General features: G+C 69.1%; 107 protein-coding genes, 3 tRNA genes, 1 other RNA gene and 3 pseudogenes (1 of these 114 cut by a window edge). 65 read left to right on the top strand and 49 right to left on the bottom strand.

The window, feature by feature from the left end; translation table 11 throughout:
* Positions 1-89: 89 nt before the first annotated feature.
* The gene (locus tag ACJ9NR_RS19490) at positions 90-878 is read right to left on the bottom strand and encodes a GntR family transcriptional regulator (protein ID WP_412493847.1); all 789 of its coding nucleotides are present in this window, start codon (positions 876-878) and stop codon (positions 90-92) included.
* A 109-nt stretch (positions 879-987) separates the two neighbouring features.
* On the opposite strand from ACJ9NR_RS19490, the gene ACJ9NR_RS19485 reads away from it, so the two are divergent.
* From ACJ9NR_RS19485 to ACJ9NR_RS19475, 3 genes are read left to right on the top strand one after another with little or no spacing between them, the layout of a single operon-like run.
* The gene (locus ACJ9NR_RS19485) at positions 988-1395 is read left to right on the top strand and encodes an NUDIX hydrolase (protein WP_242710167.1); all 408 of its coding nucleotides are present in this window, start codon (positions 988-990) and stop codon (positions 1393-1395) included.
* A gap of 46 nt (positions 1396-1441) precedes the next feature.
* Positions 1442-1882, top strand: a complete 441-nt coding sequence (locus ACJ9NR_RS19480; RefSeq protein WP_412493846.1) for an ATP-binding protein — start codon at positions 1442-1444, stop codon at positions 1880-1882.
* A complete protein-coding gene (locus tag ACJ9NR_RS19475; RefSeq protein WP_412493845.1) occupies positions 1876-2274 on the top strand; it encodes a hypothetical protein in 399 nt (132 codons plus the stop codon). Before ACJ9NR_RS19480 ends, ACJ9NR_RS19475 begins: the two co-directional genes overlap by 7 nt.
* Positions 2275-2314: 40 nt before the next feature.
* Here the strand turns inward: ACJ9NR_RS19475 and ACJ9NR_RS19470 are convergent, their stop codons facing one another.
* The gene (locus tag ACJ9NR_RS19470) at positions 2315-4156 is read right to left on the bottom strand and encodes an IS481 family transposase (RefSeq protein WP_412494098.1); all 1842 of its coding nucleotides are present in this window, start codon (positions 4154-4156) and stop codon (positions 2315-2317) included.
* A gap of 509 nt (positions 4157-4665) precedes the next feature.
* A complete protein-coding gene (locus ACJ9NR_RS19465; RefSeq protein ID WP_412493844.1) occupies positions 4666-6420 on the bottom strand; it encodes a GmrSD restriction endonuclease domain-containing protein in 1755 nt (584 codons plus the stop codon).
* 561 nt (positions 6421-6981) lie between these two features.
* Between ACJ9NR_RS19465 and ACJ9NR_RS19460 the strand changes: the two genes are divergently transcribed.
* Positions 6982-7302: a hypothetical protein gene (locus tag ACJ9NR_RS19460; RefSeq protein WP_412493843.1), complete on the top strand. Its 321-nt coding sequence runs from the start codon at positions 6982-6984 to the stop codon at positions 7300-7302.
* A 446-nt stretch (positions 7303-7748) separates the two neighbouring features.
* The gene (locus ACJ9NR_RS19455) at positions 7749-9968 is read left to right on the top strand and encodes a tetratricopeptide repeat protein (RefSeq protein WP_491074823.1); all 2220 of its coding nucleotides are present in this window, start codon (positions 7749-7751) and stop codon (positions 9966-9968) included.
* A 154-nt stretch (positions 9969-10122) separates the two neighbouring features.
* On the opposite strand, the gene ACJ9NR_RS19450 is transcribed toward ACJ9NR_RS19455, so the two are convergent.
* The 4 genes from ACJ9NR_RS19450 to ACJ9NR_RS19435 all read right to left on the bottom strand — a co-directional run bounded on the left by ACJ9NR_RS19450 (position 10123) and on the right by ACJ9NR_RS19435 (position 11898).
* The gene (locus ACJ9NR_RS19450) at positions 10123-10344 is read right to left on the bottom strand and encodes a hypothetical protein (RefSeq protein ID WP_412493841.1); all 222 of its coding nucleotides are present in this window, start codon (positions 10342-10344) and stop codon (positions 10123-10125) included.
* A gap of 327 nt (positions 10345-10671) precedes the next feature.
* Positions 10672-10914 (bottom strand): hypothetical protein, encoded by a 243-nt coding sequence (locus ACJ9NR_RS19445; protein WP_412493840.1) that lies wholly within the window; start codon positions 10912-10914, stop codon positions 10672-10674.
* 200 nt (positions 10915-11114) lie between these two features.
* The gene (locus ACJ9NR_RS19440) at positions 11115-11555 is read right to left on the bottom strand and encodes a hypothetical protein (protein WP_412493839.1); all 441 of its coding nucleotides are present in this window, start codon (positions 11553-11555) and stop codon (positions 11115-11117) included.
* A gap of 139 nt (positions 11556-11694) precedes the next feature.
* Entirely contained in the window at positions 11695-11898 is a 204-nt protein-coding gene (locus tag ACJ9NR_RS19435; protein WP_412512731.1) for a hypothetical protein, read from the bottom strand.
* A gap of 305 nt (positions 11899-12203) precedes the next feature.
* Here ACJ9NR_RS19435 and ACJ9NR_RS19430 point away from each other — a divergent pair, with 305 nt between their 5' ends.
* From ACJ9NR_RS19430 to ACJ9NR_RS19400, 7 genes are all read left to right on the top strand, one after another.
* Positions 12204-13079, top strand: coding sequence for a DUF2797 domain-containing protein (locus ACJ9NR_RS19430; protein WP_412493837.1), 876 nt, complete (start codon positions 12204-12206; stop codon positions 13077-13079).
* A 25-nt stretch (positions 13080-13104) separates the two neighbouring features.
* Complete coding sequence (locus ACJ9NR_RS19425) at positions 13105-13989, top strand: amidohydrolase family protein (protein ID WP_412493836.1); 885 nt, start codon at positions 13105-13107, stop codon at positions 13987-13989.
* A gap of 454 nt (positions 13990-14443) precedes the next feature.
* On the top strand, positions 14444-15184 hold the full coding sequence (locus ACJ9NR_RS19420) for a response regulator transcription factor (protein ID WP_412493835.1): 741 nt from the start codon (positions 14444-14446) through the stop codon (positions 15182-15184).
* Positions 15181-16851, top strand: coding sequence for a sensor histidine kinase (locus ACJ9NR_RS19415; RefSeq protein ID WP_412493834.1), 1671 nt, complete (start codon positions 15181-15183; stop codon positions 16849-16851). Before ACJ9NR_RS19420 ends, ACJ9NR_RS19415 begins: the two co-directional genes overlap by 4 nt.
* 14 nt (positions 16852-16865) lie before the next feature.
* Positions 16866-18395 (top strand): bifunctional glycosyltransferase family 2/GtrA family protein, encoded by a 1530-nt coding sequence (locus ACJ9NR_RS19410; protein ID WP_412493833.1) that lies wholly within the window; start codon positions 16866-16868, stop codon positions 18393-18395.
* Positions 18392-20839 carry an ArnT family glycosyltransferase gene (locus tag ACJ9NR_RS19405; RefSeq protein ID WP_412493832.1) on the top strand — a complete coding sequence of 816 codons (2448 nt, stop codon included), beginning with the start codon at positions 18392-18394 and terminating at the stop codon, positions 20837-20839. The genes ACJ9NR_RS19410 and ACJ9NR_RS19405 overlap by 4 nt, the downstream gene beginning before the upstream one ends.
* A 314-nt stretch (positions 20840-21153) precedes the next feature.
* Entirely contained in the window at positions 21154-21909 is a 756-nt protein-coding gene (locus tag ACJ9NR_RS19400) for a TetR/AcrR family transcriptional regulator (protein ID WP_412493831.1), read from the top strand.
* On the opposite strand, the gene ACJ9NR_RS19395 is transcribed toward ACJ9NR_RS19400, so the two are convergent.
* The 4 genes from ACJ9NR_RS19395 to ACJ9NR_RS19380 form a co-directional block, all read right to left on the bottom strand.
* Positions 21910-22380, bottom strand: a complete 471-nt coding sequence (locus ACJ9NR_RS19395) for a PPOX class F420-dependent oxidoreductase (protein ID WP_412493830.1) — start codon at positions 22378-22380, stop codon at positions 21910-21912.
* Positions 22381-22428: 48 nt separating this feature from the next.
* Positions 22429-23250: a YceI family protein gene (locus tag ACJ9NR_RS19390; protein WP_412493829.1), complete on the bottom strand. Its 822-nt coding sequence runs from the start codon at positions 23248-23250 to the stop codon at positions 22429-22431.
* Positions 23251-23348: 98 nt separating this feature from the next.
* Positions 23349-25799, bottom strand: coding sequence for an MFS transporter (locus ACJ9NR_RS19385; RefSeq protein WP_491074830.1), 2451 nt, complete (start codon positions 25797-25799; stop codon positions 23349-23351).
* A gap of 85 nt (positions 25800-25884) precedes the next feature.
* Positions 25885-26385 carry a MarR family winged helix-turn-helix transcriptional regulator gene (locus tag ACJ9NR_RS19380; RefSeq protein ID WP_412493827.1) on the bottom strand — a complete coding sequence of 167 codons (501 nt, stop codon included), beginning with the start codon at positions 26383-26385 and terminating at the stop codon, positions 25885-25887.
* Between the two features lie 204 nt (positions 26386-26589).
* Between ACJ9NR_RS19380 and ACJ9NR_RS19375 the strand changes: the two genes are divergently transcribed.
* Positions 26590-26793, top strand: coding sequence for a hypothetical protein (locus tag ACJ9NR_RS19375; protein ID WP_412493826.1), 204 nt, complete (start codon positions 26590-26592; stop codon positions 26791-26793).
* 92 nt (positions 26794-26885) lie between these two features.
* Here the strand turns inward: ACJ9NR_RS19375 and ACJ9NR_RS19370 are convergent, their stop codons facing one another.
* From ACJ9NR_RS19370 to ACJ9NR_RS19330, 9 genes are all read right to left on the bottom strand, one after another.
* Positions 26886-27593 carry a hypothetical protein gene (locus tag ACJ9NR_RS19370; RefSeq protein ID WP_412512730.1) on the bottom strand — a complete coding sequence of 236 codons (708 nt, stop codon included), beginning with the start codon at positions 27591-27593 and terminating at the stop codon, positions 26886-26888.
* A gap of 167 nt (positions 27594-27760) precedes the next feature.
* On the bottom strand, positions 27761-28651 hold the full coding sequence (locus ACJ9NR_RS19365) for an RNA polymerase sigma factor SigF (protein WP_412512729.1): 891 nt from the start codon (positions 28649-28651) through the stop codon (positions 27761-27763).
* Positions 28652-28970: 319 nt separating this feature from the next.
* Positions 28971-29810, bottom strand: a complete 840-nt coding sequence (locus ACJ9NR_RS19360; RefSeq protein WP_412512728.1) for an RNA polymerase sigma factor SigF — start codon at positions 29808-29810, stop codon at positions 28971-28973.
* A 171-nt stretch (positions 29811-29981) separates the two neighbouring features.
* Complete coding sequence (locus tag ACJ9NR_RS19355; RefSeq protein WP_412512727.1) at positions 29982-30275, bottom strand: Dabb family protein; 294 nt, start codon at positions 30273-30275, stop codon at positions 29982-29984.
* Between the two features lie 12 nt (positions 30276-30287).
* A complete protein-coding gene (locus ACJ9NR_RS19350; RefSeq protein ID WP_412512726.1) occupies positions 30288-30464 on the bottom strand; it encodes a hypothetical protein in 177 nt (58 codons plus the stop codon).
* 84 nt (positions 30465-30548) lie between these two features.
* A tRNA-Ser gene (locus tag ACJ9NR_RS19345) sits at positions 30549-30633 on the bottom strand.
* 89 nt (positions 30634-30722) lie between these two features.
* Positions 30723-31148: a tRNA adenosine(34) deaminase TadA gene (gene tadA, locus ACJ9NR_RS19340; protein WP_412512769.1), complete on the bottom strand. Its 426-nt coding sequence runs from the start codon at positions 31146-31148 to the stop codon at positions 30723-30725.
* A 59-nt stretch (positions 31149-31207) separates the two neighbouring features.
* Positions 31208-31735 carry a tRNA adenosine deaminase-associated protein gene (locus ACJ9NR_RS19335; RefSeq protein WP_412512725.1) on the bottom strand — a complete coding sequence of 176 codons (528 nt, stop codon included), beginning with the start codon at positions 31733-31735 and terminating at the stop codon, positions 31208-31210.
* 240 nt (positions 31736-31975) lie between these two features.
* Positions 31976-32170 carry a hypothetical protein gene (locus tag ACJ9NR_RS19330; protein ID WP_412512768.1) on the bottom strand — a complete coding sequence of 65 codons (195 nt, stop codon included), beginning with the start codon at positions 32168-32170 and terminating at the stop codon, positions 31976-31978.
* A gap of 114 nt (positions 32171-32284) precedes the next feature.
* On the opposite strand from ACJ9NR_RS19330, the gene upp reads away from it, so the two are divergent.
* Complete coding sequence (upp, locus tag ACJ9NR_RS19325) at positions 32285-32920, top strand: uracil phosphoribosyltransferase (RefSeq protein WP_412512724.1); 636 nt, start codon at positions 32285-32287, stop codon at positions 32918-32920.
* A 541-nt stretch (positions 32921-33461) separates the two neighbouring features.
* Here the strand turns inward: upp and ACJ9NR_RS19320 are convergent.
* From ACJ9NR_RS19320 to ACJ9NR_RS19310, 3 genes are all read right to left on the bottom strand, one after another.
* Entirely contained in the window at positions 33462-34115 is a 654-nt protein-coding gene (locus ACJ9NR_RS19320) for a LytR C-terminal domain-containing protein (protein WP_412512723.1), read from the bottom strand.
* Positions 34116-34227: 112 nt separating this feature from the next.
* On the bottom strand, positions 34228-34524 hold the full coding sequence (locus ACJ9NR_RS19315) for a type II toxin-antitoxin system VapB family antitoxin (RefSeq protein ID WP_003999914.1): 297 nt from the start codon (positions 34522-34524) through the stop codon (positions 34228-34230).
* Between the two features lie 348 nt (positions 34525-34872).
* Entirely contained in the window at positions 34873-35466 is a 594-nt protein-coding gene (locus ACJ9NR_RS19310; protein ID WP_412512722.1) for an HhH-GPD-type base excision DNA repair protein, read from the bottom strand.
* A 323-nt stretch (positions 35467-35789) separates the two neighbouring features.
* Here ACJ9NR_RS19310 and ACJ9NR_RS19305 point away from each other — a divergent pair, with 323 nt between their 5' ends.
* From ACJ9NR_RS19305 to ACJ9NR_RS19295, 3 genes are read left to right on the top strand one after another with little or no spacing between them, the layout of a single operon-like run.
* The gene (locus ACJ9NR_RS19305; RefSeq protein WP_412512721.1) at positions 35790-37121 is read left to right on the top strand and encodes an ABC transporter substrate-binding protein; all 1332 of its coding nucleotides are present in this window, start codon (positions 35790-35792) and stop codon (positions 37119-37121) included.
* Positions 37122-37129: 8 nt separating this feature from the next.
* The gene (locus ACJ9NR_RS19300; RefSeq protein ID WP_412512720.1) at positions 37130-38107 is read left to right on the top strand and encodes a carbohydrate ABC transporter permease; all 978 of its coding nucleotides are present in this window, start codon (positions 37130-37132) and stop codon (positions 38105-38107) included.
* A complete protein-coding gene (locus ACJ9NR_RS19295) occupies positions 38104-38994 on the top strand; it encodes a carbohydrate ABC transporter permease (protein ID WP_412512719.1) in 891 nt (296 codons plus the stop codon). Before ACJ9NR_RS19300 ends, ACJ9NR_RS19295 begins: the two co-directional genes overlap by 4 nt.
* Before the next feature lie 100 nt (positions 38995-39094).
* Here the strand turns inward: ACJ9NR_RS19295 and ACJ9NR_RS19290 are convergent, their stop codons facing one another.
* Positions 39095-39988, bottom strand: coding sequence for a phosphorothioated DNA-binding restriction endonuclease (locus ACJ9NR_RS19290; RefSeq protein WP_412512718.1), 894 nt, complete (start codon positions 39986-39988; stop codon positions 39095-39097).
* A 191-nt stretch (positions 39989-40179) separates the two neighbouring features.
* Here ACJ9NR_RS19290 and ACJ9NR_RS19285 point away from each other — a divergent pair, with 191 nt between their 5' ends.
* On the top strand, positions 40180-40719 hold the full coding sequence (locus ACJ9NR_RS19285) for a hypothetical protein (RefSeq protein ID WP_412512717.1): 540 nt from the start codon (positions 40180-40182) through the stop codon (positions 40717-40719).
* Between the two features lie 408 nt (positions 40720-41127).
* Here the strand turns inward: ACJ9NR_RS19285 and ACJ9NR_RS19280 are convergent, their stop codons facing one another.
* Together ACJ9NR_RS19280 and ACJ9NR_RS19275 are read right to left on the bottom strand one after the other, a co-directional pair.
* Positions 41128-41913, bottom strand: coding sequence for a hypothetical protein (locus tag ACJ9NR_RS19280; RefSeq protein ID WP_412512716.1), 786 nt, complete (start codon positions 41911-41913; stop codon positions 41128-41130).
* Between the two features lie 164 nt (positions 41914-42077).
* On the bottom strand, positions 42078-43196 hold the full coding sequence (locus tag ACJ9NR_RS19275) for a DUF4062 domain-containing protein (protein ID WP_412512715.1): 1119 nt from the start codon (positions 43194-43196) through the stop codon (positions 42078-42080).
* A gap of 79 nt (positions 43197-43275) precedes the next feature.
* Between ACJ9NR_RS19275 and ACJ9NR_RS19270 the strand changes: the two genes are divergently transcribed.
* The 3 genes from ACJ9NR_RS19270 to ACJ9NR_RS19260 all read left to right on the top strand — a co-directional run bounded on the left by ACJ9NR_RS19270 (position 43276) and on the right by ACJ9NR_RS19260 (position 48667).
* Entirely contained in the window at positions 43276-43728 is a 453-nt protein-coding gene (locus ACJ9NR_RS19270; RefSeq protein ID WP_412512714.1) for a hypothetical protein, read from the top strand.
* A gap of 263 nt (positions 43729-43991) precedes the next feature.
* Positions 43992-46097 carry a site-specific DNA-methyltransferase gene (locus ACJ9NR_RS19265; protein WP_412512713.1) on the top strand — a complete coding sequence of 702 codons (2106 nt, stop codon included), beginning with the start codon at positions 43992-43994 and terminating at the stop codon, positions 46095-46097.
* Positions 46097-48667 (top strand): DEAD/DEAH box helicase family protein, encoded by a 2571-nt coding sequence (locus ACJ9NR_RS19260; protein WP_412512712.1) that lies wholly within the window; start codon positions 46097-46099, stop codon positions 48665-48667. The genes ACJ9NR_RS19265 and ACJ9NR_RS19260 overlap by 1 nt, the downstream gene beginning before the upstream one ends.
* Positions 48668-49284: 617 nt before the next feature.
* Here the strand turns inward: ACJ9NR_RS19260 and ACJ9NR_RS19255 are convergent.
* From ACJ9NR_RS19255 to ACJ9NR_RS19240, 4 genes and pseudogenes are all read right to left on the bottom strand, one after another.
* Positions 49285-50511: pseudogene (locus tag ACJ9NR_RS19255) on the bottom strand (tyrosine-type recombinase/integrase); the annotation flags it as partial.
* An 11-nt stretch (positions 50512-50522) separates the two neighbouring features.
* Entirely contained in the window at positions 50523-50822 is a 300-nt protein-coding gene (locus tag ACJ9NR_RS19250; RefSeq protein ID WP_412512710.1) for a helix-turn-helix domain-containing protein, read from the bottom strand.
* Between the two features lie 258 nt (positions 50823-51080).
* Positions 51081-51314, bottom strand: a pseudogene (locus ACJ9NR_RS19245) (helix-turn-helix domain-containing protein); the annotation flags it as partial.
* A gap of 126 nt (positions 51315-51440) precedes the next feature.
* Entirely contained in the window at positions 51441-51956 is a 516-nt protein-coding gene (locus ACJ9NR_RS19240) for a helix-turn-helix domain-containing protein (protein ID WP_412512709.1), read from the bottom strand.
* Between the two features lie 293 nt (positions 51957-52249).
* Here ACJ9NR_RS19240 and ACJ9NR_RS19235 point away from each other — a divergent pair, with 293 nt between their 5' ends.
* The 6 genes from ACJ9NR_RS19235 to ACJ9NR_RS19210 all read left to right on the top strand — a co-directional run bounded on the left by ACJ9NR_RS19235 (position 52250) and on the right by ACJ9NR_RS19210 (position 57971).
* Positions 52250-53773, top strand: coding sequence for a DnaB-like helicase N-terminal domain-containing protein (locus ACJ9NR_RS19235; RefSeq protein ID WP_412512708.1), 1524 nt, complete (start codon positions 52250-52252; stop codon positions 53771-53773).
* Positions 53774-54031: 258 nt separating this feature from the next.
* Positions 54032-54157: a hypothetical protein gene (locus tag ACJ9NR_RS19230; RefSeq protein WP_412512707.1), complete on the top strand. Its 126-nt coding sequence runs from the start codon at positions 54032-54034 to the stop codon at positions 54155-54157.
* Positions 54154-55110 carry a DUF2637 domain-containing protein gene (locus ACJ9NR_RS19225; RefSeq protein ID WP_412512706.1) on the top strand — a complete coding sequence of 319 codons (957 nt, stop codon included), beginning with the start codon at positions 54154-54156 and terminating at the stop codon, positions 55108-55110. Before ACJ9NR_RS19230 ends, ACJ9NR_RS19225 begins: the two co-directional genes overlap by 4 nt.
* A 322-nt stretch (positions 55111-55432) precedes the next feature.
* A complete protein-coding gene (locus ACJ9NR_RS19220) occupies positions 55433-55834 on the top strand; it encodes a plasmid mobilization protein (protein WP_412512705.1) in 402 nt (133 codons plus the stop codon).
* Positions 55835-55838: 4 nt separating this feature from the next.
* Complete coding sequence (locus ACJ9NR_RS19215; protein ID WP_412512704.1) at positions 55839-57515, top strand: mobilization protein; 1677 nt, start codon at positions 55839-55841, stop codon at positions 57513-57515.
* A gap of 66 nt (positions 57516-57581) precedes the next feature.
* Positions 57582-57971 (top strand): hypothetical protein, encoded by a 390-nt coding sequence (locus ACJ9NR_RS19210; RefSeq protein WP_412512703.1) that lies wholly within the window; start codon positions 57582-57584, stop codon positions 57969-57971.
* Positions 57972-58039: 68 nt separating this feature from the next.
* Here ACJ9NR_RS19210 and ACJ9NR_RS19205 read toward each other — a convergent pair whose 3' ends face one another.
* Entirely contained in the window at positions 58040-58324 is a 285-nt protein-coding gene (locus ACJ9NR_RS19205) for a hypothetical protein (protein WP_412512702.1), read from the bottom strand.
* A gap of 154 nt (positions 58325-58478) precedes the next feature.
* Between ACJ9NR_RS19205 and ACJ9NR_RS19200 the strand changes: the two genes are divergently transcribed.
* The gene (locus ACJ9NR_RS19200; RefSeq protein WP_412512701.1) at positions 58479-58760 is read left to right on the top strand and encodes a hypothetical protein; all 282 of its coding nucleotides are present in this window, start codon (positions 58479-58481) and stop codon (positions 58758-58760) included.
* A gap of 145 nt (positions 58761-58905) precedes the next feature.
* On the opposite strand, the gene ACJ9NR_RS19195 is transcribed toward ACJ9NR_RS19200, so the two are convergent.
* Positions 58906-60282 carry an IS1380 family transposase gene (locus tag ACJ9NR_RS19195; protein WP_412487485.1) on the bottom strand — a complete coding sequence of 459 codons (1377 nt, stop codon included), beginning with the start codon at positions 60280-60282 and terminating at the stop codon, positions 58906-58908.
* 181 nt (positions 60283-60463) lie between these two features.
* Here ACJ9NR_RS19195 and ACJ9NR_RS19190 point away from each other — a divergent pair.
* A protein-coding gene (locus tag ACJ9NR_RS19190; RefSeq protein ID WP_412488790.1) for an IS5 family transposase occupies positions 60464-61395 on the top strand; the annotation gives its coding sequence in 2 pieces (ribosomal slippage) (positions 60464-60899 and positions 60899-61395; 933 coding nt in all).
* Between the two features lie 403 nt (positions 61396-61798).
* Here ACJ9NR_RS19190 and ACJ9NR_RS19185 read toward each other — a convergent pair.
* Entirely contained in the window at positions 61799-61921 is a 123-nt protein-coding gene (locus tag ACJ9NR_RS19185) for a hypothetical protein (protein WP_261679182.1), read from the bottom strand.
* 255 nt (positions 61922-62176) lie between these two features.
* Between ACJ9NR_RS19185 and ACJ9NR_RS19180 the strand changes: the two genes are divergently transcribed.
* The 6 genes from ACJ9NR_RS19180 to haaN all read left to right on the top strand — a co-directional run bounded on the left by ACJ9NR_RS19180 (position 62177) and on the right by haaN (position 68984).
* The gene (locus ACJ9NR_RS19180; protein ID WP_412488789.1) at positions 62177-63073 is read left to right on the top strand and encodes a hypothetical protein; all 897 of its coding nucleotides are present in this window, start codon (positions 62177-62179) and stop codon (positions 63071-63073) included.
* Between the two features lie 274 nt (positions 63074-63347).
* On the top strand, positions 63348-63698 hold the full coding sequence (locus ACJ9NR_RS19175; protein ID WP_412488788.1) for a hypothetical protein: 351 nt from the start codon (positions 63348-63350) through the stop codon (positions 63696-63698).
* Between the two features lie 441 nt (positions 63699-64139).
* Positions 64140-66896, top strand: a complete 2757-nt coding sequence (haaT, locus tag ACJ9NR_RS19170) for a cyclophane-containing RiPP biosynthesis TPR protein HaaT (protein WP_412488787.1) — start codon at positions 64140-64142, stop codon at positions 66894-66896.
* Positions 66897-67035: 139 nt separating this feature from the next.
* Positions 67036-67239 (top strand): HaaA family cyclophane-containing RiPP peptide, encoded by a 204-nt coding sequence (haaA, locus tag ACJ9NR_RS19165; RefSeq protein ID WP_412488786.1) that lies wholly within the window; start codon positions 67036-67038, stop codon positions 67237-67239.
* 13 nt (positions 67240-67252) lie between these two features.
* Positions 67253-68413 carry an FxsB family cyclophane-forming radical SAM/SPASM peptide maturase gene (locus ACJ9NR_RS19160; protein ID WP_412488785.1) on the top strand — a complete coding sequence of 387 codons (1161 nt, stop codon included), beginning with the start codon at positions 67253-67255 and terminating at the stop codon, positions 68411-68413.
* Between the two features lie 91 nt (positions 68414-68504).
* On the top strand, positions 68505-68984 hold the full coding sequence (gene haaN / locus ACJ9NR_RS19155) for a cyclophane-containing RiPP N-acetyltransferase HaaN (protein ID WP_412488784.1): 480 nt from the start codon (positions 68505-68507) through the stop codon (positions 68982-68984).
* A gap of 131 nt (positions 68985-69115) precedes the next feature.
* Here the strand turns inward: haaN and ACJ9NR_RS19150 are convergent, their stop codons facing one another.
* The 8 genes and pseudogenes from ACJ9NR_RS19150 to ACJ9NR_RS19115 form a co-directional block, all read right to left on the bottom strand.
* A complete protein-coding gene (locus ACJ9NR_RS19150) occupies positions 69116-70036 on the bottom strand; it encodes a DUF4238 domain-containing protein (protein ID WP_289938041.1) in 921 nt (306 codons plus the stop codon).
* Positions 70037-70113: 77 nt separating this feature from the next.
* Positions 70114-70330: pseudogene (locus ACJ9NR_RS19145) on the bottom strand (transposase family protein); the annotation flags it as partial.
* A gap of 320 nt (positions 70331-70650) precedes the next feature.
* Positions 70651-71874, bottom strand: coding sequence for a methyltransferase, FxLD system (gene fxlM / locus ACJ9NR_RS19140; RefSeq protein WP_412488783.1), 1224 nt, complete (start codon positions 71872-71874; stop codon positions 70651-70653).
* Positions 71875-71961: 87 nt separating this feature from the next.
* Positions 71962-73137: a lanthionine synthetase C family protein gene (locus ACJ9NR_RS19135; RefSeq protein WP_412488782.1), complete on the bottom strand. Its 1176-nt coding sequence runs from the start codon at positions 73135-73137 to the stop codon at positions 71962-71964.
* On the bottom strand, positions 73137-76190 hold the full coding sequence (locus tag ACJ9NR_RS19130) for a lantibiotic dehydratase (RefSeq protein WP_412488781.1): 3054 nt from the start codon (positions 76188-76190) through the stop codon (positions 73137-73139). Before ACJ9NR_RS19130 ends, ACJ9NR_RS19135 begins: the two co-directional genes overlap by 1 nt.
* A gap of 78 nt (positions 76191-76268) precedes the next feature.
* On the bottom strand, positions 76269-76472 hold the full coding sequence (gene fxlA, locus ACJ9NR_RS19125; protein ID WP_412488780.1) for an FxLD family lanthipeptide: 204 nt from the start codon (positions 76470-76472) through the stop codon (positions 76269-76271).
* Between the two features lie 183 nt (positions 76473-76655).
* Positions 76656-76823: a hypothetical protein gene (locus tag ACJ9NR_RS19120; protein WP_358598333.1), complete on the bottom strand. Its 168-nt coding sequence runs from the start codon at positions 76821-76823 to the stop codon at positions 76656-76658.
* A gap of 8 nt (positions 76824-76831) precedes the next feature.
* On the bottom strand, positions 76832-77239 hold the full coding sequence (locus tag ACJ9NR_RS19115; protein ID WP_412488779.1) for a hypothetical protein: 408 nt from the start codon (positions 77237-77239) through the stop codon (positions 76832-76834).
* Positions 77240-77450: 211 nt separating this feature from the next.
* Between ACJ9NR_RS19115 and ACJ9NR_RS19110 the strand changes: the two genes are divergently transcribed.
* Entirely contained in the window at positions 77451-77996 is a 546-nt protein-coding gene (locus tag ACJ9NR_RS19110; RefSeq protein ID WP_412488778.1) for an ATP-binding protein, read from the top strand.
* Here ACJ9NR_RS19110 and ACJ9NR_RS19105 read toward each other — a convergent pair.
* Together ACJ9NR_RS19105 and ACJ9NR_RS19100 are read right to left on the bottom strand one after the other, a co-directional pair.
* The gene (locus ACJ9NR_RS19105) at positions 77892-78596 is read right to left on the bottom strand and encodes a 2'-5' RNA ligase family protein (protein WP_412488777.1); all 705 of its coding nucleotides are present in this window, start codon (positions 78594-78596) and stop codon (positions 77892-77894) included. The genes ACJ9NR_RS19110 and ACJ9NR_RS19105 overlap by 105 nt on opposite strands.
* A 55-nt stretch (positions 78597-78651) precedes the next feature.
* Positions 78652-79992, bottom strand: a complete 1341-nt coding sequence (locus tag ACJ9NR_RS19100) for an NsdA family TPR-like regulatory protein (protein WP_412488776.1) — start codon at positions 79990-79992, stop codon at positions 78652-78654.
* A gap of 221 nt (positions 79993-80213) precedes the next feature.
* Between ACJ9NR_RS19100 and ACJ9NR_RS19095 the strand changes: the two genes are divergently transcribed.
* Complete coding sequence (locus tag ACJ9NR_RS19095) at positions 80214-81095, top strand: helix-turn-helix domain-containing protein (RefSeq protein WP_412488775.1); 882 nt, start codon at positions 80214-80216, stop codon at positions 81093-81095.
* Entirely contained in the window at positions 81092-81328 is a 237-nt protein-coding gene (locus tag ACJ9NR_RS19090; protein WP_412488774.1) for a DUF397 domain-containing protein, read from the top strand. The genes ACJ9NR_RS19095 and ACJ9NR_RS19090 overlap by 4 nt, the downstream gene beginning before the upstream one ends.
* A 40-nt stretch (positions 81329-81368) precedes the next feature.
* Here the strand turns inward: ACJ9NR_RS19090 and ACJ9NR_RS19085 are convergent, their stop codons facing one another.
* Positions 81369-82526: a hypothetical protein gene (locus tag ACJ9NR_RS19085; RefSeq protein WP_412488773.1), complete on the bottom strand. Its 1158-nt coding sequence runs from the start codon at positions 82524-82526 to the stop codon at positions 81369-81371.
* A gap of 167 nt (positions 82527-82693) precedes the next feature.
* On the opposite strand from ACJ9NR_RS19085, the gene ACJ9NR_RS19080 reads away from it, so the two are divergent.
* Positions 82694-83953 (top strand): competence protein CoiA family protein, encoded by a 1260-nt coding sequence (locus tag ACJ9NR_RS19080; RefSeq protein WP_412512700.1) that lies wholly within the window; start codon positions 82694-82696, stop codon positions 83951-83953.
* A gap of 67 nt (positions 83954-84020) precedes the next feature.
* Here the strand turns inward: ACJ9NR_RS19080 and ACJ9NR_RS19075 are convergent, their stop codons facing one another.
* Positions 84021-85511, bottom strand: a complete 1491-nt coding sequence (locus ACJ9NR_RS19075; RefSeq protein WP_412488771.1) for an HNH endonuclease — start codon at positions 85509-85511, stop codon at positions 84021-84023.
* A gap of 451 nt (positions 85512-85962) precedes the next feature.
* Here ACJ9NR_RS19075 and ACJ9NR_RS19070 point away from each other — a divergent pair, with 451 nt between their 5' ends.
* The 5 genes from ACJ9NR_RS19070 to ACJ9NR_RS19050 all read left to right on the top strand — a co-directional run bounded on the left by ACJ9NR_RS19070 (position 85963) and on the right by ACJ9NR_RS19050 (position 89706).
* A complete protein-coding gene (locus ACJ9NR_RS19070) occupies positions 85963-86961 on the top strand; it encodes a DUF4365 domain-containing protein (protein ID WP_412488770.1) in 999 nt (332 codons plus the stop codon).
* 113 nt (positions 86962-87074) lie between these two features.
* Complete coding sequence (locus ACJ9NR_RS19065; protein ID WP_412488769.1) at positions 87075-87731, top strand: S1 family peptidase; 657 nt, start codon at positions 87075-87077, stop codon at positions 87729-87731.
* On the top strand, positions 87728-88249 hold the full coding sequence (locus ACJ9NR_RS19060) for a hypothetical protein (protein ID WP_412488768.1): 522 nt from the start codon (positions 87728-87730) through the stop codon (positions 88247-88249). Before ACJ9NR_RS19065 ends, ACJ9NR_RS19060 begins: the two co-directional genes overlap by 4 nt.
* 105 nt (positions 88250-88354) lie before the next feature.
* A complete protein-coding gene (locus tag ACJ9NR_RS19055; protein ID WP_412488767.1) occupies positions 88355-88807 on the top strand; it encodes a GntR family transcriptional regulator in 453 nt (150 codons plus the stop codon).
* Entirely contained in the window at positions 88804-89706 is a 903-nt protein-coding gene (locus ACJ9NR_RS19050) for a phosphotransferase enzyme family protein (RefSeq protein ID WP_412488766.1), read from the top strand. Before ACJ9NR_RS19055 ends, ACJ9NR_RS19050 begins: the two co-directional genes overlap by 4 nt.
* Here the strand turns inward: ACJ9NR_RS19050 and ACJ9NR_RS19045 are convergent.
* On the bottom strand, positions 89703-91085 hold the full coding sequence (locus tag ACJ9NR_RS19045) for an NsdA family TPR-like regulatory protein (RefSeq protein WP_412488765.1): 1383 nt from the start codon (positions 91083-91085) through the stop codon (positions 89703-89705). The two genes, ACJ9NR_RS19050 and ACJ9NR_RS19045, sit on opposite strands and share 4 nt — an antisense overlap.
* A gap of 692 nt (positions 91086-91777) precedes the next feature.
* Here ACJ9NR_RS19045 and ACJ9NR_RS19040 point away from each other — a divergent pair.
* The 15 genes from ACJ9NR_RS19040 (at position 91778) to ACJ9NR_RS18970 (ending at position 103190) form a co-directional block, all read left to right on the top strand.
* On the top strand, positions 91778-92068 hold the full coding sequence (locus ACJ9NR_RS19040; protein ID WP_412488872.1) for a hypothetical protein: 291 nt from the start codon (positions 91778-91780) through the stop codon (positions 92066-92068).
* Entirely contained in the window at positions 92065-92712 is a 648-nt protein-coding gene (locus tag ACJ9NR_RS19035; protein ID WP_412488764.1) for a GGDEF domain-containing protein, read from the top strand. The genes ACJ9NR_RS19040 and ACJ9NR_RS19035 overlap by 4 nt, the downstream gene beginning before the upstream one ends.
* Positions 92712-93833, top strand: coding sequence for a conjugal transfer protein (locus ACJ9NR_RS19030; RefSeq protein WP_412488763.1), 1122 nt, complete (start codon positions 92712-92714; stop codon positions 93831-93833). Before ACJ9NR_RS19035 ends, ACJ9NR_RS19030 begins: the two co-directional genes overlap by 1 nt.
* Positions 93830-94210 carry an RRQRL motif-containing zinc-binding protein gene (locus ACJ9NR_RS19025; protein ID WP_412488762.1) on the top strand — a complete coding sequence of 127 codons (381 nt, stop codon included), beginning with the start codon at positions 93830-93832 and terminating at the stop codon, positions 94208-94210. The genes ACJ9NR_RS19030 and ACJ9NR_RS19025 overlap by 4 nt, the downstream gene beginning before the upstream one ends.
* Positions 94211-94320: 110 nt before the next feature.
* Entirely contained in the window at positions 94321-96495 is a 2175-nt protein-coding gene (locus tag ACJ9NR_RS19020) for a cell division protein FtsK (RefSeq protein WP_412488761.1), read from the top strand.
* A gap of 141 nt (positions 96496-96636) precedes the next feature.
* The gene (locus ACJ9NR_RS19015; protein WP_412488760.1) at positions 96637-96891 is read left to right on the top strand and encodes a hypothetical protein; all 255 of its coding nucleotides are present in this window, start codon (positions 96637-96639) and stop codon (positions 96889-96891) included.
* A gap of 18 nt (positions 96892-96909) precedes the next feature.
* Positions 96910-97104: a hypothetical protein gene (locus tag ACJ9NR_RS19010; protein ID WP_412488759.1), complete on the top strand. Its 195-nt coding sequence runs from the start codon at positions 96910-96912 to the stop codon at positions 97102-97104.
* Positions 97105-97116: 12 nt separating this feature from the next.
* Positions 97117-97374: a hypothetical protein gene (locus ACJ9NR_RS19005; protein WP_412488758.1), complete on the top strand. Its 258-nt coding sequence runs from the start codon at positions 97117-97119 to the stop codon at positions 97372-97374.
* A 47-nt stretch (positions 97375-97421) separates the two neighbouring features.
* On the top strand, positions 97422-97838 hold the full coding sequence (locus tag ACJ9NR_RS19000; RefSeq protein ID WP_412488871.1) for a hypothetical protein: 417 nt from the start codon (positions 97422-97424) through the stop codon (positions 97836-97838).
* 19 nt (positions 97839-97857) lie between these two features.
* Positions 97858-98370, top strand: coding sequence for a hypothetical protein (locus ACJ9NR_RS18995; protein ID WP_412488757.1), 513 nt, complete (start codon positions 97858-97860; stop codon positions 98368-98370).
* A 91-nt stretch (positions 98371-98461) separates the two neighbouring features.
* Complete coding sequence (locus ACJ9NR_RS18990) at positions 98462-99379, top strand: bifunctional DNA primase/polymerase (protein WP_412488756.1); 918 nt, start codon at positions 98462-98464, stop codon at positions 99377-99379.
* Positions 99376-99699, top strand: coding sequence for a hypothetical protein (locus ACJ9NR_RS18985; RefSeq protein ID WP_412488755.1), 324 nt, complete (start codon positions 99376-99378; stop codon positions 99697-99699). The genes ACJ9NR_RS18990 and ACJ9NR_RS18985 overlap by 4 nt, the downstream gene beginning before the upstream one ends.
* Before the next feature lie 11 nt (positions 99700-99710).
* A complete protein-coding gene (locus tag ACJ9NR_RS18980) occupies positions 99711-101258 on the top strand; it encodes a YfjI family protein (RefSeq protein ID WP_412488870.1) in 1548 nt (515 codons plus the stop codon).
* 336 nt (positions 101259-101594) lie between these two features.
* Positions 101595-101822, top strand: coding sequence for an excisionase family DNA-binding protein (locus ACJ9NR_RS18975; RefSeq protein WP_365739016.1), 228 nt, complete (start codon positions 101595-101597; stop codon positions 101820-101822).
* An 84-nt stretch (positions 101823-101906) separates the two neighbouring features.
* A complete protein-coding gene (locus tag ACJ9NR_RS18970) occupies positions 101907-103190 on the top strand; it encodes a tyrosine-type recombinase/integrase (protein ID WP_412488754.1) in 1284 nt (427 codons plus the stop codon).
* Between the two features lie 66 nt (positions 103191-103256).
* Here the strand turns inward: ACJ9NR_RS18970 and ACJ9NR_RS18965 are convergent.
* Positions 103257-103341: transfer RNA gene (locus ACJ9NR_RS18965), tRNA-Ser, on the bottom strand.
* A 73-nt stretch (positions 103342-103414) separates the two neighbouring features.
* On the opposite strand from ACJ9NR_RS18965, the gene ffs reads away from it, so the two are divergent.
* The 6 genes from ffs to ACJ9NR_RS18935 all read left to right on the top strand — a co-directional run bounded on the left by ffs (position 103415) and on the right by ACJ9NR_RS18935 (position 112704).
* Positions 103415-103509, top strand: an RNA gene (ffs, locus tag ACJ9NR_RS18960) — signal recognition particle sRNA small type.
* Positions 103510-103594: 85 nt separating this feature from the next.
* Positions 103595-106129: a DNA polymerase III subunit gamma and tau gene (locus tag ACJ9NR_RS18955; protein ID WP_412488753.1), complete on the top strand. Its 2535-nt coding sequence runs from the start codon at positions 103595-103597 to the stop codon at positions 106127-106129.
* Between the two features lie 162 nt (positions 106130-106291).
* Positions 106292-107545 (top strand): phosphoribosylamine--glycine ligase, encoded by a 1254-nt coding sequence (gene purD, locus ACJ9NR_RS18950; protein WP_412488752.1) that lies wholly within the window; start codon positions 106292-106294, stop codon positions 107543-107545.
* Between the two features lie 337 nt (positions 107546-107882).
* Positions 107883-109856 carry an ICP22 family protein gene (locus tag ACJ9NR_RS18945; RefSeq protein ID WP_412488751.1) on the top strand — a complete coding sequence of 658 codons (1974 nt, stop codon included), beginning with the start codon at positions 107883-107885 and terminating at the stop codon, positions 109854-109856.
* Positions 109857-110102: 246 nt separating this feature from the next.
* Positions 110103-111602 (top strand): N,N-dimethylformamidase beta subunit family domain-containing protein, encoded by a 1500-nt coding sequence (locus tag ACJ9NR_RS18940; protein WP_412488750.1) that lies wholly within the window; start codon positions 110103-110105, stop codon positions 111600-111602.
* Positions 111603-111804: 202 nt separating this feature from the next.
* On the top strand, positions 111805-112704 hold the full coding sequence (locus ACJ9NR_RS18935; RefSeq protein WP_412488749.1) for a phosphoribosylaminoimidazolesuccinocarboxamide synthase: 900 nt from the start codon (positions 111805-111807) through the stop codon (positions 112702-112704).
* Positions 112705-112895: 191 nt separating this feature from the next.
* On the opposite strand, the gene ACJ9NR_RS18930 is transcribed toward ACJ9NR_RS18935, so the two are convergent.
* Together ACJ9NR_RS18930 and ACJ9NR_RS18925 are read right to left on the bottom strand one after the other, a co-directional pair.
* Positions 112896-112968: transfer RNA gene (locus ACJ9NR_RS18930), tRNA-Gly, on the bottom strand.
* Positions 112969-112991: 23 nt separating this feature from the next.
* Positions 112992-113012, bottom strand: partial view of a response regulator gene (locus tag ACJ9NR_RS18925; protein WP_412488748.1) — the final stretch only. 594 nt of this gene lie beyond the right edge of the window; the window shows 21 of its 615 coding nt (coding positions 595-615); its start codon lies beyond the right edge, outside the window; its stop codon occupies positions 112992-112994.

Raw genomic sequence — 113012 nt, 5'->3', positions numbered from 1 at the left:
CACAACTTGCCCACTCGTCTATACGAGTAAGCGTGTTGGGGTGTACGAGTCCGGGAATCGCCCCCGCGCACCACCGCAAACCATGACGATCAGGTCGCCGGAAGCTGGTACGACAGCACGTATGCGTCAGCCGCCATCACCGTGTCGCAGACTTCAACGGCCCGACCCTCACCGTCGAAGGCGGTCCGGACGAGGTGGATGACCGGCACACCGGAGGCCAGCCGGAGGGTCTTCACCTCGGCGGGCGAGGGCATCCGGGCGCGGATCTCCTCCTCAAAGTGGTCGAGACGGTGGCCCAGTTCTTCGAGGCGGGCGTAGATACCGCCAGGCCCGGGGTTGGGCTCGGCGATCTGCGTGCCGCGCGCGATGTCGAGAGGCAGGAAGGAGGTGGCGAACTCGACCGGCCGCCCATCCAGCAGATACCGCCGCCGCCGGGCCAGCACCCGCCGCACGGACCCGAGCCGGGCGGAGACGTCGGGACTGGCCTTCTCCTCCTTGACCTCAAGCGAGTCGACCTGCGGGTGACTGCCGGCGGCGTCGGCCTCCACGATGAAGGCGGACTTGCCCTGCTCCCGGTGCCGCCTGGCGAACCGGTCGGAGGCAAGGCGCCGCACGGGCGGCCGGGGCCGGACGAAGACACCCTTGCCGTGCTCGGCGTGCACGAGCCCTTCCCCCTGAAGGATGGAGAAGGAGTTGCGAACCGTCATACGGGATACCCCGTAGTGATCGACAAGGTCGGCTTCCGAGGGCAGCTTGTCGCCCTCACGGAATCGCCCACGGTCGATGGCCTCGCGCAGCTGGTCGGCGATCTGCCGGAAGACCGCACGATCGCTCGTGGGGTCCAGGTCGCCGAGGAGGCCGGAAGGAAGAGGGCTCACGCGCATACTCCTTTAGGTATCTAGACGTGTGGGCGAGTCTTGTTGCTACGGTGGAGAGCCTAGCCAGCCGAGAGGGCCGAGGAACGTGAGCACCGACCGTCCGCACTCCGTGAGCGTTGCCGGAGTGATCGTCGACGCCCAGAACCGGGCCCTCCTGATCCAGCGCCGCGACAACGGCAAGTGGGAGCCACCGGGCGGCGTCCTCGAACCCGAGGAGACCATCCCCGAGGCCCTTCAGCGCGAAGTCCTCGAAGAGACCGGCATCAAGATCGCACTTCCTGCGACCCTGACCGGCGTCTACAAGAACATGACGGGCCTGATCGTCTCGCTCGTCTTCCGCTGCGAGGCCGCCGACGGCGTGCCCACGACCGGCGACGAGACCCGCGCCCTGCGCTGGGCCACCCGTGAAGAAGTCTCCGACCTTGCCGACGAGGCATACGCGATCCGCGTCCTGGACGCACTCGACGCGGCGTCCCCGCCGGCCATTCGCGCCCACGACGGCGTGAAACTCGTCTAGCCCGAACCCGCTGCACATGGCGGCCTACCAGCATGAAGGAACTTGTATGCACGAGTATACGAGTACAGCCCGGGTCTGGGGCCTCTCTTGCCCAGGATTTCCGGAAGAGGTCAGCCGAGCCCGCCGCTGGACCCGCGACATCCTGCGCGGCTCGCCCTTAGCGGAGGACGCCGAACTGATCGTGAGCGAACTGAGCGCGAACGCGATCCTGCACACGGCCAGCGGACGGGAACGCGGCAGCTTCTACCTAGCCGTGGCGGTATCGCCACAGGTGATCGCCCTGTCGGTCACAGACGAGGGAGGTACGGGCACAGCCCCGAAGGCCGAGCACCAGGACCAGGACCAGGAGGCGGAGGCGGAGAACGGCCGGGGTCTGGGCATGGTCAGCGTCATCGCACACCGGGTCGTGGTCTACGACGGCGACAACGGCCACACGGTCACCGCGGAGCTCTTCGCGGGCCAGCGCCGGGGAGGCCACCCATGCTGATGGACAAGCCACGGCGGGGCTACTGGTGCGAGTGCTGGACCGAAGACCTCGCCGCCGACGAGACGCGGCCGGCACTTCGAGCCTCCTTCGACGCCTACAGTGCTGCCCAGGCAGACCGATGGATCGCGGTAGCACTCCGCACCCTGTCACCGGCACTCGATGCTGATGCCTCCCAGGAGGCATGGGCGTGGTTGTACGACGGCCGCGTAGCAACGAGGACAGCACTCATGCGCGCGGAGCCGTGCGAGGTCTCAGTCACCCAGGCCAGCACTCGCATCGCCTGGACGATCCGCCCCGTGCTCTTCCTTCCGCTCGCACACCGTCAAGGGGGCGAACTTCCAGCCTGCGCATACGACTTCAAGCCCCACGCGACCGTGTCTAGTCCCAGGTGATGTTTGACGTTCTGGTCCCAGCTGTTGCTTGACGGTGGGCCTAGACAACATCGGAAACCTTGTGGGGCTTGTTCGCCTTCACGTGGCGGACGGGTATGTCGGTGGTGCGTTGGATGACGCGGACCTGGCCGTCCAGCTCGACTGTGAGGGTCGATTCCGCCACGTGCACGGTGATGGTCCGGCCTGCGTAGGGGCGGCCGAGGGAGACGACCTGGCGGCAGACCATGACCGTGCCGACCGCGCTGACCCGCCGCTGGACCCGCACGGGCTCGACGCCCGGACGCGGCGGCGGTCCGGCCGGACGCAGGCCCCGCAGCCTGCGGACTTCCTCGCTGGTCAGCGGGTTGGGCCGCACCCGCAGCAGCTCCCGTGAGGTGAGGTCGAAGAACGACAGCGTCTCGCCGTCGATGCGGATGCCGACCTGGCGGCCGCCCAGGATCTCCGCCGCCAGCACCTGGCGCCCGCCCAGACCGACCAGGCCACTGTTGTTCACCACCCGGTCCACCTCGAACGCCGCCCCGTCACCGCCCGGAAGCGGGGCCGGCCCCGCCGGACGTCCGCCCCGGGCCGCCAGCCGGCCCAGATCCGCCACCGACAGGTGCGACCGCACGGTCTTGATCCGCGCCCCCGCGATCAGCAGATGGATCACCTGCGTGTCGGCCCAGAACGTCACCGTCAGCCCCGAGCGGGCCGGACCCAGCCAGAACTGCTTGCCCGCGACCTGCAGATTCCCACTCGCAGGCACCACCCGCTCGAGCTCCACCGGCCCACCGGACTCCACCGGCACCGCTGCCGGGACCACCTCAGGCAGGACGGCCAGAGCCTCGCAGGCTTCAGCCCGAGCCGGCCCCGGCACCGGGGCCGGGTCCGGGTCCGGGTCCGGGTCCGCTGGGGGTGTCCGCTGCTGCGGCACCAGCGCCAGCACTCCAGGGAGCTTCAGGCCCAGGACGTCCCGCTCCTGCTCGGCAACCGGGACGAACCGCCCTGCTGGAGACTGCATGTCCAGCGCCTGATGCGGCCGCGAGGAGTTGTACTCCTCCACCCAACGATCCAGTGCTACCTGAGCCGCCCCGATGCTCTCGAACGCGCCACAGTCGTCCAGGAGTTCACGCCGCAGTGTCTGATGGAACCGCTCCACCTTGCCCGTCGTGGTCGGCGACGCCGGCTGGGTCAGCCGATGCGCGATCCCGTTCTCCCGGCAGATCCGGTCGAACAACACCTCACCGCCCTGCCCGAACCGGTCGGTGAACTGCTTGCCGTTGTCGGTCAGCACCTCCTCCGGCACCCCGAACCTCTGCAAGGCCCGGGCGAACGCCGAACAGACCGCCCGCCCCGTCGCCCGCTCGACCACCGACGCGATCACGCAGTACCGAGAGTGATCGTCCACACCGGTCACGACCTTCGCCTCTGACAGCTCGCCGGTGACCGGGTTGACCAGCATCACCCCGCCGACGATGTCCATCTGCCACAACTGCATCGGACGGTCCCGCTGCCAGCGCTTGTAATCCGACCGCTTCCGACGCCGCACCCCCGGCTCCACCAGCCCGTGACGGACCAGGACCCGATACACCGTCATCCGCGACGGCACCGGCGTGACCGTCCCGGACCGCTCCAGGACATGAGCGATCCGCCGCGGACCCCACTTCGGGTGCTTGCGCCGCAGCTCGCACACGGCCGCTTCGACCTCGGCAGATGCCTGATGCGGACACGAGGCCGGCCTGCGGGAACGGTCCGCCAACCCGGCCAGCCCTGAAGCCTCATACCTCGACTTCCAGCCGCTGACCGTCTGCCGGGACACCCCAAGCTGAGCGGCGACCTCCGTCACCGTCGCACCCGCCAGCACCGCAAGCACAGCCCGGTATCTCTGCTCGACAACCGACAACTCCACCAGCGCCAATCCCGGCCTCCCCACACACGCCGCAACGACGCGCACAGAGGAAAAGCCGAACACGGCCACTGTCAACCATCAGCTGGGACCGAAGTGTCAAGCATCTACCGGGACCGGACAAAGCCCCACGCGACCGACTGAGTTACAACTTTCTCTACTGGTTCAAGGCGGCTCGCTCCGCTCACCGCGCGCGGCCCGGCCCCCGGCCGGGCCTGCGCTCCAGCCTCCGTCCCGCTCCAGCCCGGCCGACGTCCGTGCCGCGCTCACAGCAATCAGCCACCTGATGCCAGAGAAGGGGTACGTCGTGGCTGGGGCGGTCGGCTCCACGGCTTTACGGAGCCACTTTGGCGCGAGCCTCGAAGATCATGGCCCCAACGTCGTGCTTTACCGGGCAGGTCCACAGACTGCCCGACGCGCCGCAAGCTTACGGGGCCATGATCACTCGCGCCAAAGCAGCGCCACCCCAAAGCCGCTCCACCGACCTGTTTGTCGGGTGTCGACTGTCAGCTGAATCTCTTCACAAGGGCTGCAACTTTCCTGAAATCGGTGATTTCTTCTGTAGAAGAACCTTGCCGGACAAATACTCGATCCCCGCAATAGGAAAGATCATTTTGGCCGGGGATCAAGACTCTGATGACCGAGAGACCCTTGTACTCGATTGTGTCCACACCACTCATGATTTGGGTAACCAATGGTTCACTGATCGGCTGCTGAGCGAGTCTCGCCACGAAGCGTTGCACGTAAGCGTCTAGCGAGACTTTAAGAATCTTCGCTTCCCTGTCTACGCCTACCACGTGATGCTGGCCGACTTTCATCGAGGTCACAGAATCGAGTGTTTCGATTCTCTTTGCATCGGCCTCCTTATCGGCAACCCCTACGAACAGATACCCCTCGTGGCCTCGTTGCACATTAGCGATCCCGCAAATTGTCTCAGCCAGCCGCTCAAATAGTGCATCGTCCCATTTCCTGCGATTATCCAGCCTGAGAACCCCTTGCTTGAACTCGTATCGACTGGTTTCAATCCTGGATCTACGCAACGAGTTCTCGAAATCCAGAGCCAAACCTGGACCGTGACCAAAGACAGGTGGCACCTTATCCACAAAGTGCCTCTGGATAAGCCCCGTAATTGTATCAATGTTAGAAGTGCGCTCTTCAGCTGAAGTGTAGTGTCGTGCGCTCTTGAGGCGAGGCCCCACATTCTTGAGAGCAGCCACAATGGCCGCACTATCGGCAGGCGACTTCTGTTGACGAACAATAAGCTCAAAGAAAGCCATGAAAATCGCATAGAATGGCGTCCGGATAGGATTTCCGCTTCCTGGGCGAACCAAATTTCTGAGACCATTTGGACCGGGAAGTTGGGAGTCGATGACCTCCGTCAGCACGGAGAATGTCGACTGGATCTCCTCCTGCAACCGACGACTACCGTAAGCTGCGAGAGTTCTTTCGATACGCTTATGCTTGTCGCTCTGCGAGTCATAAATCTCGTCGAACTCTTCTTTACTGGCAGGAAAAGGGCTTCCAAGCAAGATGGAAGCTGCAACGTCTGCCACCATTTGTTCGTCGTCACCTTCTCGCAGTTGCTTCACATTGAGAATTCCATGCCGGATCCATACCGTGTCTTCTGCACGAACCCCGTACTGCTGCTTCTCGCGAGATGATTCAATGGAAATACTGGGCATGTCATGCAGGAGAAGTACGTCATCGGAAACGTCGCCTCTCAGAGAGCTTGCAACTGTTCGCACCAGCTCCGAAAGCGGGTTAAGCATTCCGGCCTGCCGCTTTTCCTGAGCACTCAACTGGCGACCATTTGAGTTAATCCGACTGAATACGTCTGTGATTTGCCCCTCGGTCTGAGTCGGAAAGATAGTAACAGCCAGCTGGTAATCGAGCAGATTCGCGCACTTGTCGGCGGGGAGCAGGGTCTCGGCTTCGGCCGGCTTGAAAGCTTTAGCATCAGCCGCCTGACGTGCCCGAGCACTCTGACCTAGATCAAAATGCATGCCGTTGTACTCGAACTTCTGCTCAATGAAGGAAAAGATGGCATCCAGGCGCTGCATGCCGTCGATGATCTCGTACTTTCCACTTCCGTGAATCTCCGGCCTTTCAGCAAGAAGAATCAGAGGAATTGGATATCCGTCCAGAATGCTGTCGATTAGGAGCTGCTTTTCAGCTACAGACCAAACAAGCTTTCGCTGGTACCGTCGATTCACCAGGAGTGAATCGTCCCTGAAAAGCCGATACGCTTCCTGGACACTCATGCCTCGAGGGGTAATGGAAACGTGGACTTCAGTTGACAAGATCCGCTCCCTTACGTGTGCGATGCTCAGTCCACACAGCTTGGCACGTCCGGGACTACTGTGTCTGGGTTTGTGCAACGAATGGGCTGGCAGATCCCCACCTGCTCGCGGGCCGCGTCCCCCAAGCCATCGCGGTCTGTGGGGCGCCCGTGCCAGACCCGTGCCAGACCCTACGGGGAACCACGGGGAACAGCGGGGACTCGACCCGGGCGCGACCAAGGCTCCAACGCCACTCCGCCGCAGGTCAGCCCAGCAATCGCCCGGAAGCAACCCCAGCTTCCCAAACTGATGGAGTGAGGCAGGAGAAGCCAAGAGCGAGGCGGGGGAACCGCTGTGGGTGATTCAGGCGTTTTGCCTTCAAGGTGGAGGGGTTTCTACCCTGGTGTTCTTTCGGAGCCGCGTGGGTCGGGGGTTCAAGTGGGTGCTGAAATTGTGCAGTTGGTCGAGCAGGCGGGCCCGGCGGTGACGGCCGCGGTGGGCGCATACGGGGCGGCAGTTCTGACTAGGGCGCAGGATGCTGCTGTGGAGGCGACGGTGGGTCTGGGGCAGCGGATCCTGCAGCTGCTCTGGCGGCGCGGGGACGAGGCGGGCCGGACAGAGCTGGAACGGGTCGTGGGCGAGGCCGCCGACGAGCAGGACGACACCTACTCCACGGCGGTGCTGGGCCGGCTGCTGAGGCGCGTATTGCAGGAAGATTCCGGACTGCGCGAGGAACTGTCGGCCATGCTGCCCGCCCCGGCCGCGGGCACCGTCACCATCACGGCATCAGGTGAGCGGGCGATCGCCGCGCAGCACATCGGCACCGCGATCACCGGCGATGGCCACACCTCGCCACGGTCGTGAGCGCGGACGGGGCCACGTCCGGGCCGTGGATCAAGGCGGTCGCAGAGCGCTCGATAGCCGCCCAGCAGATCGGCAACGCCTTCACGGGTGATGTTGTACTGACAGCTGAGGCGTTGCAGGCAGCAGAGCGAGTCACTGCGGCACCAGGCACCTCGAACCTGCCTCCGTCGCCCCTGTGCCTGGGTCGTGAGGAAGAACTGGCCTGGCTGCATCGCACCCTGATCGATCAGTGCGAGGGTGCGATCACCCAAAGCGGGACCGTGCACGGCCTGGGCGGGATCGGCAAGAGCACGCTCGCCCTCCACTACGCCCACCGTCACCGCGGTGACTACACCCTGATCTGGTGGATCAACGCCGCCTCACCCGACGAGATCGAAACCTCCCTGGCCAGCCTCACCCAGACTCTGGTTCCTGGCTGGGCCACGACGGCCGTACGCGGGGCGCAGGTGGCTTGGGCACGGCAGTGGCTGGCCTGGCATCCCGGATGGTTGCTGGTCTACGACAACGTCGACGATCCCGACGACCTCGCCCCCTATACCGGGGCACTCCACCAGGGGCACCATCTGGCCACCAGCCGTCGTACCACCGGCTGGCCCGACACTGCCCCCACCTTGGCCATGGGCACCCTCCACCCGGACGACGCAACGAACCTGTTGTGCCGTCTTGTCTTCAAGGCCACCACCCCCACCGCACGCCAGCGGGCCGATGCCCAGACTCTTGCCGCTGACCTGGGATACCTTCCCCTGGCGATCAAGCAGGCCGGCGCCTATCTCGCCCAAAACCGTGGCATCAGCCTCGACGCCTACCGCCGACGCCTGGGCACCAAACTCGCCAAGACCGCCCACGGCCTTGACGCCGAACGCACCATCGCCCGCATCTGGAACGTCACCCTCCAGGTCCTGGAGCAGGAGAATCCGCTGGCCGTTCGGGTGCTACACACCGCCGCTTGGCTCGCCTCCGAAAGCATCCCCCATACCCTGCTCACCCCGCCCAGCACCGACCCGGAGGACATCTCCGAAGCCATCGGCACCCTGGCCGCCTACAGCATGGTCACCACCACCGACACCAGCCTCAGCATCCACCGCCTGGTCCAAACCGTCCTGCGGACACCCCGACCCAGCGACAACCCGCAACGGCCCCGGCACCTCCAAGGACGCGACAGCGCCGAACAGGCAGTCCTTCACAGCCTGGCCCCGCCTCCCGGCCAGGACAGCACCACCGACAGTCAGTGGGACATCCTCACCCCGCACCTCATCACCCTCGCTGCCACAACCCCGCCCGGACACCACAACGCCCCGCTTACCGACGCGTACAACACCACCGCCAACCGCCTCCACCACCAAGGCCACACCGCCCGCACCATCCCCCTCCTGGGGGCTGTCCTTGCTCAGCGTGAGCAGGTTCTGGGCGACACCCACCCCGACACCCTCGTCAGCCGCAACAATCTCGCCGGCGCCTACGAGTCGGCAGGGGACCTGGAACGGGCGATCTCCCTGTACGAGAAAACACTCGCCCAGCGCGAGCAGGTCCTGGGCCACACCCACCCGCACACCCTGGCCAGCCGCAACAACCTCGCCAGTGCCTACCAGGCAGCGGGGGACCTGAGACGGGCAATCCCGCTGCACGAGAAAGCACTCGCCCAGCGCGAGCAGGTTCTGGGCGACGCCCACCCCGACGCCCTCATCAGCCGCAACAACCTCGCCCATGCCTACCAGGCAGCGGGGGACCTGAGACGGGCAATCTCTCTACTGGAGGCTGTCCTCGCCCAGCGCGAGCAGGTCCTGGGTGACACCCACCCCGAGACCCTGGCCAGCCGCAACAACCTCGCCTACGTCTACGAGTCGGCGGGCAACCTAAGACGGGCGATCCCCCTGCTGGAGACCACCCTTGCTCAGCGCGAGCAGGTTCTGGGCGACACCCACCCGCACACCCTGGCCAGCCGCAACAACCTCGCCAGTGCCTACCAGGCAGCGGGGGACCTGAGACGGGCAATCCCGCTGCACGAGAAAGCACTCGCCCAGCGCGAGCAGGTCCTGGGCGACACCCACCCCGACACCTTGCAAAGCCGCAACAACGTCGCTGGCGCCTACCAGGTAGCGGGGGACCTGGAACGGGCAATCCCGCTGCACGAGAAAGCACTCGCCCAGCGCGAGCAGGTTCTGGGCGACACCCACCCGCACACCCTCGTCAGCCGCAACAATCTCGCCGGCGCCTACGAGTCGGCAGGGGACCTGGAACGGGCGATCTCCCTGTACGAGAAAGCACTCGCCCAGCGCGAGCAGGTCCTGGGCCACACCCACCCGCACACCCTGGCCAGCCGCAGCAACCTCGCCGGCGCGTACCAGGTAGCGGGGGACCTGGAACGGGCGATCTCCCTGTACGAGACCACGCTCGCCCAGTGCGAGCAGGTGCTGGGCGACGGCCACCCGAGCACCCTCGTCAGCCGCAACAACCTCGCCTACGCGTATCGGGCGGCGGGGGACCTGGAACGGGCGATCTCCCTGTACGAGACCACGCTCGCCCAGTGCGAGCAGGTCCTGGGCCACACCCACCCGCACACCATGATCAGCCGAACCAACCTCGCTGCCGCCCGCGCTGTACAGCAGAAAAACACAGCAACCTCAGCAACTGACTACGACCGACAACCACCCTCACGAACCGAATAGCAACCTCTATGGCCCTGGTTGACCGATCTCTCTAGAGCTACGGATCAGAAGGTTGCAGGTTCGAATCCTGCCGAGTGCACACAGGTGAGAGGCCCCGCAGGGATGCGGGGCCTCTTGCGTTTCGGGGGTGTGGGAGTGGTTCTCCCGCGGGGCGTCAGTTGTTCGGCTCCGGGGTCCAGCGGTCCGGTCCTACCCCGCGCCAGTCGATCCACGGTGCGGTCGGGATCTCGGAAGGGTCGATGTCCAGGCCGGCCCGGCGGAGGAACTCGGCGACGTCGGTCGCGTTGTGGGCGAGGCCCAGGGTTTCACCGTCCACGCGTACGCGTCGGCCGCCCCTGGGTGACGGGGGGTTGACGATCACGTGGTGTTCGTTCATGCGTTCGATTTAACCATTGTGAGCGGGACCGGTCGAGGCGAGGGTTGTCCTGTGTCGTCAAGGCGAGTGCGTGGCGACGGGTCTTGATCGGATGTCGGCTCGTATCGTCGACGCTGGAATGGGCGATAAGAAGACGCTGGAGTCGGCCGATAAGAAGGAGACTCGCGCGGTTCGGCGCGCGGCCACTGTTCGTCTTGGGCGCCCCTGCTCGTCCGGCGGTGGCGCGCATCCGATCCGGGCCGAACCGTGATGGGCCCTGCGCAGGTGAGAGGCCCCGGACGGGTCCGGGGCCTCTCCATGGCTACGTAACGCTGATCCCGTTGACGGTCAATCGCATTCTGAGCCGACGTGATTGGCTTGGCCGCCTGGATTGCCCTCGCCGTTGATGGCGTTGCCCAGGAGGCCGTTGAGAAGCCCGACCTGGCCCAGGACGTCGAGGTTCAAGTCGTGGGACCTGCATCCGCCGCCGTGTCCGGCGTGCGCGCTCTGGGCGCTGGCGGTGCCGGTGCCTATGAAGCCGACGAGAGCGATGACGGCGGCTGCGACAGCCGCCTTGGGGAGCTTGCGCATTTCTCCTCCTTGGGTTGGGTCGAGCGCACCGTCGAAAGATCCACTTCACAAAGATCCACTCTGCGCTCATTTCGGAGGCTAGTCCGATATGTTCCAGGGCGCTCTCCGAGACTGCCATCCGTGCTTCGGGGCTCGGCCAGTTGGCTCTCGGAGCGAGGAGAAGGGCGTGGAGGAGAGGGCCGACGGTGCGTGGCGTGCCGTCAGGCGTAGGTCCAGCGCCAAGCGTTCGAGCGGTAGACGCACTTGATCGCCGCACCGCCGGCGGTGGTCGTGACGGCCCCGTGGTCGCTGTTGCGGCAGAACTGTCCCGCCGAATAGCAGTTGCCCGCGTTGGAGACGATCGAGCACGTGCCGGTGCTGCCCCGGCTTCCGCTGCTGCTGCCTCCGCTGCCGCTGTAGGTGCCCGCCGCCTTCGCGGTGACCGTTCGTGTGACGGTGACCGTGGGTCGGGGCTTCGGCTTCGCGGTGACGGTCTCGGTGACCGTCGGCCCCGGTTCGGGTGTGGCCGTCACCGTCGCGGTGACCGTCGTCGCCGGCCTGGCCTTGGTCGCGGCGGGCTGCTGGCCTCCGCCGCAGCCGGTCACGGCGAGTATCAGGCTCGCCACCAGCAGCCCCGCGCCACCGAATCTCGCTCTGTCCATCTCGTCCCCCCTGGTGATGACAGTGGACTGACGGTAGTGCCAGGGAGGGTGGCATGTGGAGAGCGTGTGAAATAGGTGTGATCTATCTGTGATTTTGCTGGTCGGTGAGGCGCGGCTGGGCCGCCCGGCCGCGTGAGGGCTACGCCGCCTCGGCCAGGCGACGGAACGCCTGTGTGGTGCGCGGGTGGGCGATCTCGTCCAGGACGTGACGCCACTCGGGGTCGGCAAGGCCCGGGTGGGCCGTGTCCCAGGCGGTCAGAAAGGGAGTCAGTTCGCTCTCATCGGCGGCTGTGACCTGGTTGTTCGCCGCGAGGCCCGGCCGGGAGGACGGCTGTGGCTCCATGGGCGGTTTCCTGGTCGGCTTCATCGGCGTCTCCCTTCGGAGGGTGTCGTCGCGAGTCGTCGCGAGTAGTCGCGTGTATCGGTCCGTCGGTTCTGGTCGTTTCCACAGTGCCCCCACGCCTCTCCGGCACCATGAGGCGTCCTGCGGGATCGGGCTACTGCCGACCGTACTCGCAGGGGGCCGCACTCCCCTCGGGCCCCCTCGGACTCCGTCGAGCTCCCTCGGGCTCCCTGAGACTGCTCCGGGAACCGGCGCGTCCGCTCACCGCCCGTCGATGTCAGTGCCGCCCTCTAGTCTCGACAGCGATGGCACAGGCATGGAAGTGCTCGGGGCTGTGGTGGTCGGCGGGCGGTCCCGTGCTGGCGTGGGACGGCGGGCACCGCAGCGCGCTGGCCCGGGGGAAACGGGTGGCCTTCGCGGTCGCGGACGGGGGTGTGCGGACATGTGTGGGAGCGCGGGGGCACGCGTGCCCGGTGCGGGCGGTCGTGCCGGGCCGGAGCACGGGCGGGCGGTGCGAGGAGTGTGCGCGGCTGGACCGGGCGCACTCCGTGGCCGCCGACACGATCGCGGACGACCCGCGGCCGTACCACGTATATCTGGCGTGGTTCGGGCCCGGCATGGTCAAGGTCGGGATCACGGCCGAGGAGCGGGGCTCGGCGCGGCTGCTGGAGCAGGGCGCCGTCTGCTTCAGCTGGCTCGGCCTGGGTCCGCTGATGGCCGCCCGGCGCACGGAGGAGCTGCTGCGCGCCGCGCTCCGGGTGCCGGACCGGATCCCGTACGCCGAGAAGCGGGCGGTGCGCTCCCGGCTGCCGGAGTCCGCGGCGGAGCGGGCGGCCGAGGTCGAGGCGCTGCACGCGCGGGCCGTGGCGCTGGCCCGGTGGCCCGAGTCACTGACGCGGACGCCGTGTGAGGTCGTCGACCACGCCGGGGTGTTCGGGCTCGCCGGGCTGCCCGGCGCCGCGGGGGAGGTGACCGAGCTGGTCGCCGGCGGCGGGATGAGCGGGGAGCTGCTCGCGGCGGCCGGGCCGGATCTGCATCTCGCGGCCGGGGGCCGGGTTGTCGTGCTGGACACCCGCCTGATGACCGGGTGGGAGATCGGGCCGGCCGTGGGTGAGGATGGATGCACCCTGCCGGTGCGGGGGCTCAGGGAGGTGGCGGGAGTTCAGGACGGCCTGTTCTGAAGCGGGCGCGGGTTCGAGAGGGCGTATGACGCAGACAGCGGAGGTCCGAGAGGTCCGTGGGTTCTGGGAGCGGCTCGGCCTGCCCGGGCTCGTCGACGTGCACACGCATTTCATGCCGGAGCGCGTGCTGCGCAAGGTCTGGGACTACTTCGACTCGCTGGGCCCGCTGACCGGCGGCGTCGAGTGGCCGATCACCTACCGCGGGGAGGAGGCGGAACGGCTCGCGAGGCTGCGGGAGTTCGGCGTACGCGGCTTCACCGCCATGGTCTACCCGCACAAGGCCGGCATGGCCCAGTGGCTCAACGGCTGGGCGGCCGACTTCGCCCGCCGTACGCCCGACTGTCTGCACACCTCCACCCTCTTCCCGGAGCCGGGGGTCGAGGCGTACGTGCGGGAGGCCGTGGAGGCGGGCGCGCGGGTGTTCAAGGCGCATGTGCAGGTGGGGGCGTACGACCCGGCGAGCGAACTGCTCGATCCGGCCTGGGGGCTGCTCGCCGAGGCGGGGATCCCGGTCGTCATCCACTGCGGTTCCGGGCCCGCGCCCGGCAAGCACACCGGCCCCGAGCCGATCGCGCGCGTGCTGGCCCGGCATCCACGGCTGCGGCTGGTGATCGCGCACATGGGGATGCCGGAGTACGAGGACTTCCTCGACCTCGCCGAGCGGTACGGGCAGGTGCGGCTGGACACGACGATGGCGTTCACCGACTTCAGCGAGCGGCTCGCGCCGTTCCCGAGACGCGCCCTGCCCCGTCTCCGCGCCCTCGGCGACCGCGTGCTGCTGGGCAGCGACTTCCCCAACATCCCGTATCCGTACGTCCATCAACTGCACGCCCTGGAGTGGCTGGGGCTCGGGGAGGAGTGGCTGCGGGCCGTCTGCCACGACAACGGGGCACGGCTGTTCGGGCTGTGAGGGACGCACAGGCGGGCTCTACGGCCTGATCACCCCGGCCCGTCGGATGGTGGATGAAGCCGTCGGATGGTGGGCGGCCCGTCGGATGGTGGATGAAGCCGTCGGATGGTGGGCGGCCCGTCGGATGGTGGATGAAGCCGTCGGATGGTGGGTGGAGCGTCGGATGGTGGGCGGCCCGTCGGATGGTGGGTGGAGCGTCACATGAGGGATGAAGCCCTCGGATGGTGGATGAAGCCGCTGGATGACGGGTGAGGCCAGCCCGTCGGATGACGGGTGGAGCTCGTGCGACGGGCACCCGGCAGAGCTCCCCGGGGGCTCGACGGGCACCCGGCAGAGCTCCCCGGGGGCCCCGGGGAGCTTCCCAGGGGCTCCCTGAGAGGCCCCTGTGCGTTTCTCAGGCAAATCACAGGTTGCCGAAAGGGCGTTCTCAGAGCGTCCCTACAGGGTTTCCACCATGACCACGACCTCGCCCCAGGGGCGCACCGAACTGCTGAGGCCGGACGGGAGCCCCGTCCGGGTGCTTGTGGTGGACGACGAGCAGTCGATCACCGAGCTGCTGTCCATGGCGCTTCGCTATGAGGGATGGCAGATCCGGAGCGCGGGTGATGGCACGGGCGCCATCCAGACCGCGCGGGAGTTCCGGCCGGACGCCGTCGTTCTCGACATGATGCTGCCCGACATGGACGGCCTCGCCGTCCTCGGGCGGCTGCGCCGCGAGCTTCCGGACGTGCCCGTGCTCTTCCTCACCGCCAAGGACGCGGTCGAGGACCGTATCGCCGGACTCACCGCAGGCGGCGACGACTACGTCACCAAGCCCTTCTCCCTCGAGGAGGTCGTCGCGCGGCTGCGTGGTCTCATCCGCCGTTCCGGGGCCGCCGACCGGCGTTCCGACTCCGTGCTGGTCGTCGGCGACCTCACCCTCGACGAGGACAGCCACGAGGTGTCGCGGGCCGGGCAGAACATCCACCTCACCGCCACCGAGTTCGAGCTGCTGCGCTTCCTGATGCGCAATCCGCGGCGCGTGCTCAGCAAGGCGCAGATACTCGACCGCGTGTGGTCCTACGACTTCGGCGGTCAGGCCAACGTGGTCGAGCTCTACATCTCGTATCTGCGCCGGAAGATCGACGCCGGCCGGGAGCCGATGATCCACACCCGGCGTGGTGCCGGTTACCTGATCAAGCCCGCCGTGTCATGAGCGGACGGCGACGACCGCGTACGCAGAAGCGACGCGCGGGCCAGCCGCGCACCCTGCGGGCGCGGCTCGTCGTCGCGTCCGTGGTGCTGATCGCCGTCGTCTGCGCGGTGATCGGGACGGTGACGACGCTGGCGTTGCGCTCGCACCTGTACGCCCAGCTGGACGGGCAGCTGCGTGAGGCCACGGCCCGTGCGTCGGGGGACTTCAAGCCTCCGGACCTGGGCAAGGACCGGGACCCGCGGGGCCACGCCGGTCAGACTCCCCCCTCGAGGACGACGGACCTCGGCAGCTTCGTCGAACACGGTCCACAGCCCAGCGGCACGGTCGCGGCCACCGTCGTCAAGGGCAAGGTCACCGACGGCAAGGTCGGCAAGAAGTCCCGAGCCACCTTCGAGATGAGCGCCGAGGACCTCACCGACGCGCAGAAGGCCGCGCTCGACGAGGTCTCCCGGGACGGCGCTCCGCACACCGTGGGGCTGCCGGGACTGGGCAGCTACCGCGTCGAGTACCGGAGCGGCTACTACGTCGGCCTTCCCACGCAGGAGACCGACAGCACCATCAACACCCTCATCCTCGTCGAAGTCAGCGTCACCGCCGCGGGCCTGGGCGCGGCCGTCATCGCCGGATACGTACTCGTCGGTGTCGCCACCCGTCCGCTGCGCCGGGTCGCCGCCACGGCGACCCGGGTATCCGAACTCCCGCTGCACACCGGCGAGGTGAACCTCAGCGAGCGGGTCCCCGAGTCCGAGACCGACCCGCACACCGAGGTGGGCCGGGTCGGTGCCGCGCTCAACCGCATGCTGGACCACGTCCACGGCGCCCTGCACGCACGTCAGCAGAGCGAGACGCGGGTACGGCAGTTCGTCGCGGACGCCAGCCACGAGCTCAGGACGCCGCTCGCCTCCATCCGTGGGTACGCCGAGCTGACCAGACGCGGCAGTGAGCAGGTCGGCCCCGACACCCGGCACGCCCTGGGCCGTATCGAGTCCGAGGCGGGGCGCATGACGCTGCTCGTCGAGGACCTGCTGCTGCTGGCGCGGCTGGACGCCGGACGGCCGCTGCAGTTCGAGCAGACCGACCTGATCCCGCTGGTCGTCGACACCGTCAGCGACTCGCGCGCGGCCGGCATGGACCACAACTGGCGTCTCGACCTGCCCGACGAGCCCGCGCCGGTCAGTGCCGACGCGGCCCGCCTTCAGCAGGTGCTGGTCAACCTGCTCGGCAACGCCCGCAAGCACACCCCGCCCGGCACGACCGTCACCGCACGCGTGCGGCGACGCGGCCCGTGGATGTGCGTCGACGTGGCGGACAACGGCCCGGGCATCCCGCCCGAACTGCTGCCGCACGTCTTCGAGCGGTTCGCGCGCGGCGACTCGGCACGTTCGCGCGCGACCGGCTCCACGGGCCTGGGACTGGCGATCGTGCAGGCGGTGGCCGGCGCGCACGGCGGTGCCGTGACCGTGGACAGCGTCCCGGGAAGCACCGTGTTCACCGTGTATCTGCCGGCGCTCGCCCCGGCCCTGCCGCACCCGGTTCTGCCGCACCCGGTCCTGCCGCACCTGGCCCCGCCGCACCCGGCCCCGCCCCGGCCGGCCCCCGGAATGAACTGGCAACCGCACTCACAGGCACAGCACAGTGCCACCACATGGGTGCGACAGGGGGCTTGACCAGAGTCGTTCGTATGCGAACCGACTCTTCTCCCGGCACCCTGCCGGCGCGGGAGCACCTCCCGGCCGGCGACGCCGGTACACCCGTCCTGGATGTAGTGATCCCCGTCTACAACGAGGAGAAGGACCTCCGGCCGTGTGTGCTGAGACTGCACGAGCACCTCAGGCGCACGTTCCCGTACGCGTTCCGCGTCACGATCGCGGACAACGCGTCGACCGACACCACCCCGCTGGTGGCGCGGCGGCTGGCGGCGGAGATCACCGAGGTCTCCCACTTCCGTCTGGAGCAGAAGGGCCGGGGCCGCGCGCTGCGGACGGTGTGGTCCGCATCCGAGGCGCCGATCCTCGCCTACATGGACGTGGACCTGTCGACCGACCTCAACGCGCTGCTGCCGCTGGTGGCCCCGCTGATCTCGGGCCACTCGGACCTGGCGATCGGCTCCCGGCTGGCCCGCTCCTCCCGTGTGGTGCGCGGTCCCAAGCGGGAGTTGATCAGCCGGGCGTACAACCTCATCCTGCGCGGCTCGCTGCAGGCCCGCTTCTCCGACGCGCAGTGCGGCTTCAAGGCGATCCGGCGCGAGGTCGCCCGGGTGCTGCTGCCGCTGGTCGAGGACTCCGGCTGGTTCTTCGACACGGAGATGCTGGTCCTCGCCGAGCGGGCGGGCCTGAGGATCCACGAAGTGCCGGTCGACTGGGTCGACGATCCGGACTCGACCGTCCACATCGTGAGGACGGCGACCGAGGACCTCAAGGGGGTGTGGCGGGTGGGCAGGGCCCTGGCCACCGGCTCGCTGCCGCTGGAGCGGATCACCCGGCCGTTCGGCGACGACCCGCGCGACCGCGACCTCCAGGACGTACCGAAGGGGCTGGCCCGCCAGCTCGTCGGATTCTGTGTCGTCGGCGGTCTGTCGACCCTGTTCTACCTGCTCCTCTACAGCGTCTTCCGGCAGTTCGGCGGCTCGCAGATCGCCAACGCGCTCGCGCTGCTGGTCTCGGCCGTCGCGAACACGGCCGCCAACCGGCGCCTGACCTTCGGGGTGCGCGGCCGCGGCGGGGCCGTCCGCCACCAGGCTCAGGGCCTCGTCGTCTTCGGCATCGGCCTCGCGCTGACCAGCGGATCGCTCGCCGCCCTGAACACGGCGACGTCCGACCCCGCGCACTCCACCGAACTGGCGGTCCTGGTCGCCGCCAACCTCGCGGCGACGGTCCTGCGCTTCCTGCTCTTCCGCGCGTGGGTCTTCCCCGACCGCGCCGAGGGCGGGTCGCCCACCGTGGTGGCCGCGCACACCCCGTCCTCGCCGACCTACAGCACGGCGCCGCACCCGCCGCACCCGCAGCACCGGCCGCAGCCGTACGGGCAGCGGACCCCGCAGCAGCTCCCGCAGCCCCCGCTGCCGCAGCGCCCGGTGGCGTACCCGGGCGCTCACCAGCACGAGACGTCCCCGGTCCGCGCCGGTGAAGCCGCGGACCGCGGCTGGGAGGACGCCACCATGCACCTGCAGCCGGTACGCCCGACCGAGACCGATCAGAGGGACCCCCGATGACGACGCGCCACGACCCGACGGTCCACCAGGACGGGACGGTCCATTACGACGGGACGGCCCGCCCCGACCCGACGGTCCATTACGACGGGACGGCCCGCCCCGACCCGACGGTCCATTACGACGGGACGGCCCGCCCCGACCCGACGGTCCATTACGACGGGACGGCCCGCCCCGACCCGACGGTCCATTACGACGGGACGGCCCACCCCGGCCCGACGGCCCACTACGACCGCACGTCCCACGAGGCAGGACCCGCGGCGTCCTCCTGGGGCCCGCCTCCCGCGGCCCCGCCCCGGGCGGTCGGCTCGGCGAGGGCCGCGGAGCCCGGGCCCCTCACCGAGCCCGCGCCCCCCGAGGAACCGGCGCCCCCCGCGGCCCCCCGGGCGGACGAGCCGAAGCGGCCCTTCCCGCGACGGCTGCTGCGCGGCCGGCCCGAGGACCCCCGCTGGGTGCGTCCGGCCTTCCTCGGCCTGCTGGCCGCCACCCTCCTGAGCTACCTGTACGACCTGAGCGCCTCCGGCTACGCCAACTCCTTCTACTCGGCGGCCGTCCAGGCCGGCAGCAGGTCCTGGAAGGCGTTCTTCTTCGGCTCGCTGGACGCGGGCAACGCCATCACCGTCGACAAACCCCCGGCCTCCCTGTGGCCGATGGAGCTGTCGGTCCGCCTCTTCGGCCTCAACTCGTGGGCGATCCTGGTCCCCGAGGTCCTGATGGGCGTCGCTACGGTCGCCGTCGTGTACGCGGGTGTACGGCGCCGGTTCAGCCCCGAAGCCGGCCTGATCGCGGGCGCGGTGCTGGCGCTCACCCCGGTCGCGGCGCTGATGTTCCGCTTCAACAACCCGGACGCGATGCTGGCGCTGCTGATGGCCGTCGCCTGCTACCTGGTGGTCCGCGCGGTCGAGGACGGCCGTACGAAGTGGCTGGTGTGGGCGGGCGTCGCGATCGGCTTCGCGTTCCTCGCCAAGACCCTCCAGGCCTTCCTGATCCTGCCGCCGCTCGCGATCGTCCACGCGGTCTGCGCGCCGGTGCCGGTGAAGAGGCGGCTCGGCCAACTGGCCGCCGCCACCGGCGCCCTGATTCTCTCCGGCGGCTGGTGGGTGGCGATCGTCGAGCTGTGGCCGGCCTCCTCCCGTCCCTACATCGGCGGCTCGCAGAACAACAGCTTCCTCGAACTGACCTTCGGCTACAACGGGTTCGGCCGTCTGAGCGGCGACGAGACCGGCAGCGTCGGTGGCGGCGGTGGCGGCACCGGTTCGGGCATGTGGGGCGAGACCGGCTGGGACCGGATGTTCAACTCCGAGATCGGCGGCCAGATCTCCTGGCTGCTGCCGGCCGCGCTGATCCTCCTCGCCGGAGGTCTGGTGGCCACCCGGAAGCTGGGGCGGACGTCCGCGACCCGCGCATCGTTCCTGGTCTGGGGCGGCTCACTGCTGATGACCATGGTCGTCTTCAGCTACATGGCGGGCATCTTCCACCAGTACTACACGGTGGCGCTCGCGCCCTACCTCGCGGCCGTGACCGGCATGGGCTCCGCGCTCCTGTGGGAGAAGCGGCGAGAGACCTGGGCCTCGCTCACCCTCGCGGCAGCGGTCGTGGCGAGCGCCGCGTGGGGTTACGTCCTGCTCAACCGCACCTCGGGCTATCTGCCCTGGCTGAAGTACCCGGTCCTGATCGGCGGCCTGGCCGCCGCGCTCGGTCTGATCTTCGCGGGCCGCCTCGGCCGCCGGCTCGCCCTCGGGGCGGCTGCGGCGGGCCTCGCGGCCTCCCTGGCCGGCCCGACCGCGTACACCCTCAGCACCCTCCAGCAGGGACACACCGGCTCGATCGTGACGGCCGGCCCGGCCGGCGCGAGCGTGATGGGCGGCCGCGGAGGCCCCGGCGGGGGCGGCGGCCCGCGCGGCGGCTTCGGCGGCGGCCTGCCGGGCCGGAACGGCCAGAACCAGCAGGGGCAGCCCAACGGCACCGGCGGCACCCAGAACGGCAACGGTTTCCCGGGCGGCGGCCTGCCGGGCCGGAACGGCCGTACCCGGCAGGGTGCCCCCGACGGAGGCATGGGCGGCGGCGGTGCCGGCGGCCTGCTGAACGGCGCGAGCGTCAGCTCGCAGGCCAGGAAGCTGCTGACGGAGGACTCCTCCGGGTACACCTGGGTCGCCGCGGCCATCGGCGCCCAGAACGCGGCGAGTTACCAGCTCTCCACCGGAGACCCGGTGATGGCGATCGGCGGCTTCAACGGCACCGACCCGTCCCCGACACTGGCCCAGTTCAAGACCTATGTGGCGGAAGGAAAGATCCACTACTTCATCTCGTCCGGCACCGGCGGCGGCATGGGCGGCAGCAGCAGCGGCAGTTCCTCGCAGATCACGTCCTGGGTCGAGCAGAACTTCAAGAAGGTGACGGCCGGTTCGGCCACCTTCTACGACCTGACGCAGAAGGCGAGCGGCTGACGCGGGGCGGGCGCGACAGGCGGGACAGGCAGGAAAGGCGGAACAGGTAGGGAAAACGCAGGAAAACGCAGAAAACGCAGAAAACGCAGGAAGACGCATGCCGTACGCCGTGCAGCACCCGCTGTGCGGCGTACGGCATGACGGCGTTCCGGGGGCCGCGGTGATGGGTACCGGCACGGGCGGGATTCCTCCGACGGGCTGTCGACGGCGTTGCCGCGCGGGCCGGAGCGGGCAGACTCGGATGTGGTGGTCGGCCTAGCATCTCGATCATTGAGGTCGGACACCGAGGTCGGACCGTCCAGGAAGGTGCGCCAATGGTGAGGGCAGCCGAGCGTGCGGCGCGTACCAGTGTATGGCTGGAGGGCAAGGTCCGCCGGGGCGGTCGCGGCGGTCAGCCGTCGGGCCTCGACCGGGACCGGATCACCGAGGTGACCGTCCGGCTCCTGGACGCCGACGGGCTGGCCGGATTCTCGATGCGCCGGCTGGCCGCCGAGCTGAACGTCACCGCGATGTCCGTCTACTGGTACGTCGACACCAAGGACGACCTGCTCGAACTCGCCCTGGACGCGGCCTTCGGCGAGCTGGGCCTGCCCGACCCGGACGCCGACGAGGACTGGCGCGACCAGCTGCGCGCGCTGGCGGGCGAGTACCGCTCCCTGCTGGTCCGCCACCCGTGGCTGTCCCCGCTGGCCGGCACCTTCCTGAACATCGGCCCGAACGCGCTGGCGTTCTCCCGGGTCGTCCGGCACGTCGTCCGCAAGACGGGCCTGCCCGTGCACGGCCTGTCCGGCGCCCTGTCGGCGGTCTTCCAGTTCGTCTACGGCTTCGGCACGATCGAGGGCCACTTCATCACCCGCTGCGCGAGCGCCGGCATGAGCCAGGACGAGTACTTCCAGCACGCCATGAGCGCGGTGAACCGGGCACCCGGGGCCGCCGCGATCGTCCGGCAGAACGCCGACATCGTGGCCGCCCGCGGCGGCGGCACGGTGCAGGAGATGCGCGAGCGGGACTTCGCCTTCGCCCTGGACCTGCTGGTCGCGGGCATCGAGGCGATGGTGGCCCGCGGTTGACTACTGCTCGGGGGCCAGCCGCGCCGGGAACCCGCCCGTGGCCACCGGCCCCCACTTCACCGGCGTGACCCGGATGATCGACTTGCCCTGCTTGACCATCGCCTCGCGGTACTCGTCCCAGTCCGGGTGCTCGCCGGAGATGTTCCGGAAGTACTCCACCAGGGGTTCGACGGACTCCGGCGCGTCGATGACCTCCGCGGTCCCGTCGATCTGGACCCACGGTCCGTTCCACTCGTCGCTCAGCACGACGACGCTGACCCGCTCGTCCCGCTTGGCGTTGCGGGTCTTGGCGCGCTCCGGGTAGGTCGAGACGACGATCCGCCCCGAGTCGTCCACGCCGCAGGTCAGCGGCGACGCCTGCGGGCTGCCGTCGGCCCGCCGGGTCAGCAGGAGGGCGCGGTGCCGGGGCCGTACGAAGTCGAGCAGCTCGTCGCGGGAGACGGTCGTGTTCGTAGCGATGTTGGGTGCCATGCCGTCAGCCTAGGCGCCCGGCCCCCGCTCGGCCTGCCACTGCCGTGCCTACGCCTGGGGCAGGGACTCCCCCTGCACCGCCTGGACGTCCAGCTCCACCTTCAGGGTCGTGCCGATGGCCGCGATGCCCGCCTGCACGACCTGGTTGTAGGACATGGCGAAGTCCTCGCGGCGCAGCTCGGTCGTCGCGCGGAAGGCGGCGCGGGTGCCGCCCCACGGGTCCGGGCCCGTGCCGAGGTAGGCCAGGTCCAGGTCCACCGGCCGTACGACCCCGTGCAGGGTCAGCTCGCCGTGCACGGTCCAGCGGTCGGAGCCGGCCGCCGTCAGGCCCGTGGACCGGTAGGTGATCTCGGGGTACTTCTCGACGTCCAGGAAGTCCGGCGAGCGCAGGTGGCCGTCGCGCATGCCGTTGCCCGTGTCGATGGAGGACGCCCGGATGACCGCCTCCACGCGGGACTTCTCCACCTCGTCCGGGGCGATCTCGATGCGCGCGGCGAAGTCGGTGAAGCGGCCGTGCACGCTGGAGATGCCCAGGTGCTGGGCGACCGCGGCCACGGACGAGTGCGCCGGGTCGACGGTCCACGGCCCGGGCGGCGGCAGCTCCGTACCGCCCTGCCGGGCCAGCGTCACCGCCCCGAGCTCGGCGCGTCCGCTCGCCGTGACGAGGGCGCTGGAGGCGACGGGCGCGTAGCCGACGGCCGTGACGATGACGGTGTACGCCCCCGGGGCGAGCGCGGTCGCGTCCCGTACGGCACCCTCGGCGTCCGCCGCGGCGCGCAGCACCTGCGTGCCGGTCATGTCGGTCACCGTGACGACCGCGTGCGACACGGCCCATCCGTCCCGCGTACGGATCTTCGCGGTCAGTCCCATCCCGTTTTCTCCCTGCAAGTGTTTCTGGTCGTGAAGAGTCCGGCCCGTGGCAGGTGTACCGCCGCTCGGGGCGCACCTGCCACGGGCCGGAGGTCGGACTACTCGGCCGGGTGGGCCAGTTCGATGTCGTGGTCGTCGACGCCGCGGCCGTCGACCGTCAGGGCCGTCGCCACCGGTGCGTAGCCCGTCGCGATGACGGTGTACTCGCCGCTGTCGAGGTCGGTGAAGGCGTACGCGCCGTCCGCGCCCGTGGTGGCGGTGCCGACCACGTTGCCCGCCGCGTCCACGAGGGTCACCCGTGCGTCGGACAGCGGGCCGTGCGGCGCCCGTACGGTGCCCTGGAGCTGTGCGCCCGAGTCGAGGTCGACCTCGAGCCGGGTGACGCCGGTGCCGCCCACCTCGACGGGCAGGGCCCGCGGCCGGAACCCGGCGGCGTTGACCGCGACGGTCACGGCACCCGGCACCAGCTCCGCGAAGGAGAACTCGCCCTGCTCACCGGTGGTTCCGGTGGCCAGCAGGTCACCGCGCACATCGGTCACGATGACCATCGCGTCCTTGACCGGCAGCGCGGTCGCGGCGGCCCGCACCACACCGTTCAGCCCGCTGGTGCCGCTGAGCAGGATGTCGTACGCGACCGGCTCGCCGTTCACCACGACCGTGGACGCCTGCGGCTGGAAGCCGTCGGCGGAGGCGATCAGGACGTACGAGCCCGAGCCCGGTGCCTCCAGGGCGTAGGAGCCGTCGGCCTGCGCGACCGACCGGCCCAGCTGCCGTCCGGCGAGCGAGATCAGCGTGACGGCGGCCTGCGGCACGGGCACGCCGTCGTCGCCGCGCACGAAGCCGCGTACCGGGGTGCCGCCGGAGGGGGCGGACTCCTCGGGCCGGGCGATGGTCGCCACGGCGGCCAGCCGCTGGGTGCCGTCGGCGGCGGCGGCCGTCTCCGAGACGGCCCAGCTCGGGAGCGGCTCCGTGACCGGGGCGGTGGCCTCGGCGGCGGCCGGGACGGAGACGGCCTCCGCGGCATCGTCCGCGGCCTGCGCCAGCGCGCCCTTGGTCTTCAGCGGGACCTCCTTGATGAACAGGCTGATCAGGAACGCGAAGGCCGCGAGGCCACCGGCGATCATGAAGATGTCGGCGATGCCGTGGCCGTAGGCGCTCTGCAGCAGCGTGCGCAGCGGCGCCGGCAGCTTGCCCAGGTCCGGGATGCTGTCGCCGGAGGAGCTGGAGCCGGCCAGCGCGGCCCGGTACTTCGGGTCGAGGGAGGCGATGCCGTCGGTGACGTAGTGCGTGATCCGGTGGGACATCACCGCGCCCAGCGCGGAGACGCCGACCGCACCACCGAGGGAACGGAAGAAGGTGACCGTGGAGCTGGCCGAGCCGAGGTCGCCGGGGTCGACCTGGTTCTGCGTGCAGAGCACCAGGTTCTGCATCATCATGCCGATGCCGAGACCCATCAGGGCCATGAAGACGGCCATCCGCCAGTAGTCCGTGTCGTACCGGATGGTGCCCAGCAGGCCCAGGCCGGCCGAGACCAGCACGCCGCCGCTGACCAGCCACGCCTTCCAGCGCCCGGTCCGGGTGATGAACTGGCCCGAGACGGTGGAGGAGACGAACAGGCCGCCGATCATCGGGATCGTCATGACACCGGACATCGTCGGGGACTTGTCGCGGGCCAGCTGGAAGTACTGGCTGAAGAAGACGGTGCCGGTGAACATCGCGACACCGACGAACAGCGAGGCCAGCGAGGCGAGGGTGATGGTGCGGTTGCGGAACAGGCGCAGCGGGATGATCGGCTCGCTCGCCCTGGCCTCGACCAGCACGAAGAGCGCGCCGAGCACGATCGAACCGCCGACCATGGCGTACGTCTGCCAGGACAGCCAGTCGTACTTGTCACCGGCGAAGGTGACCCAGACCAGCAGCAGCGAGACGGCGGCGGCGACGAAGGTGGCGCCGCCCCAGTCGACCTTCACGTCCCGCTTCACGACCGGCAGGTGCAGGGTCTTCTGCAGCACGATCAGGGCGATGACGGCGAAGGGGACACCGACGTAGAAGCACCAGCGCCAGCCCAGCCAGCTGGTGTCGGTGATGACACCGCCGAGCAGCGGGCCGCCCACGGTGGCGACGGCGAAGACCGCGCCGAGGTAGCCGGAGTAACGCCCGCGCTCACGCGGGGCGATCATGGCGGCCATCACGATCTGGGCCAGGGCGGACAGCCCGCCGACGCCGATGCCCTGGAAGACACGGCAGGCGATCAGCGTGCCGGGGTTCTGCGACAGGCCGGCCGCCATCGAGCCCAGGACGTAGACGATCAGGGCTATCTGGACGAGCGCCTTCTTGCTGTAGAGGTCCGCGAGCTTGCCCCACAGGGGCGTGGTCGCGGTCATCGCCAGCAGGGAGGCGGTGACGACCCAGGTGTAGGCCGACTGGCCGCCACCGAGGTCGCTGATGATGTGCGGCAGAGCGTTGGTGACGATCGTGGACGACAGGATCGCCACGAACATTCCGAGCATCAGCCCGGAGAGCGCCTCCATGATCTGCCGGTGCGTCATCGGGGCCTGCTCGGTGGAGCCTCCCCCGTGCTTGGCATGAGCCCGCACACCGGCTGGTGTGGTCGTTGCCATGGGCTTCCTTTTCTCAAGTGCTTGCGGGTGTACGGGTGGTCGGTTCGACTGCGACGGCCGGCGGCGGCAGCCGGGGCGGCACGGGACGGCAGTCGTCGAAGCTGGCCCGCAGCCGGGTCATGAGCCGGGTGAGCTGGGCGACCTCCTCGTCGCTCCAGTCGGCGAGCCGTTCGGCGAGCAGCTGGGTGGTCCGCTCGGACAGCTCCCCCAGGCAGTCCAGGCCCGCGGGTGTCAGGTGCACGATCCGGGACCGTTTGTCCGCCGGGTCGGGGGAGCGGTCGATCCAGCCGCGCTCGGCGAGGTGCGCCACATGGCGGCTGGTGACGGACATGTCCACGGCCAGCAGCTCCGCGAGCCTGCTCATGCGCATGTCGCCGTAGCGGCCCAGGAGGGTCAGTACGGCGGCGCTGCCGCTCGGGCAGTCGGACGGCATGATCCGGCCGAGCTCCCGCTTGACGGCACCGAACGCGCTGAACTGCCTGATCAGCTCCTCGTACTGCGCCTGCTCGGCCATGACACCTCCCGCATTCGTTGCTTAGGGCAACCATAGAGTTGTTGGTTGCTGCAGGCAAATAAATCGGCGGGGTGCGGGATAAAAACTTGGCAAAGCCAAGTATCGCGGACGTAAACACCCAGGTGGGGGTGGTCGTCGAGGGGGCGTGGCGGCCGGCGGCCCCCCACTTGGGCCGCCACCGGTGATTCGCTAGGGTCTGCTCCCATGGCTAACCCCCAGGGCCCCCAGGGCAACCACGACCCCGCAGGCAGCACCCAGATGTTCCGCGCGTTCGTCGACGAGGGCCCCCAGGGCCGGCAGGGCCGTCAGCAGGCCGCCGCGCCGGCCGGCCCCCGGATCGGCCTGATCGTCGGCATCGTCGCCGCGGTGGCGGTCGTGGCGGCCGTCGCCTGGCTCGCGATGATGTAGCGAGAGCTCAGGTCACTTCCACCGGGCGTCACTTCCACCGGGCGTCACTTCCACCGGGCGTCACTTCCACCGGGCGTCACTTCCACCGGGCGTCACTTCCACCGGACGGAGACGTCCCGGGTCTCGACGTGCATGCCGAGCGGCACGCGCCAGGCGTCCACGCACACCGTCCAGGTCTTCCGCACGCGCGCCCCGGCGCCGATCGGCGTCGGCAACGGCACCTGCGACGTCACCGTCGCCCAGTCGATGCCCAGCGCGCCGATGATGTGCGTGCCGAAGGTGACGGTCCCGGAACGGACCGCCTCACCCCCGGAGTCGGTGAAGGCCAGCGTCACGTCCTCGCACCAGCGCCTGTCCGTCGCCTTCCGCTCCGGGGCGCTCCAGGTCAGGTCGGCGGGCCCGGTGGGTCGCGTGGGCGCCGTGGGACCGGTGGTCGCCGTGGGGCCGGGAGCCGCCGTCGGCGACGGCGGGACCGGTGCCGCGGGAGCGGACCCGGTGTGCCTGCCGCCATGGGGCGGCGACGTCGCGGCGGCGGACGCCGGTGCGCTCCGCCCGGGGCGGCCGTCCGCGGCGCCGCCCGAACCGCCCGGCGCCGCGGGGGAGCCGCCGCGCCGCGGGGTGCCGTCCGGCGGGGTGCCGTCCAGCGGTACGAGCGTGACCCCTCCGGTCGGAGCCGCCGCGCCCGGGGCCCCGGGCGTCCCGCCGACCGCTCCGGTGGCCACGTAGCCGCCGCCCGTGCCGCCGCCCCCGCACGCCGCGAGCGCGGCGCCCAGGCAGACGACGGCCGCCGACGCGCCCATGACGGCGCCTCGACGGCCACGTGTCCATGTCGTCCGAGGAGTCCCGCGCAGCATCGCGCCATGGTGGCTGACGCCCCGTCAAATGGGAACCCCCGAGCGGTACTCGCTGGGTACTCCGCCCGATGGCGAGTCGAGTGACGCGTCCAGTGACGCGTCCAGGACTCCGCTCAGTCGGAGATGAGCCCCTCGCGCAGCTGCGCCAGCGTCCTGGTCAGCAGCCGGGAGACGTGCATCTGCGAGATGCCGACCTCCTCGCCGATCTGCGACTGGGTCATGTTGGCGAAGAAGCGGAGCATGATGATCTGCCGCTCACGGGGCGGCAGCTTGGCCAGCAGCGGCTTCAGGGACTCGCGGTACTCGACGCCCTCCAGGGCGCTGTCCTCGTAACCCAGACGGTCCGCGAGGGAGCCCTCGCCGCCGTCGTCCTCGGGCGCCGGGGAGTCCAGTGAGGAGGCCGTGTAGGCGTTGCCCACCGCGAGGCCGTCGACCACGTCCTCCTCGGACACGCCCAGCACCGCGGCGAGTTCGGGCACGGTCGGGGAGCGGTCGAGCCGCTGGGAGAGCTCGTCGCTGGCCTTCGTCAGGGCCAGCCGCAGCTCCTGCAGCCGGCGCGGCACGCGCACCGACCACGAGGTGTCGCGGAAGAACCGCTTGATCTCGCCCACGACCGTCGGCATCGCGAAGGTCGGGAACTCCACGCCCCGCTCGCAGTCGAACCGGTCGATCGCCTTGATCAGGCCGATCGTGCCGACCTGGACGATGTCCTCCATCGGCTCGTTGCGCGAGCGGAAGCGGGCCGCGGCGTAGCGCACCAGCGGGAGGTTGAGCTCGATGAGGGTGTCCCGCACGTACGCGCGCTCGGGGCTGTTCTCGTCGAGTGCGGCGAGCCGCAGGAAAAGGGAGCGGGACAGGGTGCGGGTGTCGATGCTCTCCGGGGCCGGGACGGCCGGGACGTCGGGCGCCTGCACCACCGGAGCCTCGTCGAAGACGGCGTCGGCGGGCGCGGAATCGCTCTTCGTGAGCGTGAGCACCTTCGAGCTGCCCTGATCTGCGGACATGCCACCCCCTCTGGGTCGCGGGACGGTCGCGGCCGAAGCCCCTCGGCGAGGAGTTCAGCCTTCACCTGAATACCGGAGCCGAAGCCCCGGCAAACGCGCTTGAGGAAGAATGTCACATGTCGGCAACGCGCTGTAGTGACATGTCGACACGTGAGATGGGAATCGGCCCTGGAAAGAGGGGGTCTGAGGCTTTTTCGGCACAGAACTGTCGGGAACATCCCTGGTGAGCGATTCGCTCTCCCCGGTTACCCGTCGATCCTCTTTGCGATCTGCGGTGTTCCGGAGTGTGCGCCTGTGCGCCTCTTATGCCTCGATCCGATTATGCCTCGATCCGATTGGCGGATCGCAGCCGCTGGAAGCTACGCGCGAGTAGCCGCGACACATGCATCTGGGAGACGCCGAGTTCCGCGCTGATTTGCGACTGGGTGAGGTTGCTGTAGTAGCGCAGCAGCAGGATTCTCTGTTCCCGCTCCGGGAGTTGTACGAGGAGATGGCGGACCAGATCCCGGTGCTCGACGCCGTCCAGGGCCGGGTCCTCGTAGCCCAGCCGGTCGAGGAGTCCCGGCAGTCCGTCGCCCTCCTGGGCCGCTTCCAGCGAGGTCGCGTGGTACGAGCGGCCGGCCTCGATGCAGGAGAGGACCTCCTCCTCGGTGATGCGCAGCCGCTCGGCGATCTCGGCGGTCGTCGGGGTGCGCCCGAAGGCGGTCGTCAGGTCCTCGGTGGCGCTGTTGACCTGGACCCACAGCTCGTGGAGCCGGCGCGGGACGTGGACCGTGCGGACGTTGTCGCGGAAGTAGCGCTTGATCTCGCCGACCACGGTCGGCATCGCGAACGTCGGGAACTGCACGCCGCGGTCCGGGTCGAAGCGGTCGATCGCGTTGATGAGCCCGATGGTGCCGACCTGGACGACGTCCTCCATCGGCTCGTTGCGGGAGCGGAAGCGGGCCGCCGCGTAGCGCACCAGCGGGAGGTTGGCCTCGATCAGCGCCCCGCGCACCCGGATGTGCTCCGGGCTGCCCGGCCTGAGCGTCTTCAGCTCGCCGAAGAGCACCTGGGTGAGGGCCCGGGTGTCGGCGCCGCGGCTGCGCGGCGGTGCGGTCTCCGGGGTGCCCGGAGCGGCTTCCCGGGGCGGTGCTTGAGGCGCAGTACTGGCCGGCACGGTCAACTCCGCCTCACAATCGATCAACTCATCCGTCAAAAGTGGTCATAGCATCACAAGAGATGTGGACTATGCGCAAGCACCGCATTACGCCGTGTTGAAGGCAAGTTGGGACATACGATGCAAAAGGGCCCCGCACCGGTTCCGGTGCGGGGCCCTTCGGGGGCCTGCTCAGTACTCGTAGTCGGCGACCACCCAGGTGGCGAACTCCTTCCACAGCGCCACGCCCGCCTGGTGCTCGGGGTGCTCGACATAGCGCCGCAGCGCGGCCGCGTCCGCGAAGCCGGAGTTGAGAGCGAAGTCGTAGGCGATGGGGCGGTCGCTGAGGTTCCAGCCCAGTTCCCAGAAGCGGATCTCGGGGATCTTCCCGTCCAGCGACCGGAAGGCCTCCTCGCCCGCCGCGACGCGCGGATCGTCACGCGTGACGCCCTCGTTGAGCTTGAACAGGACGAGATGCCGAATCATGCGTGCTCCTGGCTAATGGGCCCCGTCGGCCAGCCAGGTGAAGAAGTCACCGATGGCCTTCGCGGCGTCCGAGATGCCCTCGAACCCTATCTGGACGTAGTCCGCCGCCTTGGCGGGGTCCGTGATGATCACGTAGAGGGCGAAGACCACGAGCACATAGACGGCGATCTTCTTCGCATTCACCGCCATCGCGGCCTCCCGAGTCACAAGTTGCCCAACGACCGCACATGATCGCACGAAGGGCCCCGTCTGACGACGGGGCCCTTCTCCAAGCGGTAGCGGAGGGATTTGAACCCTCGGTGACTTGCGCCACACTCGCTTTCGAGGCGAGCTCCTTCGGCCGCTCGGACACGCTACCGAGGGAGACCTTACAGCACGCCGGGCAGTGCTCCGAAATCGGTATTCGGCGGGACCGGGGACAGGGATCGGCGGGACCGGGGACAGGGATCAGCGGGACCGGAAGAAGTCGGTGAGGAGGCGGGCGCACTCCTCGGCCAGTACGCCCTCGATCACTTCCGGGCGGTGGTTCAGCCGCCGGTCGCGTACGACGTCCCAGAGGGAGCCGGCCGCGCCGGCCTTCTCGTCGCGGGCGCCGTAGACCACACGGTCCACCCGGGACTGCACGATCGCGCCCGCGCACATCGTGCACGGCTCCAGGGTGACGACGAGGGTGCAGCCGGACAGGCGCCATCCACCGAGCTCGGCGGCGGCCCGGCGGATGGCGAGGAGCTCCGCGTGCGCCGTCGGATCGCCGGTGGCCTCGCGCTCGTTGTGCCCGGCCGCGAGCACGGTCGCACCGTCCGGGGCCAGGACGACGGCGCCGACGGGGACGTCCCCGCCGGCCCGCCCGGCCTCGTCCAGCGCGCGCCGCATCGCGGCCCGCCACGGGTCGCGCACCGGGTCCGGGGTGCCTCCCGCGGTGTCCGAAGCGGTCAGCGGACGGTCTCCAGTACCTCGGAGGCGCCCAGGGACTCGGCGATCGAGGTCAGCGCGTCCTCGTCGAGGTTGCGCAGCTCCTTGGCGCTGACGCCGAGGTCGTCGAGGATCTCGGCGTCGCCGACGGGGCTGTGCGGCACGGCCTCGGCGGACGCCGTGTCCTCGTCGCCGTCGTCCTCGTCCTCACCGTCCTCGGTGCCGTCGAGGTCGAGGGAGTCCAGGTCGGCGCCGTCGTCGCCGGGCTCCCTTCCGAGCAGTTCGTCGGTGAGCAGGATCTCTCCGTAACTGCTGCGGGCAGCGGCGGCGGCGTCCGAGACGTAGATACGAGGGTCGTCCTCGCCGTCGACGCGGACGACGCCGAACCACGCGTCTTCCTGCTCGATCAGTACGAGCACCGTGTCGTCCTCGGCCGCGGCTTCCCGGGCGAGGTCGGCCAGATCCGACAGGGTCTCCACATCGTCGAGCTCTGTGTCGCTCGCTTCCCACCCGTCTTCGGTGCGCGCGAGCAGTGCGGCGAAGTACACCGTGACTCTCCCACTGGTCCTAGGTGTGCCGGTTGGGGGTCCCCCCGGCGGAGGTTCTGGGCGGGGAGAGCTGGGCTCCGCGCCCCACCCACTCGGAATCGTGGCAGAAACAAGGCCTTCAGGGGACGTCTTCGGCTCCCTGTGTCCGCCCGTTTTGATCGGCCACGAGCGGGATCGTACGCGGCGATCCCGTCCGGCACGCACCGGGCCGCCCGCCAAACGCCCCCGCTCGGGCCGCAGTCACCAGCGAAAAGTGCGCATGCGCATGGCGTGGCGCAGGCGGGCGGTCTTGGCGCGGCGGGGCTGGACGCGGTCGCGCAGTTCGCGCGCCTCGGCGAGATCACGCAGGAACTGGGCCCTGCGGCGACGGCGCTCCGCGTCGCGCTCTTCCGGCGAGACGTCCTTCTCGGCGTCGCTCTCCGGCAGGTCAGGCAGGTCAGGCAGGTCAGCCATAGGGTCACCACCCCCCGGTCCGTTCCTCCCACTTTCCCTCGGACGGGTGGTTTGATGCCAGCGCGAGGGTTTCGGGGCCGCGGCTACTGTTAGGGCATGCGTCTCCACGTCGTCGACCACCCCCTGGTCGCCCACAAGCTCACCACCCTGCGCGACCGGCGCACCGACTCCGCGACCTTCCGCCGCCTCGCCGACGAGCTGGTCACCCTGCTCGCGTACGAGGCCACGCGCGACGTGCGCACCGAACAGGTCGACATCGTCACGCCGGTCGCCGCGACGACCGGGGTGAAGCTCTCCTACCCGCGCCCGCTGGTGGTGCCGATCCTGCGGGCCGGCCTCGGCATGCTGGACGGCATGGTCCGGCTGCTGCCGACCGCCGAGGTGGGCTTCCTGGGCATGATCCGCAACGAGGAGACGCTCCAGGCGTCCACGTACGCCTCCCGCATGCCGGAGGACCTCTCCGGGCGCCAGGTGTACGTCCTGGACCCGATGCTGGCCACCGGCGGCACGCTGGTCGCGGCGATCCAGGAACTGATCAAGCGCGGCGCGGACGACGTGACCGCCGTGGTGCTGCTCGCCGCGCCCGAGGGCGTCGAGCTGATGGAGCGGGAGCTGGCGGGTACGCCGGTGACCGTGGTGACGGCCGCGGTCGACGAGCGGCTCAACGAGCACGGGTACATCGTGCCCGGGCTGGGCGACGCCGGGGACCGCCTGTACGGCGCGGCCGAGTAGCGCGTCCCACGGGTCTCAGCACGAGGGCGCGGGGCGCCGGACGGTGGGCCCGGGACGTCGGGCGCCGGACGGTGGGCCCGGGACGTCGGGCGCCGGACGGTGGGCACAGGACGTGGGGCGCCGGACGGTGGGCCCGGGACGTGGGGCGCCGGACGGTGGGCCCGGGACGTGGGGCGCCGGACGGTGGGCCCGGGACGTGGGGCGCCGGATGCGGGGTGCGGGCACGTCCGGCGGTCGGTGTCCGGCGGCGGCCCACCGTCCGGTGGCGGCCCACGGTCCGGCGGCCGGCGGTCGGTGGTCGGCGGTCGGTGGTCGGCCGGTTCGGCGTCTCCGGTCGCGCGGCTCTCCGCGTCCCCGGGTGGGGCTGTTCGAGTCGCCGGGTGGGGCCACGGCGCCCCCGGGTGGGGTCGGCTGTGTCCCCGAGCGAGGCTCTGTGCCCCCGGGTGGGGCTGTTCGGGTCACCGGGTGGGGCCACCGTGCCCCCGCATGGGGCCACCGTGCCCCCGCATGGAGCCGCCCGTGCCCCCGGGTGGGGTGCTGCTCAGCAGCCCTTCTTCGATGTGGCCGCCGGCTTCGGGGCGGCCAGCGCGGCCAGCGCCTTGTCGGCGTCCGCCTTCGGCGTGAGGGTCTTGAAGCCGTCGCCGATGATCAGGTCGACGGCGGCGCCCTTGCGGGCCGCGTCCGTACGGCGCTCGGCGCCGGAGAGCTGGGTGGCGAGGACCGGCAGCGAACTGTTCAGGGCGGACGCGGGGCCCAGCAGCACCCCCGTGCCCTTGACCTTCTTGTCGAACTCCTTCGACGCGTTGCCCACGTCGCCGACCTTGAAGCCGCGCTTCTTCAGCTCGTCCGCGGTGTTCTTGGCCAGGCCGCTGCGCGTGGTGGCGTTGTAGACGTTCACCGTGATCTGGGCGGGCTTGGGGAGGGCGGCGCCCTTGGCCCCGGCGGAGGCGCCGGCCGAGGGGCTCACCCGTGACCCGCAGTCCGCCTTGGTGCCCGCCGCCGAGGCCTTCTGGCCGCCGCCGGTGAAGACGTCGATGAGCTGCAGGCTGCCCCAGGCGACGACGGCGAGCGCGGCGACGGAGGCCACGACCGCGGCGACGAGCTTGCCGCGCCGACGGCGCTGGCGCATCCGGGGGTATTTGTCCCCCGTGATCTTGTACTTGCCGCCCATGCCCGGGGGAGTCAGCATGCTCATGTGCGCAGCGTAGTGCGCCCGGGCGGCAATGCCTACTAGATGATCATTGCAGTCCGCACAGGTGGACCCGAAAGGGCCAAGCCTTTACCGGCCGGCCCCGTCCAGGTGTGCGTCAGTCCAGTTCGAGCACGCGTGCGTGCAGCACCTGGCGCTGCTGCAGCGCCGCCCGCACCGCGCGGTGAAGACCGTCCTCGAGATACAGGTCGCCCTGCCACTTGACCACGTGTGCGAACAGGTCGCCGTAGAAGGTCGAGTCCTCGGCCAGGAGGGTCTCCAGGTCGAGCTGTCCCTTGGTGGTGACGAGCTGATCGAGGCGGACCGGGCGCGGCGCGACGTCCGCCCACTGCCGGGTGCTTTCCCGGCCGTGGTCGGGGTACGGCCGGCCGTTTCCGATGCGCTTGAAGATCACACGGAAAGCCTACCGGTCAAGACCTTCCGGGCGCAGCCATGGAGACGGAGTGCGGCGCCGGAAAAGATGGTGCAAAACGGTCCGAAGGATGGCAGGGCCCCCATGTGAATGACAGCGATGCCATGCGCCGGGCGGCCGGTCCCGTGGCGCCCGGTCGCGGGCCCGCTGTTCGGGTCGGCCCGGCGGAGGCGGCAGGTCCGCCCCCGCCGGGGGAGATCAGCGGCCCTGCTTCCGTACGGGCTGCCGGGGCTGCGGTTTCCGCGCGTCCCGGTGCTCGGGTACAGGCCGAACAGCACACCGGCCGCGAACAGGGAGGCGCGCCCCCTAAGCCCCTACGCCGCTACGCCGCTACGTTCCGGTGGTCCGCGCGGCCTTGGCGGCCGCCTTCATCTCCTGCTTGAACGCCCGCACCTTGGTCAGCGACTCGGGTCCGGTGATGTCGGCGACGGAGCGGAAGGAGCCCGCGTCGCCGTACGAACCGGCCGCCTCCCGCCAGCCCACGGGCCGTACGCCCAGCTGCTTGCCCAGCAGCGCCAGGAAGATCTGCGCCTTCTGCTTGCCGAAGCCGGGCAGTTCCTGCAGCCGTTTCAGCAGCTCCCGGCCGTCGTCCACGCCCTTCCACACGAGTTCGGCGTTGCCGTCGTAGTGCTCCACGAGGTACTGGCACAGCTGCTGCACGCGCTTGGCCATGGAGCCCGGGTAGCGGTGCACGGCCGGCTTCTCGGAGAGCACGGCGGCGAAGGTCTCGGGGTCCATGACGGCGATGTCGTGCGCGTCCAGGTCGTCGGCGCCGAGCCGGTCGGCGATCGTGCGCGGGCCCTTGAACGCCCACTCCATCGGCACCTGCTGGTCCAGCAGCATCCCGGTGAGCGCGGCGAGCGGGGAGCGTCCCAGCAGCTCGTCGGCCGCGGGGTCCTGGGCGAGGTGGAGGGTGACGTCCATGCCCCGATCATGCCCCGATCACGCCCTGCGCGCGCTCGGGCCGCCCGGGCACGGGAAGGGGGCGGGCGCGGGGTCCCGGGGCCGGGGCCGGGGCCGTGCGTATCCAGTAAGGCACGTTACGCAGCCGTATGTTCGGGTCCTCGAACGCAACGATCGTGACTGTGTCGGTTACGTTTCCACAAAGCTCATGGGCAGCTATTGACCGATGACCGGATATGGGGCTGTTATTACCGCCACGATGTTCGGTCGAGTTGATTTCTGGTCGGTTTCGAGCGCTCTCGACAGGGCGCAGTGTGACCGGATCCCTGCCCTCAGGAGCCGTTATGTCAGACCTCTCCCCTTCGGGTCTCCTTCGTCCCAGTAGTGAGCTCCCTTCGCCCAGCCGCCGCAGCCTGCTGCGCGGTGTGGGTGGCGCCGCCCTCCTCGCGGGTGCCGGCATACCCCTGTTGAGCGCCTGCGGCGGCAGCGGCAGCTCATCCGACCCCAAGACCGTCAGTCTCGGCTCCAACGCCTCGGACGCGGTGCCGAAGAAGGCCTTCGCCGAGATCTACGCGGCCTTCAAGAAGCAGTCCGGCATCACGGTCGACGTCAACACCAAGGACCACAACACCTTCCAGGAGCAGATCAACTCCTACCTCCAGGGCACGCCGGACGACGTGTTCACCTGGTTCGCCGGCTACCGCATGCAGTTCTTCGCGGCCAAGAAGCTCGCCTCGCCGATCGACGACGTGTGGCAGAAGATCGGGAGCAACTTCCCCGACGCGATGAAGCAGCTCAGCAAGGGCGAGGACGGCAAGTACTACTTCGTACCGCTGTACACGTACCCGTGGGCGATCTTCTACCGCAAGAGCGTCTTCCAGCAGCACGGGTACGAAGTCCCCACCACCTGGGACAAGTTCGTCGCCCTGTGCAAGCAGATGAAGAAGGACGGGCTGGTCCCGATCGCCTTCGGCGACAAGGACGCCTGGCCGGCGATGGGCACCTTCGACCAGATCAACTTCCGCCTCAACGGCTATGACTTCCACAAGTCCCTGATGGCGGGCAAGGCCGCCTGGACCGACCCCAAGGTCAAGGCCGTCTTCGACCACTGGACCGAGATCCTGCCGTACCACCAGGACGGGTTCATGGGCCGCACCTGGCAGGACGCCGCGCAGGGCCTGGTGTCGAAGAAGGCCGGCATGTACGTCCTCGGCTCCTTCGTGGCCCAGCAGTTCACCAACAAGGCCGACCTCGAGGACCTCGACTTCTTCGCCTTCCCGGAGATCAACTCCGCCTACGGCCAGGAGACCGTCGAGGCGCCCACCGACGGCTTCATGGTCAGCAAGTCCCCGAAGAACCACGCGGGCGTCGTCAAGCTCATGGAGTACCTGGGCACGCCGGAGGCCGAGCAGATCTACCTCAAGGCCGACTCCAGCGTGGTGGCCGCGTCCAGCACGGCCGACACCTCCTCGTACACGCCACTGCAGAAGAAGGCGTACACCATGATCAGCGGCGCCAAGAACCTCACCCAGTTCATGGACCGCGACTCCCGGCCGGACTTCACCTCCACGGTGATGCAGCCCGGTCTGCAGAAGTTCCTGCAGAACCCCAAGGGCGTCGACAGCCTGTTGTCGTCGATCGAGCGCCAGAAGAAGACGATCTTCGCCTCGTCGTGAGCCTTCCGATGACCACCGACACGAACACGAAGAGCCCGGAGGCGGCAGCCGTGCCGCCTCCGGGCCGTGCGCCTGAGAAGCGGGTCGCGCGGGGGCACAAGCGCCTGCTGACCCGCCGCGACCGCATCACGCTCGCCTTCATGGCGGGCGTGCCGACGGTCCTGCACGTGGCCCTCGTCTGGGTCACCGCCCTCGCCTCCATCGCCCTGGCCTTCACCACCTGGGACGGCATCGGCTTCAACGCCATCAAGTGGGTGGGGCTGGACAACTTCAAGCACCTGTTCAACGACAACCCGCAGTTCTGGCCCGCCGTAGAGCACAACATCATCTGGTTCGTCGTGCTCATCCTGATCCCGACGCCGATGGGCCTGTTCCTCGCCGTCCAGCTGGACAAGAAGATCCGGTTCAGCCGCGTCTACCAGACGGCGTACTTCCTGCCGGTCGTGGTCTCGCTGGCGGTCACCGGGTTCGTCTGGCAGCTGGTCTACAACCCCGACACCGGCCTGATCAACAGCATCATCGGGGCCAACAAGCCCGGCCACTACATCGACTGGATCGGCGACCCGCACCTGAACCTGTGGGCGGTCCTGGTCGCCGCCTCCTGGCGGCACACCGGCTACATGATGATCCTCTACCTGGCCGGCCTGAAGGGCGTCGACCCGTCGCTGCGGGAGGCCTCGGCGCTGGACGGCGCGAACGAGTGGCAGACGTTCAGGAACGTCATCTTCCCGACGCTGCGGCCCACCAACACCGTCGTCCTGGTGGTCACCATCATCGAGGCGCTGCGCGCCTTCGACCTGGTCTTCGTCTTCAACAAGGGCGCCCAGGGCACCGAGTTGCTGTCGATCCTGATCACCAACAACATCATCGGCGAGTCCAGCCGGATCGGTTACGGGTCCGCGATCGCCGTCGTCCTGCTGGTCATCTCCCTCGCGGTCATCATCCCGTATCTGATCGCGACCTTCCGGAAGGAGCGGCGCGCATGACCACACCCGCCGCCGCGCTCGGCCGGCAGCGCACGCCCGTTCGCCCGGCCCGCGTCCTGCTGCACGTGTTCCTCGTCGTCACCTCGCTGGCCTGGCTGGCCCCGCTGCTGTGGGCGGTCTTCGCGGCGCTGCGCCCGTACTCGGAGACCAGCGCCAAGGGCTACGTCTCCTGGCCGGACAAGCTGAGCCTCGACAACTTCAAGAACGCGTTCGAGCAGTCGGACATGATGCACTACTTCGGCAACACGCTGATCATCGCGGTCCCGGCCGTGCTGCTGACGCTGCTGCTGTCGTCGATGGTCGCGTTCTACGTCAGCCGCTTCGACTTCCGGCTCAACATCTTCCTGCTGCTGGTGTTCACGGCCGGCAACCTGCTGCCGCAGCAGGTCATCATCACGCCGCTGTACCGGATGTACCTGCTGATCGACCTGCCGGGCGTCACGGCCAGCGGCAAACTCTACGACTCCGCGCTCGGCCTGGTGCTCATCCACGTGGCGTTCCAGTCCGGCTTCTGCGCGTTCGTGCTGAGCAACTACATGCGCATGCTGCCGGACGAGCTGACCGAGGCCGCGCTGGTCGACGGCGCCTCGGTGTGGCGCATGTACTGGCAGATCGTGCTGCCGCTGTGCAAGCCCGCGATGGCGGCCCTGGCCACCCTGCTGTCCATCTGGATCTACAACGACTTCTTCTGGGCCATCGTGCTGATCTCCACCGGCGAGAACATGCCGATCACCTCGGCCCTGAACAACCTCTCCGGCCAGTACTTCACCGACCCCAACCTGGTCGCCGCCGGCGCCCTGCTCACCGCGATCCCGACCCTGATCGTCTACTTCGTGCTCCAGCGGCAGTTCGTCAGCGGCCTGACCCTGGGAGCCAACAAGGGCTGAGAGCGGGGCGGCTGAGAGCGGCACGGCTGAGAGCGGGGCAGCTGAGAGCAGCGGTGACCGGACCGTACGTTCGGGTCGGGCCGGAGCGTGCGGTCCACGGTCAGGCGGCTGCGACGGGTCGTGGGCTGCCGTGGAAGACCTGTCTCGCGTGCCAGTCGCGATGGGCCGGCGCGATGGAGCGGATGCCCGGCTGAGGGCCGACGAGGGGACGGCCCGCGAGGGCTATGACGTGTTCGCGGGCGGCGGGGCTGTGGCCGACGAACCGTTGTGAGACCAGGATGCGGTGCTCGTCGCCGACACCGAGGACACCCTTGTCGAAGAGCTTGTGGTGCAGTGAACACAGACACAGTCCGTTGTCGACGTCGTCGGGACCGCCGAACGCCCACCACCGCACGTGCGCGGCCTCCAGCCCGACCGGCACCGTGCCGATCCGGCCGTCGTAGCCGCAGAAGGCGCACCGGTACTCGTAGGCGGTCAGCACCAGCTCCCGCATCCGTGGGTCCCGGCGCCTCCGCACGGCCGGTACCTCGGCGGTCTCGGCCTGCTCCAGCTCCAGACCGACGGCTTCGCACAGCTCGTCGTGGAGCGAGGCCGGAAAGTTCAGGTCGAGCAGTACTCGCGCCATCCGGCCGAGCAGCGATGGCTCACGACGCAGCGCCGTCCGCAGCTCGGGTGCCAGGCGTCCTGCCGCTCCCGCGGCCCGCAGCTCTCGTACCCCGCTTCCAGGGCTGCCCGATCCGTGAGCGGTACGCACCTCCCACACCCCGTCACCGACCAGATGATGGAACGGGTAGGCGGGCGTCGTCCTGTTGGGCGGCCCGTACTCCGACAGCAGCCGCTTCAGGTCCTCTTCCACGGCGCTGTACCGCAGCTCGTCGCCGGCATCCTGCTGGAACCGGCCGAGGGCGTACAGAAACAGCAGCGGCTTGTGCGGGGCCCGATTCCCGCTTCTGGTCCACTGTTTCAGCTTCGCCGTGCGCTCCAGCCAGTCCATGGCCGGCGATGGTAGCGGCGCCTTCGGACGCCGGGCTCGTTCAGCTTCATTCGGACTGGTCTCGGTTGCTCGTGGGCACCCGCGGGCGGACAGTCTTGGCGATGTTCTGACGCAGGGAACGTTGACGCCGGGTTCCGCACGGCGTTGGATCGTCCCTGCCCGTGCGGGTGTTCGGGCAGAGAGCTGGGACGATGACCGAGGACGCCAGACCCGGGCTGATAAGGGTGGTGTACTTCCAGCAGACGTCCGCGCTGATGATGGGCGCGGGGGTGGTGCTGTCCGAGGGGCTGCTGCTGGTCTTGATCGGTACGGCTCACCGGCTGCAGGTCCTCCTGGTGGGGGCAGCCGCAGTGGCTCTTGTGTCCCTGGTGCTGCTGCCGCTGCGTTTCCGTCTCCCCGCCCGGCTTCGCCGCAGTTACGAGCATGCCGCGTGGATTGACAGCGTCGAGGAACGACCGCACACCGGCCAAGACACGGCGCAGCGGCTGTCGTTGCGGCGCACGGTCGGATTCGCGGGTGGAACAGTCTGCTGGATGATGCTCATCGGCCTGACGTCACACCAGCTGATGCCGCCCCTCATGCTGATTCCGGTGGCCGTGGCCCAGTGGGCACAGTCCCGGGCGACCGCGGCATGGGAGCGGGCGAACGGGGCAGACCTGTGGCGGACCGTGCCCGGGCTGCTGGGCGCCCGAGGCCCGGTGTTTCGCGTGCCGGCAGAGAGCGGCCTCTGAAGCCACGGATCTCAGGGACAAGGCTGCCGGGCCCGCCACCGCTTGAGGAGCGAGGCGGAGCGAGAGGCGGCCACTCCCGCTGTCGGCACGGGATCTGAGCCAGACGGACGAACGCCAGAGGCCCGGACCATGATCGTGGTCCGGGCCTCTGAGCCGGCGGAGGATACGAGATTCGAACTCGTGAGGGGTTGCCCCCAACACGCTTTCCAAATGTTCGTCTGGGGGTTCGGGGACGCTCGGGGGCGTCCTGACCTGCGGCGGAGCGGCTCGCTGGACAGGCGGCGGACAGCGCCGGACGGGGGTGAATGCAACCAAAACTGCAACCAGAGGTCCGTCTGTTCTTCCAGCTCGGAGGGCATTCGCGGCCTGTGGCGGCTCCGACGCGACGAGCCTGGGCCAGCTCGGCTCCTAGCGTCTGCTTCGTTGAGAGCCGATGCGCGGACGTAGCCCATACGGGACCTTGGCCGCACCCTCGCGCTCACTCCATAGCAGCGACCCTGAGCGCATGAGCGTCCAGCCGCTGTCCTCGTAGGGCATGAGCTCGCCAACGCTGAGTTGCCCGAGGAGGTGGGTCAGCTCCTTGGCCATCCGTAGATCATGTTCGCGTTCGCGGGCATCGGCGTTCGCGTACCCGTCGGCGCGAGCGGTGAACTCCTCGTAGGTCAGTTCGCCGAGGCGGCGCCGGTGTGCTATCAGCGCCTCACTCTCGACGTACGCGTCGGAGTACTCCTTACCGAAACGGCGGCCGTACTCACGTACCCGCCGACGCTCCTGCTCAAGCATCTCAGGACTGATCTGCCGCTGGCGGAGAGTGGCGATCTCGTCGGCGCGAGACAGGAGCCAGCTCAGAGGCGATGGGCACAGGAAGATTCCCAACCGGTCGTACCCCCGCCATTGGCAGTGCGTGTATCCGACGGCCTGAGCGACCCACCCGTAGCGCTCACCGGTGCTGGTGTTCGGGGCAAGGTTCTTGAACTCGACGCCGAAGGCCGGATCCGTATCGTGCCAGCCTGCTGGATCGCGGGGTCTCAGCACTGCGTCTATGCGCGTCTCTTCGCCGGTCCAGTAGCGGCCTGGCACCTGCTCCTCTATGTGGAACCACTGGTCCATCTTGCTGAGGACGAACGCCGCGAGAGCCTTCTCATCGGGGAACGTTCCGGGTCCCGGCAGTAACGCTTTTTGTCCGTAGCGCACTTGGCCGACTGTACGGTGCCGCCGGGCCATCCCGTTAGGGGGCGGCCGGGGTGGGCGACGGCCTGGCTTACGGCGCAACCCGCTGGAACAGCTTCCACAACCCGTCCGGCACAAGCCGCTCAAGGATCCCCGCCACAGCCGACAACTTACCGAGCAAACTGGTCTCAGGAGGCTGAGGGGTGCTGTTTGATCAGAGCTCGCGACAGGATGCCAGCGACTTCCTCGGCACCCGTGTCCAGCGCGGCCAGGCTGGTGGACTCATCCGGCTCGGTTCGCAGCGTGAACGAGCGCATGTAAGCGCTGAGTTCTGCACGCGTACGTGACTGATGCGGGTTGAATCTGTCGACTTGGGTCAGCTTGGGGTCTGACACACCGATCGCCACGACGATGCGTTCAGTCTGGATCAGATTAAGTGCGCCGTTGAACCTCAGCAGGGAGGTGACTTGCTGGGGCAGCGCGTCGTGATCGAGGATGGAGCCCATGCTGTCTCGGGGGAGTGTGGCCCGCAGTGAGACCTGGCCCGATTTGTGCAAGCGAACTTCCACCAGTTCCCCAGGCCGAGGGGTATCCCACGTACGGGGTCGGCTGACGGGGGTGCTGACGATTGCATGCTCCTGGGAACTGGACGACATCAGGGCAACGTCGTTCTTGACTGCACCGGTCCGGCGGATCCGGTCCGCCAGCGATGTGCTGACCTCCTCCAGTTCCCTTGCCGAGTAGCCGGCGAACCCCACCGGAAAGACATGTAGTTCCAGCAGAGGGAAGCCGACGCCGCCTTCGACGCCAGCCTCGTCCAGGCTCCAACGCAGTGGAACGGGCTGTGCCAGGGGCGCGAAGGACAGCGGGGACGGGCCTGACTCCAGTTCCTTGACCTTGCGTACCACCTTGGTCATCAGCTCGGCGGTGTCGTGGAACGAGTCACGGAACACGCCAGTGGCGTAAGCCTCCACGGTTCGGGCGAAATCCTGCTGAGTGTCCTCGAACGTGACGCCCAGCTTGCGATAGACCCAGCGCGGCTTGCCCGCTGTTTTGGCGGCGACCCACTCATCGTGTGTTGCCGACTGCCCTGTCTCGGGGAATACGTGACCGTAGGACGGTCCGAGTAGGAAGACGCAGACATCCGCAGAGTCGAGAGCTGCCAGACACGCCTGTCGGCTGGGCGTGGTCTGCGCGGAGAAGTCCTCGAACAGGACCGGGGTGTGCCCCAGCGCGCGAATGAGGCCAGGCAGCGCGTCGCGCTCCTCTTCCAGTCCCTTGCGGACGCTGCTGATGAAGATTCTCACGCTACGGTGTCTCCACTACTGAGGGGTTCGTCGAAGCGAACCGGATGACCGGCGAGTGCTTGGGATGCGGGGGTGCTTCATGGCTGCAGTCTCGGAAGAGGCGATACGCGCCTACTGGAAGGAGCACCGGGAGCAGCTACGACAGTGTGAGACCCAACGCTCGGCACTGACCAACCTCCTGCTCGTCATCACGGCTGCCTTGAGTGCTCTCATTGTCCAGCAGAAGTTCTCGACGTACGTCATGCCTCTGTGTCTCTTCGTGGCGATGACCGGTGGGTATGGGGCGGTGGCAGTCTCCAAGTACTTCGAACGGGCCTCCTACCACCTCTCTCAGGCGCGGGCCTTGACGAAGGACCTGGTGGAGCTGGGTGTGCTGGGCTCCGACGAAGGACTGGTACGTGCGAGAGCCGATCATTACCGTCGTTTTCCTCGGCTGCATCGCATTCGCCTTCATCGCCTGTGGGTGATTCTGCACCTTGCCATCGCCCTGTACGGACTGTGCCTCTTCAGCGTGTGTGTGGCCGTGGCCTGATGTTCGTCCGGAGGGCTGTCGGCTGAGCCTCGCCTGCACATGATGCCGCCGACCGCACCGCCGCCAGAGACCAAAGCCGGGCATCTCCTCGCCGTCAGCGGACATGAGGGCCAGTGGAGATTCCGAGGGGTGCGCTCTGGCCCGCGGCCTCTGCGGCATGCGCGATCCAGGTGGCAGGCCCGTCCAGACGGGATTCGCATACGGGTGCGGTAGGAGTGCGACAAAATAGACTGCGTCACCTTCAACCTGCAAGGGAACGCTGCATGACCTCGAACTCGACGCCCCGACACCAGGGGCGCCTCGAACTCACCTGGACCGACAAAGACAAGACGCTGCTGTCGACCGGAGACGGCAGGTACGACTACACGTTCGTCGACCCGTCGGACTACCGGGTCTCCGAGGTCCGGCTCCTCCACGAGGTTGATCGAGTCGAGGCACCGACACCCGAAGGCCGTCCGGCAGACCTGCCGGCGCCGACCCACGACAACCTCCTCATCACCGGCGATGCGATGCACGTACTGGACGCGCTCGCCAAGATTCCGGCCTATGCCGAGAAGTACCTGGGTCGGGTGAAATTGGTCTATATCGACCCGCCCTTCAATACGGGTCAGGCATTCACCAATTACGAAGACAACATCGCGCACTCGATCTGGCTCACCCTCCTGCGGGACCGGATCCGCCAGATCAGGCCGCTGCTCGCGGACGACGGAACCGTGTGGGTGCACCTCGATCACATGGAGTCGCATAGGTGCCGCGTTGTCCTCGACGAGGAGCTGGGGGAGAGTAACTTCGTCGCAGAGGTCGCCTGGCAAAAGGCGGACTCGCCCCGAAACGACACCAGGCTGCTTTCGACGTCTCAGGACACGATCCTGGTCTACCGGAAGTCCGAGTCCTGGTCCCCGAACAGAATGCCCAGGCTCGCCGCCTCGAACACGAGCCGCTACCAGTCACGTGACGGGGACCCCGTGCCCTGGCGTGACGGAGATGCGACTGCGGGCAAGGCGGCAACGAACCATCCGATGGTCTACGCGATCCAGCACCCTGTCACCGGGGGCCTGATGTATCCGACTGCTGGCCGCTGCTGGGGGAAGGCGCAGTCGTGGATGCTGAAGCAGATGTCGGAATATGCGCCGTACGAGTTGCGTGACATCGGCGACCAAGAGGAGCGCGCACGCATCTGCGGGACAACCGCGGACAAGGTCAAGGCCGGCGTTCCAGCGATCATGCTGTCGGTGCCCGTCGAAGAGGCCGCCAAAATCGCCCGCGCCCGCTACGACGCGGGGCACTGGCCCGACATCGTGATGCTCGGCCTCCGGGAGCGCATCCAGCGCAAGAAGCATCTGGAGGACAACGGTCGCGTTCCCGAGACGCTCTGGCTGGGAAGCGAAGTCGGAGGAAACCTTCGAGGCAAGATTGAAATCAAGAATCTGTTCCCTGACGAGCATCCGTTCGCGACGCCGAAACCGGAGGCTCTGATGGCCCGCATCATCCACATCGCCTCCAATCCCGGCGACATCGTCCTGGACTGTTTCGCCGGGTCAGGCACTACCGCGGCCGTCGCCCACAAGATGGGCCGGCGATGGGTGACCAGCGAACTGCTGCCCGAGACCGTGGCCCGATACACGCTGCCCCGGCTTGCCAAGGTCGTCAACGGCCAGGATCCTGGGGGCATCACCACCGTTACCGAGCGAGTCTCGGCGGTTGACGATGACGAAGACCGCGAGGGCGGCCTTCCTGATGGAATGACGCCGGACGAGGCGCACGAGTTCAACCGGCTGCTCACCAAGGTCACCAAGGCCGTCGGGTCCGAACTCGATGCCAGCACCGTCAAGGCACTCAAGGCAGCCACCAAGACCAAGAACGTCAAGAACGTCAACTGGCACGGTGGGGGGAGTTTCACTCATCTCCAGGTCGGCGAGTCCATGTTCGTCGAGATGAGTGGCATGGTCCTGCTGGCCGATTGGGCCGTCCAAGGCGCACTGGCCGAGGCGATGTGCGCCCAGCTGTCCGTCCCTTACAAGCCCGACGGCATCTTCGCAGCCAAGCAGGGCCGTTCCCGTTACGTCGTCATCGACGGCATGGTCGGCACGGGCACCGTCGCGTCCATCGTCGACAGGCTCGCAGAGGACGAGGTCGTGGAAGTGTGGGCCACCCAAATCCAGGACGGTGCCGCCGAGGCACTGAAGCAGGCCCGCCGCGGATCCCGGCTCGAACTCATTCCTGACAAGGTTCTCGACAACTACCGGCGCAAGTCAGCCCGCAAGTCTCCGTTCGGCGCAGGTCGTTCCGCGGTCCCATCACCTCGGGCCACCGAGGAACCGGCTGAGACCACCACCGTTGCCGCCGTTACCGAAGGGGAGACCGCCTGATGGGCGAGTTGCAGTTCCAGCCCGACCTCCTGGCCGAGGTCGCCCACCGTCTCGACCTGCGTGAGCCGAACCGCAAGGCCATCGAGTCGGTGATTCTCCGCACGTCCGACCACTACGACGTGCAGGAGGAGACTGAGCCGTACGAGTGCATCGTGGACTCGGCCACCGGCGTGGGAAAGACCTACGTCATGGCCGGACTGATGGAGTACCTGGCCGGAGCTGCGACCCCGGTCCGCAACTTCCTGCTGTTGGCGCCCGGACGGACAATCCGGGACAAGTCGATCCTCAACTTCACCGCTGGCAACCCGAAGTCGCTGCGGCACATGCTGCGATCCGCCCCGTACGTCATCACGGCCGACAACTTCAACGCGCAGTCCACCCGAGTCGCGATCGATGATCCGACGGTCACGAAGCTGTACGTTTTTACGGTTCAGGCCCTGACGTCAGCTACAGGCGAGGGGCGTGCTACGCACGTGCCCCTGGAAAACTTGGGCATGTCCTTCTTCGACCACCTCGCGCGGCTCGATGACCTCGTCATTCTGGCGGACGAGCACCACTGCTACCGAGGACCGGCGTTCTCTCGAACCATCCGGGACTTGAAGCCCGAGCTCGTAGTCGGTATGACTGCCACGCCCGTAAGAGCGGATGAGTCCCTCGTTGCATTCCGTTACCCGCTGGCCGCCGCTATCGCGGACAAGCTCGTGAAGACCCCCGTGATGGTGGCTCGCCGTGACGACCGCTCTGACGTCGAGACGAAGCTGCTCGACGGCGTCAATCTGCTGCGTTACAAGGGCCAAGCCGTCGACGCCTATTGTGACGAGAATGGTCTGCCCCGGGTGAACCCAGTAATGCTGGTCATCGCCCGGAACATTGAGGAGGCCGAAGAATTCCAGGCCGTCCTCGACTCGGGCAGCTTCGACGGTGGTGCGTGGGTTGGAAAGACGCTCCTGATTCACTCGAAGTTGACCGGCGATGCAAAAGAGAAGGCTCTGGCCGATCTCCAAGCCGTCGAGAACCCTGACTCGCCGGTCCGCATCATCATCAGCGTCGGAATGCTGAAGGAAGGCTGGGACGTCAAGAGCGTCTACGTGATCGCCTCCATGCGGGCATCGGTCTCGGAAGTCATGACCGAACAGACCCTCGGCCGCGGTATGCGGCTTCCGTTCAGCAAGTACACGGATGTCGAGATCCTCGACACGCTCGAAATCCTGGCCCACGAGAAGTACAGCGAGCTACTGGAGAAGCGGAAGGTCCTCAACGAGGCTTTCATCGACTACGCCACATACGCAGAAGTACGGCGACTGGCCGATGGCAGCTCCGTGGTCCGCCAGAAGACGGTCGAGAGTGACGGGGAGGTCATCGGCCTTCCCGGAGGTGGTCGACCTCAGACCGGCGACACCAGCCAGGCTGAGGGAGGCAACATCAGCCAAAGCGGTGCGCCGGCTACTGGGCAGGGATCGACCTCGGGAATCACTCCAGGCGTCCCCGCGGCGGCTTCCCCCGATGGGCGCGGGGTTGTGGACGTGGAAACCCGTACGCGCGAGGCAGCGGAGGCTGCCAAGAAGACCTCCACGGTGGTCCACTACGACCCGCTGCCTGATCGAGAACCTATCCTGATCCCTAAGCTGATCTCAGTGCCGCAGTTCGTCCAGGTCAGCCTTAACGACATCGTCGACTACGGCCCGTTTGAGCGGCTCGGCCGCACCCTCACCGCCGACTATTCCGATGAGTTGAAGCGGACGAAGATCGTCGCCAGTCACGACGGCCGCAAGGCCACGACGGCGACCGAGACGGCCAACGACAAAATAGTCTCCGCGTTGCCGCTCGACATCCCTCTTTCGGTTACGCGGGAGGCCCTCGTCCGCCGAGTCATGTCCGTTAAGGGCGTGCCGAACCGTGCATTGGAGCTTGGAGCCGCCCAGCGGATCGTCGACCGCCTCATTGAGGCGATGGGGGAAAAGGCAGCCGACCATCTCTCCGCCTTCGTCGACCGGTGTGGCCAGCGTCTCGCCACCGAGGTGGCCAAAACCCTCCGAGACGTAACCCAGGCCCAGGTCACCTATGACGACGACGTGCAGCTCGTCGCACTCACCAAGACTCGCGAGACGCGTAAGCGCCAGGTGGCCGGCCACGCCGATGGTTCCTTCGACAAGGCGATCGCCTTCAATGGCTGGAGCAAGAACCTCTACAGCCACGCCTGGTTTGACACCTCGCCGGAGTTCAAGGCAGCCAACGCTATCGACAGCGGCAAGAACGTGGTCGTGTGGGCGCGTCTGCACATCAACGATGTGCCCATCAAATGGACCTCGGAGGGGCGAGAGTACAACCCTGACTTCGTCGTCATCGAAAAGGTGGACGGGCAGCGCATCGGCTGGCTGGTTGAGACGAAGGCAGACAAGGACATGACCTCTGCCGAGGTGGTTGCCAAGCGCAAGGCAGCCCGGAGGTGGGCCAACACCGCGAACTCCTCACCAGACGTCGACATCACCTGGAAGTACCTCCTTGTGGGCGAGCAGGACGTCGAGGACGCGCAAGGGTCCTGGGAGTTCCTGAAGGGCTTCGGCCAGTAGGTTGAACGCCGTGAAGCCGGGCGATGGACACTCGTCGCCCGGCTTCGTAATGCCACAGCTCGCTACTACACGTAGCCATCCCCGTACTTTCCGGGATTCCTGGCCCTATCCACAGCCTGTGCACGAGCATCGGCGAACGCTGTGGTCACAGCCTCGCGGTCCGTGCCGCGGACCTGGGCCTCGACCTCCTGGCCAGGTCGGCGGGTGGTGTGCCAGCGCACCGGTAGATCCGTGTAGAGATCGGTTTCGAACTCCCAGGCTGGCGTGGACCATTGCTCGTCGCGGCCGGTGTTGAGCCGTTCGCCGCCGGGCAGGAACATGGCGTAGGCATGGTGGACAACCCGGCGGTCCGGCATGCGGTCGCGGATAGCTTGCACGCCGCCAGGGCCCTCGTGCTCCCACTGCGGCCGGTCCCACTTCTCCACATGCGCAGGCTTGCCAGGGTGATCGGCGCCCCACTGGGAGACCACGGCCTGGGCATGCTCGTTGTGCAGGAACGGAACATACCGCTCGCCGAGACAGGCCACGTACACATCCGGCCCTGCTGGTACGGGGCCCTGACTCAAACCCGGCACGGGACCTCCAGGTGTCGACGGGAACTGGTGCGGTGTTGAGCCCCAGATCAGGGCGCCGACCTTCGCTGCCGTCTGCTGGAGCACCTGGCCGGTGAGGTGCTGGTAGCGGCGTCGCATCCGGGCGGACTTGCCGGGCTCCCAGCCCATGATCCTGTCGACGACCGCTTCGGGGACGCCGAGGATGAGAAGCACCGTGGCGGCGGTGTGACGGGCGTCGTGGAGGCGCCCGTCGCGGACGTTCGCCGCCTTCAACAGGTCCTTCCACCTGTGGAAGTCCGTGTTGGGGTTGAGCGGCTCGCCGATCGGCGAGGTGAACACGTACCCCTTCCCCTCCCACAGGTCACGGGCGAGCATCCGCTCGCGGTCCTGTTCCTCCTTGTGCCGACGCAGCAGCTTCAGCAGCTCCTCGGGCATGCCGATCGGACGCTTGCCGGCACGGGTCTTGGTGTCCTTCGTTTCACGCCGGATATTGATCTTCTGCGGGCAGTAGCCGGGCTTGCTCCGTCCGCACTTGTCGCCGCAGCCGTGCTTGTAGCGGGGCCGCAGGCGCCCTCGGCGTACGAGGATCACACCGTTCTCGAAGTCGACGTCCTCCCACTTCAGGCCAAGAACCTCGCCCTGGCGCAGGCCGAGCGCGAGAGCGATGACCCAGCGGGCGGTGTTGCGGTGCTTGCCCGCCTCGAGAAGGAGGCGCTGGACCTCCTCGACCGTGTACGGCTCGACCTCCTCCTCTTCGACCTTGGGGGCCTTGGCGATGGAGGCCGGGTTGATGGTGAGGTGGCGCCGGCGCACGGCTTCGTTGAGCGCGGTGCGGACCGTGCGGTGCGCCTGGTGGGCGGTGCCGGCGGCACTACCGTTCGCCTGCATCTTCCGGTAGAAGCGCTCCAGGTGCTCCGGCTCCAGCTTCTCCAGGCGGTGGGCGCCCAGACCGGGGATGAGGTGGTGGTAGACCGCCACACGGTATCCATCGATGGTGTTCTCGCTGACGCTGGGCGCGGCGATGTTCTCGACCCAGTGGGTCAGCCAGGTCGCAACCGTCCAGGTCTGACCGGCCTTGCGGACGCCAGTGGAGTCGCGCTGCTTCTCCAACTCGCGCACGAGTTTGGTGACCTCGGGACGAGTCTTGCGACTGACATGGCGGCGGTCCGGAGTGCCGTCGTCCTTGACGCCGACGGTGACATAGCCGTGCCAGCGGCCGTCCTTCCCGAGGAAGATCGAGGAGGCGCCGTTGGGCTGGCGGGATGTGCTGGGCTTCTTGGGCTTTGCCATGCGCGCCCGCCTCAGGCCGCGGTGTCGAAGTCCGTGGCCCGGTAGCGGCGGGCTAGGAATTCGCCGAGTGCCTCGGCGGGTATGCGGCGTAGGCTGCCGATCTTGGCGGAGCGTATCTCTCCGGAGGAGACGTACTCGTACATCTTCGTCCGGCCGATGCCGAGGCGGCGGGCGGCTTCCTCGACGGGGAGCCCGACGAGGGTGGGGTCGCCGGGTTCGTCACCTCTCTCGGCCATCAGGGCGCGCAGGGCGTCCTCGGGGACGCCGAGCAGCTGGGCGATCTGGGTGACGGGCAGGGGGAACTGAGGCAAGAGGGCTCCTCACCCCGGTCGCGTTACGGAGCGCCAACTCCGAGCGGACCGGTCGTGGTGGTGGGTGGTTGGGCGGTTGCGCAGAGGCGCGTGAGGATGTGCCGCATGTGAGGGCGCTGGGTGTTCGCAGCACCGAGGCGCCAGCGGCAGGCGGCTATTCGTCAGCCGTGTTGGGGTCTTTGGCCGCCGGGAAGTAGTAGCCGAGCCAGCGGATCAGTCAGCCGCGGACGCAGCCATGCCGCTGGGGCGCTACGGATTCCGGGCCGGGCGCTCTTCGTGCATGCGGATGATCTCGGCGAGGTGATCATCCGAGAAGCGGTAGGCGCGGCCGACGCGGGTGAACGGGATGAGCCGTCGGCGGGCGCAATCCTTCACCCACCAGGCGGAGCAGCCGAGGACGGCGGCGACTTCCTCGGGGAGGTCGAGGCGCGGGAAGGCGGACCTGGCGTGCGGAGTCGCTGCGGAGGCAGGGGGTATCGCGGGTTGGGGCAAGGGGTGAGTCCTCTTCTGGCAGACGTGTGGTGCGGCAACACCGGCCTGCCGGTTGATCGCTAGGGATGAGGGTGAGATGCCCGAACTGGGGGTTTGCGGGTCCAGGACGGGAGTAAGAGCCGGCGGCTACACCTCGTCTGCGACATCGGCATCGCGATGCTCGCCGGGCTGCTGTCCGTACGTCTCCAACAGATGCTTGGTGGACGCCTCGGCCATGGCGTTGGAAACCATCACGTCTGCCTCCTCACGGATATCCGGGTGCTCGGCGAGATACGCGTCGAGGGCATCGCGCGCCTTGGTGTAGGCCGCATTGGCCCGCTGGGTCTCGCGGAACGAGTCCACGACGGCGTCGATGAGTTCCATGGCGCGGGCCTGGGCGGCGAGCTGCGGGGGTCCTACCAGGTTGCGAAGCTCGATGCCGAAGACCTCGGCGAAGCCGATGGCCTCGTCGAGGTTGATGCGGCGTTTGCCGTTCTCGATGCGCCAAACCGCGGACGGGTTCATCTCGAAGCCGGCCTCGTTCAGGCGGTCGGACAGGGCGTTCGTGCTCCAGCCACGCGCCTCGCGCTCCAGCTTGATGCGCACCGCGACGTTGCCCTCGCCGCTGAGCAGCACACCCTTCGGCGGGTCCTCGTCGGCCATGCCCACCTCCTTCCGTTCGTAGCAGTCTCCTGCCGATCGCAGTGACCCCATAACAGTAGCATGCTTTCTGCGCTATGCAGAATACTTCTGCGATATGCAATTCATGTGGCATACTGGTGGTCCCCACCACGCCAACCCGAGGAGTCCGTGCGACCGCACGTCACATGAATGAAGCCCCCGGCGATGCCGGGGGCTCAAGCGCAAACCTCTCAACCGCCATCCCTAGCGATCGACCCGCGGAGTCCGGGATTGCCGTCCCATATGGCCCGCGAGCAGAGGAGCTGATGCCCAGTATGGCCGATCCCCAACCGAATACGCCATCCCGCTTCGGGGAAGGCCCCGCGCCGGCGCTGGACGCGGCGGAGCCTCCGTACAACGTGGACGCCGAGCGCGCGGTCCTCGGCGCCTGCATGCACAACGGTGACATCATCGACGCGGTCCGGCCGGTTCTGGGCGAGGGCGCGTTCTACCGGCCGGCGCACGAGACCATCTGGCGGGCGCTGCTTGCCCAGCACCGTGAGGACAAGCCGACCGACCCGATCGTCCTGACCGAGCTGCTCCAGCAGCAGGGGGACCTGGAGCGCGTCGGTGGCCGTCCGTACCTGCACCAGCTCGCCGACGTGCACTACGGCACGGGCAGCGCGGAGTACCACGCGGAGATCATCCGCGAGAAGGCCAACCTGCGCCGCCTACTCGCCTCCGCGATACGTACCGTCCAGCGCGCCCAGGAGCCGGGCGCCGACCCCGAGGCGATACGCAGCGAGGTCGAAGCGGAGATGCGGGCCGAGCGCGAGCGTGCCCTCGCCTCAGGCCAGGGACGGCTGAACCGCTTCGCCACCGACGGGTGGTCCTTCGTCAAGGAGACCGGCGCGGACGCCGAACCTTTGTGGGGCACCCGTGAGAAGACCGTCTGGGCTCCTGGCGAGAGCCTGATGATCGTCGGCGCACCCGGGGTCGGCAAGACCACCCTGGCCCACCAGGTGGTCTTCGCCCGCCTCGGGCTGCAGGAGACCGTCCTGGAGATGCCGGTCGCCCCCAGCAGGCGGGTGCTCTACCTGGCCATGGACCGGCCCAGGCAGATCGCCAGGGCCATGGACCGCCGCGTCTTCCCCACCGACGAGAAGATCCTGCGCGAGCGGCTCGTGGTCTGGGAGGGCCCGCTGCCCGCCACCCTCGACAAGGAGCCCGACCTCCTCGCCGACCTCGCCGCCGCCCATCGCGCCGACACTATCGTGATCGACAGCCTCAAGGACGCGGTCAGCACGATGGTCGACGACAGCCTCGCGGTCGCCTTCCACAACGCCCGCATGCGCGCCCTGCGAGGCGGCGTGGAGATCCTGGAGCTGCACCACCAGCGCAAGGCCACCGCCGACGCCCCGCGCGGCCAGCGCCCCGCCCTGGACCAGGTCTACGGCTCCACCTGGATCACCGCCGGTGCGGGCAGCGTCCTCTTCATCACCGGCCGGGCAGGCGACCCCGCAGTCACACTGCACCACCTCAAGACCCCCACCGGGGAGATCGGCCCGCTCGACGTCACTCACGACCACGTGCGCGGCACCACCACGGTCGACCCCAGCAAGGACCCCGCCGTCCTGCTGCGCAACTCCCCCAACGGGCTGACCGCCCGCGACCTGGCGATCGTCCTGATCGGCGGCGGCGACCCCGAACGCGCCGACGTAGAGAAGGCACGGCGCCACCTGGCTCGCCTCGTCGACAGCGGCCTGGCCACCAGGGCCGACGGCGTCGCCGGAGGAGCCGGAGGCGGACAGCAGACCCGCTACTACGCCTCCGCCCGCCACCTCACCGCCGTCGGCTGACCTGCACCGGTACCGGCGGGAAGCGATCACGCGACCGTACACGCGGCCCTCACGCGCACACGCCCCCGAAAGTCGCTCACGGCGTCCACGTTCACCGCAAAACCGCAGGTAGAGCGATCACGCGAGCGTGCACGGCGTACACGCGCCCAAGCGATCACGCGCGGGGCCCCCTTTAGAAGGGGGCCCGCGTGAACGCCCCCTCCGTGAACGCTCCTCACTCCCCTTCACAAGCCTCACGTCCCCACCCTGGAGCCGCCCTTGCACTCCCCTGCTTCGAGCGCCCCGACAGCCATACGCGGCAGCCGCAGCATCCGCGCCGGCATCGCCCTGCCCCTGCTCGCCCCGGCCACCAAGCTCTCGCATCCGCTGGGGGTCGTCGCGTGAACCGCAACGGACGCATCACCCTCGTTATCGGCCTGGTGGCCGTCGTCCTCATGGCCTTCCGGGTCTCGTGGAACGCACTGTCCGACGTGGCCCGCGCCATCGGCGCCGACTCCACCGCCGCCCTGCTCTACCCAATCGTTGTCGACGGGCTGATGGCCCTCGCGCTGGTCGCCACGCTCGTGCTGACGGGTACCGACCGGAAGTTCGCGCTGCGGGTCCTGGCGACCTACACGATCGCCAGCCTCCTGCTGAACTACGTGCACGGCCTCATACCGGCCCTGCACACCACGTCGGTCCACTGGGGCCGACTAGCCGACTGGGACCCTGCGAACTGGGCCCTTGTGCTGCTGGCGACCTCGCTCCCAGTCGGGTCGATCTACTTCGGGTCGGACCTCGTGGCGAAGGTGCTGCACCACACCCCCGAGTCGGCCGACTCCGCCGAAGCAGCCTCTGCCAAGTCGGTTAATCCGGTAGCCGACGAGCAGGCCGCACGGTCGACGTCTGACCAGGCCGAACCGGCCACCGAGCAGCCGACCGAGTCGACCCCCGTGAAGGTCGCCGAGGTCCCCGTGACGAGGCCGACCCAGGCCGACGAGTCGGCCCCCGCAGCGAAGTCGAACGGAGCCGCCCCGCGTCGCTCGACCGGTCGGGTCCCCGCCACCGTCAAGTCGACCGCCAACCGCACCCGCACCGACGACGAAATCCTCGACGAGGCCCGAATCCTGACCGCCGACTGGACCGACGACCGGCTGACCGCCGAGCGCCTGCGCAGCGAACTACGGATCGGCCAGAAACGCGCCCGCGCCCTGCGCGACCAGCTGCAGGCCGAGCGCACCAGCCAGGCCGAGCCCACCGCGGACAACGGCTTCGAGGCCGAGCCTCTCGACGGACTCGACGAAGCCGCCGCCCAGCGGCAAAGGGACCTCGACACAGCCCCCGTCGCTACCGCCTGACCCCCGCAAGCGCACCGATCGCCCCACCCTTCCGGCGCACCCCGCGCCCGCGCAGCCAAGCGCGGGACGCGGGGGCCGCGCACAGCGAAGCACCCAGCACCAACACCCCACGGAGACCCGATCCATGCACGACATGCACGACGAACCCCCCACTTCCCAGAAGGAGATGGCCACCGGCCTGAACAGCGCAGCAAGTTGTCCGGTAAGGAGTCCTTACCTGGCCCCCGCCCCGGGGGAGGCGGAGGCATCCGGCGCAGGGGCGCCGGAGTCGGCCGGCCCGGGGGAGCCGACCGGGACGGGGGACAGTGAGCCGTCGTCGAACGTGCCGCAGCAGTCCGCGCCGCGTCGCCGTCTGCGTGACAAGCAGCTGCGCGAGCACCGTGTCCATCCCCGTTACAACGACGACGAGATCGACCTCGTCCAGAAAGCCGCCGCCCTCAGCCGCATGAACCCCGGAGGTTACGTAGCCGAATGCGCGCTCGCCGCCGCCCGCGCCGACGATCCCACCGCAGCCGTCGCCGACTACCGCGCTCTCGTGAAGTCGCTGATGGCCGCCAACGGGCAGCTCGGCAAGGTCGGCAGCAACCTCAACCAGCTCACCCGGCACCTCAACATGGACGGCGCCTGGCCCCACCCCGACACAGTCCAACGGCTCCTGGAGCGCGTCGAGGCAGCCATCGCCGATCTGGACACCGCCGTCGCCCAGATCACAGACGGGCGGTGAGCCATTGATCCCAAAGATCATCCTCGGCAAGGGTCCACAGGCCACGCGCCGCACGATCGGCTACCTCTTCGGCAAGGGCCGGGCCAACGAGCACATCGACCCTCACCTGGTGGCCTCCTGGAACGACTTCGCCCCCGACCCCGGCCGCAGCCCTCACCGCGACCCGAGGGAGGTGGAGGCCCAGCTCGCCGCACAGCTCGACCAGCCCGTGAAGATGCTGGGCGACAAGGCACCCAAGTACACCTTGTGGCACTGCCCCGTACGTGCCGCACCCGAAGACCCGATCCTCACCGACACCCAGTGGGCGGACATCGCCCGCCGCATCGTGGCCGCCGCCGGCATCGCCCCCGAAGGCGACGAGGAAGCCTGCCGCTGGGTGGCCGTACGCCACGCCGACGACCACATCCACATCGCCGCCACCCTCGTCCGCCAGGACGGCCGCCGCCCCCGGCGGGACTACGACATCCGCGCCGTGCAGAGGGAAGCCCGCCAGATCGAAATCGACTACGGGCTGCGGCGGTTGAAGCCGGGCGACGGCACCGCGGCCAAGCGCCCCACCAGCAAGGAGCACTTCAAGGCCAAGCGCCTGGGCCAGGACGCCACCTCCCGCGAGATACTGCGCCTGCGCGTCCGCCGCGCGATGGCAGCCGCCTCCACCGAGGCCGAGTTCTTCGCCCTGCTGGAGGCGACCGGCGTGACCGTGCGCCTCAAGCTCGGGCCGTCCGGCGACGCGCTCGGCTGCAACTTCGCCCTGCCCGGCGACACCAACGACAAGGGCGAGCCCGTGTTCTACGCGGGCTCAACCCTCGCCGGCGACCTCTCCCTGCCCAAGATCCGCCAACGCCTCGTCACCACCAGCCCCGAGCCCGTGGCCGTCCGGCCGGGCAACCCCTGTCACCAGGCCACCGCCGCCACCGAACGCATCCCCCACCACCTGGCCCGCAGCGACGACGCAGTGGCCCAGGGCCAGCTGGCCGCGCTCGGCGGAGCACTCGACCTGCTCCCGCTCACCGCCCCGGCCGCAGCGCGGGCCGAACTCGAACGAGCCGCCGCCGCCTTCGAGCGCGCCACCCGCTCCCGCATCGCCGCCGACCATGCCAGCGCCCGCGTCCTGCGTCGCAGCGTCCAGGCGATCTTGAAGGACCCCGCGCGGCATGGGGACGGGGCCGGGCTGGCGATGCTGCTGGACGTCGCGCTCACCGCGGTCGCCTACGCGATGCACTGGCACCGCACCCGCCAGCACGCCCAGCAGCAGGCGGCAGCCGAACAGACCCTCATCCACCTGCAGGCCGCGTACGTGCAGATCACCGGACCGGTTCTGGCCGGCCTCGCCAGCCGGGCACCCAGCCCGCAGACCCAGCGCCGCTACGCCCACCAGCTCCAACAGACGGTCCCCGAGCATGCCGAGCGCATCCTGGCCGACTCCGCCTGGGAGGCCCTTGCCACCGTGCTCGCCGACGCGGAAGCAGCCGGACACAACGCGACCGCGATCCTCGACCAGGCCCTCCGCCAGCGCACGCTCGACGACGCCCACAGCCCCGCACGAGCACTGACCTGGCGCATCCGCCGCCTCGGCGAGCGACGTGCACCCGGCCCGCGAGCCCAGGCAGCCAACGCGCACCACAGCGCCATGCCCGCCACCGCTCCGCGCCCGCAGGAACCCCCGACCCGGCGGCGCTGATCCCCCCTACGCCCGGCCGCCACATCACCGACACCGATCACACAACACCACACAAGGAACCCCCCCATGCCCCAGCTCTCCGTTCGCCCCAACCTCGTCGTCCTCCTCACCGAAGTGGACAGCACCCGCCCCGATGACCCATCGCTCCTGTATCGCCGCAACGGGACCCCATTCACCACCGCCGAACACGACCTGATTTGCACCGCCACCCCGGCAGAGATAACCGCCGCGAACGCGCAGCGATGGCTTGAGAACGAGTGGGCGTGGGAAACCCACGCGATGCAGAAGGCCCTCGTCGAGCTGTTCATGAAGTACGTCGACCAACTCCCGGACGGCTCATGCAGCAACATCTACGCCACCATGACCGACGAGGACTACGCGGAATACGAGCGCCTGGTCAAGATCGTCGCCGCACGAACCGGCCTCGTATACCGCGCCGAGCACGAAGACAACTGACCGGATGCACACCGACGGCGGCCCACCCAGTGGGCCGCCGGTGCGGCAGGACTGAATCGGTTGCCGATTCACCCCGTAGACCTGATCACTGTGGCCTTGGCGACCGCCTTGCGCATGTGGGCATCAACCAGGGCGGGGCTACCGGAGACCACGACGACCACCGTCCCGGTGCGGACGGCCGTCTGCTTGACGATGCTGCTGCGCCCGCCAGCGGTGAAGGTCAGCAGCTGGCTCCAATGCTCGTCGCCCACCCGTGCGACGAACACCTTCTGAGTCGTGACAGTGACGGGCGTACTACCGGCGAGGACCTGGTAGGTGGGGCAGGAGGTTATCGCCTCGAAGATCCGGTCCACGCTCCGGGAGATGCTGTCGCGTTTGCTCTTCGCCGATTTTGATCCGTCCGTACGCGCCATCGTGGCCCAGCCCTTTCTGCTACAGACGGTGCTGGAGGCGAGGGTGCGTCGACACATTCCGGACTATCTCCTTTTCACCGGGTAGGTGCCGGTGGTGGTCAACGTCAAGCCGTTGCATCGGTTGTCCAAGCCTGAGGTGGCGTTCACCTTCGGCTGGACCCGGAGGGCAGTGGAATCACGGGGATGGAAGTACGAGGTCTGGAGCGAGCCTCCGGCCGCAGAGCTGGAGAACATCCGGTTCCTCGCGGGTTACCGCAGGGATTGGCTGTTCAGCCCAGAGATTCTGGAAGAGCTGCGTGATGCGGATGTCGATGGGCTTGTTCTAGGGCAGGCCATGGAGTGTCTGCCGGATCGTTCTAGCCTCGATCTTTCGTGACGGTCCGTCGGTTTCTTCGGCGGGCCGTTTCGGTTGTTCGAGCTGGTGGTGGTCAGGCTGATGGCCCGACTGTCGCGTCGGGTGGGCGCCGGGTTCCACGGCTCCGGTCGGGGTGCTGCTGCTCGCAGGGACGGGAACGTGCTGGTCAGCCAGGGTTCGGGAGAGCGTCAAGTCGTGCCAGGGCGTCGGTGATCACGTCGGTCCAAGGCCAATGGCGTGTGAACCTCAGGTACCGGCGGCGGGCGGTGGTGACGATCTGGGCGGCGGCGGAGAAGAGACGGATCCGGAGACGCCGGGGCTCCCACCTGCGGATTTCGCCAGTCAGAGCGAGCATGGGCATCCATGCGAGGAGATCGAGGGCGATCTGGACGATCTCCAGCCAGATCTGGTTCTGCGCGGTGTCGTGCAGGGGCAGGTTACGCAGGCCGGTGGCGCGGGCTGCCCGGATGCGGTCCTCGGCGCGTGCCCGCTGGCGGTGCCGCAGTTCGAGTGCGGCGATCGGGGCGTCCGCCGTGTTGGTGGCGAAGCAGGTGAGCCGCAGGCCGTCGGCGTCGGTGATCCGCAACTGGGCGCCGGGGTGCGGCCGTTCCTTGCGGACGATCAACCGCATCCCCTTCGGCCAGCCGTTCAGCACGTCACCGGCGATCTCGGCGACCCAGGCGCCGTCACGGATGTCGCCGCCGGTCTCGACGGCCGGCGTCCAGGCGGAGGGAGGAACCTTCAGGACGGCCTGGTGGATGGCGTCGGTGATGGTCATGCCGACCGAGTACGACAGCCACCTGCCGCGCTGGGCGAGCCAGGCGACGAACTCGTGGGTGCCGCCTCCGGAATCGGCGCGAATCAGAGTCCGTCGGCCTCGCCGGTAGGTCTTCGGCAGCTGGGCCAGAGCCAGTTGGGTGGTGGCGATGTGGTCGGCGGCGGTGTTGCTGCCTGCGTTTCCGGGCCGCAGCACAGCAGCCACCGGCTCTCCGGACCCACCTGTGCCGTGGTCGACGAACCCCATCAGCGGGTGGTGCCCGAAGGTCTTCTTCCAGGTGGCGGCCGCGTCCTGCTTGTCGGAGTGGGAGATCACCAGGACTCCGTCCAGGTCCACGGTCACCTGCCCGTCGGCGTCCGGCGCCGCGTCGCCGGCCAGTTGCCAGACGTGTTCGCGGACGTGAGCGCGGGCCTGGCGGATCGCGGTCAGAGCGCGGTTCCCGCTGGCGGCGAGGGTGTCGATGAGCCGGGAGACCGTCGGATCTGAGGCCACCGGCCCGAACACGCCGGGCTCGGCCCGCAACATGGCGACATCGGCGAGGCAGTCGCCGCCGACCGCGACCGCGAGCGCGAGATCCAGCACCGTCTTGCCGGGATCGTGCACCGCGCGGGACTTCCGCCACGGCGCCAGTGCCGTCGATATCGCCTGATCCAGACCGGACTTGCGGACCGTCTCCACCAGCAGTACGGCTCCGGCCTGCGAGACCACCCCGCGACCGCCGCCCTCAGCGCGGACACGCGGGTACGACCCGATACGCTTCTTCACCTGGAAAGTGCCTCCGACAGGGGCGGGAACAAGGGCCTAGACAATCCTCATTCTCGCTGGTCAGAGGCACTTTCTGCTGTCTTGATCACCAGCTGGACAGCCCACTTCGTGAAAGCGCGAGGCTAGGCACTGTTTCTCGGATCTCCGTCGCGGGGTGGGGTGTTGGGGGCAGGCTTGCCACATGGGACGCGGAGACCTGACGAATGCGGAGTGGGATCGGCTGGAGTCGTTCTTACCTCGCGGTGGTGCACGTGGGGGCCGGTGGAGCGATCACCGACGGGTGATCAACGGGGTGCTGTACCGGGTCCGTACGGGCGTCCAGTGGCGGGATCTGCCTGAGCGGTTCGGGCCGTGGGAGACGGTCTACAAACGCCATCGCCGCTGGTCGGCGGATGGGACCTGGCAGATGCTGCTGTCGAAGGTGCAGGCCGCCGAGGACGCCGAGGGCCGGATCGACTGGGATGTGTCCGTCGACTCCACAGCGGTGCGCGCTCACCAGCACGCGGCCGGCGCACGAAAGGCAGCGCCCGCCGCGGCTCCTCAAAAGGGGGTTCGCCCGCGGACGAACCAGGGCGATCCGGTGCTTCGGAAACTGGCCGTCCGGCTGGAGGAGGTGGTCCGATCGGCGAGTGTCTGGGACGCTCCCGCGGGGGCTTCACCACCAAGATCCACCTCGCAGCGGACGGACGATGCCGACCGCTCGCCGTTGTCCTGACACCTGGACACTACGGAGACGGCCCCCAACTGCGGCCCGTCCTGGAGCGGGTGTCCGTGCCCCGCGCCGGTGTCGGCCGGCCTCGCAGCCGACCCGACCATGTCCTGGCCGACAAGGCCTACACGTCCCGCGAAAACCGCCGCTACCTGCGACGGCGCGGCATATCGCACACCATCCCCGAACGACTCGACCAACGCAGACACCGACGCAATCGCGGTTCCCGAGGCGGTCGGCCCACTGGGTTCGACCCCGAACGCTACAAGAAGCGCAACACCGTTGAACGTGCCATCAACCGTCTCAAAGGCTTCCGCGCGGTCGCCACACGCTACGAGAAGCGGGCCTACACCTACCTCGGCACAGTCACCATCGCAGCACTCATCGTCTGGCTCCGCACATGATCCGAGAAACACTGCCTAAACCTCAAGTCCGTGCTGCGATCCACCATTTGCTCTGGACGCAGGTCTTCTTAACTGATCTCGACCGGCCGCGAATTGACCTGTCTCACCGGAGTCGGGCCGTGTCTCACTGAAGATGGACAGATGCTGGTCCGTCTCACCGAAGGTGGACAGCAGGCGCGCGACCAGCTCGAAAGTGGAGCCGGAGTCGGAACTCACCGTCGATGGTGCGCCGACACCGGAGAGGCGCCTGCTGGTGAGACGACCGTAGCCTCGCGCTGACGCCGAGGCTCTGGCCAAGTACTCGATAGATCAGGCGTGACCAGCGCTACCGCACATCTGTACACCTTCGGTGAGATGGGTCGGCTGCTCACCTATGGCGAGGGGATCAACCGCGGACCGGTCATCACTCCTGGGCGGAGGTGGTCAACTCCATCATCGCCTGGGCGTAGGTTGCGCCGTCAATCTCCTCCTCGTCGTACTGGCGCATCAGCTCGTCGATCTTGGCCTTTAGCTCTGTCCGGTCCATCGTCATCTCCCAACATGTCAGTGCCGCAAGGTGGGGACAATAGCGCGACACGTACCGCACGGACGGCGCTTTCCCAGACGAGGGCACTCTGGCCCTTCCACTTTCGAGTTGATCGCGCGCCTGCTGTCCACCTTCGCTGAGACACGGCCCAACTCCCGTGAGACAGGTCACGAATCGTCAACTCTGCTTCCCGGAAAGGCCCCGAAAGTGTCGAACCAGTCGACATGTCGAATCGCTCGACATACCGTGAGGGGCATGGACTCCACTGTCGACCCACTCGACACCGAACCGACAGACGTGCGCGGCGCGGCGCTGGCCGCTCTGCGCGGCTGGGCCACCCGCCGCGACCGCCTCGCCGACAACCGCGCCGACTTGATGGCCGCGGCCTGGTGGGCGGGCACCCGCATCGTCGCCGAACTCGCCCGCGCCGCCGACGTCTCCCGCGACACCGTCTACGACGACCTGCGCGCCCGCGGCGTCGAACCCACCGACAAGACAGCCGAAGGCGTCGGCATCCTTCCGCCCTACGCACCGCTCACCGCCGAGCCCGTGCGGGAACTCGCCCAGCACGCATGGTCCCTAGTCCGGCCCGCGATGCTCACCTGCCGGCCCGACTGGGCGACTTGGGCCGCCTGGCACCTGAGCATCGCCCTGGACCGCATCGGCATCCTGCTGGAGGACTCCACCAACCCCGACCGGAAGGTGGACGCGGGCGAGAGCCTTCTCGCGCTACTGGCTGCTGCCCAGGAGGCCGCGCAGAAGCACTGGGTGGAACTGGACACCCCCCACAAAGAGCATCTGACGGCGTTTCGGACCGCCGTCCCCGTCGGGGGCGAGGGCCAGGCCGTGATCCACAGCGTCGAGCTGACCCTCGGCCTGTCAGTCTCCAGAGAGACCTTCAGCGTCAGGTTCGACCCCGATCCCTTCGAGCCCGCCGGATGGACCGCCGTGAGCAGCGACCACCCGCAGCTGGGCCCCCAGCTCACGGCCGCCGACCGCCTGGCGATCCAGACCGCCGTGCACACGCTCGGCCGCCTCCTCAACCGCCGCCTGTACCCGGACGACACCGACGGCAGCGACTCGGCGATGTCCGAGCCCGGCCCTACTGTTCCTCCCGTGCGGCCCTGGCCCGGTACGGACACCCGCGGGTGACTCGGCGGTCGAACTCGAAGGGCCTGAGCTGATCCCGATCACAGCTGTCTGCCTCGCCGAGTGGCAGCGGGCCCGCGACGCAGGCCGCCTCGGTGAGTACGACAGCAGGTTCGGGATCACTGCCGAGCTGCCCGTTTCGGAATGGGAAGGCCACGACCCCGAACAACTCGCCTCCGAGTAGTTCGAGGAAGTCTGGGCTTCTGCCCGTCTACAGATCGCGTCCCGGCCAATCTGGCCTCTCGGCGCCGCGGAGGCTTCTTGGGATCATCTCGGCATGCCCCCGACCCTTCCCCGCACCGTCCGAGCCGTCGACACCGCTCAGCTCCTGGACCTGGCCCAGGAGGCCGCCATGCACGGCTTCAGCCAGCGGCTCCCGGTCGACTGGCTTCGAGAGCACCTCGCCGCAGATGCGACGCACTACCTGTTCCCGACACTCGTGCAGTGGCTCACGCACCGGCCCGAGACGCCGCTGCAGTGGAGGTGCCAACAACTGCTGACCGTCAGCACCGGCGAACAGATCTGGGGTCTCCTCAACGTTCTTCCCGACACCTTCGAACAAGATCCCGGAGACCTTGGGACACGGCGTCCAAGAAGGACATCCTCAGCCGCATCGAGCGAGCAGTGAAGGTGCATGAGTGGGTGGAACGGATGGTTGCCGATACAGGTTCGTGACGCCCTGGACAGTGGTGAAGGCGGCTGGACAGCCCGAGGAAATGACATCGCTCTGAGACAGCCGCCTGCCGACATGTCGTGAGACTGAGGGGGAACGTCCAGGTCGCAGCGTCGGCACATGACGCCGAAAGTGAGAACCTACAGGACAGGCTTACCCAAAGAAGCGAGCCGTGCCCACGCAGCTCCCGTGTTTGATCGCCGACGGCTTTCGCGGTGCGCCCCATGGCTCAGACGCGCCCTTGACCAAGGTCTACGAGGACTGTTCCGTTAGGGAAGTTGGTGCGTTCTACTCGGGGGTTGCCTTCGTGACCAGGTCGGTTGGCAGTGCGTGGTGTCTCGTCAGCGGCACCAGGGGGGAATCGGCCGCTCCCCCAGCTGCTGCTGGGGCCTCCGTATGAGACTCCGGCGCGGGATCGCGATCGCCGTCGTCGCCGGAGGCGGCGCTGTGACCACCATGCTGGTAGGGCTCGTCACGAACGCCGTGTCCGATGAGTCGCGGTGGCCGGGCTGGCTGGGGTGGTTACAGGAGCACGCCTGGTTCTCGTTCGTCGTGCTGGGCGTGACGATGGCGGGGCTGACGGCCCTGCTCGCCGGGCTCTCCGAGACGCGGCCTCCCACCCCGCCGGGGCGACCGGAGGATGGAGCGGGGCCGCCGGGGGCCGCCCAGGTGCTGCGTTCGTTGCCGCGCGACACCGCCGCGTTCACCGACCGTGCCGCAGAGCTGGAGCGGCTGGTGGGCTCGGTGCGGGCCTCACAGGAGCGCGGCGAGGGGCTGCCCGTTCACGTGATCGACGGCATGCCCGGCGTCGGGAAGACCACCTTCGCCGTGCACGCCGGCCACCTGCTCTCGGAGCGGTTCCCCGACGGACAGCTCTTCGTGAATCTCAACGGGCACACGCCGGGGCGTACTCCGGTACAGGCCGGCGAGGCGCTCGCCTCGCTTCTCGCGGCCGCCGGCGTGCCGACGCAGCAGATTCCCGTCGGGGACGACGTCGGAGCGGTCACTGAGGCCCGGGCCGCCATGTGGCGGAGCAGTCTCGCGGACAAGAAGGCGCTGCTGATTCTCGACAACGCGGCCAGTTACCGGCAGCTGGAGCCGCTGCTCCCCGGTGGGAGCGGGTGCCTGGTGTTGGTGACCAGCCGCAAGCGGCTGGTGGCGAACGAGGAGGTGGTCATGTCGGTGGACGCACTGCCGCCGGATCACGCTGTCGACCTCTTCGTACGGCTCAGTGGGCGGTCGGCCGATGCGTTCGACCGGGATGTGGTGGACGCGTTGGTGCGGCTGTGCGGGTGTCTGCCGCTGGGCGTGTCGCTTCTCGCGGCACGGCTGCGGCACCATCCGTCCTGGACCGCCGAGGACCTGCGCGGGCGGCTGGTGGCGGCGCGGGACCGGTTGGGAGAGCTGCGTGCCGGGGAACGTGCCGTCACCGCGACGTTCGATCTCTCCTATCGGGATCTCGCGCCGGAGCGGCAGCGCTTCTTCCGGCGGCTCGGGTCCTTTCCGGGCACCGATCTCGACCCGCACGTCGGTGCGGCTCTTGCTGAGGTCTCCGTCGTGGTGGCCCGTCGGCACCTTGAGGCGCTCTACGACGACCACCTGATCGACGAGCAACCGGGGAGTCGCTACCAGCTGCACGATCTCTTGCGCGACTACGCTCGCGGTCTCGCCGCAGAGGGAGACAGCATGGACCACGTACAGGCCGTCCAGCGCGTGTGCACCTACTACCTGGCCGCTCTCGCCGTCGCGAACGGGCACACCGTGCGCAGCGGAGCTGCGGTGCCACCGGCGCCGGACGACACCTCGCGGGTGGAGACCCCGGTCCTGGAGTCGCGGGCGGATGCCCTGAGCTGGCTGGAGACCGAGCGGGCCAACATCCTGGCCTGCGTCCGGCGGGCGAACGGTCTCGCCCTGTACGACCTCGTGGTCCGGCTCGCTGCGGCCATGGCGCCCTTCCTGCGCCAGGCCGGCCCCTGGGACCAGGCCGTCGCCCTCCATCGGACCGCCGCCGAGGCCGCCCGCCATACCGGTGACCAGCGGGCGCGGGGTGATGCCCTCGCCGAGCTTGGTGTCGTACGCCGTTTCATGGCCGCCTACCCACAGGCGATCGAGGCCCTCAACGACGCGGTGACGGCGTATGAAGCGGTCGACGACCGGCGCGGCAAGGCCGAGGCACTGAACCAGCTCGGCATCGTCTGGTACCTGACCGCGGACAACGAGGACGCGGCCCGCGCCCAGACCGAGGCTCTCGCCCTCTATCGAGAGCTGGGGTACCGGCTCGGGCAGGCGAACGCGCTCGCGGATCTCGGCATGACACACCGGCAGATGAGCCGGTTCGACGCTGCGGTGGAGGCGCAGAGCGAGGCCCTGGCGATCTACCGAGAACTCGGTGACCGGTACGGAGAGGCGAACTCCCTGCGGGACCTGGGCGTCGTGCACTGCCTCATGGGCGCGTACGACCTGGCCGCGCGGCATCACCAGGAAGCGTTCGACATCTACCTGGAGCTGGACGACCGTGTGCATCAGGCTTACGCGCTGAACGAGTTGGGCGTCGTCCGACGGCTGACCGGTGACATCGAGGGAGCGCGGACGGCACACAGCCAGGCCCTGACGCACTTCACTGAGCTCGGTGAACGGTTCGGCCGCGCGAACAGCGTCCGTCACCTTGGCGTCGCGGAGCGTGTGACCGGGGATGCGGCAGAGGCGATCCGGCTTCTGGAGGAGGCCCTGGACGCCTACCGCGAGCTCGGCAGCCGCGGGGGTGAGGCCGCCTCGCTGAGCGAGCTGGGCGTGGCGCGCGGCATCGTCGGTGAGCGCGACGGGGCGATCGAGGCGTTCCAGCGCGGTTTGGGGATCCTGAGGGGCCTGGGTGACAGGTGCGGCGAGGCGGAGGTGCTGAACCACTGGGGGGTGCTGCTGCTCACCTCCGATGAACCGACAGCCGCCCGTCGGCACTTTGGTCAGGCGCTCACGCTCGCGCGGGACATCCGCTGCCCGCTGGAGGAGGCGCGGGCGCTGGAGGGCATCGGCCGCTGCGACTGGACGGTTGACGGGCCTGGTCACGGCGTGGACTCGCTGCGAGCCGCCGTGACCGTGTACCGGCGGTTGGGAGTGAGCGCGTCCGTGGACGACATAGAACGGTTGCTGGTGTAGCGGTCCGGCTGACGCCGACCACTTGGCCGAATATCCCGTGCCAGATGGGTGGTTGAGGATGCTACGTTTCCGGCTGATCTGTCGCTTCAACCCCGTCGCACCGTGCCACCTCCGGCACGTACCTCACGAGGAGCGTTGAATGCCGTCACCCACGTCCGTCACCGAGCCACGCACCATCACGGCCGCCGGCCCGGCGTCCACGGAGCCGACGGCAGCCGGCACCGCCGTCCTAGACCGCGTGGCCGCCCGCGTCCGGCAACGGCTGGAGGCCGAGGAGGGCGCGACGGCCCGGGTCGGCGACGGTGCCCACGCGGCCTCGCTCATCTGGCCCTGGCCGCTGTAAGCACATCCGCTCGATGACAGAACCCGAAGGCCCCGTTCCTTTCCGGACGTTCATCCTCAAGGTCGCCAACCGCTGCAACATCGACTGCGACTACTGCTTCGTCTTCAACTCCAAGGACCAGGCGGCGCGGCGCTTGCCCGCCCGAATGGACCTCGCTGTGGCCCAGGCTGCGGCCCGGCGGATCGGTGAACACGCCTCCGCACACCGCCTTCGGACCATCCACGTCGTCCTGCACGGTGGAGAGCCGCTTCTCGTCGGCATCGGGCACATGGCCGGTCTGCTGGAGGCCGTCCGGGACAGCGTGCCGGCCGGGACCCGGGTTCTCTTCGAGCTCCAGACCAACGGGACCCTTCTGTCCGATGCCTGGCTGGACCTCTTCGAGCGGTACGAGGTCGCGGTCGGCGTCAGCCTCGACGGGCCGCCACCTGCGAATGACCGGCACCGGCTGACGCACGCCGGGCGGTCGAGCGCCGCCTCCGCCGTGCGCGGCATCGAACTCCTGCGGTCGCGGCCACACCTGTTCGCGGGGCTGCTCGCCGTCGTGGACCTGGCCAACGACCCCGTGGAGGTCCACGACTACCTGGCGGCGTTCGAACCGCAGGTCATCGACTTCGGCCTGCCGCACGCGACCCACGACGACCCGCCGCACCGCTCCGATCCGAGCGTGCCCGAGTACGGGCTGTGGATGAGCAAGGTGTACGACGCCTGGCTCGACCGGCCCGAGTATCGGCACAGCGTCCGGATGCTGGAGGACATCGTGGCCCTCAGCTCTGGCGTGCGCGGCTCGGTGGAGACGCTCGGCCTGGCCCCGCCGACGAGCGTCGTGATCGAGTCCGACGGCTCCATCGAGGCCGTGGACACCCTGCGGTCGGTCGAGGAGGGTGCCACCTGGCTCGGGCTCGACGTCCCCCGCCACTCCTTCGACGAAGCCCTGTCGCATCCGAAGCTGCTGCACCGGCAGCACGGCAAGGACGCGCTCGCCGAGCACTGCCGCGCCTGCCCACTTGTGGACGTGTGCGGCGGTGGCTACCTCCCACACCGCTTCAGCGAAGCCCAGGGCTACCGGAACCCGTCTGTCTACTGCGCAGACCTGGAGTACCTCATCCGACACGTCCAGGGCTCCCTGCAGCAGCACGGCTGGGACCCCTACGCGCAGGCTGCCTCATCGCCGTAGACGCGTGTGCCGTACCACCATCGGGGATCACGCGTTGGAACGAACGAGTGCAGCAGCGACCAAAGCTACCGAGGAACGACAGGAGGCGCCGATGAGCGTGACGATTCGCCCTGCGGAGAAGCGGGACGTCCCGGCCGTGGCCGAGCTGATCGAGGAGATCGAGCGGTTCTACGGCGCGACCGACACCAGTATCCAGCCGCTGGAGGAACGCCGGACCCAGGTCCAAGAGGCGCTGTTCGGCTCGCCGCCGCTAGCCTCCGCTCTGCTCGTCGAGGATGAGACCGGGGACATCATCGGACTCGCCGCCTACTCGTTCCTCTGGCCGGCCGCCGGCTCCTCGCACTCCCTGTTCCTCAAGGAGCTGTACGTCCGTGGCACGCTCCGACGGCAGGGCATCGGTGCCCGCCTCATGGACGAACTCCGTGCCATCGCCGCGGCGCGCCCCGGGTGCAGCCGCGTGGAATGGATGACCGACAGCGACAACCCGGGGGCACGGGCCTTCTACAAGTCACTCGGGTTCGCCGAGTTCGACGGGAAGATCGTCTACCGGGTCGACTCCGGCGCCGCGTAAAGGTGATGCGAGACAGTGAGTGTTTTCAACGTGGCCACTGATCGGGTGACGGGCCAGCGTTCCGCAACGCACAAAACTCGGTGCCGTTGAGAGAGGCTGTCGCGTGCAAGGGTGGGGCTGGCTGGCCTGGCCTACGCGGTGGATCCGGGCTTGTAGCCCTGGAGGAATGCTGGCGCGACCAGTTGTTGCCGCTCCAGCAGGTCAGGCAGCTCCCGTGCGAGCTTGGGGTGGGTCTGCCTCCACTGAGGGGAGTGCGCCACGAACTCACGGCTGTTGAACACGGTGAACCGGTTAATGGCGGCCACATCCAGGCGGGATACCTCGTCCGGGTCACGGGAAATGATGAGGGCGAGCCTGCTGCCGAGCGGCACTGTGATCCGCCGGAAGTTGGTGAAGCCAATGCCAACGCCGTGATCAAAGAAGCCGGTAGGTATGCCTGGCGGCGGGGTGCCCACGATCCCTGACATGCACAGAGGATTGTCGCTGACGATCAGGCCGCCGCCGCGTGGCCGGTAGCACGCCCAGTACATGCCGCTGGATAGCAGGACCGACACCAGGTGGTTCCACTGGTCCTTGTAGTGGGCGTCCTCGTCGTTGCGTGCCTGCCATGGCCAGATGACCGACCGGGCGATCAGGCCCATCATGCTGGACTGGACTTCTTCCTCGCTCAGGTCGTAGTCGTCGACGCCCACGGATTGGTTGACCACGTGCCGTAGGAAGCGGCTGCGCTGCCATTGCAGGGCCAGCAGCCAAGCCAGAGCCTCCCGGGCATGCTCGGACACGGCACGTTCACGGCGTTGCACGAGCTCCTTGACGACAGTGGCGGCCTGCCCCTCGATGTCGCCCATGGCGGCTTCCATAGACGAGTGGTCGGGATCTTGCCCAGGCCGGTAGATCGAATGCCCGTACTTGCGCTGACCTGTTTCTTTCACATTCCTTTGGAAGGCACGTCCGCTGGCCCATTGGTGCACGTACAGCTGTCCTCCTTGTCCGGCGAAGTACTTGAGCAGGAACTGGGGGACGAAGTGGTGTCTCACAGGGTGCGGCGGCATACGGGGGACTGTAGCGATGCTCCTGGCGCTCCTGGCCACCCGGAGCCCGTTCGCCAGTTGTCGGCACAGTGAGCTTTTCAGCGTCGCCTCTCCAGGGTGAGGACGGCTTTGGCGATGACGGTCATGCGGTTGGGGCTGAGGCGGGTTGCGGAAGATCTGCCAGGACTTCAGCCGTGCCATGCCGCGCTCGACAGGAGCTCGGGCCTGGGCGAGGGCGCGGTTGCCGCTCCGCTGGGTGAGAGTGAGTTCCCCACCGGGCGGACGTCGCAGGCCGGTGGTCACGTGAGGGCCAGCGCTGTACTCACCCGGATGGCGCGATCCTGGTCTCTCCGACACGCACAGGCCCGGCTGGTGCGACCACATGACCGAGGCCAACGTACGACCCCCGCGGTGGGGGTGGATCCCGAATCCTCAACCTGGGCTCTGGGAGCGGTTGAGCGACGCTTCTCCGGCGACCGCCACCGCGGGCAACCCGAGGCGACGGGCCGTGCGGCGGTGCACCGACTGTGAGGCGAACCTCGCGCAGGGCTGACCCCCGTGCTCCAACGCCGCCCTGTTCTCGCTTCGGCGGGCACGGCCGCACCTGCCAACGGCCACGCCCACCGGCGTCAGGATCAGTAGGTGATGACGAGCCGCACGGAGGGCCGGTCGATCACGGCTCCGTCGGCGAGGTCGCTGTCCGGTGTGTCCGCGGGGTAGGCCGTGACGACGGGTTCGGCGGTCCGGGCCGGGTTCCAGGCGCGGATCTGCGCGCAGATCCGCTCGGCGAGATCGGCGCCGGCGGGACCGTAGCCGACGGCTCCCAGCCGGAATCGGGGTTCTGCCTCGGGGTCTTCGGCGGTCCGCTCCAGAGTGAGGTACGCGATGGAGTCCCCCTCGACGAGGGCAGGGCTCAGAGCGGGTGAGGCGGGGCGGTGGAGGCCGGCCTCCACCGCTGCGGGCTTCGCAGTGATGCGGCAGGTCGCTCGCTCGGTGGCGCTCAGCCGCAGCCAGACGCCGTCGAATGACTCGACGGGCCCGACCGTCACACCGGTCCAGACGACCGACTTCGGTCGGGTGAGCGCGTCGCGAAGGAGTTCCGGGGCGACGGACTGGTCCTCGTCCCAGTAGAGCCGGACGAGCCGGTCGTCGTCGATGTAATCGTTCCGCTCTCCGTCCTGGCCGATCACCGGGAGGAAGCCGCACATCTTGACGGAGTCGGACCGCATGCGCCCTTCCTCGCGTTGGAAGGCCACGGCCCTGGAGAGCCCGCGCCACCGGAGTGGGACCACGAGGCGTCCGCCGACGGCGAGCTGGTCCCACCAGGCGCCGGGGAGGTCCCACATGCCAACCGTGGCGATCATTCGGTCGTACGGGCTGAACTCCGGGGCGCCGAGGGCGCCGTCCCTCGTGACGACGCGAACGTCTTCGTATCCGTTGGCGTCCAGCGTCCGGCGGGCGTAGGCGGTCACGTCGGGGTCGATGTCGCATGTGGTGACCTGTCCGGACTTCCCGGTGAGGTGCTTGAGCAGGGCGGCGTTGTAGCCGGTGCCGGCCCCGATCTCGAAGACGTTGTCGCCTTCGCGGACGGCGAGCTGGACCAGCATGAAGTGCACGACGTCGGGCTGGGAGGCGCAGCTCAGCGGGAGTGCGTCCTCGTCGGGGTTCTCCTTGATCGTCACGCTCTTGTTGGCGTACGCCTCCTCGATGGGTGCGTCGGGGAGGAAGGCGTGGCGGGGTACGGTCCGCATGGCGGTTTCAACGCGTGTGTCGCGGAGGCCGGAGAGGTCCTCTTTCAGGATGGCGTCGACCAGGCGGTTGCGCAGGCCCTCGGGGGAGGCGCCAGTGGTGGTGTTCATCGCGTCCTTTCGGAAGGTGCCCGGCTGTGCGTACGGCAGGGGCAGATCGTTCTCATTTGTTCTGGTGTGCGGATGCGGTTCGCGGCGTCACCCTGTCAGGAGCAGGCAGCGGTCCCAGGGGGCAGTGATCGCCATGTTGACGGGGTCGGTGAGACGGACCAGGTGGATGCCTGCCGTGCCGTCCATCAGGCCGGTGCCGTCCGGTAGTCCGTGGTGGTCCAGGTGCTTGTTGAGCCGGACGTTCAGGCGGCGTAGATGCGACGCGAGTTCGTCGTCGAGGGCGTCGGCGGCGGCACGGGAGACGGTCTGTATGAGCCCCGCCCAACCGTGGCAGAGGGAGGCGTCGGTGAGCTGGGCGAGCTGCTGGTCGTCGGCCAGACATCCGGCCAGGGCCTGCTCGGCTTGCCGTTGCCGGTCACGGTCGCCGAGGGCGAGGCCGGCGAGTTGCTGGGCGCGGGCGATGCCGGGGGTGCCGTAGCACCAGGACGGGCGTCTCGGTCCTGGGCGCTGGAGTTCGCCGCGTCGGTGTTCGGCTCGGGTGATCAGGTCCGGCCACCAGGCGTGCGAGCCGGTGCCGTTGCGCCACCGGTCGAGCCAGTCGCAGATTCGGGTGATGGCTTGCGTCTGTTCGGGCACTGTGTGGCCGTGTCGCAGAGCCGTGGCCAGCAGCGCCAGCGGTCCGGTGATGCCGTGGGCGAGGCCGAAGTTGCCGTGTCCGCCGGGCCATCGCGGCGTCGGTCGCAGATCGGGGCTGTCTCCCGTCCACCAGCCGGGCAGACGTTGCGCTTCGATGGTGATCGGTTCCGTCAACCGCGCCAAGTAGACGAGGACGTCCCGAAGTTCCGTCTTGTGGCCGCGGTGCAGGTGGTACACGCCCAGCCCGGTCAGTCCGCTGATGAGGTCGTACTCGCCCAGGGTGGGCAACGCGCCATGATCGATGCGGGCGTGTGCCCGCTTGAGTCGTTGGCGTGTGACGTCGGCGAGGTGTGTGTCCAGGGTCGCCAGGGCGCGCGTGGCGGTGTTCGTGTGCGTGAAGCTGAGGACGTACGCGACGGCCGGGGCGCCCTCGTACAGACCGCATGCTTCGGCGGCGGCCTGGATCGGGCCCTTGAGCATGGCGGCGGCCCACGGCCGGAGCGCGTCCCGGTCCTCTTCGCCGGTGTGGGCCCTGACGGCGTGCAGCAGCGCGACTCCCGCCGCGCCGGAGTACAGCGACTGCCCCCAGCCGGGCCCGGTGGGTGTGGGCGGCGCGTCGTAGTTCATCAGCGGCTCTCCCCCGGCCGGGCGGCCCATGCGACGGCGGACTGACGGGCAAGGCGGCGGCAGATCCTCTCGTCCTCCCGGTCCAGGCCACGCAAGCGGTTGTGGTGCATGTGCAGCAAGGATTCCAGGACAGAGTCGAGGTCCATGCTCTCGGCGAGGCTCTCGCGATACAGCGCCAGGGCCACGACGCGACGGTGCCACGCTTGGGCGAGCTCTTCGCCCCAGCTTCGGGCACGAGGCGTAGTGCGGCGAACGAGTTCGATGGCCTGGTCGCTGACGCCTCGCTCGACGCGAGCCGGAGGCGCGGGCCGGTTCGCCAGCCACCGCATGCCCTCGTCGGGGCCGAGCAAGCCGCAGGCGATGTCCACCATGCCGACCGCGGCCAGCGCGCGTCCGTCGACGCCGTCGACTCCGGGGCCCTGCAGGGCGGCGAGGGCGTAGGCCGAGTCGGCCGTGAACACCGCCTCGGCACAGCGCAGGGCGGCGCCTGGGCCGTAGCGGCCGATCTCCGGGGTGTACGTGTCGAACACGAGCCTGCTGCTGAGCCCCTCGCGGCGCAGCACGGTGGCCCATCCGGCGACGAGCTCAGTGCAGGCGGCGTATTGTCCGGGGCTGCGGGTGCGGATGCGCAAGCGGAGGTGGTCGAGGTCGTGCGGGGTGCGGTAGCGGACGAACCACCACTCGGGCGTACCTGGGAGTTGGGTCACGAGCCTCGCGAGGTGGGTGCCGATCAGCTCATCGAGCTGATCGGGGTGGCTGTAGATCTTGGCGTTCAGCCACGGTGCCTGTACCGCCCCCGGTAGGGGCCCGAGGGTGCTGTTGGTGAGCACGGGAAGGAAGCCGGAGAGCGGGTCGGGCATCGGTCGGCGGGTGCTGGTCATCGGTAGGGCGATCTCGTGGACGTGGCCGCCGATCCAGCCGTAGGTCTCCTCGGCCGGCGCCTCTGTCAGCACGGCATGGCCTTCCCGGTCCAGGTGGGCGCGTAGGACGGTGGCGTGGGCGGGCACGTCGAGTTGGAGCCGACGTGTCCGGTCGTCCTCCCGCAGCTCGACGGCACCGTGGCAGTGCCACCGCTTCCGCCACCGGCCGAGGGCGTCAGTCCACTCCCGCATGTCCGCGCCGCGGCTTGGAAGGTCGTCGGCGGTCAGGTTCCAGCGACTGGGAGAGAGGATCACGCGCCCGTAGCGGACGCGCGGCAGGAACGGCAGCCGTGCGCCGTGCGGCCCCCAGTCGAAGCTGGTCCAGGCAGGGCCGAAGGAGCGGGTCAGGTGCGCCAGGAACCTGGCCAGGGGCGGGGGTTGCTTGTCCAGGGCCATGGCGTGGAAGACCTGCGGGTCCACCAGGCGACGGCGGGAGATGCTGACCAGGTACAGCCGGGTGTGCGTGGCCGTGACCGCGAGGTCGTCGACGTCGATGACCGTCGGCGCGGTGTTGTCGTCGGGGCTGCGGTGCTCGCCCAACGGGACCACGTGTGGAAGATAAGCGGGGATGCGGGCGACGTTCTCTGTCTGCGGGTACAGGGGCGGGAAGGAGAGCTGCACGGTCAACGCGTTCTCGACGCCCGTGGGAACTTGGCGGTAGACCTCGTCGAGTCCCGTGCCGGTGGCGACCGGAGTGAACCGGGAGGTGAGCGTTCCCGCGGCGCGCGCCGGTGTCACCGTGAGCGTGAAGTCCCCGTCCTCCAGGGCGGACAGGCTGTCGGCGTGCAGGCGCGCGCACATCTCCACGTGGGACGGTGCCTCCTGCCCGGTCGGCGCATCGCCGGCCAGGCGGTCGATCAGGTCGTCGGTGAGGACGATCTCCCTGCTGCCGCCGACCAGCGCCTGCCAGGCCAGGGCCAGCAGCCGCTCGTCCCGCTCGGAGACTGTCAGGGGCGGAGCGGTCATGCGGCTGCCGGGATACTCGGCTGGATAGCCGAGCCCGGACGCCGGGTCGACGACCTCCTTCACCGGCACGAGCGTGCCGGTGCCATACCGCTCCCAGAACGCGACCTGGTACTCCTTCCACACGCCCTGGCCCGCCGGTCGGCGCGTGAGCCGCAGTAGAGCATCGGCAGCCCTCTCCATCTCCTGCGCGACCCTCTCGGGGATCCGTACCTCGGCATCCAGCCGCAGGTCGACGGCCAAGGGACTTCGACCCGCGTCGGAGAGCCCACGCAGTCGACCCGTGAGTTCCTCCCGAGCCAGCCCCTGCGCGCTCGCAGGGCGCCGATTTTGCTCGTGTACGGCGCGTTGCACCGCTTCCAGCTCGAGCAAAACCTGCGCGACCTGCGGCACCGTGCCCGCGTCCGCGCCGTGCAGCCGCTCGATCAGGTGGGACAGCGGATCGGTGTCGGTCATCGGCGCGCGCAAACTGGTGATCAGGAACTTCTCACGCACCAGCGCGCCGAGCAGTGTGCGGATGCTCGGCGGCTCGGTTGAAGGGAAGGAGGCCGCCAACTGCTCGGCGAGGGCGGCGAAGCGGACCGGCCGACGTGCCAGGTCCTCGATCACGCGGACCGCGCTAGTGCGCCGGACGGTGGCACCCATCGGTCCGCCGTGCGGGACGTGCAGGCGTCCGCCGCGGCGCACCGCCAGGTTGTTCAGAACGACATCCAGGCGTTCCAGCAGGGCCGGGCACACCTCCAGGCGGACGATGACGTCGTCCAGCCACTCGGTATCCACCCGCGCCACGGCCTGATGTGCATCTCCCCACCTCACGTGTGGCGTCGAACCCACGCTGGCCGCGGTGACTCCCGCGAAGAGGCCGAACGGGGTCGGCCGCCCGGTGGCGCGCACCAAGTAGCGGACAGTGGCCATGGCGGCGCGCCGGACCTGCTTGGAGCGTGTCGGCTGCCCGGCGTAGATCGCGTCGACCCGCGTGGCGAGATCGCCGCTCGCCTGCCGGACTGCGTCGGCGAACCGCGCATCGGCCCACACCTGCCTCAGCCACCTGCCGCACGCCTCCGTGTCGGACGGGTCAGGCCACCATGTCGGCAGACCCGTCAGCGGCATCGCGGCGGCCCGGAGCAGCGCCGCGCCCGTGTGCTGGTAGAGCTTTCCGTCGCTTCCCATCCCCATGCCTCCGCCATCAGTGCTGTGAACGAGCGGGGTCGGGGGCGGCTGCGCCCCCGACCCCGTGCGCGAGCCCCGTCAGACGGCGCTGGCGCAGGACGAGGCGCAGGAGGCCGCGCACCCGTCACCGGTGCCGCACGCCTTGGGGAGCAGGTCGGCGCCGATCTCCGTGACGATGGTCAGGTCGACGTCGAACGGGTCGGCGGGTGCCCCAGGGGCGGCCGTCGCAGCGGACGCCCCGGTTGTGGCCGTCGTGATCGGGCTGAGCATGGTTGCGGTCATCGCACTTCCTCTTCTGTCTGAAGGATCCGAACGGTTCGTCGTGCTGCCCGGCTTTCGTGTGGATTGCCGCGAGCCGGGTTTCTGCGTTCGCACCTTGGGTGCGGCCCCTCTCCGGTTGATCGGATTCCGTGGGGGACATGGATTCGGAGCATCCGGAGAGGGGGGTCGAGGACACGGGCCGGGCTACCGGGACTGGCCCGCGTAGAGCGTCGTCAAGGTTGTGCCGGTCACCAGGACGGGCAGGAACAGCACCTGGAAGGTGCCGAAGCCGAACCGACCGACGTACGTAGCCGGATGCCGCAGCACCCATCCGACCTGGCCGAGCATCTGCAGGAGCGACCGTTGCCGCATCCGGGCCATCACGCCGCCGACCGCCGTGCGACCGTGGCGCCTGCGGCATCGACGACCGCCCACGGGGTCGTGATCAGAGCTCCGGTGCGAGCCTGCCAGGCAGCGAGGTTCGCCCTGTCCTCCTCCAGATGCCCCAGCATCACGAGCAGAGGGGTGACGATCCCGGCCGCCTTCCCCTGCTCGACCGCGGCCAAACCGTTGTGCCAGCCCTCGCACAGGGCGCGGCTCTCGAACGGTGCCGCCCGGTCGACGAACGTCTCGACCGCCTCCCAGCCGGCATCGGCCACGTACCGCCGTGCGCTGGCCACACTGTGGTCGGCGGCCTCACCGAGTGACGCGGGCAGACAGGCGTACAACACCAGGCGCGTGCCCGGGGGCACCTCGTGTGGTGCGGTCTGCCTCGCACTGCCGCTCATTCCGCGTTACCTCCAGCCAGGTGAGCCGAGCCGCCAAGGACCGGCGCCTCGACGAAGAGCCTCGCCGGGGGCAGTCGGCGGCGGTACGCCGTCAGCACGCCGTTCGTCCGCCGTCCGGCGGCGCGCGAAGAGGCGGAGGCGCGGCGTACCGCCGCGGCTCACGCGTGGCGAGGCTGATCGGTCCAGTGCCAAGCGGAAACGAGAAGCGGCGATGGACGCGGTGGACGAAGAGCGCCTCTGCAGGCGGACGCCAGTACGGCGTCATTGGGTGAAGCTGGCCGATTGCACCGAGCCTTCGGGCCTCGCGCGCAGACACGTACGAGAGTTCCTCGATGGACGTGCCGCGCCGGAGCGGGTCGACGACGCCGTTCTGATCGCCTCGGAGCTCGTGGGCAACGCGCTCAGGCACACAGCCGGCGGACCGGACTGCATGTGTGTGGAGGTCTACCGCGACATGGCGGTACTACGAGTCCATGACGCGGGACGGGACGTCTCCAGGGTCCGGGCGCGCTCTGCGGAGGAGTCGGTGGATGAGTTGACGGACAGTGGTCTCGGACTGCTACTCGTCGGGGAGTTGGCCTCCGAGTGGTCCGTCCGGCCGACCGCGATCGGCAAGGAAGTGGTCGTGGTTCTCGCCTTGAGCGCCAGCGGGCTACGCGAGCGTGACGTTCCTCAGCACATCCCAGCGGTACGTCCGCCCCTCACGGCGGAGCTCCACCAACTGGACGGCGGACACGGAGAGTTCGACAGCCGGTAGAGCGCGAAGCCCTGAGACCGTCTCCACAACGGGCGCGGCGGGGCGCCGACGGTTGTTGTACGCGAGGCTCAGGTGCGGCCGGAAGGCGGACGTCGGCTTCTTCGGGGCCAGACCGACGCTGCTCCCCGCCTTGGCCAGCGCATGGTGCAGCAGAAGCAGGGGTTCCCAGGGGCCGAGGGACAGGCGGACGGCGCCTCGGGAGCCGGCCAGCGGTATGGCGCGTACGGAGAACGCGGAGGGCAGCAGCGCCTCGGCGTCCCGCGCCAGGCTGTCCAGCTGGCCTGGGGCGACGACGTCCGGCGTACCGACTCGGGCGAGGGTGATGTGCAATCCGTCCGCCGGCACCGGGTCGAGGCCGAGGGGCGCCAGCTCCTCCTGGCAGTGTCCAGCGAGAGCCGCGAGCCGCTGATCATCCGGGAAGGTCAGCATCCAGTAGTACGCCCGGCTGCCGTCCGACCAGCCGGGGCGTGCCCAGTGGTCGGTCATCTCGTCGAGTGCGCTGAACGCCGCCCAGTCGTGGGCAGCTGTGACCGCCGGATCGTGCGTGTCGGCGGGGGGCTCGGCGGGGAACGCGGCGGGATCGGCGCTGAGCAGGGGCACCCGACGTACTCCTTCGGCTTCACACTGCCCCGGAGTACGACGACACCGACGGCGCCTACGACGCGGATGACGCCATGGCCAGGGCCGCTGGCTGAGAGCTCCAGGTCCGGAACTCGTCGCCATAATCGCGTACCGCCGGATGATCACGCCACGGCCCGGCCTGCTCATGCAGGTCACGCGAGCGTTGGTAGACGGAGCTGATCGGTGTGTCTCCGCACAGCCGCAGGGCCTCACGGCCCAGCGCCATCGCGTGGTCGATGTCGGGCGTGCGCTGCTGCAGCAGCGCGGTGGCCACGTCGAGGCGTACGAGCGAACGGCTCCAGGAGGAGGTCGAGTGCTCCACCAGGTCGTCGATGTGCTCGGCGTCGCGCAGTACCTGGGCCGTGTTGCGCAGCGCCACGTGTGACGTGACGGCGTTGGCCAGCGTCCTGGCCCGTCCGTACGGCTCGAAGGAGATGCAGGACGTCAGCCCGACGGGTACCTCGTGGAGGTCGGAGAGGCGGAGTGCCTGCCCGATGGCCTGCTCGACGGCACGCCGGTCGCCGGTCTTACCGAGGGCCCGGGCCCGGCCGTTGGCGAGCAGGCGGATGGACTGGGCGTGGCGCGGGGCTCGATCGACGGCCGCGGCGGCGCAGGCATCCGCCTCGTCGTACCTGCCGGCGTAGTAGAGGCCGAAGGAGAGGGTGCCGCACGCCCAGAGGTCGGTGTCCAGGTCGCCGATCTCACGGCTGAGATCCCGGGCCTCGGTGCAGTACGCCTCCGAGAGCGCGAAGTCGCCAGTGTTCACCGCCATGTAGCCGAGCAGGCCGGACGCACGGGCGGCGAGGCGGAATAGCTCCCGGCGCGTGCGCGGGGGCTGGCGGCCGTCGAGGAGGGTGTGGGCGAGCTGCCGTACGCGGCGGGCCTGGGGACGGAGGACGTACGGCCCGTCCTGTTCGTACCGGCTGGCGATGCCCTCCAACGAGGAGTCGAGAAAGGCAAGCGTCGCGTCGTCGGCGTTACTGGCCGTGAGCTGCCGGGTCCGGGTGACGATGTCCAGTGGGTTCTCGTCGCCCTCGCGCGGCGGAGGCGCACTCGTCGCCTGCTGGCCCGTGCTCGACTCCCCGTCGCGGTCGCGCGCGGAGTCGCCGTCATCCGCCGTGGAGAACAGCTCGGACACGGGTCTGCCCAGCATGTGCTCCAGAACCCGGCAGGCGTCAGGACGGGGCAGAGTCAACAACTCCCCGCCGTACCAGCGGTCGAACTGACGTGGAGAGACCTGAAGGGACGCCAGGCGGGGGTCTCGGTCGAGCTCTGCCAGCCGGGCGGCGGCCCGCTCGTACTGGGCGGCGAAAGCCTCGTGCGTCGTCAGGTGCCGTTGCTGGAGCAGCTGCCGAAGCAGCGTTGTCCGAGGCATGGCCCACCCTCCTGATACGGCATGCAGGACCGACACGAAGGCGCGTGCTGGTAGCGAGGTCGTGGCCTGCTCGCCCATCGGTCGGCTGCGGCGCACGCCCGTACCAACGCGCGCCGCGGCTCCTGACAGCATGCCGACGCAACCACCAACTAGGCAATATGTCTGGTGAAGTTGACCCGTATGGGTTGTAGAGGTGTCGCCGGTACGGAGAGACTTCCGGCATGGCCTTGAAGAGAAGCCTGGTCCCGCAGTCGGTGTACCGGCGACAGCTCGCGGCACGGCTGAAGGAACTGCGTGACGCGACCGGGCTCACCCTCACCGAGGTCGCCGATCAACTGGAGGTCAACCAGGGGTCGCTGAGCCGGATCGAGAACGGCGAACGCGGTACGACGCCGGTCCTCGTCCGGGCACTGCTGGACCTGTACGGCGTCGTCGACGACGACCGGCGCGCTGACGTGCTCGACCTCGTGCGAGCGGACAAGGAACAGCAGAAGCCCTGGTGGCGGAAGTACTCGACGGTACTCACCCCGACGCGCTACGACGGGTACCTCGCGCTGGAGGCCGGCGCGACGCACCTCGCCAGCTACCAGCCGATGCTCGTGCCGGGGCTGCTCCAGACCGAGGACTACGCGCGTGCCGTGATCTCCCAGATGAGGAAGGACCTGTCCCCGCCGCAGGTCGAGTCCCTGGTCAGGGTCCGCATGGAGCGGCAGAACAGCCGCCTGGGCGGTGAGGCCCCTGCCAGGCTCTGGGCGATCCTCGACGAAGCCGTGCTGCGCAGGACGGTCGGCTCCACCGAAGTGATGCGCGACCAAATGCGGAAGCTGGTGGAGGCGAGCGAGCGGTCGAACGTCACCGTGCAGGTGCTGCCGTTCTCGCTCGGCGCGCATCCCGGGCTGTACGGCCCGTTCGTCATCCTGACGTTCCCGCACCCCACGCCGAACCTGGTGTGGCTGGAGAACCCCAAGAACTCCGTGTATCTCGAGTCCCCGGAGGACGTGGACAACTACACGGAAATCTTTGATCAGTTGAGGGACAGCGCCCTCGACCCATCGGAGACCCGCACCCGCATCACACGCATCAGCAAGGAGCTCGAAGAGTGAGCACGCCCAGCATGGCCGCCCCGCACGACGTCGACCTCGCACGCGCGCACTGGCGGAAGAGCTCGTACAGCGGGGGTGCGAACGACTGCTTGGAAGTTGCCGAACTGGGCGAACGCGCCGCAGTGCGCGACTCCAAGGACATCAGCCGTGGACCGCTGCTCTTTCCGAAGGCGGCGATGCGCGCGCTGGTTGGCGGAATTGCCAGCGGGGCAATCGGTCCGCTTCGGGGCTGAGTAGAGAGCCGTGGGCCCCGCCTGCCGACCGCATCCCAGCTCAACCAACACTATCGGACGATCCCCGGCCGTCCATGAGCTGCTGGATCGCAGCCAGGATCCCTTCCACAGCACCGGGTTCGGCTGCCAGGGCGGTCAGAGGGACCGACGGCCAGCCCTTGTATCCCTTCTCCCGCTGCACCTCCAGCTTCTTGTGCAGCTCGGGAACGGCCGGCAGAGACTCCGCGAACGCCGCCGTCACGTCGAAGCCGAGGTGATGGGTGATCGATCCGAAGCTGAAGGCGAGCTCCTCCTTGGCGGGGCTGTCGTACAGGGACAGCGTCCAGAGCGGCACCTGGCGGCCAGCGATCGGGTAGGAGACGGACATGCTCGGGTACGTGGCCGTACCGCCCTCCAGCCGTCCCCTGGCTGCCGCGTGATCGAGTAGTGCGGTCGCGATCCGCCTCGGTTCCGGGGCGAGCCGAGCCTGGATCACCGCGTCCATGTCGTCCCGTGTGGTTCGCTGCGTGGTGCGCCGGCCGGACGGGGACTTCGCTGCCGTGGCGACCTCCCCGTGGATGCGCGGGACGAGGACGCGAAGGTCCCCGTCGCCTCGGTACTGAGTCAGCTCGACCGCGTACACGTCGGTCTGCCGCATCTGCCGGTTCAGGAACTCGACGATCGCCCTCAGCTCCAGCGGGATCCGGTCCGCGACGAACAGCAGCCGCATCTGCCCTGCGGCCAGCCGTTCCTCGACTATCGACCAGAACTCGTCCGGGGAGCGGTCGCCGAGCAGTTCCCCGTACGCCTCTTCCAGCGATCGGCCGTCCGCGAGGCAGGTCTCCTCGAAGGAGCGCTGAAGCAGTACTCCGGGCCAGTAACGTGCGCCGTTCGCCGCGTAGTCCAGCATCTGGCCTACAACCTCGCGCCGGATCCGGGTGTCGCTCGCCCGCTTGACCTCCACCAGCGTCGGCACCCCGTCGGCGTCGACGAAGAGATGGTCCAGCCAGTACGCCGGACTGCTCTCCGCACTCGTCGAAACACCCATCTCCCGCGCCACCAGCACCAGCCGCAACGGCTGGCCATCAGCCAGAGAGCCGAAGTCCAGCACCCGGGGGTGCCGCGCGAGGAGCTCCTGGAACTCAGCCTCGGTCTCGAATGCGGCCGGCTCCAGAGCCTGCAGATCGCTCCCCAGAACGAATACCGACTGATCAGTCACTTGCTACCCCACCCCTGTGATCCCGAGACCGTGGTCAGCGATCGTTTGCCCGTCTATTGATACCGCGACAGGGCCATGCCAAGGGGGCTCGATCTCGTCATGTCCCCCTGACGCGCGCCCTGTTGAGTGTCAGTGGACCTTCCTATCGTGGAGGAATGGCTAACGGGGTGTGGCACACCGGATATGGCATAGAGATCAATCTGTCGTTACCCGATCTCGGGCATCCGGGCCGTCCGGAGCTGCTCGGCGAGATCACCGCGCGAGTCACCGACCGCGACCCGCAATTGCTCGAATGCCTGGCGCACCACGAGGGGCGGGAGTGCCAGTCAGAGACGGGCGGGAAGTCTCCGTGGATGTTCATCCGCCGCGGCCGGGTAGGCGGCCGAAGGCCCCTGGTTGCCTCTCACCTGCCGGTCACACACAAGCCGACCCCGGCGGAGAGCGCTCAGCACAAGGCCACGAAGGAGCGCGTCGTCGAGACCGCTGCGCGGTACGGACTCGACTCCGAGGCCGAGGTTCCCTTAGCCGACCGGCGGAGTGTCACGGACGCCGTCGTCACCGGTCCCAGTGGCATACGGATCGGCTGGGAGATCCAGTACCACCACATCAGCCCCAGCAGCGTGCACCGCCGCTCGGTCAACGCCGTGGAGAACGGCATCACACCCCTCTGGGTCGCGAAGGACCGGACGGCTTCCTTGATCGACCGAGCGCCGTGGGCACGCGTGGATGACATGCCGTGGAAGGACATCGCCGACGGCAAGGAGATGGTGATCCGTGGCGGGTACCGCCACCTGCAAGTCTGGAAGTGCGTACCGAGCAGCGACCGCCACTGCCTCGTCAGCGAGGGCGCCGGTCACTGTGGTGCGATTCACGCCGACTGGTTCGTGCCCGCGCTGTGCGTGCCCGAGAAGAAGCCGGTCTACATCGAAGACCTGGTCTTGCAGAGCGCCACGGGGGAGAGCGTCCCGGTCTACGTGCCCAGCCGCGGCAACGGCCGGGCTGGTCTGCACATGTGGGTGCCGGCGGACGAGCGCATGCAGTGGGAGGAGATCGTCGGTGAACGGACGCCTCTTCCCACGGCCTCGGGCAAAGAGGACGACGACGTGATCACCTTCGCCGAGCAAGAGATCGACCGCACCTGCAGGGCAGGAGAAGAGAGCTGGTTCGTCAGCGACGCCCGGCCCCTCCGCGACCTCGGCCAGCCGACTGGCGGTTTCACCCTTCCCCGCATGCCTGTCCAGGGCTCCCGTGATCCGATGCGGATCACGCCAGTCGAACGGGCCGCCGCCTCCGCCGCGCTGGGATGCCCGATGTGGGAGCTGGGGCCGTGCGCCGGGTGCGGCCAGCTGATGCGCAGGTACGGGCGGTACGCGGCGATGTACTGCCGCGTGTGCCGCTCGGTCCTCAACGGCCGCCAGAGACTTTGACGGCTGGGCGGGCTGGTCGGCAGCAGTCGCGTCGTCCGGAGCGACATAGCTCGGTGCGCGATGAGCGCTACTTATAGGCCCAGCGGGAGCGGTGCTGCCGGACGTACTCAAGGCGGATTCGGTGCTGAGCATGAACCGCCAGTGGGCCGAGATCATTACCTGTGGCCGAGTCAATGATGCGGAGTTCATCCGTGAGGAAGCGGGCACCCATGTCGAAGCGGACGTGACAATTCGGGCAAAGGCAGAGCACGTTTTCGACTCTGTCGGGACCGTTGTGGGGCGCTCCAAGCGCCTGTATGTGCGCGGCTTCGCTGTACGCGAAGAGCGGCGTTGGCAGTTCGATCATCGTTCCGCAGAACTGGCAGGTGTTGTTGTACCACGCCTTGACCTGGCGTGTGACCCGGGAATCTCGGTATTGGGCCTGCACTACTGCAGTTCTCCGCTGGACAGGTGTATCGGGGAAGTCCGGGTCGGAGCTCTCTGCGTGCCACGAAGGCTCCACGTGAACGCCAGCCGAGCCCGCGTCGGTCGGCACGGCCACGCTGGTCTTGGCAAGGGGGTCTTCAAGCAGGGTGCTGTCCGCATGGGCGAGGTCGGCAACATCGCGAAGGGAGCGCCACACCAGGGACCAAGCGGCGTCGATCATGCTCGGCTCGATGACGGGTGACATCTCGGCGGCGGCGAGTGCCGCTGCCACTCGAAGGGTGTGCTCCCCCACCCGGATCGTGAAGGCGGCGTCCCTTGGGGATGGGCTGTCTAGCAGTGTCGAGTCCTCAAGAGCTCTGACCTCGCCCCACCTCTCTGCTGCGGCTCGCCCCAACTTCACTTCCCGTTGGCTTCCGATCGACCATGCATACGCGTCGACCAGCTCGGGAGTGGGGCCGGTCTGCGCAGGGCGACCGTGGCGGGCGAGACCGCGGACCTTGAACGGGAGGAAGCGGGAGTAGAAGGCGTCATCCCCTGGTGCGTACGGGCGCTGCTTCCATCCCACATCCGAGATTCCCCAGAGGACTCCCACCATGGGCGGTATACGGTCCAGCTCCCGCTGGGCAGGAGTCCGCTTCTTCACGCCGGCCCTCAAGAAGTTGCTGCCGTCCCACGCCTGACGCAACGCGTGATTGAGCTCGCTCTGGAGCCGCTGCTTACCGCCCGAGGTCCATTGGAAGGGAGAACTTTCAAGCAATGTACTCCGCGGGGCGGAAGTGTGCCGGCAGGGGTATCGGCGCGCTGATTCCACCGCGCTGAAGAGGTGGGCCACGCTGTTGACTGGGTCGCGCCCCGCCAGCGACGTGAAGGAGTCCCGCACGCGCAGTGCACGCACCACGCTCTGCGCCATCCCGTCGGACGGGTGCCAGCTGTCTCCGACAAACGCAGTCCACACCAGGGCGGGACGCACCCCCGGTAGGTACGAGCGAACCTTTACGGTCGGCGCGATTGCGGTTGACCACACCGAGATGGTTGCTGCGTACATCTCTTCGGCGTGGAGGTCGTCGGATGGGCTCAGCTGACGTGCGAACTCCCCGATGGGGCCGTGCAGGATGACTTTGTCAGCGGACACCGGCTCTCCTCTGTGACTACGTCTGCGCGGCCTCGCTGGCGGCCGACTCCGCAACATGATCTCGTGCGGACGGTGCGCCGATCATGGGAACTGCAACCAAAACTGCAACCACGGAACGACGAAGGCTCCGACCGTGATCCGGTCGGAGCCTTCGTTTGCCCAGGTGGGCGGCTGCGGAGGATACGAGATTCGAACTCGTGAGGGGTTGCCCCCAACACGCTTTCCAACTGTGCGTGTGATCGTCCGGAGGTGTTCGCGAGAGTCCAAACGCAAGGTCAGAGACGTGGCGCGTACGCGAGCGAACGTCGGCGGTCATCGGCGCACTGGACAAAGACCCGGACAACGAGCGCCACCAACCCACCAGGTCAGCACGTCCCTGCACACGGGAACTACCCCGAGGTGTCAGTACCTGCTACTACCCTGACGTTGACTGACTTCAGGGGGAGGGACAGTGTCAACTGTTCGTGCGAGTCGCAAGATCGAGAGGGCGGGCGTCAATGCTCTGCGTGCACTTCTTGAGGAGCACGAGCACATCGTTCAGGAGATCGACGGGGGAAACGATCACGGCGAGGACATGATCGTCAACTTCACGCGTGGCGGTAAGAGGACGCCGTACTGGGTCGCCATCCAGGTGAAGAGTGGCAAGAAGTACAAGCGGGTGAACGGATATGCGATTCCCGTCGAGGATCACTTCGACGATTGGAGACAGAGTCGTATTCCAATTCTCGGTGTTGTATACGACATGAAGAAGCGGGAACTGTTCTGGGTTAACCTCACGGACCGGTTGAAGTCCGTAACAGAAAGTCCAGGATGGGTTCAAGTGGGGAACTGTTCCCCGCTCAACTCGGAGACGATCGAGGAATTCTATACAGAAGTCGCTACCTATGCTGGCGACGCAAGAATGCGTATCCGTGCCGCAACCGAAGAAGAAGCTCTCAGTGAGGCAGTTCGTGCCAGGCAAGGCCTGGACCCCTTGACTGCCCCCAACCCCTTATTCGAGGGCATTGCAGACGTTGCGCTGAAGTATGAGGAACGCCTCAAGGCTATCCGTAGGAACCTCGTCGCGGCTCTGCCGATGATGATCCTTATAACTCTTATGCTGTGGGTTTGGCCTTATCAAATCCGCTTCGTTGAGGGGTCGTCTGACATGCCTGCATGGCTGTGGGTTTCCAACCTATACCTGTTCATGTTCATCATGGCCCTAGTCATGTTTTTTGAATTTAGGGCAGGTAGATTCCCTATTGAGACCGGAAAGTGGCTGTGGCTGATTGCCGGAAACTTCTTCTGGCTGCCGGTAATAGACTCCGACGGTGACCGTGGGTGGTGGGGGACGTTTTGGATTATTGCTGGAGTATTGGTCCCCTCCTTCGGCTTGAAGTTGCTGATTGTGTCGTTTGTTCGCTTTGCGATGGACCGCATCAGGAAGAGACGCGGAGTGGAATTGGCTTAGCTAGGAGGGCCTGAAGTCGAGGGGCTGACCTAAGCTTCCCTGATGTTCCTGAAATGGCGCACGGTGTTGGAGTTTTGCGGGCGTGCTTCCTGCAAGTAACGAATGGAGGAGTCATGTATTTCTACGGTCATCTGGTGCTGTCCCTTGCTCGACTGAATGGCGAAGGGAGGGCAGACCTTCTGGGGTCCTGCTTCCCTGTTGGCCCGAAGCACCTAGCCACTGCTCTTCATGTGGTATCTCCAAATGACAACGGCCTCATGGCCTCATTTCCTGCAATCTCCAATATTGCCGAATACCAGGACACTTCCGTGCCTGGTTGGCAGGCCGCTCCCGTTAAGATCGCGGCAGTTGACGCCATCAGGGACATCTGCATTTTGGAAGCCCCTTCGGACTGGACCTTTCAACTCCAGCACGCCGTTTCAGGTACAGACTTCATTAATATGGGTGCCGACGTGCATATTTACGGATATCCCCACATGGATTTTGGGAGGAGGGTGATGACTCTGCAGAGATCGCATATTGGGGCAAAGGTCCTAATCGAGAATCAGGGCGTTAAGGTCAAGCACGTGGTAATTAATACGCAGCTCAGGCCCGGGCAGTCGGGCGGTCCCGTGTTTGATGCAGCAACGGGTTCCCTTTGTGCGATGGTGACGGGCGCTTATGCACCCGACATTCAGGGGTCGGTGATAATTTCTGGAGTCGACCCCGTTACTCTCCATCAAACCGGCCACGCGGTGAGCGCGGAGTACCTGAAGGAGATGATTCCGTGACCGACATGAACGATCTGATGGTTGACGATGTCGATTACTGGCTCGATTGCCTTCCTCGGTACCAGCTTTCAAGCGTGCAAATTATGCTTGAGTCCGGCAAGTCGTTCGAGGAAGTTGCAGCGGCCTGGATGAGTGGGAGCGTGGCAGGCACGACAGCACCCTTTTCGTCGGGGCTTGGTCCTAAAATCTTCTTCGAGCACTTCATGGACCAGATGCATGACCTGCTGTGCACTGGCAACAGATATGAAGAAGAGCGTGCGGGAATTATGGCTGGCTTCAAGCCGAAGCAAACTGGTCTTGCGGCCACAATTTCTGCGGCCATCGCGCCACATCTGGGCGCTGCCCCCGCCATTATCGCTCCCGCTACAGCCTTGATCCTGTGCGCAGTATCCAAAATGGGCTTGGGTGCCTGGTGTGCTATGCAGACCCAGCGCCGTTCGAACTCACCTGACGGTACCCCGACTCAGCAACCCGGGCCCCTCCCCGAACCTCCGCCAGGCACTGACGAGCAGTCATGAGACTGCGTGCACTTAGCCGGCCACCCGAAAGTAGTCGCATCGGCGTGGGAAGCTGGAGTCGAAGCGAGGTCACCGGAAGCGCAGGCAACACGAAGGGGAGGCCACGTGCCGCAGGGCAGTCCGCGAGGTACGTACCTGGAGGTCTCGGAATCCCTCCGCGAGAAGATCAGGGACGGCGAGATCACTGAAGCGCTGCCGTCTCAGTCGGCACTCGTGAGCGAGTATGGCGTGAGCCGCAGCACCATCGAGCGAGCGCTTGCCGCGCTCAAGGCCGATGGTGTGATCGAGTCGGTACAGGGCGCCGGATGGTTCGTTGCCGGGACCGGTGACCGCCGGCCGTTGGTCGAGCGGGTGACCGACCTGTTGCGCGGCGGGGAGATGAAGGTGGGCGATCGCTTTCCCACCGAGAAGGAACTGTGCGAGCGGTTCGGCGCGTCCCGGACCGCCGTGCGGTCCGCCATCGCGCAGATGGAAGGGCGTGGGTTGATCGGCAAGGGGGCAGGGAGAGGGCGGGAAGTCCTCACCCTGCCGACCGGACGGGAGACGCAGACGGCATGACGACGACGGAACGCACGGAGTTCGACGCGGACGCGGCAGAGGCCATCCTGCGCCGGGCATGCGCGGTCGCCGACCTGGAGCCGGACGGCATCGAGATCCTTCGGCTAGGCGACCATGCTGTGTTTCGTGTCGACAGCGGCCGGATCATTTCGCGGGTGGGGCGGGGAGCCGACCGGCTTGCCTCGGTACGGCGAGAAGTAGCCGTGGCCCGGTGGCTCGCTGACCAGGGGTACCCGGCCGCTCGTCTCGTCACGGACGCCGAACAGCCGATCGTGATCGAAGACCACCCGGTCACCTTCTGGGAAGGGCTCGCAGACGGCGACACGTACGCGAGTACGGCGGAAATGGGCGTGCTGCTGCGGCGGCTCCATGAACTGGGGCCGCCGCCTTTTTCGCTGCCGCGACTCCAGCCGTTCGAAAAGGTCGCGAGCCGCTTGGAGCGTGCCTCCATTCCGGCGAGTACCCGATCATTCCTGCATTCGATGGCGAGGGATTTGGAGGTCGAGTATGGGCGCCTCGAATTCTCACTTCCCTCGGGACATCTGCACGGTGACTTCAACGTGGGTAACGTCCTGCACGATGCGTCTGGCCATCCGCGCGTAATTGACCTGGACGGGTTTGCTACAGGCCCCCGCGAGTGGGATCTGATGCAAACAGCCATGTATTACGACAGCTTTGGATGGCATACGGAAGCGGAGTATACGGATTTCGTGGCGGGCTACGGTTTCGACGTGCGCGAATGGGCCGGATACGTGGTGCTCCGGAGCGTGCGAGAACTGTTGATGGTCACGTGGCTCTCGCAGAACGCGGGCGCGAACCCTCGGGCCGCTGACGAGGTCGAGAAGCGCGTGGCAACTCTCCGGTCGGGAGGATCACGCCGAGATTGGGCGCCCTTCTAAGGCGTCAAGCCGCATTGCTGCCACAGGCGGTAGGTCCGCGCTTCTTCCATGAAGATACGGAATTCCACAGCGCCTCGCATCGCAGGGGAAACGCGTTCGCGGAATTCTCGCACGTACTGGACGCAGCGCGCCGACTTCAAACCCTCGCCGAGTTGTAGGGCAGTCTTGGCGATTTCGCAGCCGTGCCCAATTTCGCCTTGGTTGATATACGCTTCGGCCTGCACCATCGTCGCGAAGAAGTCGCTTCGATTGTTCAGGCCGTCGCCGAAGATCGATCCCGCGCCCCGTTCTGCCGCTTCTGCGGACCGGCCCAAATCTCGGAAGCAGTGGCCGATCTCGGCTGCAAGTTCCACTTCATCGAAATACGCGATGTACGGCGGATCGCTGTCCGGGGTCCGCTGACTGAGCTTGCGCTCTGCCTCTACCAAAGCGAGGTCGCATCCTCGTTCGTCGCCGAGGCGGGCCAGGGCCCGCGCCTCCATCGCGCGGAACTGCGCGGACATCGTGGGGCCCAGCACGCCGGCCGGGCCCGTGTAGGCCGCCCGAGCAAGGGTGGCCGCGTCGTGGTAGCGCCCGAGGAACGTGGCCTGGTGACTCATCGCGGAAAGGATGCTGCCGCCAAGAAGCCGGTCCCCTGCCGCTTGCGTCATACGCAGCGCCTGAATGAAGTACCGCTGAGCGATGCCGTGAAGACCGCTGTCGTACGACATCCACCCGGCGAGCAAGAGCGCTTCTGCCACGGCCGAGTAGAGCTGTTTGCCCACGTCGTCGGAGTACTTGCCGTCCAGCATCGGCCGTACGTCCGTGTGCAGGTACTGGATCAGCGCGCGTCGGGCGTGGCCGCCGCCGAACTTGCCATCGAGCATGCTGAACGCGTCGGCAGTGGAACGGATCATCTCCACGTCCACCGCGCCGATCGCGCGGTTGCCCGCGCGCGCCAGCTCCCCGTCCGGCGGGGCGACGATCCAGCGCAGGGACGCCGCGTTCCAGGCGGCCGAGTCCGGCTGCGCCCTGACCAGTACCTCAGCCTCAGCAAGGTCGGCACGCCAGAGGTCCGCGACGGTCTTGGCTGTCGCCTCGGGCCTGTCTGCGAACTCAAGTCCGAGGTCAGGCTGTACGGAAGACACGGCCGCGTCACCCATGCCGATGTCGTCCAGGGTGAGCCGGCGCCCTACCTTCTGGCCGATGGCATCCGCGATGAACTGCGGCATGCCGCCGCGCGGGATTGCCCCCTTGAGCCACCGCGAGACGTACGTGTGATCGCAGGTGATGTCTTCACCTGACCGAGCGGCAGCGGCGACCACCGCGCGAGCAAGGGACTTGTGTGAGAAGTCGCCTTCCTGCATGAGCGCGGCCAGTCTGGCGTTCCGGTCTGCCATGGGACCCCCAGAGTGCGGCCGTAGTACCAGCTTGACTCATCGTCACTCTACGCAGGTCAGGCCGGGTGTGCAGAGGGTTCGCACCTAGGAGTGCACGAGTGCACCCCCAAGTACTCGCTCCCGAACCGCTCGCCAGATGGCGACAGTTGAATTACCACCGCACGGGACAGGTCGGCGGGACCGAGTCGAAAGCCACGGGTTGACGACGCGGAATCCTTCTGCCAACGTGAGTGGTAGGTAATACACACCACGCATTGCAGGGTGTGTGGCACCGAAGCACGACCAATGGGGGCCACGTCCACCGGACGCGGCCCCAAGGGGCCCGGGACAGAGCGGGCCGAGGGCGCACCCGACCCTGGGCATTCGGGAGGGCTTAGACCGAAAGGTCACGTCTCCATACGCCTACAACGGGGTCATGCCGCGCTACCTGATACGGGCGCGGCACCCCCGAAGGAGACACCTCGCCCCGGCATCACGCCGCGAGGGCGCCGGATCGAATCCGGCCCGGGGCACTTGGCTGGCCGCTACTCGCGGCGGCCACCAACACCGGTGCGGCGGCACTCCCGGACAAGGACATCCCGCCGCTTCCGGTCTTCCCCTGCATCGCGGGGCGGTCGCACTCCCGGACAAGGACAGCCGACCGCCCCGTGCCTTTCCCGACGCTTCCAGAAGAGGAGAGATCCACCATGCGCATGCGCACCTGGGTCGCTGGCCAAGAGGCCCTCACCGAGGCCGAGTTCGCGGAACTGGCGCTCGGCATCGACATCGAGCTGTTCCGCGGACCGCTGGAGCTGGAGACGGACTCCGAGCGCGCCGCCCGTGAGGATGCGGCGCGTGACATTCTCGCCGACCTGCGGAAGCAGGCCGAGGCCGGTGACGAGATCGCCGGTTGGGACGCCCTGTACGCCGACGCGCTGACCCACACGGTTCCGTTCCTGCGCGCCGCTCGCGGCCACCGGCCGGGAACGGGGGAGGCGGCATGAACGACTTCATCACCGCGCTCGCCGCAGCCGCGCCGCTCGCCTCGGGGTGGGCCTGGCACGGTGTGGCCCTGCGGCGCCAGCTGGCCGCCGCGCGCAGGGACCCGCTGTCGGGCCTGCCGACGCGAGCCGCGTTCGAGCGGCGGGCGGAACGCGCGCTGGCTCGCGGCCCGCACGTCGTGATCGTGATGGACCTGGACGGGTTCAAGCACCTCAACGACGTGTTCGGGCACGCGGCCGGTGACGAGGCGATCCGCGTCACGGCCGCGAGTCTGAACGACGCCCTCAGCGGCGAGCACGGCAGCGTGGCCGCCCGGCTCGGTGGTGACGAGTTCACCGCCGTCGTGCCGCTGCGGGACCGCGCGTCGCTGCCGTGGCTGCTGGGTGGCCTGCACGGCGAGGTGACCGCGCCGTTCCGTCACGCGGGGTGTGACCTCGCCGTGGGCGCTTCGATCGGCGCATGCGTGACCGCTGACCTTCCGGCGCCCTCGCTGTCGCTGGCGCTGCGGCGGGCGGATGAGGCCATGTACGAGGCCAAGCGCAGCGGTGGCGGATGGCGCATCGCCGACGGCCCCGCGCTGACCCACACCACCACGGCGGGCCGTCGCACCGGGCGCCCCGGAACGGCTGGAAGGGAGGCCGCGTGATGACCGCACGCAAGCCGTTGACCAAGACGCAGAAGACCGTGCTGACGGCTGCGTTCGTGCCCATGCTGCTGACCGGGGTGGCCGGCGGTATCGGCACGTTCAGCAACATCGGCCACGCCTACGGCAAGGGCACCGCACTGGGGGCGGTGGCGGCCGGTGAGGGCGCGACCGCCGTGCTCGGCCTGGTCCTGCTGGGCCTGACCATGCTGGGCCAGTCGTCCCCGTGGCCGGTCCGGATCGGGCTGTGGGCACTGCCTGCTGCCGCCTCGGTCATGGCCGCGATGGCGGGACCCGACGCCGGCCGTACCGTCATCTACGCCGTGACCCCCATGGGCATGTGCGTGTCCGCCGAGGGCATGGCGTTCCTCGCCCGGCGCATCGTCGTCCACACCGACGGCCGCGACGCCGAAGCCGAACGCAAAGCCGCCGCCGTCGTCCAGGCCCTCGCCTACCACCGCGCCCGCGCTGCCAACCACCCGGACACGCGGGTACGGAAGCGGTCGGACCGCAAGTCGTGGCGGCTGGCCCGCAGGGTGGGTGTCGGTGACGTGGCGCTCGGATCGAGGCTGTTGGACGTGCAGCAGGATCGGGTAACGGACGGTGCGAACGCCGCCTTGTCCGCCATGTTCGGCGGGATCGCGAATGCGGAGGAATCCGCCGAGATCGTGAGGAATCGGTCTACGGCTGACCTGCCGGAATCGACTCCGGCACCCTCCGTGGTTCTGACTCGACTGCCGATCCCCGATCCGGTGCCGGTCGACTTCGCCAAGTCGACTCTCCCGCTCAAGCCCGCCGCGAGCCTTGCCGCTCCCGTCGACGCGGTGAAGGTCGATCGGGCGCCGATCGAGTCGAGCAAGCCTCAGGCGGTGGCGGCCGACTCCCCCCGACCCCGCCGGGCGACCGGCCGGGTTCCCGAGGTGGCCCGGTCGCCCCGACCGAAGCGCACGGCGGCTCAGTTGCTCGATGAGGCGCGCGCCGCAACTGCGGATTGGCCGGACGCGCAGATCACTGCCGAGGGCATCCGCCGCACGGTGCGCACCTCGCCGGCGAACGCCCGGATGTTGCGGGACACGCTCCTTGCTGAGCGTGCCGACGGTGGCGCCGGAGCGGTGGCCGCGTGACGCGGCTGGCCCTCGCCGACTGCTTCGACCCGGACGGCGAGCGGTTCGGCATCCCCACCTATCCGTGGCGCTGCGCTCCCGAGGGCTTGGCTACCCGCCGCCAACTGCGCAGCCAGGGGCTACGGCCGGGCGGTCAGGACGTGGCGGCACAGATCCTCCGGCCGCGTCGCCAGCGCGAGCCGCTGACCGCCTACCTCTACCGGATCGACCAGGCGCTTCCCGTGCGGCCGATGACGCCGGGCAGGTGGCGTGCACACGCGGCGATGATGCGCGCCCGCCGCCGCTGCCCCGAGTGCGGCCAGGACGCCGGTTACGTCGTCCCCGCCTCGCTCGGCATGTGCGTGACCTGCGCCTACCCCGAACAGCGCGTCGCCTGAGCCTCGCCGCTCTCCCGGCGCGCTCCCCGTTGAACCCGGCGGGGCCCGACCGCTCACCTTCCACAGCGCCGGTCGGGCCCCGCCTTTCCTCCCATTGGAAGGGACTCTCAGTGAAGCACCCGGAAGACGACAACGAACTGTTCAACCGGCTGGAAGCCGAGATGGCCGCCGAGGGCCGGGCTGACGTGGTCGACCTGGACAAGGCCCGCGCCGCCCGTGAGTCGACCCCGACCGGCCCGGAGGCGGACGACCCGACCGCCCCCGTGATGGTCGACCAGCCGACCCAGACCGCGACCGGTCCCGGCTATCTGGGGCGGCTCGCCGCCGCCCGGCGCCGACCGGTCGTCCCGATCTGGCTGCGGTCGGTGGCTGAGCTGCGGACCGCGTCGGCGTGGGTGGCCCGCCACTACGCCCACACCATCGGCTACCACGCCCTGCGCGCCCCGGTGTATGCCGCCCGGCTCACCTTGCAGGCCCCGACCGGCGCGGCCCGGTTCGTCGGGGGCACGATGCGGTGGGTGGCCGACCGCGAGGGCGAACCGGTCCGCCTCGCCGCCGTGCGCCGCGAGGACGCGGCCGAATACCTCAAGCTCTCCCGGCAGCGCGACGGCCGGGTACGGCTGCGCACCCTCGTGACCGTGCTCGCGCTGTTCGTCGGCCTCGCCACGGCGCTCGCCATCTACGTACTCGCCCCCGCCTGGCTGCAGGCGGTCTCGGTGAGCGCGGTCGTGCTCGCCCTCGGGGTCGCCGGCCGCCGCGCGGATGACCCGGTCATCCACCGGGCCGTGGAACTGCCCAAGGCCACCAAGCTCACCTCCGACATCGTCCTGCGCGCGCTCGGTGCGCTCGGTATCTCCGCCATCAGCCAGGCTCAGGCCAAGGGCCGGGACGGGTTCGAGTTCACCGCCCCCATCACCCGGGACGGCCCCGGCTGGCGCGCCGAGGGCAACCTCCCGTTCGGCGTGACGGTGACGGACATCATCGAACGGCGCGAACGCCTCGCCTCGGGTCTGCGCCGCCCGCTGGGCTGCGTGTGGCCCGAAGCAGTGCCGGATGAGCACACCGGGCACCTGGTGCTCTGGGTGGGCGATCAGGACATGAACAAGGCCAAGAAGCCCGCATGGCCGCTGGCCAAGTCCGGGATGGTGGACCTGTTCAAGCCCGTCGCCTACGGCACCGACCAGCGCGGACGCTGGGTCGAGGTCACGCTGATGTACATCGCGGGCGTCATCGGCGCCATCCCGCGCATGGGCAAGACCTTCCTGCTGAGACTGCTGATGCTCATCGCCGCACTCGACCCGCGCGCTGAGCTGCACACCTACGACATGAAGGGCACCGGCGACCTGGACCCGGTCGGCAACGCCGTCTCCCACCGACACGCCGCCGGCGACGACGACGAGTCGATCGCCTACGCGCTCGCCGACTTCCGCGCCCTGCGCGAGGAACTGCGCCGCCGCACCAAAGTGATCCGCTCCCTTCCCCGGGACATCTGCCCCGAGTCCAAGGTGACCAGCGCCCTCGCCGACAAGCGCTCGCTCGGACTGCACCCGATCGTGGTCGGGGTCGACGAGTGCCAGGTGCTGTTCGAGCACCCCGACCACGGCAAGGAGTTCGAGGAGATCGCCACCGACCTGGTCAAGCGCGGACCGGCGACCGGCATCGTGGTCCTGCTGGCCACGCAGCGCCCGGACGCCAAGTCCCTGCCCACCGGCATCAGCGCGAACGCGTCGGCCCGGTGGTGCCTCAAGGTCATGGGCCAGACCGAAAACGACATGGTGCTGGGCACCTCGCAGTACAAGCGCGGGGTGCGCGCCACCATGTTCGCCTGGGGTGACAAGGGCATTCACTACTTCGTCGGCGAAGGCGCCGACGCCCGTATCGTCGCCTCGGTCTACGTCGACGCCCCCGGCGCCGAAGCCATCGCCGCGCGCGCCCGCACCGCGCGCGAGAAGGCAGGACTCCTGTCCGGCTACGCGCTCGGCGAGGCTCCCGAGGAGGTCACCGGCCCCGCGTATGACCTGCTGGCGGACATCCTCGCCGTGGTGCCCGCGGCCGAGGCCAAGGTGTGGTCCGAAACCGTTGTCGCCCGGCTCGCCGAGCTGCGCCCCGATGTCTACGGCGGGTGGGACCCCGACGCGTTGGCCGCGGCGCTCAAGCCGCACGGCGTGAGCACGGTGCAGGTGGGCCGCCGGGTGGACGGCAAGGTCGTCAACCGGCGCGGCATCACCCGCGCCCACATCACGACCGCGATCGCGGAGCGTGACGGAAACCGGGACGCGGGCTGACCCTTCGGGGCCGCTAACGATAGCGGCACGCCCCGCTAACGTTAGCGGCCCCGCTAGCGCCCCAAACCGCCACTGATCAGGCCGCTAGCGGATAGCGGCCCACCTGCGGAAACCCCTGGAAACCGCCCTGGAGGGCCCTCCATGACCCCCATCCTCCTCGCTATCGCCTGCCTGTTCGCCGTCACGCTCAGTTACGCCGGGCTGTGTGCCGCCTCGCCGTTCGGTACCTGCCGCAGGTGCCACGGCTGGGGCTTCGAGATGAAGACCGACCGCAAGGGCCGCATGAAGCGCGGCAAGGACTGCCGTCGCTGCAAGGCCACCGGCAAGCGCATACGCGTGGGCCGCTGGCTCTACAACCGCTGGGCCCGCATCTACCGCGCCGGCACCACCGACTGAACCCCGAAGGAGACACACGTGGTCCTCAGCATCTCCGCCGTGCTGCTGTTCGGCGCGGCCTCCGCCCTCGCCGTCAAGACCAGGTCCGCCGGCGGCGGCGCGGCCATCGTCCTGTTCCTGTTCGGCTTCTTCGCCGCCGGGACCGGCGCCTACGAGCCCATCCACAACCTCGTGCAGGCGACCGCTGACGCCGTCGCCGGCCTCGGGCACTGACAGGAGATCGCCATGCCCCGCATGCCCAAGCACGTGCTCAAGCTCCTGGCCATGGTGGCCGCCCACGACTCCGGCCAGGGCGTCACCTTCCGTGCCGCGCCGCGCGGTCGGTGGCGGCTGGCTCAGTACCCGCGCTACGCCGTGCAGGCGCGCACCTTCTACCCGCTCACCGCCCGCGGCTTGCTCGACGTGGGCGGTGACGACCCCCTCGCTGTCCCCGTCACGATCACCGACGCCGGACGCGCCTACCTCGCCGGAGGTGCGAAGTGAACGAACCGACCAGGTACCACCGCCCGGCCGTGCACGACCAAGGGGCCATGGTCCACCGCACCACCCCGATACCGCCCGCCATGCACGCGGCCCCGCTCGTTCCTATCCCGCCGAGCACGATCCCGGCCGTGGCGAGCGTCGTCCTGCCGGACGGCAGGGTCGTTACCGGCTACGCCATCGAGCCCGCCAAGCCCGACCCGGTGGCGGCCAAGCCGGTCGTCTCCCGCGCGGCCGTGAACGTCGCCCTCGGGGGCGTCGGGTTCCTCGCCGTCTGCGGCGGACTGCTGCTGCTCACGACGTTCATCGCCGCGCTGACCGCGCTGATCACCCAGCTCATCATCCTCGCCGCCGTCATCTTCGGCGGCTGGATCGCCGTGCAGATCTTCGGCGCGAGCGGCCACAAGGGCGGGACCACGGTCCACATCCGCAAAGCGACCTTCAAGCGCAACCACTTCCACGGCTGACCAGAAAGGAAGTCACCCCGTGTTCGAGATCCGCGTCATCTGCGAACCGGTCGACACCGACCGCATCACCACCGCGCTCAGCGCCGCGTTCGCTGTCGGCCAGGTGCGCGACTACCCCACCCGCGACACAAAGCGCCGGCGCCTGTACGTCACCGCCGACCACCGCCCCGAACCGGGACCGTGGCCCACGCCGGAGGAGGCGTACGCGCTCGCCCCGAGCATCGTCCGCGAGATCGGATGGACCGCGCAGACGGCCGCCGACAAGCCGTTCGGCCAGGACTTGGGCCGGGAGTACTGGCTGAGGAAAGCCGCGCTGCTGGACCGCATCGCCCTGCGCGACGAGGAAGACGGCTCCACCAGCGACGCCACCGCCGTGGCCACGGAAGCGGCCCGGCGGCTCATCGCCCACGACCAGGACGGAGAGGGCGACTACTACGGCGCCCCGTACTGGCCGGAGCACCCGGCCACCGCCGCCGACCCGCGCGGCTACGTCCGCCAGGAATACGCCTACTGGGCCAAGAACCACCAGTAGCTACGCCCGAGGGCGGCGGCACTCCCGGACAAGGACAGCCCGCCGCCCCCGGTCTCCCAATCCCGACGAAGCAGAACAGGAGACCTACAGGATGACACCTGACTGCAAGACCCGGCGCCCCGCTGGCGGGAGTCACCCGGATGGGGACGCCCTGCGAACCGCGCTGGACCTCGCGGCGGCGGGCGTGCCCGTGCTGCCTCTGCGCGAAGGCAAGGTGCCGTTCGGGAACTGCCGCGCGTGCGCGGGTGGTGCCTGTGGCGGGCGGCCGAACATGAAGAACGCCGGTCCGTGCCGGTGCCCCGCTCCCTGTCACGCGTGGGCCGCCGCCACGACTGACCCGCAGGTGATTACCTCGTCCGCGTGGGCGCCGGCGTGGTGTGAGGCTGTGTGCGTCGGCTACCACCCTGGCGGGGCCGGGCTGACTGTGGTGGACCTCGACAACGCGGCGGCCGTCGCGTGGGCCCGCGAGACGTTGCCCTCCACCCGGACTGTGCCGACCACTCGCGGTCAGCACTGGATCTACCGGGGTGCCATGGCCTCGCACAACGCCGTCCGGCCCGGTGTGGACGTCAAGTCGCTCATGTCCTACGCCCGGTGGCTGGGTCCCGGCAGCGGCACCATGACGGAGCTGCCGTCGGCCGTCCGCGCCCTCGCGGTGAAGGAAGAGACCACCCCCGCGCGGGGCGAGGTGGTCTCTTCTCTCCCCACCCCCGCCACCTGGGACCGGACGGTTGCCACCGGGTGCCGCCACACCGAGCGCTACGTACGCACGGGCCTGGAACGCGGCCTTGCCAAGGTGCGCTCCCGTATCGAATCGGGCGCCGGATCGCAGGCGTTCGGGGTGGCCCGGTTCCTCGCGGCTCAACACGCGAACTGCCCCGGTCCGTGCGGGCTGGAAGCCATCGGGGAAGAGATCGTGGCCGTCGCCGTCTCTGTCGGAGTCCCCGAGGCGTACGCGCGCCGCGCGGTCGCCAACGGCCTTGAGACGGCCGCGGAGCGAGCGGCATGAACAAGGCATCCCGTAATCCCGCGAACGGCCCGCAGGGCGCCGTACGGGCCGCGCCCCGAGTGGTCGTGGGCGAACCGAAGGGCGTCGCCCGTAAGGGCGTCCTTTCTGCTGTTCGTTCTGACCCGCAGCCGGTCACCGTCACCAGCATTCAGCCGGGCCTGCAAGTCCGGTTCAACGAACCGCCCGTTGCCGACTGGCTCTGCTGCTGTGGGCACCACGAACGGGCCCGTGGCCGCGCCGCCGTCATGAAGCTCACGGCCCGCGTCCGCGTCGGCATCTGCCCGCACACCACCACCGCCGAAGGGAGGGCAGCCGCATGACTCCACAGCCTGTGGACAGCCCCGACCTGTGGGCCGGACTGTCCACCCTCGAAGCACCGCCCGCCGAGGGCGAGACGGCGCCGGACGTGTGGGAAGACCCCATTCCCCTCACCGGTCGGCGCGAGCGTCCGCCGTTCCCGGTCCACGTCTTCCCCGCATGGCTGCACGACTTCGTGGCGGCCGTCGCCGAGGAGACGCAGACCCCGGTGGACCTCTCCGGATCGATCGCTCTCGCCGTGCTCGCCACGGCCGCGGGTGGTCGGTCCGTCGTACACGTGCGGGGCAACTGGCGTGAGCCCACCAACCTCTACACCGTGGTGGCGCTCCCGCCGGCCAACCGCAAGTCCGCCGTCTTCGCCCTGCTGACGGACCCGCTGTACGAGGCAGAAAAGCAGCTCAAGGCCGCGATGAAGCCGGTCATCGTCGAGGCGGAGCTGACCGCTCGCCTCGCCAAGGAAGCGGCCGACAAGGCCGCCGCCAAGGCCGCGTCCGCCGACGCGGACAAGCGTGACGAGATGGTGGCCACCGCCGTAGGTCTCGCGCAGACCGCCGACACGCTCACCGTCCCGGCCGAACCGGTCCTGTTGGCGGACGACTCCACCCCGGAGACGGTCACCTCGCTCATGTCTGAGCAAGGCGGTCGGCTGTCGGTGATGAGTGCGGAGGGCGGCATCTTCGACATCATCGCCGGCCGCTACTCCGGGGCCCCGAACATGGAAGTGTTCCTCAAGGGGCACGCCGGGGACCGGCTGAGGGTCAACCGGCAGACCCGCCGCGAGTACATCGACAACCCCGCCCTGACCATCGGCCTCGCCGTCCAGCCGGACGTGTTGCGGGACATCGGCAAGGTGAAGGGGTTCGACGGGCGCGGCCTGCTGGCCCGCTTCCTGTACTCCCTGCCCCCGTCCACGGTCGGTGAGCGGAAGGTCATCACCGACCCGGTCCCGGAGCAGACGGCCGCCACCTACACCGCCAACGTCATCAACCTCACCTTGGCGTTCGCGGAGTGGACCGACCCGGCCGTCATCCAGCTCAGCCCCGAGGCCGACGCGGCACTCATCGAGTACCAAGAGCACGTCGAACCGCAGCTCAAGGCGCGCGGCGGCAAGCTCGGCCACATCTCCAACTGGGCCGGAAAGCTCGCCGGAGCGACCGCCCGCATGGCCGCGCTGCTGCACCTCGCCGAGCACCTGGGCAACGGCTACGCCCACCCGGTCTCCGAGGCCACCATGCGCGCGGCCATTGAGCTGGGGGAGTACTACACCGCCCATGCCCTCGCCGTGTTCGACGTGATGGGCGCCGACCCGGTCCTGTCCCGCGCCCGCAGCGTTCTGGAAGCGCTCAGGGACAACGGATGGGACGACGTGAGCCGACGCGACCTGTTCACGGTCCTCTCGCGTGCCGAGGTCCCCACCATCGCGGACCTGGAACCGGCCCTCGCGCTGCTGGAGGACCACGGGTACCTGCGGACCTATCAGCCGGAGCGCACGGGCAAGCGTGGCAGGCCGCCGGCGCCCCGGTTGCAGGTCCACCCCGCCCTGCGGCACGGCGGCCGGTGAGGCGGGCCCCCTCTTGGCCCCGCCCGCACAAACCGCGAAATCGCAGAAAACCCCGGCGGGGCCGCTGACCAGTAGCGGGACCTCTCGGCACCGCCCGGCGAGGCCCCGCCGCACTATCCCGCGATATTCCGCACAAACCCCCGCCCGGAGCGGCAGGACCGGCCGCCGACGCGGCGCCACGGATTTTTGCGGAATATTGCGGGTTTCTGCGGACCCTGCCCCCGCGCCGCCCCCACACCGCATCGCCGCAGCTCAGCCGCCACCACCGGGCTTTCTGCGGATAACGCGGTTTGTGCGGCGGCACCTCCCGCGAACGCAGCACAAGAGGAGTGAGCCTTGAGCGAGCACAGCACCCTCGCGGCGCCCACCGACGACGACCCGACGCTGGTTCTCCTCACGGTCGAAGAGGCCGCCCGTCGACTCCGCATCGGGCGGACCACGTGCTACCAGCTCATCCGCTCCGGAGAGCTGGAGTCCATCCCCGTCGGCCGTCTCCGCCGCGTCCCCGCCGACGCGCCGGCCGCGTACGTCGCTCGCCGGCGCGCGGCACAGCGAGCCGCTTGATCACGCCCGGGGCGGTGGTACTCCCGGACAAGGACAGCCCGCCGCCCCGGCTCCATCCCGACAGCACGAAACAGGAGCCCGCCTGTGGCAGAAGAGAAGAAGCGCACCCGCCGCGCCAACGGCGAATCGGCGATCTACTTCGGCAAGGACGGCCGTTGGCACGCCCGTGTTCCGATGGGCTACAAGGACGACGGCACGCCGTACCGCCGTCACCTGACGCGACCCACGCGTAAGGACCTGGTCGAGGAAGTCCGGCGGTTGGAGAAGCAGCGCGACGAGGGTTCGGCGCGACAGCCCGGCAAGCCGTGGACGGTCGAGAAGTGGCTGTGGCACTGGGTCGAGAACATCGCCAAGCCGGTCGTGAGCGAGAACACGTACGCGGGCTACGAGGTGGCGGTGCGCGTCCACCTGGTCCCCGGCGTCGGCAAGCACCGCATCGACCGGTTGGAGCCCGAGCACCTGGAAAGCCTGTACCGCCGTATGCAGCGGAACGGGAGCAAGCCCGCCACGGCTCACCAGGCGCACCGCACCATCCGCACCGCCCTCGGTGAGGCGGTACGGCGCGGCCATGCGGCCAAGAACGCCGCCGCGCTCGCCAAGCCGCCCCGGGTCGAGGAAGAGGAAGCGGAGGTTGAGCCCTACTCCCTCGAAGAGGTTCAACGGCTGCTGATCGAGGTCAACAAGCGCCGGAACAGTGCCCGGTGGATGCTCGCGCTCGCGCTCGGTCTGCGGCAGGGCGAGACGCTCGGTCTCCGCTGGTCTGATGTCGACCTGGACAACGAGTACCTCAAGCTGCGCCGGAACAGGCTGCGGCCGAAGTACCGGCACGGGTGCCCGGAAGCGTCGCCCTGCGGGCGGGCAGCGGCCGGGTACTGCCCGAACCGCGTGCAGGTCCGGCGGGAGACGAAGAACACGAAGTCCCGGGCGGGCCGCCGTGCGGTGCCGCTCCCGGGCCCGCTGGTCGTCATGCTCCGGCAGCACGCCGAGGTGCAGGAGCGCGAGCGCAAGGCCGCCGGCAGTCTGTGGGTGGAGTCGGACTACGTGTTCACCAAGCCGCTCGGGGGGCCGCTGAGCCCGAACACGGACTACCACGACTGGAAGCGGCTCCTCGAAGACGCCGGCGTGCGGGACGCCCGCCTTCACGATGCCCGGCACACCGCCGCCACCGTGCTCATGCTGCTCGGGGTCCCGGACCGCGTGATTGATCAGATCATGGGGTGGGAGCCGGGAACCTCCGCGCGGATGCGGGCGCGGTACCTGCATGTGCCGGACGCCATGCTCAAGGACGTGGCCCAGAAGATCGCCGATGCCATCTGGGGACGCCCGGAAACGCCCCCTGTGGACAAAAACCAGGACAACGCGGCCTGACGGACAACAACGAGGGGCCCCACCGATCATCGGTGGGGCCCCTCGTTTCGCCTGTTCAGGCGGCTGCGGAGGATACGAGATTCGAACTCGTGAGGGGTTGCCCCCAACACGCTTTCCAAGCGTGCGCCCTAGGCCTCTAGGCGAATCCTCCGCCGGAAACATTACATGACCGAGAGGAGTGCTAGCGAACTCGTTCCCACCTGCCGCGATCGGGTAAGGTGTGCGGAGCCCCTCACGCGGCGCTATCTGACTGAACTCCCCCAGGGCCGGAAGGCAGCAAGGGTAGGTCGGCTCTGGCGGGTGCGTGGGGGGCGTCTGCGTTCCCGGGGGTTCCCGGGGGCCGGCTCCGGCGGAGGGGATGCGGGCGGGGCTGGATGTCGGTGGGCGCCTATAACCTCGTAGACGTGTCGTCTCTCGCGCTGTACCGCCGCTATCGCCCGGAGTCGTTCGCCGAGGTCATCGGGCAGGAGCATGTAACCGACCCGCTGCAGCAGGCGCTGCGGAACAACCGGGTCAATCACGCGTACCTGTTCAGCGGTCCGCGCGGCTGCGGCAAGACGACCTCTGCCCGGATCCTGGCGCGCTGCCTGAACTGCGAGCAGGGCCCGACGCCCACTCCTTGCGGCGAGTGCCGGTCCTGCCGGGACCTGGCCCGCAACGGACCGGGTTCCATCGACGTCATCGAGATCGACGCGGCGTCGCACGGCGGTGTGGACGACGCCCGTGAGCTGCGCGAGAAGGCTTTCTTCGGCCCCGCCGCCAGCCGCTACAAGATCTACATCATCGACGAGGCCCACATGGTCACGTCGGCCGGCTTCAACGCCCTTCTGAAGGTCGTCGAGGAGCCGCCGGAGCACCTCAAGTTCATCTTCGCGACCACCGAGCCCGAGAAGGTCATCGGGACGATCCGCTCGCGTACGCACCACTACCCGTTCCGGCTGGTCCCGCCCGGCACCCTGCGGGACTACCTGGGGGACGTGTGCGGGCGGGAGGACATCGCGGTCGAGGAAGGCGTGCTGCCCCTCGTCGTCCGGGCCGGCGCGGGATCGGTGCGTGACTCCATGTCCGTCATGGACCAGCTGCTCGCCGGGGCGGGGGAGGACGGTGTGACGTATGCCATGGCCACCTCCCTCCTCGGCTACACCGACGGCTCGCTGCTCGACTCCGTCGTCGAGGCCTTCGCGACCGGGGACGGCGCCGCCGCCTTCGAGGTCGTCGACCGCATCATCGAGGGCGGCAACGACCCGCGCCGCTTCGTCGCCGACCTGCTGGAGCGGCTGCGCGACCTGGTGATCCTCGCCGCGGTGCCGGACGCCGCGGAGAAGGGGCTCATCGACGCCCCCGCCGACGTCATAGAGCGGATGCAGGCCCAGGCGAGCACCTTCGGCCCCGCCGAGCTCAGCCGCGCCGCCGACCTCGTCAACGAGGGCCTGACCGAGATGCGCGGCGCCAACTCGCCCCGCCTCCAGCTCGAGCTGATCTGCGCCCGCGTCCTGCTGCCCGCCGCCTACGGCGACGAGCGCGCCGTGATGGCCCGCCTCGACCGCCTGGAGCGGGGCGTGAACTTCTCCGGGGGCGCCAGCGCGCCCGCGATGGGGTACGTGCCCGGACCCGAGACCCACGGGTCGGCCCTGCCGGCCCCCGGCCCCGCCGCCGAACCGGTCCCGCCGGGGGGCGGACCCGCCGCGGCCCGCGCGGCGGTACGGACCGCGGGGGCGCCCGGGGCCGGCATGACGACGCCCGCCGGCCCCGCCGGCACTGCCGGCCCTGCTGGACCCGCCGCCACAACGCCCACGCGGGCCGGCGAACCGCCGGCGGTCACGGCGTCATCCGGTCCACCCACCGGATCCACGGGGCCCACCGCACCTATCGGGTCCACCGAGCCCACTACACGTACCGGATCCACTGGGCCCACCCCGGCGACCGGATCCACCGGGCCCACCGCACCCGCCGCCCCTTCCGCACCGGCGGTCCCGTCCGCGTCTCCGTCCTCCTCCGGGCCCGCGCCCTCCGCCCCTGGTGCCTGGCCCACCGCCGCCCCCTCCGCGCCCGCGTCCTCCTCGGCCCCTCCGTCCTCCTCCGCCCCCGGTGCCTGGCCCGCCGCCGCGCCGGCCGGTGGCGGTCGGCGTCCCGGTGGCTGGCCGACGGCGGCCCCCGCGGGCACCGCCCGGTCCGCTCCCGCCGCTCCCGCCGCGCCCGCGGCACCCGCTGCCCAGGCGGCAGCGCCCGCGTCCGCCCCGCCCACGGGCGGCGGCGGCCTGGACCCCCGCATGCTGTGGCCGAACATCCTGGAGGCGGTCAAGAACCGCCGCCGCTTCACCTGGATCCTGCTCAGCCAGAACGCCCAGGTGGCCGGCTTCGACGGCACGACCCTCCAGCTCGGCTTCGTCAACGCGGGCGCCCGTGACAACTTCGCGAGCAGCGGCAGCGAGGACGTGCTGCGCCAGTGCCTGGCCGAGCAGTTCAACGTCCAGTGGAAGATCGAGGCCCTCGTCGACCCGTCCGGCGGCTCCGTCCCCGCACCGTCCGCCCCCTCCGACGGCGGCTACGGCTACGGCGGTGGCGCCCCGGGCGGACAGGGTGGTCACGCCGGTCCGGGCGGGTACGGCGGTCAAGGCGGGTACGGCGGTCAAGGCGGGTATGGCGGACAGGGCGGTCACGGAGGTACGCCCGCGCAGCGTCCGGCGTCCTCGCCGCCCGGGTCACCCGGACCACCAGGACCACCCGGCTCGTCCCCCGCGCCCGTGTCCCCCTCCCCGGCATCGGCCGCGGCCGCCCGGGCGCACCGGCCCGCGGCTCCGGAATCCCCGCCGGTCTCCATCGAGGACGACATCCCCGAGGACGACGACCCCGACCTCAACGAGTCGGCGCTCTCCGGCCACGAGCTGATCGTGCGGGAGCTGGGGGCGACGGTGATCGAGGAGTTCACGAACGAGTGAGCGCTCGCACGGGGGACGAGTGAGCGCTCCGCACGGGACGAGCCGGCGTTCCGCAGGGAAACCGGTGTCCCGACGGCGCCCTCCGTCCGGGCCCCGCTTGGAGGAACCTACAGCCGACCCGCCCCCCGGCTCTCGGCGGGAACGCCAGCTAGGCTGACCCCCGTGAAGGTCCTCGTCATCGGTAACGGCGCCCGCGAACACGCCCTGTGCCGTTCCCTGTCCCTCGACCCCGACGTCACCGCGCTGCACTGCGCTCCCGGCAACGCCGGCATCGCCGAGGTCGCCGAGCTGCACCAGGTCGACGCGCTGGACGGCGCGGCCGTGTCCGCGCTGGCGACCGGGCTCGGCGCCGACCTGGTCGTCGTGGGCCCGGAGGCGCCGCTGGTCGCCGGGGTCGCCGACGCGGTGCGCGAGGCGGGCATCCCGGTGTTCGGGCCCGCCAGGGAGGCCGCCCTGATCGAGGGCTCCAAGGCCTTCGCGAAGGACGTCATGGCGGGAGCGGGGGTCCCCACCGCACGCTCCTACGTCTGCACCACCCCGGAGGAGGTCGACGCGGCCCTCGACGCCTTCGGCGCCCCCTACGTCGTCAAGGACGACGGCCTCGCCGCCGGCAAGGGCGTCGTCGTCACCGGCGACATCGAGGCGGCGAGGGCGCACGCCAACTCCTGCGACCGGGTGGTCATCGAGGAGTTCCTCGACGGCCCCGAGGTCTCGCTCTTCGCCATCACCGACGGCGAGACCGTCCTCCCGCTCCAGCCGGCCCAGGACTTCAAGCGCGCCCTGGACGGCGACGAGGGCCCGAACACCGGCGGCATGGGCGCGTACTCACCGCTGCCGTGGGCCGAGCCGAAGCTGGTCGAGGAGGTCCTGCAGACCGTCCTGCAGCCGACGGTCGACGAGATGCGCCGCCGCGGCACCCCGTTCTCCGGACTGCTCTACGCCGGTCTCGCGATCACCTCGCGCGGGGTGCGGGTCATCGAGTTCAACGCCCGTTTCGGCGACCCCGAGACCCAGGTGGTCCTCGCCCGCCTGAAGACCCCGCTGGCCGGTGTCCTGCTCGCCGCCGCGAACGGCACCCTGGCCGACCTGGAGCCGCTGCGCTGGAGCGAGGACGCCGCGGTCACCGTGGTCGTCGCCTCGCGCAACTACCCCGCCACCCCGCGCACCGGCGACCCGATCACCGGCCTCGACGAGATCGCCGCCGAGGACGCCCCGCACGCGTACGTCCTGCACGCCGGCACCAGGCGCGACGGCGACGCGGTCGTCAGCGCCGGTGGCCGCGTGCTGTCCGTCACGGCGACCGGCAAGGACCTCACTCAGGCCCGCGACCGCGCCTACCGGGCCGTCTCCCGCATCCGGCTCGAGGGCTCCCAGCACCGTACGGACATCGCGGCGAAGGCGGCGGGCGGCGCCTGAGCGGACCCCCGCCCGGCCGAACCACGCAGGCCCCTGACCCGTCTTGAGGTCGGGGGCCTGACACCGTTCCGGTCCCGGAACCGAGTTGGATTCAAGTCAAGAACGCGGGCCTGATCTTCGCTGTCCGTCACCCACCTCTGACCAAAGCCATTCCATCGAGTGACCGCTTCCCCAAGCTGCTGACGGGGCACGGGGCCCCAACTATGGTGCGGCGCAAGCGGTCCGGCACTTGGCCCACCGGCATTGCGATGTCGGGGACGGGTGCCACAGTGGGGGAGTGAGCAACGCCAGGACTGCAAGGGATCCAGTACAGCGGGGGAGGGGGTGAGGTCCGGTCGTGACCGGTAGCGGATTGGGCGTGGAGGCGGGCGCGCAGGCAGCGCGCTCCAGGGCGCTCGCCGTGCTGCGCGTCCGCAGCCGGGCGCTCGCCGTCGCCCTGCTGCCCGCGGCCGTGGCCGTGGTGCTGCTGGCCGGCGCTTCCACGGGCCACCTCGTGGGGCCGGCCTGGCGCGTGGCCCGCTGGGCGGTGACTCCCGTCGCCGTCCTCGTGCTGCTCGCGTCCTGCGCGATAGCGCTGATGGTCGCCCGCGCCCGCCCGGCCGTGAGCCCGACGGTCCCGATCGCCGAGGAGTCCGCCCCGGATCTGTACCGGATGGTGCGTGACCTCGCCGACCGGCTCGACGTCCCCGCGCCCTCCGCCATAGCGCTCACCCCGGACTGCGACAGCTGGCTGGAGGACCGTACCCACCCGGCCCACGGACCGCCCCCGGCGGATCACCGCCAGGACGAGCTCGCGGGCGCGCGCACCCCGCACCGCCGCGGCACCGCCGCCCCCGTGCTGGTCATCGGCTCGCCCTTCCTGTGGTGGATGCGGGTGGGCGAACTGCGCGCGGTCCTCGCCCCGGTCGTCGCCGGTACGGGCCCCTCGGCGCACCCCGACATAGCCGCGGCCCGCCGCTTCGTGCGAGGTCTGGACGCCGCGGTGGCCGTCGCCGCGACGCCCGGCCGCTGCCCGCTGACCCGCCTGGTGTGCGCGGGCGTCGGCCGGGTGGCGAGGCTGCTGCTGCACAGCTGCCAGGAGCACGCGACGCAGATGGAGCGGGGTGTCGCGGCCGCCGCATCCGAGCGCGCACAGGCTGTGGACTACGGCCTCAGGATCGTCGCCCAGGAACAGGTGGGCCTGGCCTACGCGGGCTGGGACCGGCTGCTCACCCGCGTCGCGCTGCCCGCCTGGCGGATGGGCCGGTGGCCCGCCCGGCTGGACGCGGGCGTCGTGGCCGCGCTCACGGAACTCTCCCGCCGCGACCGCCTGGCCGAGGGCTTCGCCTCCCGCCTCGGCGAGCGCCCCGCCTGCGACCTGCTCGAGGAGCCCGGCACGGTCGACGAGGCCGCCTCTCTCCTGGCCGCCCGCCTGTTCCACGGCGGCCCCGCCGCCCCCGGCCCCGACTGGTCCCCGGTGAACTGGGAGGAGTACCCGGACGAGATCGTGGACCGCAAGTGGCGCACCGACGCCGCCCGTCTCCACCGGGTCCTGGACACCGTGGGCGTCACCCGCACCCCCGACGGGCCGACCCTCTCCCGGATCCTGGACCACCTGTCGACGCCGGGCCCGTCCGTGCCGCATGAGCCGCATGAGACGCGTGAGCCGCATGAGCCGCACGCACCCGCGCCCACCGTCGGCGAGGACCCCCAGCAGGCGGCACCCGTACCCACACCTGTATCCGAAAGTGAAAGCGAAGGCGAAGACGAAGGTCGAGGCGGAACGAGCGGTGCGGTCGGAAGCACGGAGACCGAAGCCAGGCCCGGGGGCGAGGCCGAGAGCGAGACCGGAGCTGAGACCGACAACGACACCGGAACTGAGGCCGAGAGCGACGCCGACGTCGAGAGCGACGCCGACGCCGACGACGAACCGGCGCCCAGGAACCCCCGTTTCGCCACGCTCGCCGCGGGTCTCACCGCCGAGCTCGCCCGTGAGAAGACGGCCGCTCCCACCGAGCCCTTGGAGGCTCCCGCCCCCGTCATCTGGGACGACGGTACCTTCCCCCTCTTCCCGCTCCAACCGCCCCGCAGCTCCCGCGAGCTGCTGACCGACCACGTCACGGCGATGGTCTGCTGCGCCGCCATGGACACGGCGGGCGCCGCGCCCGGCCTCGACTGGCTCGACGGCCCGTCCCTCCTCATCAACGGTGAACGGGCCGGGGATCTGACCCCCCGGGTCCTCAGCCTCGTGGAGGACGGAGACGCCGGACCGCTTCGCTCCTGGCTGGTGAAGTCCGGCATACGGCCCGAGAAGCCCGTCCGGCTGGTGTGACCGTAGCGGAAGATCGTGTTCCACTTTCGGCCAATTCGCAACGAGTAGTGACCGCATAGGTGCGCAATGTGATGTGCTTGGACCGATCGGGCACATGGCAGCGGCAAGCGGCACGCACGGCGATACGCGGCACGGCACGCGCGATACCGCGGCACGGCAGGGAGATACCGCGGCACGGCAGGGCGACACGCGGTGCGCGCCACGCACACGACACGCGACCACGGGGGATCCAGGGAGGGAGCGACCATGGGGTCGGACCAGATCCGCCGCTGGGAATCCGGAGCGCTCGCACACGCGGTCACCGACCCCTTCGGTCAGGGTCCCCTCCCCTGGCTGCGCGGCAGCGAGACGTACTTCGGCGACACCGGCCAGGTGGTCCCCTGGTACGTGGACCCGCCCCAGCCGGCCACGGCCGGCGCCCCGCACGGCCCCCGTGTCCCGTCCCCGCGGGCGGCCGGCGGCCCGCGCTCCGCGGACGACGTCCGCCGCCAGATCAAGGGCTTCATCTCCACCGGCGCGGTCGCCCCCGGTGAGGCCGTCGACTTCCACGTCACGGTCGACCCGCCGCAGGAGTTCGGCGTCGACATCTACCGCATCGGCCACTACGGCGGCGACGGCGCATCGAAGATCACCACCAGCCCCCGCCTCTCCGGCATCGTCCAGCCCCCGCCGCTCACGGCGGACCGCACGGTCTCCTGCCACCACTGGTGGCTGTCCTGGCGGCTGCAGGTCCCCTCGTACTGGAGCATCGGAGCGTATGTCGCCGTCCTGACCACCGCCGACGGCCACCGCTCCCACATCCCCTTCACGGTCCGCGACAACCATCCCGCGGACCTGCTCCTGCTCCTGCCCGACATCACGTGGCAGGCCTACAACCTCTACCCGGAGGACGGCCGCACGGGCGCGAGCCTCTACCATGCCTGGGACCAGCAGGGCCGCCTCCTCGGCGAGTCCGACGCGGCGACGACCGTCTCCTTCGACCGCCCCTACGCCGGCGCCGGACTCCCCCTGCACATCGGCCACGCCTACGACTTCATCCGCTGGGCCGAGCGCTACGGCTACGACGTCGCCTACGCCGACGCCCGTGACCTGCACGCCGGCCAGGTCGACCCCACCCGCTACCGCGGCCTGGTCTTCCCCGGCCACGACGAGTACTGGTCGGCGAACATGCGCCGTACCGTCGAACTCGCCCGGGAGCAGGGCACCTCGCTGGTCTTCCTCTCCGCCAACACCATGTACTGGCAGGTCGAGCTGGGCCCTTCGCCGTCCGGCGTCCCCGACCGGCTGCTGACCTGCCGCAAACGCAAGGGCCCGGGCAAACCCGTCCTGTGGCGCGAGGTCGACCGCCCCGAGCAGCAGGTGGTCGGCATCCAGTACGCGGGCCGGGTGCCCGAGCCGCACCCGCTGATCGTCCGCAACGCCGACCACTGGCTGTGGGAGGCGACCGGCGCCCACGAGGGCGACCGGATCGAGGGCCTGGTCGCGGGCGAGGCGGACCGTTACTTCCCGCGCGCTCCGCTGCCCGAGCACGAGGAACGCGTCCTGCTCGCCCACTCGCCCTACACGGACGCCGAGGGCGTCCCGCGCCACCAGGAGACGTCGCTGTACCGCGCGCCCTCGGGCGCCCTGGTCTTCGCCTCCGGGACGTTCGCCTGGTCCCCGTCCCTGGACCGTCCGGGCCATGTGGACCCGCGCGTCCAGCGCGCCACGGCCAACCTGCTGGACCGCATCTGCAAACGGGACTGAGCTCCGGTCGGCTCCACGTCACCGTGCCGCTCCCGCCCACCCGACCGTGCCGCTCCCGCCCACCTGACCGAGCCGCTCGCACCCACCCGACCCTGCCGCCCCCGCCCACCCGACCGTCCTGCCGCTCCCGCCCACCCGCGGACGAGACCGATCCCCGCATACGGGAGAATCGACTCATTGGACAGAACCACGGGGAGGAACCGTGTCCGGATTCGTAGAAAAGCCCGAGCCGACTCAGGTTCCGGGCCTGGTGCACTTGCACACCGGCAAGGTGCGCGAGCTGTACCGGAACGAGGCCGGCGACCTCGTGATGGTCGCCAGTGACCGCATGTCCGCCTACGACTGGGTGCTGCCCACCGAGATCCCCGACAAGGGCCGCATCCTCACGCAGCTCTCCCTGTGGTGGTTCGACCAGCTCGCCGAACTGGTGCCCCACCACGTGCTGAGCACCGAGCCGCCCGCCGGCGCCCCCGCGGACTGGGCGGGCCGCACCACCGTCTGCAAGTCGCTCCGGATGGTCCCGGTCGAGTGCGTGGCCCGCGGCTACCTCACCGGCTCCGGTCTGGCCGAGTACGAGCAGACCCGCACCGTCTGCGGCCTCGCCCTCCCCGAGGGCCTGGTCGACGGCAGCGAGCTCCCCGCTCCGATCTTCACCCCGGCCACCAAGGCCGCGGTCGGGGAGCACGACGAGAACGTCTCCTACGAGGAGGTCGCCCGCCAGGTCGGCGCGGACACCGCCGCCCAGCTGCGCCAGGCGACCCTCGCCGTCTACGCCCGCGCCCGCGACATCGCCCGCGAGCGCGGGATCATCCTCGCGGACACCAAGTTCGAGTTCGGCTTCGAGGGCGAGGGGCTGGTCATCGCCGACGAGGTCCTCACCCCGGACTCCTCCCGCTTCTGGCCGGCCGACCAGTGGGCGCCGGGCCGCCCGCAGCCCTCGTACGACAAGCAGTTCGTGCGCGACTGGCTGACCTCGCCGGCCTCCGGCTGGGACCGCCGCAGCGAGCAGCCGCCGCCGGAGCTCCCGCAGGAGATCGTGCAGGCGACGCGCGCCAGGTACGTGGAGGCGTACGAGCGGCTGACGGGCACGTCCTGGAGCTGAGCGCTGCGAGCTGAGCGCTGCGCGGGCGGTGCCGGACCGTGCCGGAGACCGGCCGCGTCGTCGTGGCCGGTCGCGCGGTTGCCCGCGCCCCTGCGGGGGACGGCCGGGCCGCAGCGGACTTCGCCCGGCCTGCTGAGCGACGAGCGACACGAGAAGACCCCGGCCCTTGAGGACCGGGGTCTTCCTTCGCGAGCGGACGACGAGGCTCGAACTCGCGACCTCAACCTTGGCAAGGTTGCGCTCTACCAACTGAGCTACGTCCGCAGTGCGCCGTGGCGCGCCGCCAACTATACCCAACCCCGCTCGCG

The sequence above is a fragment of the Streptomyces sediminimaris genome (genome assembly GCF_047049295.1).
GTDB classification, from domain to species: domain Bacteria; phylum Actinomycetota; class Actinomycetes; order Streptomycetales; family Streptomycetaceae; genus Streptomyces; species Streptomyces sediminimaris.
The sequence above is the reverse complement of the archived record's forward strand: the minus strand, read 5'-3'. Positions and strand labels throughout refer to the sequence as shown.

Excerpts from the sequence above, each read along its gene's own strand:
- ACJ9NR_RS19405 (WP_412493832.1), top strand. The coding sequence starts at position 18,392 with ATGACGACGCGCCACGACCCGACGGTCCACCAGGACGGGACGGTCCAT.
- ACJ9NR_RS19445 (WP_412493840.1), bottom strand. The coding sequence starts at position 10,914 with ATGCGCAAGCTCCCCAAGGCGGCTGTCGCAGCCGCCGTCATCGCTCTC.
- ACJ9NR_RS19350 (WP_412512726.1), bottom strand. The coding sequence starts at position 30,464 with ATGGCGGTGAATGCGAAGAAGATCGCCGTCTATGTGCTCGTGGTCTTC.
- ACJ9NR_RS19320 (WP_412512723.1), bottom strand. The coding sequence starts at position 34,115 with ATGAGCATGCTGACTCCCCCGGGCATGGGCGGCAAGTACAAGATCACG.
- ACJ9NR_RS19115 (WP_412488779.1), bottom strand. The coding sequence starts at position 77,239 with ATGAGCGGCAGTGCGAGGCAGACCGCACCACACGAGGTGCCCCCGGGC.
- ACJ9NR_RS19265 (WP_412512713.1), top strand. The coding sequence starts at position 43,992 with ATGACCTCGAACTCGACGCCCCGACACCAGGGGCGCCTCGAACTCACC.
- ACJ9NR_RS19260 (WP_412512712.1), top strand. The coding sequence starts at position 46,097 with ATGGGCGAGTTGCAGTTCCAGCCCGACCTCCTGGCCGAGGTCGCCCAC.
- ACJ9NR_RS19415 (WP_412493834.1), top strand. The coding sequence starts at position 15,181 with ATGAGCGGACGGCGACGACCGCGTACGCAGAAGCGACGCGCGGGCCAG.
- ACJ9NR_RS19030 (WP_412488763.1), top strand. The coding sequence starts at position 92,712 with ATGACCGCACGCAAGCCGTTGACCAAGACGCAGAAGACCGTGCTGACG.
- ACJ9NR_RS19475 (WP_412493845.1), top strand. The coding sequence starts at position 1,876 with ATGCTGATGGACAAGCCACGGCGGGGCTACTGGTGCGAGTGCTGGACC.
- ACJ9NR_RS19435 (WP_412512731.1), bottom strand. The coding sequence starts at position 11,898 with ATGGAGCCACAGCCGTCCTCCCGGCCGGGCCTCGCGGCGAACAACCAG.
- haaN (WP_412488784.1), top strand. The coding sequence starts at position 68,505 with ATGAGCGTGACGATTCGCCCTGCGGAGAAGCGGGACGTCCCGGCCGTG.
- ACJ9NR_RS19135 (WP_412488782.1), bottom strand. The coding sequence starts at position 73,137 with ATGAACTACGACGCGCCGCCCACACCCACCGGGCCCGGCTGGGGGCAG.
- ACJ9NR_RS19420 (WP_412493835.1), top strand. The coding sequence starts at position 14,444 with ATGACCACGACCTCGCCCCAGGGGCGCACCGAACTGCTGAGGCCGGAC.
- ACJ9NR_RS19065 (WP_412488769.1), top strand. The coding sequence starts at position 87,075 with ATGTATTTCTACGGTCATCTGGTGCTGTCCCTTGCTCGACTGAATGGC.
- ACJ9NR_RS19095 (WP_412488775.1), top strand. The coding sequence starts at position 80,214 with ATGGCCTTGAAGAGAAGCCTGGTCCCGCAGTCGGTGTACCGGCGACAG.
- ACJ9NR_RS19175 (WP_412488788.1), top strand. The coding sequence starts at position 63,348 with ATGCCCCCGACCCTTCCCCGCACCGTCCGAGCCGTCGACACCGCTCAG.
- ACJ9NR_RS19185 (WP_261679182.1), bottom strand. The coding sequence starts at position 61,921 with ATGGACCGGACAGAGCTAAAGGCCAAGATCGACGAGCTGATGCGCCAG.
- ACJ9NR_RS19385 (WP_491074830.1), bottom strand. The coding sequence starts at position 25,799 with ATGACGCACCGGCAGATCATGGAGGCGCTCTCCGGGCTGATGCTCGGA.
- ACJ9NR_RS19160 (WP_412488785.1), top strand. The coding sequence starts at position 67,253 with ATGACAGAACCCGAAGGCCCCGTTCCTTTCCGGACGTTCATCCTCAAG.
- ACJ9NR_RS19440 (WP_412493839.1), bottom strand. The coding sequence starts at position 11,555 with ATGGACAGAGCGAGATTCGGTGGCGCGGGGCTGCTGGTGGCGAGCCTG.
- ACJ9NR_RS19110 (WP_412488778.1), top strand. The coding sequence starts at position 77,451 with ATGGACGCGGTGGACGAAGAGCGCCTCTGCAGGCGGACGCCAGTACGG.
- ACJ9NR_RS18985 (WP_412488755.1), top strand. The coding sequence starts at position 99,376 with ATGAACAAGGCATCCCGTAATCCCGCGAACGGCCCGCAGGGCGCCGTA.
- ACJ9NR_RS19240 (WP_412512709.1), bottom strand. The coding sequence starts at position 51,956 with ATGGCCGACGAGGACCCGCCGAAGGGTGTGCTGCTCAGCGGCGAGGGC.
- ACJ9NR_RS19425 (WP_412493836.1), top strand. The coding sequence starts at position 13,105 with ATGACGCAGACAGCGGAGGTCCGAGAGGTCCGTGGGTTCTGGGAGCGG.
- ACJ9NR_RS19355 (WP_412512727.1), bottom strand. The coding sequence starts at position 30,275 with ATGATTCGGCATCTCGTCCTGTTCAAGCTCAACGAGGGCGTCACGCGT.
- ACJ9NR_RS19305 (WP_412512721.1), top strand. The coding sequence starts at position 35,790 with ATGTCAGACCTCTCCCCTTCGGGTCTCCTTCGTCCCAGTAGTGAGCTC.
- ACJ9NR_RS19040 (WP_412488872.1), top strand. The coding sequence starts at position 91,778 with ATGCGCACCTGGGTCGCTGGCCAAGAGGCCCTCACCGAGGCCGAGTTC.
- fxlM (WP_412488783.1), bottom strand. The coding sequence starts at position 71,874 with ATGAACACCACCACTGGCGCCTCCCCCGAGGGCCTGCGCAACCGCCTG.
- ACJ9NR_RS19370 (WP_412512730.1), bottom strand. The coding sequence starts at position 27,593 with ATGGGCGCGTCGGCGGCCGTCGTCTGCCTGGGCGCCGCGCTCGCGGCG.
- ACJ9NR_RS19120 (WP_358598333.1), bottom strand. The coding sequence starts at position 76,823 with ATGCGGCAACGGTCGCTCCTGCAGATGCTCGGCCAGGTCGGATGGGTG.
- ACJ9NR_RS19235 (WP_412512708.1), top strand. The coding sequence starts at position 52,250 with ATGGCCGATCCCCAACCGAATACGCCATCCCGCTTCGGGGAAGGCCCC.
- fxlA (WP_412488780.1), bottom strand. The coding sequence starts at position 76,472 with ATGACCGCAACCATGCTCAGCCCGATCACGACGGCCACAACCGGGGCG.
- ACJ9NR_RS19015 (WP_412488760.1), top strand. The coding sequence starts at position 96,637 with ATGACCCCCATCCTCCTCGCTATCGCCTGCCTGTTCGCCGTCACGCTC.
- upp (WP_412512724.1), top strand. The coding sequence starts at position 32,285 with ATGCGTCTCCACGTCGTCGACCACCCCCTGGTCGCCCACAAGCTCACC.
- haaA (WP_412488786.1), top strand. The coding sequence starts at position 67,036 with ATGCCGTCACCCACGTCCGTCACCGAGCCACGCACCATCACGGCCGCC.
- ACJ9NR_RS19430 (WP_412493837.1), top strand. The coding sequence starts at position 12,204 with ATGGCACAGGCATGGAAGTGCTCGGGGCTGTGGTGGTCGGCGGGCGGT.
- ACJ9NR_RS19035 (WP_412488764.1), top strand. The coding sequence starts at position 92,065 with ATGAACGACTTCATCACCGCGCTCGCCGCAGCCGCGCCGCTCGCCTCG.
- ACJ9NR_RS19375 (WP_412493826.1), top strand. The coding sequence starts at position 26,590 with ATGGCTAACCCCCAGGGCCCCCAGGGCAACCACGACCCCGCAGGCAGC.
- ACJ9NR_RS19130 (WP_412488781.1), bottom strand. The coding sequence starts at position 76,190 with ATGGGAAGCGACGGAAAGCTCTACCAGCACACGGGCGCGGCGCTGCTC.
- ACJ9NR_RS19295 (WP_412512719.1), top strand. The coding sequence starts at position 38,104 with ATGACCACACCCGCCGCCGCGCTCGGCCGGCAGCGCACGCCCGTTCGC.
- ACJ9NR_RS19285 (WP_412512717.1), top strand. The coding sequence starts at position 40,180 with ATGACCGAGGACGCCAGACCCGGGCTGATAAGGGTGGTGTACTTCCAG.
- ACJ9NR_RS19000 (WP_412488871.1), top strand. The coding sequence starts at position 97,422 with ATGGTCCACCGCACCACCCCGATACCGCCCGCCATGCACGCGGCCCCG.
- ACJ9NR_RS19450 (WP_412493841.1), bottom strand. The coding sequence starts at position 10,344 with ATGAACGAACACCACGTGATCGTCAACCCCCCGTCACCCAGGGGCGGC.
- ACJ9NR_RS19400 (WP_412493831.1), top strand. The coding sequence starts at position 21,154 with ATGGTGAGGGCAGCCGAGCGTGCGGCGCGTACCAGTGTATGGCTGGAG.
- ACJ9NR_RS19380 (WP_412493827.1), bottom strand. The coding sequence starts at position 26,385 with ATGGCCGAGCAGGCGCAGTACGAGGAGCTGATCAGGCAGTTCAGCGCG.
- ACJ9NR_RS19290 (WP_412512718.1), bottom strand. The coding sequence starts at position 39,988 with ATGGACTGGCTGGAGCGCACGGCGAAGCTGAAACAGTGGACCAGAAGC.
- ACJ9NR_RS19150 (WP_289938041.1), bottom strand. The coding sequence starts at position 70,036 with ATGCCGCCGCACCCTGTGAGACACCACTTCGTCCCCCAGTTCCTGCTC.
- ACJ9NR_RS19270 (WP_412512714.1), top strand. The coding sequence starts at position 43,276 with ATGGCTGCAGTCTCGGAAGAGGCGATACGCGCCTACTGGAAGGAGCAC.
- ACJ9NR_RS19310 (WP_412512722.1), bottom strand. The coding sequence starts at position 35,466 with ATGGACGTCACCCTCCACCTCGCCCAGGACCCCGCGGCCGACGAGCTG.
- ACJ9NR_RS19300 (WP_412512720.1), top strand. The coding sequence starts at position 37,130 with ATGACCACCGACACGAACACGAAGAGCCCGGAGGCGGCAGCCGTGCCG.
- ACJ9NR_RS19465 (WP_412493844.1), bottom strand. The coding sequence starts at position 6,420 with ATGAGTGTCCAGGAAGCGTATCGGCTTTTCAGGGACGATTCACTCCTG.
- ACJ9NR_RS19100 (WP_412488776.1), bottom strand. The coding sequence starts at position 79,992 with ATGCCTCGGACAACGCTGCTTCGGCAGCTGCTCCAGCAACGGCACCTG.
- tadA (WP_412512769.1), bottom strand. The coding sequence starts at position 31,148 with ATGCGGCGCGCGCTGGACGAGGCCGGGCGGGCCGGCGGGGACGTCCCC.
- ACJ9NR_RS19480 (WP_412493846.1), top strand. The coding sequence starts at position 1,442 with ATGCACGAGTATACGAGTACAGCCCGGGTCTGGGGCCTCTCTTGCCCA.
- ACJ9NR_RS18940 (WP_412488750.1), top strand. The coding sequence starts at position 110,103 with ATGGGGTCGGACCAGATCCGCCGCTGGGAATCCGGAGCGCTCGCACAC.
- ACJ9NR_RS19210 (WP_412512703.1), top strand. The coding sequence starts at position 57,582 with ATGCCCCAGCTCTCCGTTCGCCCCAACCTCGTCGTCCTCCTCACCGAA.
- ACJ9NR_RS19390 (WP_412493829.1), bottom strand. The coding sequence starts at position 23,250 with ATGGGACTGACCGCGAAGATCCGTACGCGGGACGGATGGGCCGTGTCG.
- ACJ9NR_RS19005 (WP_412488758.1), top strand. The coding sequence starts at position 97,117 with ATGCCCCGCATGCCCAAGCACGTGCTCAAGCTCCTGGCCATGGTGGCC.
- ACJ9NR_RS19365 (WP_412512729.1), bottom strand. The coding sequence starts at position 28,651 with ATGTCCGCAGATCAGGGCAGCTCGAAGGTGCTCACGCTCACGAAGAGC.
- ACJ9NR_RS19045 (WP_412488765.1), bottom strand. The coding sequence starts at position 91,085 with ATGGCAGACCGGAACGCCAGACTGGCCGCGCTCATGCAGGAAGGCGAC.
- ACJ9NR_RS19395 (WP_412493830.1), bottom strand. The coding sequence starts at position 22,380 with ATGGCACCCAACATCGCTACGAACACGACCGTCTCCCGCGACGAGCTG.
- ACJ9NR_RS19180 (WP_412488789.1), top strand. The coding sequence starts at position 62,177 with ATGGACTCCACTGTCGACCCACTCGACACCGAACCGACAGACGTGCGC.
- ACJ9NR_RS19050 (WP_412488766.1), top strand. The coding sequence starts at position 88,804 with ATGACGACGACGGAACGCACGGAGTTCGACGCGGACGCGGCAGAGGCC.
- ACJ9NR_RS18990 (WP_412488756.1), top strand. The coding sequence starts at position 98,462 with ATGACACCTGACTGCAAGACCCGGCGCCCCGCTGGCGGGAGTCACCCG.
- ACJ9NR_RS19410 (WP_412493833.1), top strand. The coding sequence starts at position 16,866 with ATGCGAACCGACTCTTCTCCCGGCACCCTGCCGGCGCGGGAGCACCTC.
- haaT (WP_412488787.1), top strand. The coding sequence starts at position 64,140 with ATGAGACTCCGGCGCGGGATCGCGATCGCCGTCGTCGCCGGAGGCGGC.